Annotated in this window: 103 protein-coding genes, 4 pseudogenes and 1 riboswitch (1 of these 108 running past the window's edge); of the genes and pseudogenes, 31 read left to right on the top strand and 76 right to left on the bottom strand. The window is 71.1% G+C overall.

The genetic code is table 11. The annotated features are described in order from the left end of the window. Positions 1 to 368: 368 nt before the first annotated feature. From HCA58_RS16185 to dut, 4 genes are all read right to left on the bottom strand, one after another. On the bottom strand, positions 369 to 1,091 hold the full coding sequence (locus HCA58_RS16185) for a DUF3159 domain-containing protein (RefSeq protein WP_169598675.1): 723 nt from the start codon (positions 1,089 to 1,091) through the stop codon (positions 369 to 371). A gap of 31 nt (positions 1,092 to 1,122) precedes the next feature. Next, positions 1,123 to 1,503: an OB-fold nucleic acid binding domain-containing protein gene (locus tag HCA58_RS16190; RefSeq protein WP_169598790.1), complete on the bottom strand. Its 381-nt coding sequence runs from the start codon at positions 1,501 to 1,503 to the stop codon at positions 1,123 to 1,125. A gap of 152 nt (positions 1,504 to 1,655) precedes the next feature. Then, positions 1,656 to 2,342, bottom strand: a complete 687-nt coding sequence (locus tag HCA58_RS16195; protein WP_169598676.1) for a DUF3710 domain-containing protein — start codon at positions 2,340 to 2,342, stop codon at positions 1,656 to 1,658. Beyond that, positions 2,339 to 2,869 (bottom strand): dUTP diphosphatase, encoded by a 531-nt coding sequence (dut, locus tag HCA58_RS16200; RefSeq protein ID WP_169598677.1) that lies wholly within the window; start codon positions 2,867 to 2,869, stop codon positions 2,339 to 2,341. Before dut ends, HCA58_RS16195 begins: the two co-directional genes overlap by 4 nt. 86 nt (positions 2,870 to 2,955) lie before the next feature. On the opposite strand from dut, the gene HCA58_RS16205 reads away from it, so the two are divergent. Further along, positions 2,956 to 3,447, top strand: coding sequence for a DUF3093 domain-containing protein (locus tag HCA58_RS16205; protein ID WP_169598678.1), 492 nt, complete (start codon positions 2,956 to 2,958; stop codon positions 3,445 to 3,447). A gap of 63 nt (positions 3,448 to 3,510) precedes the next feature. On the opposite strand, the gene HCA58_RS16210 is transcribed toward HCA58_RS16205, so the two are convergent. Then, positions 3,511 to 4,275, bottom strand: coding sequence for a hypothetical protein (locus tag HCA58_RS16210; protein WP_169598679.1), 765 nt, complete (start codon positions 4,273 to 4,275; stop codon positions 3,511 to 3,513). A gap of 142 nt (positions 4,276 to 4,417) precedes the next feature. Continuing rightward, on the bottom strand, positions 4,418 to 4,714 hold the full coding sequence (locus HCA58_RS16215; RefSeq protein ID WP_007075406.1) for a DUF4193 domain-containing protein: 297 nt from the start codon (positions 4,712 to 4,714) through the stop codon (positions 4,418 to 4,420). A 429-nt stretch (positions 4,715 to 5,143) separates the two neighbouring features. Here HCA58_RS16215 and HCA58_RS16220 point away from each other — a divergent pair, with 429 nt between their 5' ends. Next, positions 5,144 to 5,659, top strand: coding sequence for a LytR C-terminal domain-containing protein (locus HCA58_RS16220; protein WP_346776013.1), 516 nt, complete (start codon positions 5,144 to 5,146; stop codon positions 5,657 to 5,659). 40 nt (positions 5,660 to 5,699) lie between these two features. Here the strand turns inward: HCA58_RS16220 and HCA58_RS16225 are convergent, their stop codons facing one another. After that, on the bottom strand, positions 5,700 to 6,521 hold the full coding sequence (locus HCA58_RS16225; RefSeq protein WP_169598681.1) for an inositol monophosphatase family protein: 822 nt from the start codon (positions 6,519 to 6,521) through the stop codon (positions 5,700 to 5,702). A gap of 287 nt (positions 6,522 to 6,808) precedes the next feature. Here HCA58_RS16225 and HCA58_RS16230 point away from each other — a divergent pair, with 287 nt between their 5' ends. Together HCA58_RS16230 and HCA58_RS16235 are read left to right on the top strand one after the other, a co-directional pair. Then, positions 6,809 to 8,404: an RNA polymerase sigma factor gene (locus HCA58_RS16230; protein WP_169598682.1), complete on the top strand. Its 1,596-nt coding sequence runs from the start codon at positions 6,809 to 6,811 to the stop codon at positions 8,402 to 8,404. A gap of 244 nt (positions 8,405 to 8,648) precedes the next feature. After that, positions 8,649 to 8,882 carry a hypothetical protein gene (locus HCA58_RS16235; protein ID WP_169598683.1) on the top strand — a complete coding sequence of 78 codons (234 nt, stop codon included), beginning with the start codon at positions 8,649 to 8,651 and terminating at the stop codon, positions 8,880 to 8,882. 114 nt (positions 8,883 to 8,996) lie between these two features. On the opposite strand, the gene HCA58_RS16240 is transcribed toward HCA58_RS16235, so the two are convergent. Together HCA58_RS16240 and HCA58_RS16245 are read right to left on the bottom strand one after the other, a co-directional pair. Continuing rightward, positions 8,997 to 10,730, bottom strand: coding sequence for a DEAD/DEAH box helicase (locus HCA58_RS16240; RefSeq protein ID WP_169598684.1), 1,734 nt, complete (start codon positions 10,728 to 10,730; stop codon positions 8,997 to 8,999). Positions 10,731 to 11,092: 362 nt separating this feature from the next. Continuing rightward, positions 11,093 to 11,311, bottom strand: a complete 219-nt coding sequence (locus HCA58_RS16245; protein WP_169598685.1) for a DUF3039 domain-containing protein — start codon at positions 11,309 to 11,311, stop codon at positions 11,093 to 11,095. An 88-nt stretch (positions 11,312 to 11,399) separates the two neighbouring features. On the opposite strand from HCA58_RS16245, the gene HCA58_RS16250 reads away from it, so the two are divergent. Further along, on the top strand, positions 11,400 to 12,335 hold the full coding sequence (locus HCA58_RS16250; RefSeq protein ID WP_169598686.1) for a pseudouridine-5'-phosphate glycosidase: 936 nt from the start codon (positions 11,400 to 11,402) through the stop codon (positions 12,333 to 12,335). Next, a complete protein-coding gene (locus tag HCA58_RS16255) occupies positions 12,332 to 13,273 on the top strand; it encodes a PfkB family carbohydrate kinase (protein ID WP_169598687.1) in 942 nt (313 codons plus the stop codon). Before HCA58_RS16250 ends, HCA58_RS16255 begins: the two co-directional genes overlap by 4 nt. 16 nt (positions 13,274 to 13,289) lie before the next feature. Here HCA58_RS16255 and HCA58_RS16260 read toward each other — a convergent pair whose 3' ends face one another. The 3 genes from HCA58_RS16260 to HCA58_RS16270 all read right to left on the bottom strand — a co-directional run bounded on the left by HCA58_RS16260 (position 13,290) and on the right by HCA58_RS16270 (position 15,760). Then, positions 13,290 to 13,652: a DUF3099 domain-containing protein gene (locus HCA58_RS16260; RefSeq protein ID WP_169598688.1), complete on the bottom strand. Its 363-nt coding sequence runs from the start codon at positions 13,650 to 13,652 to the stop codon at positions 13,290 to 13,292. Positions 13,653 to 13,774: 122 nt separating this feature from the next. Next, on the bottom strand, positions 13,775 to 14,356 hold the full coding sequence (locus tag HCA58_RS16265; RefSeq protein ID WP_169598689.1) for an HhH-GPD-type base excision DNA repair protein: 582 nt from the start codon (positions 14,354 to 14,356) through the stop codon (positions 13,775 to 13,777). Between the two features lie 183 nt (positions 14,357 to 14,539). Next, complete coding sequence (locus tag HCA58_RS16270) at positions 14,540 to 15,760, bottom strand: S8 family peptidase (RefSeq protein WP_169598690.1); 1,221 nt, start codon at positions 15,758 to 15,760, stop codon at positions 14,540 to 14,542. 176 nt (positions 15,761 to 15,936) lie between these two features. Here HCA58_RS16270 and HCA58_RS16275 point away from each other — a divergent pair, with 176 nt between their 5' ends. Next, positions 15,937 to 17,421: a methyltransferase gene (locus HCA58_RS16275; RefSeq protein WP_346776009.1), complete on the top strand. Its 1,485-nt coding sequence runs from the start codon at positions 15,937 to 15,939 to the stop codon at positions 17,419 to 17,421. Then, positions 17,421 to 17,843, top strand: a complete 423-nt coding sequence (gene dtd, locus HCA58_RS16280) for a D-aminoacyl-tRNA deacylase (protein ID WP_169598691.1) — start codon at positions 17,421 to 17,423, stop codon at positions 17,841 to 17,843. Before HCA58_RS16275 ends, dtd begins: the two co-directional genes overlap by 1 nt. 109 nt (positions 17,844 to 17,952) lie before the next feature. On the opposite strand, the gene HCA58_RS16285 is transcribed toward dtd, so the two are convergent. Then, a complete protein-coding gene (locus HCA58_RS16285) occupies positions 17,953 to 18,741 on the bottom strand; it encodes a sporulation protein (RefSeq protein WP_169598692.1) in 789 nt (262 codons plus the stop codon). Positions 18,742 to 18,994: 253 nt separating this feature from the next. Here HCA58_RS16285 and sigB point away from each other — a divergent pair, with 253 nt between their 5' ends. Further along, entirely contained in the window at positions 18,995 to 20,002 is a 1,008-nt protein-coding gene (gene sigB / locus HCA58_RS16290; protein ID WP_169598693.1) for an RNA polymerase sigma factor SigB, read from the top strand. Positions 20,003 to 20,087: 85 nt separating this feature from the next. On the opposite strand, the gene HCA58_RS16295 is transcribed toward sigB, so the two are convergent. The 3 genes from HCA58_RS16295 to HCA58_RS16305 all read right to left on the bottom strand — a co-directional run bounded on the left by HCA58_RS16295 (position 20,088) and on the right by HCA58_RS16305 (position 24,807). After that, entirely contained in the window at positions 20,088 to 22,646 is a 2,559-nt protein-coding gene (locus HCA58_RS16295) for a bifunctional GNAT family N-acetyltransferase/acetate--CoA ligase family protein (RefSeq protein WP_169598694.1), read from the bottom strand. A gap of 28 nt (positions 22,647 to 22,674) precedes the next feature. Continuing rightward, positions 22,675 to 23,856 (bottom strand): acetoin utilization protein AcuC, encoded by a 1,182-nt coding sequence (locus HCA58_RS16300; RefSeq protein ID WP_169598695.1) that lies wholly within the window; start codon positions 23,854 to 23,856, stop codon positions 22,675 to 22,677. Positions 23,857 to 23,943: 87 nt separating this feature from the next. Continuing rightward, positions 23,944 to 24,807, bottom strand: a complete 864-nt coding sequence (locus HCA58_RS16305; protein WP_169598696.1) for a sulfurtransferase — start codon at positions 24,805 to 24,807, stop codon at positions 23,944 to 23,946. A 97-nt stretch (positions 24,808 to 24,904) separates the two neighbouring features. On the opposite strand from HCA58_RS16305, the gene HCA58_RS16310 reads away from it, so the two are divergent. Continuing rightward, positions 24,905 to 25,594: a metal-dependent transcriptional regulator gene (locus tag HCA58_RS16310; RefSeq protein ID WP_169598697.1), complete on the top strand. Its 690-nt coding sequence runs from the start codon at positions 24,905 to 24,907 to the stop codon at positions 25,592 to 25,594. 16 nt (positions 25,595 to 25,610) lie between these two features. On the opposite strand, the gene HCA58_RS16315 is transcribed toward HCA58_RS16310, so the two are convergent. From HCA58_RS16315 to nrdR, 3 genes are all read right to left on the bottom strand, one after another. After that, complete coding sequence (locus tag HCA58_RS16315) at positions 25,611 to 25,850, bottom strand: DUF5522 domain-containing protein (protein WP_169598698.1); 240 nt, start codon at positions 25,848 to 25,850, stop codon at positions 25,611 to 25,613. A 421-nt stretch (positions 25,851 to 26,271) separates the two neighbouring features. Beyond that, positions 26,272 to 29,151, bottom strand: a complete 2,880-nt coding sequence (locus HCA58_RS16320; RefSeq protein ID WP_169598699.1) for a vitamin B12-dependent ribonucleotide reductase — start codon at positions 29,149 to 29,151, stop codon at positions 26,272 to 26,274. Between the two features lie 65 nt (positions 29,152 to 29,216). After that, entirely contained in the window at positions 29,217 to 29,705 is a 489-nt protein-coding gene (gene nrdR, locus HCA58_RS16325; protein ID WP_169598700.1) for a transcriptional regulator NrdR, read from the bottom strand. Positions 29,706 to 30,254: 549 nt separating this feature from the next. Between nrdR and lexA the strand changes: the two genes are divergently transcribed. Next, a complete protein-coding gene (gene lexA, locus HCA58_RS16330) occupies positions 30,255 to 31,037 on the top strand; it encodes a transcriptional repressor LexA (RefSeq protein WP_169598701.1) in 783 nt (260 codons plus the stop codon). A gap of 42 nt (positions 31,038 to 31,079) precedes the next feature. Here lexA and HCA58_RS16335 read toward each other — a convergent pair whose 3' ends face one another. Together HCA58_RS16335 and hflX are read right to left on the bottom strand one after the other, a co-directional pair. Continuing rightward, positions 31,080 to 32,786 (bottom strand): hypothetical protein, encoded by a 1,707-nt coding sequence (locus HCA58_RS16335; RefSeq protein WP_169598702.1) that lies wholly within the window; start codon positions 32,784 to 32,786, stop codon positions 31,080 to 31,082. Positions 32,787 to 32,849: 63 nt separating this feature from the next. Then, complete coding sequence (gene hflX, locus HCA58_RS16340; RefSeq protein WP_169598703.1) at positions 32,850 to 34,298, bottom strand: GTPase HflX; 1,449 nt, start codon at positions 34,296 to 34,298, stop codon at positions 32,850 to 32,852. A gap of 175 nt (positions 34,299 to 34,473) precedes the next feature. On the opposite strand from hflX, the gene HCA58_RS16345 reads away from it, so the two are divergent. Continuing rightward, positions 34,474 to 35,946, top strand: coding sequence for an NAD-dependent malic enzyme (locus HCA58_RS16345; RefSeq protein ID WP_169598704.1), 1,473 nt, complete (start codon positions 34,474 to 34,476; stop codon positions 35,944 to 35,946). A 137-nt stretch (positions 35,947 to 36,083) separates the two neighbouring features. Here the strand turns inward: HCA58_RS16345 and dapF are convergent, their stop codons facing one another. The 11 genes and pseudogenes from dapF to HCA58_RS16385 form a co-directional block, all read right to left on the bottom strand. After that, positions 36,084 to 36,920 carry a diaminopimelate epimerase gene (dapF, locus tag HCA58_RS16350; protein ID WP_169598705.1) on the bottom strand — a complete coding sequence of 279 codons (837 nt, stop codon included), beginning with the start codon at positions 36,918 to 36,920 and terminating at the stop codon, positions 36,084 to 36,086. A gap of 7 nt (positions 36,921 to 36,927) precedes the next feature. After that, entirely contained in the window at positions 36,928 to 37,845 is a 918-nt protein-coding gene (gene miaA, locus HCA58_RS16355) for a tRNA (adenosine(37)-N6)-dimethylallyltransferase MiaA (protein WP_169598706.1), read from the bottom strand. Further along, entirely contained in the window at positions 37,842 to 38,555 is a 714-nt protein-coding gene (locus HCA58_RS16360) for a class III extradiol dioxygenase subunit B-like domain-containing protein (RefSeq protein WP_346776014.1), read from the bottom strand. Before HCA58_RS16360 ends, miaA begins: the two co-directional genes overlap by 4 nt. Then, a pseudogene (locus tag HCA58_RS23600) lies at positions 38,547 to 39,230 on the bottom strand (regulatory protein RecX); the annotation flags it as partial. The gene HCA58_RS16360 and the pseudogene HCA58_RS23600, both read right to left, overlap by 9 nt. 9 nt (positions 39,231 to 39,239) lie before the next feature. Next, a complete protein-coding gene (locus HCA58_RS23900; protein WP_346776015.1) occupies positions 39,240 to 39,866 on the bottom strand; it encodes a hypothetical protein in 627 nt (208 codons plus the stop codon). 45 nt (positions 39,867 to 39,911) lie between these two features. Continuing rightward, positions 39,912 to 40,772: pseudogene (locus HCA58_RS24075) on the bottom strand (recombinase RecA); the annotation flags it as partial. Beyond that, positions 40,764 to 41,378: pseudogene (gene recA, locus HCA58_RS23910) on the bottom strand (recombinase RecA); the annotation flags it as partial. The pseudogenes recA and HCA58_RS24075, both read right to left, overlap by 9 nt. 185 nt (positions 41,379 to 41,563) lie before the next feature. Next, positions 41,564 to 41,764, bottom strand: a complete 201-nt coding sequence (locus HCA58_RS16370) for a DUF3046 domain-containing protein (RefSeq protein WP_169598708.1) — start codon at positions 41,762 to 41,764, stop codon at positions 41,564 to 41,566. 4 nt (positions 41,765 to 41,768) lie between these two features. After that, positions 41,769 to 43,172, bottom strand: coding sequence for an MFS transporter (locus HCA58_RS16375; protein ID WP_169598709.1), 1,404 nt, complete (start codon positions 43,170 to 43,172; stop codon positions 41,769 to 41,771). A gap of 96 nt (positions 43,173 to 43,268) precedes the next feature. Further along, positions 43,269 to 43,970, bottom strand: coding sequence for a UdgX family uracil-DNA binding protein (locus HCA58_RS16380; protein WP_169598710.1), 702 nt, complete (start codon positions 43,968 to 43,970; stop codon positions 43,269 to 43,271). Between the two features lie 296 nt (positions 43,971 to 44,266). Next, positions 44,267 to 45,607 (bottom strand): aminotransferase class I/II-fold pyridoxal phosphate-dependent enzyme, encoded by a 1,341-nt coding sequence (locus HCA58_RS16385; RefSeq protein ID WP_169598711.1) that lies wholly within the window; start codon positions 45,605 to 45,607, stop codon positions 44,267 to 44,269. A 34-nt stretch (positions 45,608 to 45,641) separates the two neighbouring features. On the opposite strand from HCA58_RS16385, the gene HCA58_RS16390 reads away from it, so the two are divergent. Together HCA58_RS16390 and leuE are read left to right on the top strand one after the other, a co-directional pair. Continuing rightward, a complete protein-coding gene (locus HCA58_RS16390; RefSeq protein ID WP_169598712.1) occupies positions 45,642 to 46,886 on the top strand; it encodes a bifunctional pyridoxamine 5'-phosphate oxidase family protein/GNAT family N-acetyltransferase in 1,245 nt (414 codons plus the stop codon). Beyond that, a complete protein-coding gene (leuE, locus tag HCA58_RS16395) occupies positions 46,883 to 47,545 on the top strand; it encodes a leucine efflux protein LeuE (protein WP_169598713.1) in 663 nt (220 codons plus the stop codon). The genes HCA58_RS16390 and leuE overlap by 4 nt, the downstream gene beginning before the upstream one ends. A 24-nt stretch (positions 47,546 to 47,569) precedes the next feature. On the opposite strand, the gene HCA58_RS16400 is transcribed toward leuE, so the two are convergent. The 10 genes from HCA58_RS16400 to HCA58_RS16445 form a co-directional block, all read right to left on the bottom strand. Beyond that, positions 47,570 to 48,499: a sporulation protein gene (locus tag HCA58_RS16400; protein ID WP_169598714.1), complete on the bottom strand. Its 930-nt coding sequence runs from the start codon at positions 48,497 to 48,499 to the stop codon at positions 47,570 to 47,572. 9 nt (positions 48,500 to 48,508) lie between these two features. Next, positions 48,509 to 49,576: a hemolysin family protein gene (locus HCA58_RS16405; RefSeq protein ID WP_169598715.1), complete on the bottom strand. Its 1,068-nt coding sequence runs from the start codon at positions 49,574 to 49,576 to the stop codon at positions 48,509 to 48,511. Then, positions 49,573 to 50,925: a hemolysin family protein gene (locus tag HCA58_RS16410; RefSeq protein ID WP_169598716.1), complete on the bottom strand. Its 1,353-nt coding sequence runs from the start codon at positions 50,923 to 50,925 to the stop codon at positions 49,573 to 49,575. Before HCA58_RS16410 ends, HCA58_RS16405 begins: the two co-directional genes overlap by 4 nt. A 164-nt stretch (positions 50,926 to 51,089) precedes the next feature. Beyond that, the gene (gene mnhG / locus HCA58_RS16415) at positions 51,090 to 51,425 is read right to left on the bottom strand and encodes a monovalent cation/H(+) antiporter subunit G (protein ID WP_169598717.1); all 336 of its coding nucleotides are present in this window, start codon (positions 51,423 to 51,425) and stop codon (positions 51,090 to 51,092) included. After that, positions 51,422 to 51,685: a monovalent cation/H+ antiporter complex subunit F gene (locus tag HCA58_RS16420; RefSeq protein ID WP_169598718.1), complete on the bottom strand. Its 264-nt coding sequence runs from the start codon at positions 51,683 to 51,685 to the stop codon at positions 51,422 to 51,424. Before HCA58_RS16420 ends, mnhG begins: the two co-directional genes overlap by 4 nt. Continuing rightward, the gene (locus tag HCA58_RS16425; protein ID WP_169598719.1) at positions 51,682 to 52,281 is read right to left on the bottom strand and encodes a Na+/H+ antiporter subunit E; all 600 of its coding nucleotides are present in this window, start codon (positions 52,279 to 52,281) and stop codon (positions 51,682 to 51,684) included. Before HCA58_RS16425 ends, HCA58_RS16420 begins: the two co-directional genes overlap by 4 nt. Then, entirely contained in the window at positions 52,278 to 53,780 is a 1,503-nt protein-coding gene (locus tag HCA58_RS16430; RefSeq protein ID WP_169598720.1) for a Na+/H+ antiporter subunit D, read from the bottom strand. The genes HCA58_RS16425 and HCA58_RS16430 overlap by 4 nt, the downstream gene beginning before the upstream one ends. Before the next feature lie 37 nt (positions 53,781 to 53,817). Beyond that, positions 53,818 to 54,282 carry a Na(+)/H(+) antiporter subunit C gene (locus HCA58_RS16435; RefSeq protein WP_169598721.1) on the bottom strand — a complete coding sequence of 155 codons (465 nt, stop codon included), beginning with the start codon at positions 54,280 to 54,282 and terminating at the stop codon, positions 53,818 to 53,820. Further along, entirely contained in the window at positions 54,279 to 57,116 is a 2,838-nt protein-coding gene (locus HCA58_RS16440) for a Na+/H+ antiporter subunit A (RefSeq protein WP_169598722.1), read from the bottom strand. Before HCA58_RS16440 ends, HCA58_RS16435 begins: the two co-directional genes overlap by 4 nt. A gap of 147 nt (positions 57,117 to 57,263) precedes the next feature. Further along, the gene (locus HCA58_RS16445) at positions 57,264 to 57,644 is read right to left on the bottom strand and encodes a hypothetical protein (RefSeq protein WP_169598723.1); all 381 of its coding nucleotides are present in this window, start codon (positions 57,642 to 57,644) and stop codon (positions 57,264 to 57,266) included. A gap of 181 nt (positions 57,645 to 57,825) precedes the next feature. On the opposite strand from HCA58_RS16445, the gene HCA58_RS16450 reads away from it, so the two are divergent. Further along, a complete protein-coding gene (locus HCA58_RS16450; RefSeq protein ID WP_346776010.1) occupies positions 57,826 to 62,397 on the top strand; it encodes an ATP-dependent helicase in 4,572 nt (1,523 codons plus the stop codon). Between the two features lie 74 nt (positions 62,398 to 62,471). Here HCA58_RS16450 and HCA58_RS16455 read toward each other — a convergent pair whose 3' ends face one another. After that, positions 62,472 to 63,083, bottom strand: a complete 612-nt coding sequence (locus HCA58_RS16455; RefSeq protein ID WP_169598724.1) for a hypothetical protein — start codon at positions 63,081 to 63,083, stop codon at positions 62,472 to 62,474. 289 nt (positions 63,084 to 63,372) lie between these two features. On the opposite strand from HCA58_RS16455, the gene HCA58_RS16460 reads away from it, so the two are divergent. Continuing rightward, positions 63,373 to 63,615 carry a CPCC family cysteine-rich protein gene (locus HCA58_RS16460; protein ID WP_169598725.1) on the top strand — a complete coding sequence of 81 codons (243 nt, stop codon included), beginning with the start codon at positions 63,373 to 63,375 and terminating at the stop codon, positions 63,613 to 63,615. A gap of 79 nt (positions 63,616 to 63,694) precedes the next feature. Here HCA58_RS16460 and HCA58_RS16465 read toward each other — a convergent pair whose 3' ends face one another. Next, on the bottom strand, positions 63,695 to 64,897 hold the full coding sequence (locus tag HCA58_RS16465; protein ID WP_169598726.1) for a hypothetical protein: 1,203 nt from the start codon (positions 64,895 to 64,897) through the stop codon (positions 63,695 to 63,697). A 110-nt stretch (positions 64,898 to 65,007) separates the two neighbouring features. On the opposite strand from HCA58_RS16465, the gene HCA58_RS16470 reads away from it, so the two are divergent. Continuing rightward, positions 65,008 to 65,811, top strand: a complete 804-nt coding sequence (locus HCA58_RS16470) for an Fpg/Nei family DNA glycosylase (protein ID WP_169598727.1) — start codon at positions 65,008 to 65,010, stop codon at positions 65,809 to 65,811. A gap of 242 nt (positions 65,812 to 66,053) precedes the next feature. Further along, positions 66,054 to 69,764 (top strand): hypothetical protein, encoded by a 3,711-nt coding sequence (locus tag HCA58_RS16475; RefSeq protein WP_169598728.1) that lies wholly within the window; start codon positions 66,054 to 66,056, stop codon positions 69,762 to 69,764. Here HCA58_RS16475 and HCA58_RS16480 read toward each other — a convergent pair. From HCA58_RS16480 to rimO, 7 genes are all read right to left on the bottom strand, one after another. Further along, positions 69,689 to 70,270, bottom strand: a complete 582-nt coding sequence (locus HCA58_RS16480; RefSeq protein ID WP_169598729.1) for a HAMP domain-containing sensor histidine kinase — start codon at positions 70,268 to 70,270, stop codon at positions 69,689 to 69,691. The genes HCA58_RS16475 and HCA58_RS16480 overlap by 76 nt on opposite strands. A 205-nt stretch (positions 70,271 to 70,475) precedes the next feature. Beyond that, a complete protein-coding gene (locus HCA58_RS16485; protein WP_169598730.1) occupies positions 70,476 to 71,258 on the bottom strand; it encodes a hypothetical protein in 783 nt (260 codons plus the stop codon). Positions 71,259 to 71,300: 42 nt separating this feature from the next. Continuing rightward, positions 71,301 to 72,158 (bottom strand): PspA/IM30 family protein, encoded by an 858-nt coding sequence (locus HCA58_RS16490; protein ID WP_169598731.1) that lies wholly within the window; start codon positions 72,156 to 72,158, stop codon positions 71,301 to 71,303. Between the two features lie 183 nt (positions 72,159 to 72,341). Then, positions 72,342 to 72,800 (bottom strand): helix-turn-helix transcriptional regulator, encoded by a 459-nt coding sequence (locus HCA58_RS16495; protein ID WP_169598732.1) that lies wholly within the window; start codon positions 72,798 to 72,800, stop codon positions 72,342 to 72,344. Positions 72,801 to 73,038: 238 nt separating this feature from the next. After that, entirely contained in the window at positions 73,039 to 73,548 is a 510-nt protein-coding gene (locus HCA58_RS16500) for a CinA family protein (protein WP_169598733.1), read from the bottom strand. A gap of 54 nt (positions 73,549 to 73,602) precedes the next feature. Then, positions 73,603 to 74,196 (bottom strand): CDP-diacylglycerol--glycerol-3-phosphate 3-phosphatidyltransferase, encoded by a 594-nt coding sequence (gene pgsA, locus HCA58_RS16505; protein ID WP_169598734.1) that lies wholly within the window; start codon positions 74,194 to 74,196, stop codon positions 73,603 to 73,605. A 71-nt stretch (positions 74,197 to 74,267) separates the two neighbouring features. Next, positions 74,268 to 75,755, bottom strand: coding sequence for a 30S ribosomal protein S12 methylthiotransferase RimO (gene rimO / locus HCA58_RS16510; protein ID WP_169598735.1), 1,488 nt, complete (start codon positions 75,753 to 75,755; stop codon positions 74,268 to 74,270). Between the two features lie 187 nt (positions 75,756 to 75,942). After that, positions 75,943 to 76,009: riboswitch (guanidine-III (ykkC-III) riboswitch) on the top strand. A gap of 55 nt (positions 76,010 to 76,064) precedes the next feature. Here rimO and HCA58_RS16515 point away from each other — a divergent pair. Together HCA58_RS16515 and HCA58_RS16520 are read left to right on the top strand one after the other, a co-directional pair. Beyond that, complete coding sequence (locus tag HCA58_RS16515) at positions 76,065 to 76,379, top strand: SMR family transporter (RefSeq protein ID WP_169598736.1); 315 nt, start codon at positions 76,065 to 76,067, stop codon at positions 76,377 to 76,379. A gap of 74 nt (positions 76,380 to 76,453) precedes the next feature. Beyond that, positions 76,454 to 76,681, top strand: coding sequence for a hypothetical protein (locus HCA58_RS16520; protein WP_169598737.1), 228 nt, complete (start codon positions 76,454 to 76,456; stop codon positions 76,679 to 76,681). Positions 76,682 to 76,765: 84 nt separating this feature from the next. Here the strand turns inward: HCA58_RS16520 and HCA58_RS16525 are convergent, their stop codons facing one another. Beyond that, positions 76,766 to 79,210, bottom strand: a complete 2,445-nt coding sequence (locus HCA58_RS16525) for a DNA translocase FtsK (RefSeq protein ID WP_169598738.1) — start codon at positions 79,208 to 79,210, stop codon at positions 76,766 to 76,768. A gap of 111 nt (positions 79,211 to 79,321) precedes the next feature. Here HCA58_RS16525 and HCA58_RS16530 point away from each other — a divergent pair, with 111 nt between their 5' ends. Together HCA58_RS16530 and HCA58_RS16535 are read left to right on the top strand one after the other, a co-directional pair. Further along, positions 79,322 to 79,801: a YbjN domain-containing protein gene (locus HCA58_RS16530; RefSeq protein ID WP_169598739.1), complete on the top strand. Its 480-nt coding sequence runs from the start codon at positions 79,322 to 79,324 to the stop codon at positions 79,799 to 79,801. A 113-nt stretch (positions 79,802 to 79,914) separates the two neighbouring features. After that, the gene (locus HCA58_RS16535) at positions 79,915 to 81,453 is read left to right on the top strand and encodes a YbjN domain-containing protein (RefSeq protein ID WP_169598794.1); all 1,539 of its coding nucleotides are present in this window, start codon (positions 79,915 to 79,917) and stop codon (positions 81,451 to 81,453) included. A 48-nt stretch (positions 81,454 to 81,501) separates the two neighbouring features. On the opposite strand, the gene HCA58_RS16540 is transcribed toward HCA58_RS16535, so the two are convergent. From HCA58_RS16540 to HCA58_RS16565, 6 genes are all read right to left on the bottom strand, one after another. Next, positions 81,502 to 82,686 (bottom strand): S1 family peptidase, encoded by a 1,185-nt coding sequence (locus HCA58_RS16540; RefSeq protein ID WP_169598740.1) that lies wholly within the window; start codon positions 82,684 to 82,686, stop codon positions 81,502 to 81,504. 165 nt (positions 82,687 to 82,851) lie between these two features. After that, positions 82,852 to 84,543: a ribonuclease J gene (locus tag HCA58_RS16545; protein WP_169598741.1), complete on the bottom strand. Its 1,692-nt coding sequence runs from the start codon at positions 84,541 to 84,543 to the stop codon at positions 82,852 to 82,854. Positions 84,544 to 84,595: 52 nt separating this feature from the next. Next, positions 84,596 to 85,522, bottom strand: coding sequence for a 4-hydroxy-tetrahydrodipicolinate synthase (gene dapA / locus HCA58_RS16550; RefSeq protein ID WP_169598742.1), 927 nt, complete (start codon positions 85,520 to 85,522; stop codon positions 84,596 to 84,598). A gap of 79 nt (positions 85,523 to 85,601) precedes the next feature. Then, positions 85,602 to 86,345, bottom strand: a complete 744-nt coding sequence (thyX, locus tag HCA58_RS16555) for an FAD-dependent thymidylate synthase (protein WP_169598795.1) — start codon at positions 86,343 to 86,345, stop codon at positions 85,602 to 85,604. A 53-nt stretch (positions 86,346 to 86,398) separates the two neighbouring features. Then, a complete protein-coding gene (locus HCA58_RS16560) occupies positions 86,399 to 86,956 on the bottom strand; it encodes a DUF2752 domain-containing protein (RefSeq protein ID WP_346776011.1) in 558 nt (185 codons plus the stop codon). A 5-nt stretch (positions 86,957 to 86,961) separates the two neighbouring features. Next, positions 86,962 to 88,191 carry a crosslink repair DNA glycosylase YcaQ family protein gene (locus HCA58_RS16565; RefSeq protein ID WP_169598744.1) on the bottom strand — a complete coding sequence of 410 codons (1,230 nt, stop codon included), beginning with the start codon at positions 88,189 to 88,191 and terminating at the stop codon, positions 86,962 to 86,964. Between the two features lie 78 nt (positions 88,192 to 88,269). On the opposite strand from HCA58_RS16565, the gene HCA58_RS16570 reads away from it, so the two are divergent. Further along, entirely contained in the window at positions 88,270 to 88,824 is a 555-nt protein-coding gene (locus HCA58_RS16570; protein WP_169598745.1) for a GNAT family N-acetyltransferase, read from the top strand. Here HCA58_RS16570 and HCA58_RS16575 read toward each other — a convergent pair. Then, positions 88,720 to 89,997, bottom strand: a complete 1,278-nt coding sequence (locus tag HCA58_RS16575) for a glycosyltransferase family 87 protein (protein ID WP_169598746.1) — start codon at positions 89,995 to 89,997, stop codon at positions 88,720 to 88,722. The two genes, HCA58_RS16570 and HCA58_RS16575, sit on opposite strands and share 105 nt — an antisense overlap. A gap of 35 nt (positions 89,998 to 90,032) precedes the next feature. On the opposite strand from HCA58_RS16575, the gene HCA58_RS16580 reads away from it, so the two are divergent. Beyond that, positions 90,033 to 90,614 carry a GNAT family N-acetyltransferase gene (locus HCA58_RS16580; protein WP_169598747.1) on the top strand — a complete coding sequence of 194 codons (582 nt, stop codon included), beginning with the start codon at positions 90,033 to 90,035 and terminating at the stop codon, positions 90,612 to 90,614. A gap of 89 nt (positions 90,615 to 90,703) precedes the next feature. Here the strand turns inward: HCA58_RS16580 and dapB are convergent, their stop codons facing one another. The 6 genes from dapB to truB form a co-directional block, all read right to left on the bottom strand. After that, positions 90,704 to 91,477: a 4-hydroxy-tetrahydrodipicolinate reductase gene (gene dapB / locus HCA58_RS16585; RefSeq protein WP_169598748.1), complete on the bottom strand. Its 774-nt coding sequence runs from the start codon at positions 91,475 to 91,477 to the stop codon at positions 90,704 to 90,706. 68 nt (positions 91,478 to 91,545) lie between these two features. Next, a complete protein-coding gene (locus HCA58_RS16590; RefSeq protein WP_346776016.1) occupies positions 91,546 to 92,844 on the bottom strand; it encodes a pitrilysin family protein in 1,299 nt (432 codons plus the stop codon). A 200-nt stretch (positions 92,845 to 93,044) separates the two neighbouring features. After that, entirely contained in the window at positions 93,045 to 95,411 is a 2,367-nt protein-coding gene (locus HCA58_RS16595; RefSeq protein ID WP_169598749.1) for a polyribonucleotide nucleotidyltransferase, read from the bottom strand. Between the two features lie 221 nt (positions 95,412 to 95,632). Further along, a complete protein-coding gene (gene rpsO / locus HCA58_RS16600) occupies positions 95,633 to 95,902 on the bottom strand; it encodes a 30S ribosomal protein S15 (RefSeq protein WP_099847095.1) in 270 nt (89 codons plus the stop codon). Between the two features lie 193 nt (positions 95,903 to 96,095). After that, complete coding sequence (locus HCA58_RS16605; RefSeq protein ID WP_169598750.1) at positions 96,096 to 97,025, bottom strand: bifunctional riboflavin kinase/FAD synthetase; 930 nt, start codon at positions 97,023 to 97,025, stop codon at positions 96,096 to 96,098. Positions 97,026 to 97,110: 85 nt separating this feature from the next. Next, the gene (gene truB, locus HCA58_RS16610) at positions 97,111 to 97,995 is read right to left on the bottom strand and encodes a tRNA pseudouridine(55) synthase TruB (protein WP_169598751.1); all 885 of its coding nucleotides are present in this window, start codon (positions 97,993 to 97,995) and stop codon (positions 97,111 to 97,113) included. A gap of 143 nt (positions 97,996 to 98,138) precedes the next feature. On the opposite strand from truB, the gene HCA58_RS16615 reads away from it, so the two are divergent. Continuing rightward, on the top strand, positions 98,139 to 98,459 hold the full coding sequence (locus HCA58_RS16615) for a hypothetical protein (protein WP_169598752.1): 321 nt from the start codon (positions 98,139 to 98,141) through the stop codon (positions 98,457 to 98,459). A gap of 480 nt (positions 98,460 to 98,939) precedes the next feature. Here HCA58_RS16615 and HCA58_RS16620 read toward each other — a convergent pair whose 3' ends face one another. The 9 genes and pseudogenes from HCA58_RS16620 to rimP form a co-directional block, all read right to left on the bottom strand. After that, on the bottom strand, positions 98,940 to 99,149 hold the full coding sequence (locus tag HCA58_RS16620; RefSeq protein ID WP_205808859.1) for a DUF6186 family protein: 210 nt from the start codon (positions 99,147 to 99,149) through the stop codon (positions 98,940 to 98,942). Continuing rightward, complete coding sequence (locus HCA58_RS16625; RefSeq protein WP_169598754.1) at positions 99,149 to 99,556, bottom strand: hypothetical protein; 408 nt, start codon at positions 99,554 to 99,556, stop codon at positions 99,149 to 99,151. Before HCA58_RS16625 ends, HCA58_RS16620 begins: the two co-directional genes overlap by 1 nt. A 63-nt stretch (positions 99,557 to 99,619) precedes the next feature. Continuing rightward, positions 99,620 to 100,660 (bottom strand): bifunctional oligoribonuclease/PAP phosphatase NrnA, encoded by a 1,041-nt coding sequence (locus HCA58_RS16630; protein ID WP_169598797.1) that lies wholly within the window; start codon positions 100,658 to 100,660, stop codon positions 99,620 to 99,622. A gap of 101 nt (positions 100,661 to 100,761) precedes the next feature. Then, positions 100,762 to 101,253, bottom strand: coding sequence for a 30S ribosome-binding factor RbfA (rbfA, locus tag HCA58_RS16635; protein ID WP_169598755.1), 492 nt, complete (start codon positions 101,251 to 101,253; stop codon positions 100,762 to 100,764). Between the two features lie 123 nt (positions 101,254 to 101,376). Continuing rightward, positions 101,377 to 101,670, bottom strand: coding sequence for a DUF503 domain-containing protein (locus tag HCA58_RS16640; RefSeq protein WP_169598756.1), 294 nt, complete (start codon positions 101,668 to 101,670; stop codon positions 101,377 to 101,379). 91 nt (positions 101,671 to 101,761) lie between these two features. Next, positions 101,762 to 104,740 (bottom strand): translation initiation factor IF-2, encoded by a 2,979-nt coding sequence (gene infB / locus HCA58_RS16645; protein WP_169598757.1) that lies wholly within the window; start codon positions 104,738 to 104,740, stop codon positions 101,762 to 101,764. A gap of 93 nt (positions 104,741 to 104,833) precedes the next feature. Continuing rightward, a pseudogene (locus HCA58_RS16650) lies at positions 104,834 to 105,164 on the bottom strand (YlxR family protein). A 16-nt stretch (positions 105,165 to 105,180) separates the two neighbouring features. After that, entirely contained in the window at positions 105,181 to 106,224 is a 1,044-nt protein-coding gene (gene nusA, locus HCA58_RS16655; RefSeq protein ID WP_169598759.1) for a transcription termination factor NusA, read from the bottom strand. After that, a complete protein-coding gene (gene rimP, locus HCA58_RS16660) occupies positions 106,221 to 106,862 on the bottom strand; it encodes a ribosome maturation factor RimP (RefSeq protein WP_169598760.1) in 642 nt (213 codons plus the stop codon). Before rimP ends, nusA begins: the two co-directional genes overlap by 4 nt. A 167-nt stretch (positions 106,863 to 107,029) precedes the next feature. Between rimP and HCA58_RS16665 the strand changes: the two genes are divergently transcribed. The 5 genes from HCA58_RS16665 to HCA58_RS16685 all read left to right on the top strand — a co-directional run bounded on the left by HCA58_RS16665 (position 107,030) and on the right by HCA58_RS16685 (position 112,172). Then, positions 107,030 to 107,542, top strand: a complete 513-nt coding sequence (locus HCA58_RS16665) for a hypothetical protein (RefSeq protein ID WP_205808867.1) — start codon at positions 107,030 to 107,032, stop codon at positions 107,540 to 107,542. After that, complete coding sequence (locus HCA58_RS16670; RefSeq protein WP_169598761.1) at positions 107,539 to 107,988, top strand: ferritin-like domain-containing protein; 450 nt, start codon at positions 107,539 to 107,541, stop codon at positions 107,986 to 107,988. Before HCA58_RS16665 ends, HCA58_RS16670 begins: the two co-directional genes overlap by 4 nt. Before the next feature lie 73 nt (positions 107,989 to 108,061). Further along, complete coding sequence (locus tag HCA58_RS16675) at positions 108,062 to 108,643, top strand: PadR family transcriptional regulator (RefSeq protein ID WP_169598762.1); 582 nt, start codon at positions 108,062 to 108,064, stop codon at positions 108,641 to 108,643. A 98-nt stretch (positions 108,644 to 108,741) separates the two neighbouring features. Then, complete coding sequence (locus HCA58_RS16680) at positions 108,742 to 109,446, top strand: ABC transporter ATP-binding protein (RefSeq protein ID WP_169598799.1); 705 nt, start codon at positions 108,742 to 108,744, stop codon at positions 109,444 to 109,446. Then, entirely contained in the window at positions 109,443 to 112,172 is a 2,730-nt protein-coding gene (locus HCA58_RS16685; RefSeq protein ID WP_346776012.1) for an FtsX-like permease family protein, read from the top strand. Before HCA58_RS16680 ends, HCA58_RS16685 begins: the two co-directional genes overlap by 4 nt. Positions 112,173 to 112,311: 139 nt before the next feature. On the opposite strand, the gene map is transcribed toward HCA58_RS16685, so the two are convergent. Beyond that, positions 112,312 to 113,169 (bottom strand): type I methionyl aminopeptidase, encoded by an 858-nt coding sequence (gene map, locus HCA58_RS16690; protein ID WP_169598763.1) that lies wholly within the window; start codon positions 113,167 to 113,169, stop codon positions 112,312 to 112,314. Positions 113,170 to 113,264: 95 nt separating this feature from the next. On the opposite strand from map, the gene HCA58_RS16695 reads away from it, so the two are divergent. Further along, the gene (locus tag HCA58_RS16695; RefSeq protein ID WP_169598764.1) at positions 113,265 to 113,579 is read left to right on the top strand and encodes an STAS domain-containing protein; all 315 of its coding nucleotides are present in this window, start codon (positions 113,265 to 113,267) and stop codon (positions 113,577 to 113,579) included. Between the two features lie 26 nt (positions 113,580 to 113,605). Here HCA58_RS16695 and HCA58_RS16700 read toward each other — a convergent pair whose 3' ends face one another. Further along, positions 113,606 to 115,343, bottom strand: the 3' portion of a protein-coding gene (locus HCA58_RS16700) for a SpoIIE family protein phosphatase (protein WP_169598765.1). Its footprint extends 1,967 nt past the window's final position; the window shows 1,738 of its 3,705 coding nt (coding positions 1,968-3,705); its start codon lies off the right edge, out of view; its stop codon occupies positions 113,606 to 113,608.

Genomic DNA, 115,343 nt, shown 5'->3' on the forward strand with positions numbered 1-115,343 from the left:
AGCCCCTCAGCCCCACAGCCGCCCGCCGAACCACCGATCAGCCAGCCCAGCGACTACCCCCTTCACGCCAACCAACGAGCCGTCAACACACGGGCTGAACAGACCACCGACCGATCGACCCGCGTTTAACACCAGTCACCTAGGGCGAGCTGATCAGCGCCCGATCAGCGCTGGCGGTCGGTGCCCACTGCGCGTAAGCCGCCACAGCGGTACCGCGTACGGAGCTGGTGCCGGCCGGCCCGGTTGGTCTCGACGGCACGTGCGAGCACCACCAGCCAGAACGTGAAAGCAGAGTGAACATCGGTTCGGAGGTGTCGGGGCCGCTCATCGGGACAGCCCCGGCACCTCCGCCCGCACCTGGCGGTAGCTCAGCTCGCCAGCGGATCCGCCCGGCGCTCCCGGGCCACCCGCCGCACCACCCAGACCGTGATCAGCAGAAGCAGCACGTACGGCGGATAGCCCAGGGCCAGCCGGGCCACCCCGAGGGCGGTCTCCATGTCGGCGGCGGCGGCCTCGTCGCCGAGCTGGTCGAATCGGCGGGCCGCCAGGTAGATGGCGGCCTGCACACCCACCTTGGCCAGCCAGACCGCCCCCCAGAGCACGGTCAGCCTGGTGAAGGTGCGGACGAGCAGCGGGTCGTCTCGCCACTGGGAGCTGCCCTTGGCCACCAGCACCGACCAGATCCAGCCGACCAACGGTTGCCGGATCACCGCCGAGACCAGCAGCGCCAGGCCATAGCCGATGCCGTAGAGGATCCCTGGCAGGTAGAAGTCGCGGGCGTCGCCGGTACGCCAGGCGATGGCCGCGCCGATCCCGATGCCGAACAGGCCGTTGACCGCATGCCGCACCGGCCGGCGCTGCGCCAGCCGCAGCCCGCCGATCAGCAGCGCCACCGTCACCGACGCGATCACGGCAGGGCGCAGCCCTGCGATGACGTTGGCGATCACGAAGACCACCACCGGGATGCTGGACTCGGCCAACCCCCGCCAACCGCCGAGCTGGTCGGCCATCTGCTCGGCGACGGTGGGCAGTCGTTCCTCGTCCGCCGGCCCGGTCTCCGGCTGGGTCGCCGGCTGTTGTCCGGTCGTCATCGCCCGCTGTCCATCCGCAACGCCCGCAGCTTCACTTCGACGGCTCCAGCTCGTAGTACGGGTTGTAGATCACCTTGCGGTCGTCGCGCACCGCGATCCGCCCCCGGGCGGTCAGGTGCCGGCCCGGCTCGATGCCGACGATGTGCCGCCGCCCGAGCCAGACCAGGGTCACGACGTCACTACCGTCGTAGAGGTCCGCCTCCAGCGCCGGCAGGTTCGTCCGAGGGGTGTAGACCACGGTACGCAGCCGGCCACTCACCGACACCACCTGCCCCCGCCCACATTGCAGCATCGGGACCGCGCCACAGCGGGCGCTGTCCCGCTGCAACTGCTGCGCCTCTATCTCCGCCTCGCTCGCGGTCAGCCGTCGCAGCATCCGCCGCAGCGAACCCCGACCCTCGTCGGTGGTCATCAGCTCCGCGTCACCCTCTCCACGCCGGCCGGCACCGTAAGTCACCGCCGCCGCACCACTGCCGCAACGGCACCCGCCAGCGTACGCCGGACCAAACGCTCCCGGCGCACCAGGAAGTGCCCAGCGGGTGGGCCGGGCACGCAGCCGACCGGTCAGCGTTTACCGGGCGCCGGCACCGTGTCGGCCTGTCCGGCGGCCGGGTCGGACGCTGCGGCCTGCTCGCCTACCTCGCGTGGCAACCGCAACGGCAGCGGCTCGCGTACCGGCTTGGCCTCCACACCCCGGTCGACGACCAACCCGTCGAGGCAGTGGGCCAACGGACCGGCAGCGGACGGATCGGTGGCCGCCGCACCCTGGTAGACCGCGCGGACCATCCAGCGCGGGCCGTCGACGCCGACGAACCGTAGGTCGGTCAGGCCGTCCTCGGTGCGTACCCGGGCATGCAACTCGGTGCCGTACTCGCCGGTGACCTCCTGCGCGGCGGCGCCGTCGGTGAACAGCGACTGACGGATCTCCTCACGTACCTCGTCCCAGATGCCCTCGGAGCGCGGGGCGGCGAAGACACCGAGCTGCAGGGCGCTCTGGCCGTGCACCAGCACGACCTGCTGGACCACCCCCTGCTGGTCGGCCTGCACCCGCACCTCGACCTCGGGCACCGCCGGGATCTGGAGGCTGCCCAGGTCGAGCCGCTGCACCCCGGCCGGGGCCTCAGTGACGTCGTACGGCCCACGCGCCGGCTCCACCGGGCCCGACGGGGTGCCCTCGGTGGTCCCGGCCACGTTCGTGGCCCGCTCGTCATGGGCGTGCCGTCCCGCGGCCCGCTTTCGGGAGAAGATCACTGCGTCCAACCTCCGCTGTTCGCACTCACGGTGCCCTCTTTTCCGTTCGCGCCGTCCGTGGCCGGCGGCGGTACCAGCCCGGCGTGCCCGCCGGTGGAGCCGTGCCCGCCGGTCCCTCGTCCGGACGCAGGCAGCTCGGCCACCGGCTGGAAGATCGCCCGCTCCACCCGCTGCACGATCAGCTGCGCGATCCGGTCGCCGCGGGAGATCCTCACCGACGCGGTCCGATCGTGGTTGATCAGGTTGACCATGATCTCACCCCGGTAGCCGGCGTCGACCGTACCGGGCGCGTTGAGTACCGTCACGCCGAGTCTCGCGGCGAGCCCCGATCGAGGATGGACCAGTCCCACGTACCCCTCGGGCAGGGCGACCGCCACACCGGTCGGCACCAGCGCGCGATCCCCGGGTGACAGCTCCACGTCGGTGGCCGCCACCAGGTCGGCACCGGCGTCACCGGGGTGGGCGTACGTCGGCATCGGCAGCTCCGGGTCGAGCCGCCGGACCTGCACGGGCACCACGTCCGTCACGATGTCCCTCTTTCGTCCGTTCCGCTGGGGGTGACCCTGTCATCCTGCCCGGTGCCCGGGCGCCGCCGCGCCGTACCCTGGCACGAGTGAGCCGGTCATCGTCACCTTCGTCCGTCTCGGCGCCCCAGGGTTACGCCGAACGGCTGCGACTGCCCTGGTGGTTGTGGCTCGCGGGGCTCGTGGCCGCCGCCGTGATCGCAGTGGAGGTGTGGATGGGCGGGGCCGGCGTCCGCGCCTGGCTCCCGTTCGCGGTGCTGCTGCCGGCCGCTGTCGCCGGGCTGGCTTGGCTGGGTCGGATCCGGGTCGCGGTGACCGACGCGGAGTTGCTTGTCGACGACGCCCGGCTGCCTGTCCGGTTCGTCGCGGATGCCGTCGCGCTCGACGCCGACGGACGGCGCGAGGTGCTCGGTGTCGGTGCCGATCCGCTGGCGTTCGTCGTCCAACGCCCGTGGATTCCCGGTGCCGTCCAGGTCGTCCTGGACGATCCGGCCGACCCCACGCCGTTCTGGGTGGTCAGTTCCCGGCACCCGGTCGAGCTGGCCGAAGCCCTGCTGGCCGCCCGCGACGCGGCACGCTGATCGGAGCTGGCACCGGGCGACCGTAGTTGCGGTCGGCCTCGGTGGGGCTGGCGCAGCCTGCGGTCACGACGGGCCGGGCAGGCTGCGCCGTTGCCGTCGCAGGTCGACGCGGAGCTGGTCGGCCAACGTCCGGGTGGCCCTGCGGTTCAGGTAGCTCGCCACCGCGGCTCCGGTGAGGAAGGGGCCCAGCGTGGTGAGGTTACGGCCGAAGCGCTTGAGCAGGGTGTCCCGCAGTTCGTTGCGGGCGGCCGTGCCCAGTACGGCGCCCACCCCGACGCCCGGCATCATCGGGTTGACCCCGCGCTGACTGGCCCAGGCCTGCACCAACGCGATCGTCCGTTCGGTGCCGCCGGCTGGCAGTGGTACGCCGTAGACCTCGTGCAGCTCGCCTGTCAACTTCAGCTCCACCGCCACCACCGCGACCGTTTCGGCGGCGAGCAGTACCGGCGCGGACAGCAGGGTCGGGGTCACGGTCCACTGCACCGCCGAGGCTCCCCCACCGGCAGCGCCGACTCCTGCCGTCGCCCGGGACGCGTTGCGGACCAGCCGGTCGGCCAGTTCCTCGTCGGTCAGCCCGGGGAAGTGTCGATGCAGGGTGGCCAGGTCGCGGACCGGTACGTGCGGGGCGATCTCCGCGACCGTGTCCACCATCCAGCGCAGCGCGGCCCTCGGTTTGAACAGGTCGCCGATCCCCCGGGCCCGAGCCTGCCCGACCAGCCGGGTGAGCAGCTGACGCCGTCTCGCCGGCTCGATCTCGTCGGCGGTGAGTGCCGCGACGGTCTGCCCCAGCTCGTCCCGGCCGCCGGCCGGCCTGTCGTCATCGTTCATGACCGCACCACGGCGTCGAGCCCGCCGATTCGCTCGCTCATGGCTGTCGAGTCAACCAGGTCGCGCGGCATTGCGCTCGCCGAGCCGGGCGGCGGCGACTCCACTGGGGAGTCGCCGCCGTGGTCGTGGTCGTCGCCTGCGGTCAGACGCACTCTCGGCAGATCAGCTCGCCGTTGCGTTCCACCGCGAGCTGGCTGCGGTGGTGCACCAGGAAGCAACGGGCACAGCGGAACTCGTCCTGCTGCATCGGTAGCACCTTCACCGTCAGTTCCTCGTCGGCGAGGTCGGCACCGGGCAACTCGAAGCTCTCAGCCACTTCGGCCTCGTCGACGTCCACGGCGCCCGACTGCGAGTCGACACGCCGGGCCTTGAGCTCTTCCAGGCTGTCCTCGCCGAGGTCGACCTCGTCGCGGCGCGGAGCGTCGTAGTCGGTGGCCATCGGTTTCACTCTCCCATTTCGATGTTGTCGCTTCCGGTTGTAACGCCGGACGACGCTGTTTCGGTTCCGCTGGCCGTCTACCGTTAGTGTCGGCCACCTGACCCGACGACCGCTCGGACCAGACCGCCAGAGGATCTCCCCGGCGAGCGCGGAACCCTACCCCCCCTTTGGGCGAGGCATGTATACCGCCCTCGTGGCTGAGATGTACGCCCCTGCACGGGAAGTTGTTCCCAATGTGACTCAGGCGACACGAAGATAGGGGTAGTACTACCCCGTTCGCCGGTGGCGCGCCGGCATGTCGGACTGTTTCCACGCGACGGTCGGACACCCGTTAACCTCAGCGGCGTACCCGGCGGCCGACGGAACGGCCCGATCGCCGGCCGCCGCCACCCACCACTGCCCGGGAGTGCCCTGATGAGCTTTGCGCGAGTGCGAGCACTCGTTGTCGTCGGCATGCTGGCGGTGGTCGCCCTGGTGTTCGTGATCGTGGCCCTGGTCCGGGACACCCAGAGTAATGCCGGCATCGGCGAGGGTTGTCCGGACGACTGGCCGCGCGCCGACGTCACCCTGCGCGATCACAAAGATGTGAAGATCAACGTGCTGAACGGCACGGACCGCCCTGGGCTGGCCGCCGACGTCGGGGGCGACTTCCGCAACCGCGACTTCCAGGTGCAGGAGGAAGCCACCCAGAAGAAGAAGATCGACGATGTGGCGGTCCTGCGGTACGGGCCGAAGGGAGTCGGCTCGGCGCACCTGCTGCGGGCGTACTTCCTCGGCAACGCCGGGTTGGAGTACGACCCCGAGCGGGAGGACGACGTCGTCGACGTGGTGCTGGGCGGCAGCTTCCAGCAGTTGGCCACCACCACCGAGGTCAACCAGTCACTCGGCGATCTGGGTGCCCCGGTCGCTCCGCCCGGCTCCTGCCCGATGCCGGTCGACGGCTGACATCCGGGCCGCCGGGTGGCCGTACGGACATTCGGCGGCGTCAGGGGCCGCCTGAGGCGTCCAGGGCGGCCAGCCGGTCATGCAACGCGTCGAACAGTGCTGGTGGGGCCGCGATGACCAGCTCCGGCCCCGGGGGCAGCCCGTTGAGCCCACCGACCCGAAGACCGGCCTCGGTAGCCACCAGCGCGCCTGCGGCCTGGTCCCAGACGGCCAGGCCCTTCTCGTAGTACGCGTCGGCCCGCCCCTCGGCGACCAGGCAGAGATCGATGGCGGCGGCGCCGAGGCGGCGGATGTCGCGAACGTGCGGGATCAGTTCGGTGAGCACCCGGGCCTGGTGGACCCGTCGGGCGGCAGCGTAGCCGAAACCGGTGATCACCAGCGCGTGACCGAGATCGGTCTCGGCGGAGCAGCGCAGCCGTCGACCCTCGCGCCAGGCACCCCCGTCGACGGTTGCGGTCCACTCCTCGCCGGTGTGGATGTTCCGCACCACACCGGCCACCACCTCGCCGTCCACCTCGGCGGCGATCGACACCGCGCAGTGCGTCAGGCCGTACAGGTAGTTGACGGTGCCGTCGATCGGATCGATGATCCACCGTACCCGGGAACGGTGGTCGTCGTCGCCCGCAGCGGCCCCGTACTCCTCACCCAGCACGGTGTCGGCTGGTCGCAGCCGGCGCAGTTCGGCGGTGATCTGTCGCTCCACGGCCCGGTCGGCCGCGGTCACCACGTCGGTGACGGTGCTCTTGGTCGCCGCGACGGAGACTCCCTCGGTGCGCATCCGGAACGCGGTGGCCGCCGCGTTCCGGGCCACCTCGATCGCGATCTCCAGCAGCTGTGGTGGCGGTGGCGCCGAGCGCTCCATTTCCGTTCCCTTCCCGCACGGCCAGGTATCCGGCTTTCGTGCGGGTATCATCCTTACAAAGTCCAAAAGCGCACCGAATCGGTGGTCCCGGCCGTCGATCAGCCGTGCGGCGCAGGATGATCGCTGCAGACGGCGTTACAATTCACCCCTGCCCACGCGCCACGGGCCGCCCGACAGCCGGCCGGCCCGGGACACGGGGGTTCCTCAACCACATCGCCCGGTGCGGTGCCCCATGCTGCATCGGACGAACCCGGCCGTGCTCGCTCTTCGCCTCCGGAAGGTCATTCGTGACAGAACCCCGCCAGACCGGCGCCGACGTTCGCTCGCTCACCGACACCTTGATCGCCCACGCGCAGAGCGCTGGCGGCCAGCTCACGTCGGCCCAGCTCGCGCGCACCGTCGAGTCAGCAGAGGTGACTCCGGCCCAGGCCAAGAAGATCTTGCGCGCGCTCTCCGACGCCGGGGTGACCGTCGTGGTCGACGGCTCGGCCAGCACCCGCCGACGGGTCGCCGCCGCCCGGTCCGCCACCCCCGCGTCCCGGGCCACCACCGCCAAGACCACCAAGAAGGCAGCCGCCGCACCCGCACCCAAGCAGGCGCCCGCAGCCGACGAGGCACCGGCACCCGCGCCACGGAAGGCGACCTCACGCAGGGCTTCCGGTCCCGCTGCGGGTGTGGCTGCCGATACCGTCGCGCCGGCGAAGAAGTCCACCCGAGCCACCAAGGCCACCGTGGCTGCCGCGGCGAAGCCGGCCAAGGGCGCCGAGGGTGAGACCGCCGACGGCGAGGTTAATCCCGAGGAACTCGCCGCAGAGATCGAGGATGTCGTGGTCGAGGAGCCGGCGGAGCTGGCCCAGGCTGCCGCGGCCGACGCGGCGAGCTCCGCCACCGACAACGACTTCGAGTGGGACGACGAGGAGTCCGAGGCGCTGAAGCAGGCGCGCCGGGACGCCGAGCTGACCGCGTCGGCGGACTCGGTCCGGGCCTACCTCAAGCAGATCGGCAAGGTTCCGCTACTCAACGCCGAGCAGGAGGTGGAGCTGGCCAAACGGATCGAGGCCGGGCTCTACGCCGCAGAACGGCTACGGGCGGCCGAGGAGGGCGAGGAGAAACTCGTCCGGGACATGCAGCGTGACCTGCTGTGGATCTCCCGAGACGGCGAGCGGGCCAAGAACCACCTGCTGGAGGCGAACCTCCGCCTGGTCGTTTCGCTGGCGAAGCGGTACACGGGTCGGGGCATGGCCTTCCTCGACCTCATCCAGGAGGGCAACCTCGGCCTCATCCGCGCCGTCGAGAAGTTCGACTACACCAAGGGCTACAAGTTCTCCACCTACGCCACCTGGTGGATCCGCCAGGCCATCACCCGCGCCATGGCCGACCAGGCCCGCACCATCCGCATCCCGGTCCACATGGTCGAGGTGATCAATAAGCTGGGCCGGATACAGCGCGAGCTTCTTCAGGACCTGGGCCGGGAGCCCACCCCGGAGGAGCTGGCCAAGGAGATGGACATCACACCGGAGAAGGTGCTGGAGATCCAGCAGTACGCCCGGGAGCCCATCTCGCTCGACCAGACCATCGGTGACGAGGGCGACAGTCAGCTCGGCGACTTCATCGAGGACTCGGAGGCCGTGGTCGCCGTCGACGCGGTCTCGTTCTCCCTGCTTCAGGACCAACTTCAGCAGGTGCTTCAGACGTTGTCCGAGCGTGAGGCCGGTGTGGTACGTCTGCGTTTCGGGCTCACCGACGGGCAACCGCGCACCCTGGACGAGATCGGTCAGGTCTACGGGGTGACCCGCGAGCGGATCCGGCAGATCGAGTCGAAGACGATGTCCAAGCTCCGGCATCCCTCCCGCTCCCAGGTGCTCCGCGACTACCTCGACTGATCCGCAACCGTCAACCGATCGTGCCGTTTTGGTCACTTGGTGTACAAGGTCGGATGGTGATCAGGTGGTTGCACGAATGTGATCGTTGACGTGGCACCCTGGGTGCACGGCACACTGTCCGTGCCGGGTGTGACCTCGGTCCCCCGGGGGCACACAGGGAAGGCGAGGCCCGACAAGGGTGTTGCACGATAGGTGACCAAGACCGAAGAGAGTGTTCATCGGTGACGACCAGAGGAGGAAGGCGATGACCCCGACCCTCACGCCGCCGCCCGAAACGGTGAGCCCCCCGGCCGCCGATGAACGGTGCGACCGCTGCAATGCCGCCGGCAAGCTCCGGATCACCCTGGCGGGTGGCAGTGAGCTGGTGTTCTGTGGACACCATGCCAACAAGTACGCCGAGGATCTAGTCAAGATCACTGTGCGGTACGCGACGGATCCGGAGTTCACCTGGCGCGGCGCCGACCTGCTGGCCAACTGACGGTCCAGTAACCCACATAAGCCGGCCGGAGACGTCCACAGGACGTCTCCGGCCGGCTACGTGTACCCGTGCGCCACTCGTCCCCTACCGCTTTCGCAGAGCGGGTCGGGACGATCAGAGGGTCTGCACGGTGGCGATGCGTTCTTCGAGTTGTTCGATCGTCGCCTGGGCGCTCGGAGGTCCCCCACAGATCCTGCGCAGCTCGGCGTGGATCTTTCCGTGGGGCTGGCCGGTACGGTGGTGCTGCGCGGCGACCAGAGCGTTCAGTTGCCGGCGTAGTGCCACCCGCCGCTGGGCGGCGCTCATCGGTGGCGGCGGTGCGGGCGCGGGTACGGTGGCCGGATCGGTCCGCCGCTCGGTCGCCCGACGTCGCTGGGCGGCGAGTTGTTCTGCCTGCCGCTTGGCGAGCAGCGAGGCCACCTGTTCCGAGGTGAGCAGCCCCGGCAGACCCAGGTACTCCTCCTCCTCGGGAGTGCCGGCGTGGGCGGCGGTCCCGAACGAAGCCCCGTCGAAGATCACCTGATCCAGCTCCGCCGTGGCGGACAACGCGGCGAAACGCTTCTCCAGTTCACCGCTGGCCTGCTCGTCGCGTTGGGCCCGGTCCAGCAGTTCGTCGTCGAAACCTTCACGGTCCTTGGGTTTGCCGAGTACGTGGTCCCGCTCGGCTTCCATCTCGCTGGCCAGGCCGAGCAGATGCGGCACGCTGGGCAGGAAGACCGACGCGGTCTCCCCCGGTCGTCGGGCCCGAACGAAACGCCCGATGGCCTGCGCGAAGTACAACGGGGTGCTGGCACTCGTCGCGTACACACCGACAGCCAGCCGGGGGATGTCCACGCCTTCGGACACCATCCGCACCGCGACCAGCCACCGTTGCTCGGACGCCGCGAAGTTCGCGATCCGGGCTGAGGCGCCCGCGTCGTCGGAGAGCACCACCGCTGCCCGCTCTCCCGTCACCTGCTCGATGAGCCTGGCGTACGAGCGGGCCGACTGCTGGTCGCTGGCGATGACGAGCCCACCCGCGTCGGGCATGCCCGCCTCCCGCAGTACGGTCAGCCTGGCGTCTGCCGCCCGCAGCACCTGCGGCATCCAGTCGCCCGCCGGATCCAGGGCGGTACGCCAGGCCTGGGCGATCAGATCCTGCGTCATCGGTTCGCCCAACCGGGCCGACAGTTCCTCTCCGGCGTTGGTCCGCCAGCGGGTCTCCCCCGAGTAGGCCAGGAACAACACCGGCCGCACCACACCGTCACGCAACGCGTCGCTGTAGCCGTACACCGAGTCGGCTCGGGAGCGGAGCAGACCGTCGCCGCCCCGCTCGTAGCTGACGAACGGGATGGGGTGGTCGTCGGACCGGAACGGGGTGCCGGTGAGCATCAGTCGGCGTACGGCGGGTTCGAAGGCTGCCTTCACTCCGTCGCCCCAGGTACGCGAGTCTCCGGCGTGGTGAATCTCGTCGAGGATGACCAGGGTCCGCCGGGTCATGGTGCGCCGCCGGTGCACCTGGGGTGCCATCCCGACTTGGGCGTAGGTGACCACGGCACCGTGGAAGTCGGCCGAGGAGTGCAGGTCCGCGTTGCGGAAGGCGGCGTCGAGCTGGATGCCCACCCGGGCCGCCGCCTCGGCCCACTGGGTCTTCAGGTGCTCCGTCGGCGCGACCACGGTGACCGCGTCGACGCTGCCGTCGGCGAGCAGTTCGGCGGCGATCCGCAGGGCGAAGGTGGTCTTTCCGGCGCCAGGGGTGGCGACGGCGGTGAAGTCGTCGGCCCGACGGCGTAGGTACTCCACCAGCGCCTTGCGCTGCCAGGCGCGCAAAGACGGGAACGTCTCCAGCACCGGCGTGCGGACTGCCACGCGTTCGCTCCTCTCCGGCCACCCGGGATGGCCCGGCCACAGGCCCGGACCGGGGGCCGGGGGCGCGGCGGTCGCCGCACGAAAATGCCTCCGCGCAGCCGAGCGGCGAAGGCCGACTCAGCATAACCAGCGACCGCCGTGCCGCCCACGCGACGCCACACCCGTCGCGGGGATGCCGCCGGCCGGTTCCGCCGCCGGGGTACGGCGACGAGACCGTCGACCGTCGAAGAGGTCGAGCCGCTGGGGTACCGCCGCGCATACGCCGGGGGCGGGGAAGACCACGACTCCGCCAGGTCAGCCGAGACCTGGGCGGTGGAGGTGGTCACCGCCGCAGGTCAGGCGAGCGACCGGGTGGGAACGCTTCACTCGCGGTACGAGTCGTAGATCTCCTTGCACTTCGGGCAGACCGGCGAACCCGGTTTGGGTGTCTTCGTCACCGGGAAGGTTTCCCCGCACAGCGCCACGACGAAGGTGCCCATGACGGCACTTTCAGCGATCTTCTCTTTCCGGACGTAGTGGAACATCTCCGGACCAGTGTCGGCGTCCTTCAGCTCGGGACGTTCGAGGACCTGTGTAGTCACGTCTGCACCTCCGACCGACAAGTCTGGCAGGTCACCCTCAGCCGGTCCACCTGAGGTGACCCGCTCGTTGGGCGTACGGTGAGCGGTTGTGACGGACTTTCATCTTCGCTACGGCACCGAGGTGGCCCAGGCACTGCGCGAGCAGGGTCCGGTGGTCGCCCTGGAGAGCACTATCGTCTCGCACGGACTACCCCGACCGGACAATCTCCGAGTGGCCCGGCAGATCGAACAAGCCGTCCGGGACGCCGGCGCGGTACCGGCCACCATCGGCATGATCGCCGGCGAACTGGTGGTCGGTCTCGACGACACCGAACTGACCCGGCTGGCCACCGCCGACGGGGTGACCAAACTCTCCGTACGCGACCTCGCTCCGGCAGCCGCCACCGGAGCGGACGGAGCGACCACCGTGGCCGCGACCAGTGCGGTGGCGGCCACGGCGGGAATCGGCCTGTTCGCCACCGGCGGGCTCGGCGGGGTGCACCGAGAGGCAGCGCAGACCTTCGACGAGTCCGCCGACCTGGTCACCCTGGCGCGTACACCGATCGCGGTGGTCTGTGCCGGGGTCAAGTCGATCCTCGACGTGGGCGCCACCCTGGAACGGTTGGAGACCCTCGGCGTGTCCGTGGTCGGCTACCGGTCCCGCCGCTTCCCCGGCTTCTTCGTCACCGACAGCGGCTTCGACCTCGACTGGTCGGTCGACTCCCCCGAGCGGGTCGCCGACGTGCTGGCCGCCCGCGGGCAGCACCGGGCACACCACGGTGGGCTGATCGTCGCCAACCCGCTACCAACCGACGAACAGCTCGATCCGGACCTGCACGACCGTACGCTCACCGAGGGCCTCGCCCTGCTGGAACGCGACGGGGTCACCGGTAAGGCCGTCACGCCGTACCTGCTGTCCCACTTCCATTCGGCGACCCAGGGCGCCAGCCTCGCGGTGAACGTCCGGATCATCCTGCGTAACGCGGACCTGGCCGCCCGGATCGCGGTCGCCGCCGCCCGGCGTCACGCCGTTGCGTCGACGTGACCGAAACCGGGACCGGCGACGCGTCGCGTCGCGCAGGCAACGGCACCTCCGGCCGCGTCCTGGTCGTCGGTGACGTGGTCACGGACGTGGTGGCGGTGCTCTCCGGCCCGCTGGCGCCCGGCTCCGACACCCCGGCGGCGATCAGGTCCACCGGGGGCGGACAGGCGGCCAACACCGCCTCCTGGCTGGCTGCCCAAGGCGTACCGGTGACCCTCGTCGGCGCCGTCGGTGACGACGACGCCGGCCGTGACCGGGTGGCCGAACTGGTCGCCGCCGGGGTGGACTGTGTGGTGCAGCGGGTCGCCGGGTCCGCCACCGGCACGGTCATCGTGCTGACGGCGGGCAACGAACGCACGATGATCACCGAGCGGGGGGCGAACGCCCGGCTGCGTCCCGACCACGTGGACGCGGCGTTGGCCGATGCGCCGGACGCGACGCATCTGCACCTGTCCGGGTACGCCCTGCTGGACGCGGACTCACGGCCGGCCGGGCGGCGAGCGCTGGCTGGCGCCCGGGAACACGGCCTCACCACGAGTGTCGACGCGGCCTCTGCGGCACCGCTGCGGGCGGTCGGGCCGGCGACCTTCCTGAACTGGGTACGCGACGTCGACCTGCTGCTGGTCAACGTCGACGAGGCGACAGTGCTGGCCGGTGCGATGGAACCGGCGGCGCAGGGCAGGGCGCTTGCCGCGGTGGCCCGCCGGGTGGTGGTCAAGTGCGGCGGTGCCGGCGCGGTCTGGGCCGACCGGAACGCCACGGTCGTCACCTCGTCGGCACGTCGGGTGGCGGTGCGGGATGTGACCGGAGCGGGCGACGCCTTCGCGGCGGGCCTGCTACGCGCCTGGCTGGCCGGGGCGACATGCGATGCCGCCCTGGCCCGGGCCGCTGGCCTCGGTGCCGCAGCCGTGGCGCAGGTCGGTGCCCGCCCGGCAGGGTGACCGCCGCTCCGGTGGATCAGGGCTCCGCGTCGATGATCTTGTGCGGTCGCTCCTCGGCGGCCACGCTCATCGGCGGCGGCGCCGCCTCGGTGGCCGAGCGCGACGAGAAGCGGTTGGCCAAGCGGTGGTGCTCCTTGGGCGGCCGGTCGTTCGCCAGCAACACCGCGAGCCACGGGATGAGAACCATTCCCAGCGCGACCAGAGGCAGCCAGAGCCAGAGCAGCGGTGCCTGCACGCCGACCAGGATCGCGCCGAGGATCACACAGACGACGCGGACACCCATCATCACGACGTAACGCCGCTGCCGGCTGGTCAGTTGATCATTCTGGCTGCGCGCGGCGTCGGTAATGAGAATCGGCTGATAAGCCTGCCGCTTCACCCGTCTCACCTCCTCCGGGGGTCGGATTCCCATCCTGCCACCGCAACCGGGCGGGCGACGAGGTTCGTGACCACGGGCTTCGTCACGCAGGGTGCGCTGGGCCACCTGGGCTGACAGCCCGGTCAGTCTCCGCTCGCACCAGACTTCGCTGCCGCCTTCATCTGCTGCTTGTAATCCCGTACGAGGCGAAGCGACTCGGCATCGGTCACATCGGCGACGGACCGGTGAGCACCCGCATCACCGTAGTGTCCGGCCGCCTCCCGCCACCCCGGCGGCTGCACCCCGAACCGTTTACCGAGCAGCGCAAGGAAGATCTGGGCCTTCTGCCGACCGAATCCGGGCAGAGCGGTGAGCCGCCCAAGCAGATCACCGCCGTCGGTCGGGTCCGCCCAGAGCTGGGCGGCATCACCGTGGTAGCGCTCGACCAGCACTCGGCACACCTCCTGCACCCGGGCCGCCATCGCCTTGGGAAAGCGGTGCAGCGCAGGTGGCTGCGCGAAGACGCCCACCAGGGCCTCCGGGTCGAAGCCGGCGAGCTCTGCGGCGTCCAGATCGTGTCCGAGCCGCTGAGCCAGCACGTACGGTGAGGAGAATGCCTTCTCCATCGGAACCTGCTGGTCGAGAACCATGCCGATCAACAGGGCCAAGGGATCGCGGGTCAGGAGCCGGTTCGCCTCCGGGTCAATGGGCAGTGCGAGCGTCATGCCCACATCCTGCCCTCACCCGGCGTCGGGGCGGGCGCCGACACCCATCCCGGGGTTGTCCGTCCGGGCACGGCGCGAGCTGCTGCCTGACGCGCCGGCACCGCTTTGGGCCGCCGACGCGCGACACGACACGGCCCGGCGGTCGGTTGGTGCCGTCCGCCGGGCCGATCGATCAGTCGGGGGTCAGTTGACCACGAACAGCAGGCGGTTCGGCGAGCCGGTGCCCGCGCTGGTCACCACGCCGGTGGTGGCGTTGTTGATCAGGTAGCTCTTGACCTGCGCCGGCGTGTAGGACGGGTTGGCGCCCAGCACCACAGCGGCTGCGCCCGCCACGTGTGGCGAGGCCATCGAGGTGCCGCTGAGCGTGCTGGTGGCGCTGTTGCTCGTGTGGTACGCGGACAGCACGCTGGAGCCCGGCGCGAAGATGTGTACGCAGGAGCCGTAGTTGGAGAAGGAGGAGCGGGCGTCGGTGCTGGTGGTCGAGCCGACAGTGATCGCGGTCGAGGTCCGGGCCGGCGAGTAGTTGCAGGCGTTGGCGTTCGAGTTTCCCGCTGCGACCGCGTAGCTGACACCGGAGGCGATCGAGTTGGCCACGGCGTTGTCGATGGAGGTGCTGGCGCCGCCACCCAGGCTCATGTTCGCCACGGCCGGCTTGACCGCGTTGGCGGTCACCCAGTTCACGCCGTTGACCACGCTGGTCGTGGTGCCGCCACCGGAGCAGTTGAGCACCTTCACCGCGACCAGACTTACGCCCTTGGCCACACCGTAGGTCGAACCACCGACGGTGCCGGCGACGTGGGTGCCGTGACCGTTGCAGTCGGTGTTGTTCCTGTCCACCGTGTTGGTGCCCCAGGTGGCCCGGCCGCCGAACTGGGTGTGGGTGGTCCGGATGCCGGTGTCGATGATGTACGCCCGTACGTTCGAAGCGGTGTTCGGGTAGGTGAAGGTACCGCTGAGCGGTCGGTTCCGCTGGTCGATGCGGTCCAGACCCCAGGTCGGGTTGGTCTGGGTGGCCTCGATCGAGATGGCTTGGTCCTGCTCCACGTAGGCCACGGCCGGGTTGGCCGCGAGCCGGGCCGCCTGGGTGGCGGTCATCTTGGCCGCGAAGCCGGTCAGCGCGGCACTGTAGGTGTCGGAGACGCTGCCTCCGTACCTCTTGACCAGGGCGGTCGCCCGGTTCGGTACGGCCGATCGGGCCGTCGACGAACCAGCGACACCGACGGCGTCGGCGCGCAGGACAACCAGGTAACTACCGCTTACCGCGTTCGACGCGCCGGCGTGACGGATCTCGCCGGTGGGTGCGGCGACCGCCGCGGTGGTGCCGGCCGCCGAGACGGCCGCCGCGGTGGCGACGACGGCGAGCGCCCGGATGAGCTGCCGCCGCGCGGTGGACCCTGAGGACATCGTGCCTCCCTTACCTGGGCGGCCGACCGGGCTTCTGGCCGGTTGGTCCGCACCCTGGACTGAGTTGGCATGAGACTAACGGTAGATCGATGGATATAACAAAGATTTCCTTCGATTGATTGGCAATGTCACGGCCAGTGGTCCACGAAGCCGGTGCCACCAGGCAGGATGATGGTGTGGACGGACACGACATGCTGCTCTCCCCCGCCGGGGTCGAAGCCCTGCGGACCGCGTTGACCCGGGCCGCCTTCACCGCCAACGGCATCGCCGAACGGCTCGGCGCCCAGGCCACCGGTGGGGCTGCCCGCAACGACTTCCGGGCCGCGCTGCGCGCCACCACCGACCAGGATCCACTCGCCACCCTGATCCGGATCTTCATCTGCGAACAGACCGAGCCGGAGGCCGCCGTCGCCGCCGCGCTGGCTCCGCTGCCACTCGCCGACGCACTCGACGCCGGACTTGTCGAACGACACGGCGACGGGCTGCGGATGGGACTGGATCTGGAGCCGTACGGCGACGACTGGTGGGTTCTCGCGGACGTGCCGGCCAGCGCTCGACCAGGCCGCCCGCTACACGCCGAACACGTGCTCGGCATCGGCGGCGCCACCCAGACGATGATCGGGGCAGCCGTACGGCGACCGGTGGACAGCGCACTGGACCTGGGTACCGGCTCGGGCGTACAGGCACTGCACCTGGGCACCCATGCCCGCCGGGTCACCGCCACCGACGTGTCCCGCCGGGCGTTGCGCTTCGCCGCCACCACCGCCGCCCTCAACGGCCAGGACTGGGAACTGCTACACGGTGACCTGGTGGCTCCGGTAGCCGGCCGGCGTTTCGACCTCGTGGTGAGCAACCCGCCCTTCGTGGTCGGACCGGGCACCACCACCCACGTCTACCGCGACTCCGGTCGGGTCGGCGACACGATCGGTGCCGAACTGGCCGCCGCCGCCACGGGCCTGCTCACCGAGGGCGGCACCATGCAGTACCTCGCGAACTGGGTACACGTGGCCGGTGAGGACTGGGACGAGCGGGTCGCCGGCTGGTTCACCGGCACCGGCCTGGACGCCTGGGTCGTCCAGCGTGAGGTCGCCGACCCGATGGCGTACGTCAACCTGTGGCTCACCGACGTCGGGGAGGCCACGGACCCGCAGCGAATGGCCGACTGGCTCGACTGGTTCGACGCGCACAAGGTCGAGGCGATCGGTTTCGGCATCGTCTCGCTGCGTCGAAGCGGCCACGACGACCCGGTGCTGCGGGTGGAGGATCTGCGCCAGCGGGTGCAGCCACCGATGGGTGATCGGATCGCCGACTGGTTCGACCGGCAGGACTGGCTGCGACGATACGACACCGAGGGCCTGCTTGCCGCGCGTTACCGCGCCGCCGACGGGCTCCAGCTGCACCAGGAGGCGACGATGAGCTCCGACGGCTGGAGCGTGGACCGGCAGGTCCTCGCCCTGCGCGACGGGCTGCGCTGGAGCGAGGAGATCGACCCGCTGGTACTGGCCCTGGTGGGCGGGTCCGACGGGCGGTTGCCGCTGCGGGACCAGTTGGCGTTGCTCGCCGTCGCCCACGACGTCACCACCGGGGAGTTGGCCGAAGCCGCCGGTCCGATCGTGGCGCATCTGGTGGAACGGGGCTTCCTCACGCCGGTGGTCGGCTGATGCGGGCGGTGGTGCAGACCGTCGACCGGGCCAGCGTCACCGTCGACGGCGAGGTGGTCGGCGCGGTCCGCGACGGACTGCTGGTGCTGCTCGGTGTCACCCACACCGACACCCCGGAGACCGCCCGGACAATGGCCCGCAAGGTGTACGAGTTGCGCATCCTGGATGATGAGCGGTCGGCAGCGGAGGTGGCTGCGCCGATCCTCGTGGTCAGCCAGTTCACCCTCTACGGTGATGCCCGCAAGGGCCGCCGACCGACCTGGACCGCAGCGGCCCCCGCCGATGTGGCGGAGCCGCTCGTCGACGAGATGGTCCGGGCGCTACGCGAGCGCGGCGCAGCTGTCGAGACCGGCCGGTTCCGCACACACATGCTCGTCGAGAGCGTGAACGTCGGCCCCCGGACCATCCTCCTCGACCTCTAGCGCAACCACTGGTCGCACGCCTCACTCGAAGCCCCTGCGGTGCCAACCCCGACGCAACTGAAGGGTGCGGCTCCGCAACTGCCGCCGGGACACGGCGCGGGACCGCAGTTCAGCCGAAGAGGCCGCGACGTTGCAGCGACTGGCGGAGCCAGCCGTCGAGCTGAGCGGTGAAGTCGGCGTCGGCCGCCGAGGCGTGCTCGACGGCGAAGCGACCGAAGACGTCGCGGCCCTCGGTGAAAAGCCCGCCCCGCTTGTCCAGTTCCAGTACCACCTGCACCTGCCGGGGGTCGGTCACGAAGGTGACCTCCAACTGCTTCATCGCCCCCGCGTACTGCGGTGGCGGATAGAACTCGATCTCCTGGTAGAACGGCAGCGTCTGGTGGACACCGTAGATGTGCCCGCGCTCCACATCGGCTCGCGAGAACCGGAAACCGAGCCTCAGCAGCGCCTCCAACAGTCGCTCCTGGGCCGGCAGCGGATGCACCGCCACCGCGTCCAGGTCACCCTTGTCCACGGCACGGGCCACTTCCAGTTCGGTACGCAGACCCATCGTCATACCGTGCAGGTGCTGCCCGTACAGCTCGGTGAGCGGGGTCTCCCACGGCACGTCGAACCGGAACGGGATGTCGTAACGCTGTCCCGCCTCCAGCCGGAACGGACCGGTGACCTGCTGGCGTTGGAACTCCTGATTGGTGGTGTACTCGTTGTCGCCGCTCTCCACCTCCACCCGGGTAAGCAGTCCCAGGGCCACGTAGGACACGTCGACCCCGTGGTCACCACCGGTGACCGCGATGCTGCCCTCCAGGTGGCCGCCCGGCCGGCAGTTCGGGTTCGACAGCACCGTCTCCACCGACGGGCCACCGACCCCCATCGCCTGCATGAGCCGCTTGAACACCACTGATGCCTCCGTTGCTCGATCGCCCGCACCCGGGCTGGTGAGCCGGCCCTACAGCCGACCGCTGGCACCGTAACCGGCCCCGACAAGCCGAGCCGACCGAACCGCCGGGTCACCCCGCGCCGAGTACCGACTCAGCGACTGTCGGTTCCCCGATCGCCTCACTCCCGTTTCACGCCCCGACCGCCAAGCTGTTTGTCACCGGCGGAACTGGCCGGCGGACACGGCACGGACGTGGACACGGGGAGAAACTGGAATGGCCCAGCAGATGATGGAGCACCGGACGCACGCCGGCATCGAGGCGGAGCACGGCGTCGACACCCTGACCGATCTGGACGCCACCGACGAGCGCGGCGTCTCCACCGACCTGGTCCGGGCATATTTGAACGGAATCGGTCGGACGAAGCTACTCACCGCCGTGCAGGAGGTGGACCTGGCGAAGCGGATCGAGGCCGGCCTGTTCGCCGAAGAGAAGTTGCGCACCTGCACGCCGGTCTCCGAAGAGCTACGCGCAGACCTGGAACTGGTCGCGCGACAGGGCCGGGCAGCCAAGGACCACCTGTTGGAGGCGAACCTGCGCCTGGTGGTGAGCATCGCCAAGCGGTACACGGGTCGGGGCATGGCCTTCCTCGACCTCATCCAGGAGGGCAACCTCGGCCTCATCCGCGCCGTCGAGAAGTTCGACTACACCAAGGGCTACAAGTTCTCCACCTACGCCACCTGGTGGATCCGCCAGGCCATCACCCGCGCCATGGCCGACCAGGCCCGCACCATCCGCATCCCGGTCCACATGGTCGAGCAGGTGAACCGGATGGTCCGCGCTCGGCGGGAGTTGGCGGTGTCGCTGGGTCGGGAGCCCACCGTCGCCGAGGTCGCCCGTGCACTCGACGTACCGGAATTCCAGGTCATCGAGCTGATCTCGTACGACCGGGAGCCGGTGAGTCTGGACCAGACCGTCGGCGAGGACGGTGAGAGCGCACTCGGTGATTTCGTCGCCGCCGACCCGACCGTCGGGCCGGGTGAGGCCACCGCCCAGGGCGAACTACGCAACGACGTGAGCATCGTGCTGGCCACCCTCTCGCAGCGCGAGCAGGCCGTGATCCGGCTGCGGTTCGGCCTCGACGACGGACGGCAGCGCACCCTGGACGAAGTCGGCCGCGAGTTCGGCCTCTCCCGGGAACGGATCCGCCAGATCGAGAAGGTGACGCTGCTCAAGCTGCGTGCCCCGGAGCGGGCGCAACGACTGGAGGCGTACGCCTGCTGAGGCGAGCTTCCCGCCTATCGGTCCCCGGCGGTACCGCCGGGGACCGATAGGCGGTTACGCGAAGCTGTCGTGGTCGCCTTTCCTTTCACAAGCGGCGGGGGCCGGTGTCGGGTCGGGGGACGTCGGCCGAGCCGACCCGCACGTCCGCGTGCAGTACCGACAGACCATCGGGCCGGGCGAGCACCGGATTCAGCGTCACCGCCCGGACCCGGGGCTGTTCGTCGGCGAGGCGACCGACCCGCAGCAGCAGGTCGGCCAGAGCGGCACGGTCGACAGGTGCGGCCCCGCGATGACCACGGAGCAGAGGGGCCGCCCGGGGCGCGTCGACAAGCTCGGCGGCGTCCCGGTCGGTCAACGGTACGGCCCGCCACGCCCGGTCGCCGAGTAGTTCCGTGGCGACCCCACCCAGACCGAAACCGACCACCGGGCCGAACGCCGGATCCTCGACCAGTTCCACCACGCAGGCCACCCCCGGCGGCACCATCGGCTGCACCAGGACGTCGGCGCCGAAGGTGGCCACCAGCTCCGTACCGGCGCGACGCACGGCGACGGAGTCTGGCAAATCGAGGCGGACCGCACCAAGGTCGAGGCGATGCCGTAGCCCCGCTGCGGCGGCCTTGAGCGCCACCGGGAATCCGAGCCGGGCGGCAACCTCGACGGCCTCGTCGACCGTGCCGGCCGGCACCGACTCGACCACGTCGATGCCGTAGGCGGCCAGCAACGCCGTCACGTCGGTGTCGCCGGCACGTAGCGCCGCCTGTGCCGCAGCAGCGTCGATGTCGGGAAGTTCCGGGGACGCTCCGGTTGGCCGGCGAAGCCACTGTGCGTACGCGGTGACCCGAGCCAGTGCCCGCACCGCCTCCTCAGCGCTCGGGTAGGAGGGCATCCCGGCCGGTGCACCGCCGACGAGGAAGGTGGCCACCGTCGGCTTGCCGCCGGACAGGGCTGCGGGCAGAGCCGCGGTGAGGTCGGCTTCGGTGCCGGTGAACTGGCCGGGCAGCGGCGGAGCGAAGAGCGCCACCAGTGCGTCGACCGCGTCGTCGGCGGCGGAGACCGCCAGTGCGTCGGCGAACTCGGCCGCGCTGGCCCTCGGCCCGACGTCCCGCGGGTAGCCGTCGGCGACGGTGAGCCCCTGGGCCGCGCAGGCAGTCGCCGCCAGCCCGGTCAGCGCCGAGGAGTTGCCCACCACGCCGACCCGGTCACCGGTTGGCAGCGGCTGGTTGGCCAACAGCACCCCGACGTCGAGCAGTTCGCTGACGGTGTCCACCCTGATCACTCCGGACTGAGCGAACAACGCGCTGACCGCGGTGGCATCCGGGCCGGTCAGATCAGCCGGGCCAGCCGGACGGGCGGGTGAGGCCAATGCCACGACCGGCTTGTCGCGGCCGATCCGCCGGGCCAGCCGGGCGAACTTGCGCGGGTTACCGAAGGTCTCCAGGTACAGCATGATCACGTCGGTGCCGGGGTCGTCCCGCCAGTACTGCAACAGGTCGTTACCGGAGATGTCGGCCCGGTTGCCGGCCGAGACGAAGCTGGACAGACCGAGCCCACGCCGGTCCGCCTCGGCCAGCAGCGCCACACCGAACGCGCCGGACTGACTGAAGATGCCCACCCGCCCCGGCACCGGCAGGCGCGGGGCGAGAGTGGCGTTGAGGCGTACCGCCGGGTCGGTGTTGGCCACCCCCAGACAGTTCGGGCCGATCACCCGCATGCCCGCAGCGTGGGCCGCGCGGACGAGGGCCCGCTGCGAAGCGGCACCGTCGACACCGGCCTCGGCGAAGCCTGCGGAGATCACCACCAGGCCGTGTGTCCCGGCCGCCGCGGCGTCGGCGACGACCGCTGCCGCGGCGGCCGGGGGCACCGCCACCACCGCCAGGTCGACCGGCAGCCCGGCGTCGACCGCCGACCGGTACGCGGGCAGACCGGCCACCCGTACGGCGGCCGGGTGCACCGGAACCACCGACCCGGTGAACCCGCCGTCGCGCAGGTGGCCGAGCACCGCCGCCCCTACGCCTTGACCGGTGGCACTGGCACCGTAGACGGCGACGCCACGTGGGGCGAGCAGCCGGGCGATGGACCGTGCCTCGGTACGGTGTTCCCGGCCGCGCTGCACCTCGAGGGTCGCCTCGGTGGGGATGATCGGGAAGCTGAGGTGCACCACCCCGTCGGCGAACTGACGCTGGATCTGGTAACCGAAGTCGGCGAAGACCCGCAGCATCTGCCCGTTGGCCGGAAGTACCTCGGCCACGAAGTTGACGATTCCGGCCCGTCGCGCGGCGTCGGCGAGATGCTCCATCAGCACCGAGCCGATGCCCCGCCCCTGGTAGGCGTCCTCGACGACGAATGCCACCTCGGCGTCGGGCCCGGCCGGGCCGAGCCGTTCGTACCGGCCCACGGCGACGATCCGGTCGCCGGCCGAGATGACGAACGCCTCCCGGTCGCGGTGGTCGACGTTGACGAAGCGGTGCAGATCCCGCTCCGGGATCCGTGGGTACGGCGAGAAGTAGCGTAGGTAGCGGGTGCGCTCGGAGAACCGGGAGTGCATGGCCACGATCTCGGGCGCGTCGGATGGATCGATCGGCCGCAACTGGACGGTGCTGCCGTCGCTGAGCAACACGTCCACGGCTGGTTCGGCTGTGGTCACCTCGGACGGCCCTCCCCTACCGGCTCAGTCAGTCACGCGGATCGTGGGGATCGAGGCCGAGCAGCGGGAAAACCGCCCTGCGGGTCGCCGCGACGGCTCGGTCCACGGGGCTCGGCTCCCCCGTCGGCTGCCACGGTTCGTACCCCGGGTCGACGTCGTCGGTCATCCGTAGCGGCACGTCGAAGCCGGGCCGCCGGGCCGCGGCCAGTTGCCGCCAGGCGGGCGGGGTCAGCGTCGCCGGGTCCAGCGGCAGGCCGGTGGCCACCGCAAGTAGGTGCGTCCAGGCTCGGGGAACCACCTCGACCAGGGCGTACCCGCCACCGCCGGTGGCCACCCACCGTCCGTCGCAGAGTTCGTCGGCCAGCGCCCGCAGCGCGAGGTAGGTGACGCGCTGCCCGTCCACCGTCAGGTGCAGGTCGGCGAGGGGGTCGCTTCGGTGGGCGTCCGCCCCGCACTGGGTGAACAGCAGTTGTGGGCGGAACGCCCGCAGCACCGACGGTACGACCGCGTGGAAGGCACGCTGCCAGCCGGCGTCGTCGGTGCCGGGCGGCAACGGGATGTTGACCGCGGTACCCGCAGCGTTCGGACCGCCGGTCTCGTCCGGGAAGCCGGTGCCCGGGAACAGGGCGAGCGGGGTCTCGTGCAGGCTGACGGTCAGTACCCGGGGGTCGTCCCAGAAGATCTGCTGTACGCCGTCACCGTGATGCACGTCGACGTCGACGTACGCGACGCGCTCGGCGCCCAGGTCGAGCAGGCGGGCGATGGCCACCGCCGGGTCGTTGTAGACGCAGAATCCGGCAGCCCGGGCGGGCATGGCGTGGTGCAGGCCGCCGGCGACGTTCACCGCCCGTCGGGCCGTACCCCGCCACACGGCCTCGGCTGCGGTCACGCTCGCTCCGGCGACAAGCGCGCTGGACTCGTGCATCCGGTCGAATACGGGATTGTCCGAAGTGCCCAGACCGAACCCGGCGAAGAGCGGGTCGCGGGGCGCGATCCGGACGGCGTCCAGGTAACGCGGGTCGTGTACCCGGGTGAGCAGGGCATCGTCGGCGGGTGCCGGCGCCACCAGCCGCACCCCGGCCCGTTGCAGGACGCCCAGTTCCCGCGCCAGGGCGATGGTCAACTCCACCCGGACCGGATCGAGTGGGTGGTCACCGAGGTCGTAGGCGAGCAGCGACTCGTCCCACACCACCACCGTGTCGTCGGACATCTGCCAATGGTCGCACGGGGGCAGGTCGGCGGCCCGGCGACCGGCTCGCCGGGGGTGAGTTGACGGCGAGCTGACCCGCTCGGCGGGTCAGGCGTCGGGTGGCACCGCCGTCAGGCCGGTGACCACCGGTCGGTCCGGGTCGGCGACCCAGTTGCTCCAGGAGCCGACATAGAGCGCGGCGTCCGTGCGGCCGGCCAGGTGCAGCGCGAGCACGGCCTGGGCCGCGGTCACGCCCGAGCCGCAGTACGCCCCGACGGGTACCTCGTCGGTCACGCCGGCCGTCTCGAAGCGGTTCCGCAGGGTCTCGCCGGCCGGGAAGCGGCCCTGGCTGACGTACTCGGGTGCGGGCAGGTTCACCGCGCCCGGGATGTGACCGGCGACCGGGTCGATAGGTTCGTGCTCACCCCGGTAACGCGGTGCGGCCCGTACATCGATCAGGACACCGTCCCCGGCCGCCAGACGGGCGGCAGCGGCGGCGTCCAGCACCGGCAGGGCCCCGGGTTCCACTGTCACGTCGCCCGGCGCCACGGCGGGTTGGTCGGTGCCCACCGGGAGGCCGGCAGCCGTCCAAGCCGGGTAGCCGCCGTGCAGCAGCCGGACCGGTCGGTGCCCCGCCCAGCGAAGCGTCCACCAGGCCCGGGCCGCGGACATCCCGTCGCCGCCGTCGTACACCACCACCGGATGAGCGGCCCGTACGCCGGCCGCGCGCAACGCCGCCTGCAGTGCGGCCGGTTCGGGGAGCGGGTGCCGTCCGGCCGGGCCGGGTGGGCCACAGAGCACGGTGTCGAGGTCGACGAAGATCGCACCCGGTAGGTGCCCGGCCAGGTAGTCGTCCCGCCCGGGCGATCCGACCAGACGCCATCGCACGTCCAGCAGGGTGGGCGGGTCCTCGCCGTCGAGCTCGGCGGCGAGCCGCCCTGCCTCGACCAGAAGTGTTTCGGTGGCGGACATGGCGCCAGTCAACACCATGAGTGACATGCCCGAGGGTTCGGCGACGGACTCCGGGATCCGGGAGGGTACCATCGACGTCTGGAGGGCCGCTGACACCATGAAGTCTCACGACCTGGTCGATACGACCGAAATGTACCTGCGCACGATCCTCGAACTCGAGGAAGAGGGCGTGCCTCCACTGCGCGCCCGCATCGCCGAGCGTCTGCACCAGAGCGGTCCCACGGTCAGTCAGACCGTAGCCCGGATGGAACGCGACGGCCTGCTCACTGTCGAAGGTGACCGGCACCTCAGCCTCACCGAGCAGGGGCGCAGCACCGCCGTCTCGGTGATGCGCAAGCACCGGCTCGCCGAGCTACTGCTCGTCAACGTGATCGGCATGCCCTACGAGGAGGCCCACGAGGAGGCCTGTCGCTGGGAGCACGTGATGAGCGACGCGGTGGAGAAGCGGGTCTACGACCTGCTGAACCGTCCGACTCGGTCGCCGTACGGCAACCCGATTCCGGGCCTGGACGACTGGGGCTCACCCGGTCAGCCCGAACCCGAGGCCACCGACATCGAACGCAATCTGGCCTTCCCGGGTCTGACCGGAACGGTCATCGTCCGGCGAATCTGCGAGAGCGTGCAGACCGACGCGGAGGTGCTCCGACAACTACACGCCGCTGGTGTCGACCCGGGCGCCAAGGTGACGGTGGCGCAGGAGCGGGATGCCGTCTCGATCGACCGTTCCGGCGAGAGTGTCCGACTGCCCCGCGAAATCGCCTCCCGGGTTTTCGTCGCCGCCGCCTGAGCACGACGCCACCGCGTCAGTCCACGTACGGACAGTGTCGGCAGCCTCGGCCGCAGCATGTGCCGCGCCGGGCCAGGAACCCGGCCGTGAGGACGAACAGCTCGGTCTCCGGGTCGAGGTAGCCGGCGTCGCCTGCAGCCAGGGCTGCGGCATGCTCGGTGAGGATGTGCTGTCGCCGAGGATGATCAAACGGCAACCGGGTCGGATGCGGCTCGGTCAACGGCCGTGCCGCCAGGGGTCGTCGTTCTCCGCTCATCAGCGTCAGTCTAGGTTTCACCAGGCGGCGCACCGTACGCCGGTCACCTACACCCGCCGGGCCTGCCGCACCGACCATGTGCCGGCGATCCGGGCCGACCTGCTGCGCCGGCTGGGCCACGACACCGAACGCGCTTGCCTCGCCATCGGTCGCGACGAGCCCGGCGCACCCTGACGACGTCCGGGCCGTCGCCAACTGTTGGAACGCGATGAGACCACGCTCGTCACCACCGCCAAGGTAGAAGAACCTCCGGTGTGGAAACGGAACAGGGCGCCCGTGCGTGAACCCCCGGTGGAACGGAAACGGAAGGACTTCGCAGACTTCCGCCAGCGCGGCCGTGACCACGCCTTCCGGCGGTTGGGAGCAAGGGGAACAGCGAGCCCCGGGCGGCGATCCGCCCGGGGCTCGTCGCGTACCCGGATCAGCTGCAGCCACTCGTGGAGCCGCAGCCCTCACAGACGTAGCAGCTGCCGGCCGGACGCATCTTAGTACCGCAGGTGAAGCAGAGCGGTGCGTCGGCGGCCTTGCCGATCACGGCCTCCAGCAGTTCGGTGCTGGAACCGACCGGCGGTGCCGGCTTCACAGCGGCGATGTCGGCGAGTTCCTGGGCCGGCTGGGCGACCGGGCCGGCCTTCGGCTCCTCCGGCTTGGCCTCCACCGGGGCGGAGGCGGCCATCGCGGTGAGGTCCGCACCGCTTGCCTCCGCCTCCGCCTCGGCGGCGAGCTGGGCGGCCCGCTCCTTCGCGGTGAAGATGCCCAACTCGGTGCGGCGCTCGTACGGCAGGAAGTCCAATGCCAGGCGACGGAAGATGTAGTCCATCACCGAGGCGGCCATTCGCACGTCCGGGTCGTCGGTCATACCGGCCGGCTCGAAACGCATGTTCGTGAACTTGCTGACGTAGGTCTCCAGCGGCACGCCGTACTGCAAGCCGATCGAGATGGCCACCGAGAAGGCGTCCATCACCCCGGCCAGGGTAGACCCCTGCTTCGACATCTTGAGGAAAACTTCACCGAGCCCGTCGTCCGGGTACGACGAGGCGGTGAGGTAGCCCTCGGCCCCACCTACCGAGAAGGAGATGGTCTCCGACGGGCGCTTCTTCGGCAGCCGCTTGCGCACCGGGCGGTACTCGACGACCTTCTCCACCACCGGTTCGACCGCGGTGACCGGCGGCTCCAGCTCGGCGGCCTTCTTCTTCGCCGCCGACAGTGGCTGGCCGACCTTGCAGTTGTCCCGGTAGATCGCCAGCGCCTTGAGACCGAGCTTCCAGCCCTCGAAGTAGATCTTTTCGACGTCGGCGACGGTGGCCTGCTCCGGCATGTTGACCGTCTTGGAGATCGCGCCGGAGATGAACGGCTGAACGGCCGCCATCATCCGCACGTGGCCCATCGGTGCGATGGAACGCTCGCCCATGGCACAGTCGAAGACCGGGTAGTGCTCCGGCTTGAGGCCGGGAGCGTCCACCACGTGCCCCTGGTCGGCGATGTGCTCGACGATCGCCTCCACCTGTTCCTCCGGGTACCCGAGGGAGCGAAGGGCGCGCGGCACGGTCTGGTTGACGATCTGCATCGAGCCGCCGCCGACCAGCTTCTTGAACTTGACCAGCGCCAGGTCCGGCTCCACGCCGGTAGTGTCGCAGTCCATCATCAAGCCGATGGTGCCGGTCGGCGCGAGCACACTGGCCTGGGAGTTCCGCCAGCCGTTCTTGTCGCCGACCTTGTTGCCGAGGGTCCACTGCTTCGTGGCCTCACGGACCAGCGCGGTGGCCACCGTGCCGGACGGCTTGATCTCGTCGTTCGCGGCGGCGTGCTTGCGCATCACCCGCTTGTGCGGCTCTGCGTTGCGGGCGTAGCCGTCGTACGCACCGACGATGCCGGCCAGCTCCGCCGAGCGGCGGTACGCCGTGCCGGTCATCAGCGAGGTGATCGCCGCCGACAGCGAACGGCCCTGGTCCGAGTCGTACGGCAGGCCGGAGGCCATCAGCAGGGCACCCAGGTTGGCGTACCCGATGCCGAGCTGCCGGTACGCCCGGGTGGTTTCGCCGATCTTCTCGGTCGGGAAGTCGGCGAAGCAGATCGAGATGTCCATCGCGGTGATGACCAGCTCGACGCTCTTGACGAACTTCTCCACCTCGAAGCCGCCGTCGGCGCGGAGGAACTTCATCAGGTTCAGCGAGGCCAGGTTGCACGACGAGTTGTCCAGGTGCAGGTACTCCGAGCACGGGTTCGACGCGGTGATCCGGCCGGTCTCCGGGCAGGTGTGCCAGTCGTTGATGGTGTCGTCGTACTGCAGGCCCGGGTCGGCGCACTCCCAGGCGGCCTGGGAGATCGTCCGGAACAGCTTCTTGGCGTCGACCGTGTCGATGACCGCGCCGTCCAGCCGGCCGCGCAGGTCGAAGGCGCCACCGTTCTCCACCGCCGACATGAACTCGTCGGAGACCCGGACCGAGTTGTTGGCGTTCTGGTACTGCACGCTGACGATGTCGGAGCCACCGAGGTCCATGTCGAACCCGGCGTCGCGCAACGCACGGATCTTGTCTTCCTCGCGCGCCTTGGTGACCACGAACTCCTCGATGTCCGGGTGGTCGACGTCGAGGATGACCATCTTGGCCGCGCGTCGGGTGGCACCACCGGACTTGATGGTGCCGGCGCTGGCGTCGGCACCGCGCATGAAGCTGACCGGGCCGGAGGCGGTGCCGCCGGACGACAGCAACTCCCGGGAGGCACGGATCCGGGACAGGTTGACCCCGGAACCGGAACCGCCCTTGAAGATGAGCCCCTCCTCTTTGTACCAGTCGAGGATGGAATCCATCGAATCATCCACAGCAAGGATGAAACACGCTGACACCTGCTGGGGTGAGGGCGTGCCGACGTTGAACCACACCGGGGAGTTGAAGCTGAACACCTGGTGCACCAGCATCCAGGTCAGTTCGTGCGCGAAGACCTCGGCGTCGGCCGGGGAGGCGAAGTAGCCGTACTCCTCACCGGCCGTGCGGTAGGTGGTCACCACTCGGTCGATCAACTGCTTCAGCGACCACTCGCGTTCCGGGGTCCCCACCGCTCCCCGGAAGTACTTGGTGGTCACGATGTTGGCCGCGTTGACGCTCCAACTCTCCGGGTACTCCACGCCCCGCTGCTCGAAGTTGATCGAACCGTCCCGCCAGTTCGTCATCACGACGTCGCGGCGTTCCCAGGTGACCTCGTCGTACGGGTGCACTCCCGGGGTCGTCCAGACCCGCTCGACCTTGAGCCCCGCGCCCGCCTTGCTTCGTGACCTGCTTGTTGTCACACCGTCCCCCGGCATCTCATCCGCCCCCTCGTCCGCGCGGGTCCGCCGCGCGATCCGACCGTCACTGACACTGCTGAAAGTCACTGTTCGCCGGCCGGCTCGGCGCCGGCAGCCTCACGGGCACGCGCGGCGGCCCGGAGCGTTTCGATCTCGTGCTCGAAGTCGGCAAGCGAGTCGAACGACCGGTAGACGCTTGCGAACCGCAGGTAGGCGACCTCGTCCAGGTCCCGCAGCGGACCCAGGATGGCCAGCCCCACCTCGTTGCTGGGGATCTCGGCGGCCCCCTTGGCCCGCACGGTCTCCTCGACCCGCTGCGCCAGCAGTGCGATCGAGTCCTCGTCGACCGGCCGGCCCTGGCACGCCTTGCGCACCCCGCCGATGATCTTCGTCCGGCTGAACGGCTCGGTCACGCCGCTGCGCTTGACCACGGCGAGCACCGCCTCCTCGACGGTGGTGAACCGCTTGCCGCATTCAAGGCAGGCCCGCCGCCGCCGGATCAGCTGGCCGTCGTCGGCCTCCCGCGAGTCGACCACCCGCGAGTCGGCGTGCCGGCAGTACGGACACCGCATCGCCCGACCTCCTCGATCGCAGGCCCACCCACCGTCCCTCCGGGCACGCCTCGATGGGCCGAAGTCCTTCCGGCAGGATGAACCCCGACTCGGCGATACGGGAGTGCGGTCGGTAGTTGAACCCAACCTGTGGGCTACTTGCACCCTTGTGACTACTACATCTAGGGGTCGACCGTAGGCCGCCAACGATCCGGGGTCAAGTTGACGGGCGCGCCCGGCGCGCCGCCCGGACCTCGACCGCACCGCCGACTCCCCGCAACCGGAGAACCAACGCGAACCCGGCCACACCGGTTACCACCCCACCCGACACGAGCATCGACGACCCCCCTCACCCTCGAACACCAGTACTATTTATCAGTCGGAAGTGAGTGGGTGCGGCATATCCGGGATCAACACGCGGACGAAGATCGTACAGATGTTTGAAAAAGGCCGATCTCACCTATACGGTCATGAACAACCGGGGGCGACCATGGTCCACCCGCCGGCCAGCAAATCACCGCGCGCACCACGAGCCGCCGAGGCACCCGGCGCCGACCAGGGAGGACGGACGTGACCGAGGACCGGGCCAACCGGCCACAGAGCCCGCAGCAGAGCATCGAGACGGGCCCCCCGGCCACCCGACGCCGGGGTGTCACCCGCGCCCGCTCCGGTCAGCCGGCCGTGCGTCAGGTGACCCCGGTGGCCAGCAACTTCCCCGACCCGGCGACGGTCGACCTCACCGCCCGGCAACGACGCATCCTGGACTTCATCCGCACCTGGGTGGAACGCCACGGCTACCCGCCCAGCGTGCGGGAGATCGGCGAGGCGGTCGGCTTGGTCTCCCCGTCCAGCGTCGCCTACCAGCTGAAGGAGCTGGAGAAGAAGGGCTTCCTCCGGCGCGACCCGAACCGGCCCCGGGCAGTCGACGTACGCTCCCCGAACGACGTCGACGACGAGTTGAGCCGATCCCAGCGCCCCGCACCGGCCTACGTCCCGATGCTCGGTCGCATCGCCGCAGGTGGACCGATCCTCGCCGAGCAGTCGATGGAGGACGTCTTCCCGCTGCCCCGCGAACTGGTCGGCGAGGGCGAAGTCTTCATGCTCCAGGTCAAGGGCGACTCGATGCTCGACGCGGCGATCTGCGACGGCGACTGGGTGGTGGTCAGGCAACAACCGACAGCGGACTCCGGTGAGATCGTCGCTGCCATGCTCGACGGCGAGGCGACAGTGAAGACCTACCGGCACCGGGACGGTCACGTCTGGCTGATGCCGCAGAACCCGGCCTTCGACCCGATTCCCGGTGACAACGCCACCATCATGGGCCGGGTGGTCGCGGTACTACGTCGAATCTGACTCCGCGCCCGGTCCCGGCCCGAGGCCACCACCGGGCGTCGGTCAGTACCTGTCGCCCCGGTAGCCGTAATGGCCGCCACGCACCTGACCGTACGAGTCACCGCCGTCCTCCCGGTACCGGCCGGAACGTCCCCGATGGTCGGGTTCGGCCGGGCCACCGCGTCGCGGTGGCTCCGCGCGCCCTCCGGCACCGGGCTGCCCGCCGCCACGCGCCCCTCCACCGCCGTAGACACCGCCCGGGCGTCCACCGCCACCCGGCGCTCGACCACTGCCCGGACGCCCACCGTAAACAGGGGCGCCCTCACCACCGGACCGGCCACCGCCGCCGCCATAGACTCCATCGCCCTGACCCGGGCGGGCAGCGCCGGAAGCAGCCGGGCGGGCACCACCACCGGCGGCAGCCGGGCGGGCACCACCGCCGTAAACTCCGCCGGTACGCGCACCACCACCGGGCCGCTCAGCGGCCGGCGCACCACCGTAGACACCACCCGCCGCGCCGCCGTACACCCCGCCCCGGTTCTGGGGCGAGCCCGTTCCGTCGTCCTTACCCTTGGCGGAATCGGCGTCACCGCGACTCCTGCCGACCGGAGCCGGATGCTTGCGGGCGCGCAGGATACCGAAGATGCCCGCGCCGACGAGCACCGCTCCGAGCACCCCGACCGCCGCGATCAGGTACATGATGTCGGTCGGGGTCAGCCCGTCGAGAAGCGACCCACCGGCCTCCTCTGCCGCATCGGGATCGTCGGCCAGTTCCTTCGGCCCCTCGGTGGAGGGGGTGTAGCTGAGAATGTTGACCGGATCGTCGTCGTCCAGGTGACCGGCGTCGGAGACGGTCAGGAAGGTCTTACCGTCGGTCGAGTAGGCGATCGCCTCACCGAACGGATCCGCAAGAGCGGTGACGCGGGGCGTGCCCGTGGTCAGGGCGGCGACGACGTCGCCGTTGGAAACGTCGTACTCGAAAGCGTCGGCGTACGTGCGCAGGACCACCCGTGCTCCGTCAAGTGACCGGGCCGCACCGGTGATCGCTACCCGTCCGAAGGTGCTCAGCGGGTTCTCGGTGTCCGTCCTCGGCAGCTCGACGTCGCCGAGCTTCCGCATCGGCACGGGCGCGGTGTCGCCGGTCTTCAGCGGGCCGTCCGGGGCGAAGAGCTCGGCCTTGCCGGCGGTGACCTTCGTGATGATCACTGGCAACGCGTCGTCGCCGACCAGCAGCGCCTCGGCGTCACGCGGCTTGCCGTCCGGGTACGACAACCGGTGCAGCTTCGGCTGACTTCCACCGCCGATCGGCATGCTCCAGACCGCCACCCGCTCACGGCGCTCCCGACTGGTCACGTTGTCGCCGGTGTCGGCGATCCACAAAGTCTCACCGTCCGGTGAGACAGCGAGGTCCTCGGTGTCGAACGGCCCCGCCCCGGAGTAGGCGACCTCGCGGACGACCTGGCAGTCCTTGTTCAGGTAGAAGACCCGCTTGCGGTCGTCCTGTTGGGTGCTGTCGTTGACGACGATGTAGCCGTTCTTCGTCACCACCAGGCCGGACAGTTCACGCAGCCGCGAGTCGGTGACCGAGCACTGCTTCTTGCCCGCCGCCGTCACCGGCGGCCCCGCCAGAGCGGCACCAGCCACCGCCAGCGCGGGAGACGCTGCGCTGGCGGGTGTCGAGCCGGGTGCGGCGAGGGCGGCACCGGTGACCGCCACGGTGGCCCCGATCAGGCCGAACGAAACCGTGACGGAGGAAACAGTGCGGAGCATGAAAGAAGTGTCGCATGCCGCAGGTTTCAGTCGGGTCACGCGGCGGCCCGGCCCCGCGGCCGATCACCGGGTGCTGCCGGCCACCTGCGCCGTGTCGTCGTACGGGAGCAGTTCGGCGGCCAGCGCCTCGTTCACCCGTACGTGCAGCATCGTCCCCTCTGGCAGGTGTGCGGTGCTGAGCACCTCGCCCTGCCGGTGCAGCCGGGCCACCAGGTCGCCCCGGTCGTACGGCAGCACCACCCGAACCTCGATGGCCGGACGGGGCAGCCGCCGTTCGATCGCCTCGCGGAGATCGTCGATGCCCCGGCCGCTGCGTGCCGAGACGAACACGGCCTCGGGCCAGAGCCGCTTGAGCCGCAGCAGGTTCTCCTCGTCGGCGGCGTCGGTCTTGTTGACCACCAACAGCTCGGGCAGTCGATCGCCGCCGACCTCGCCCAGCACCTCGCGGACGGCCCTGACCTGCTCCTCCGGATCCGGGTGTGCGCCGTCGACGACGTGCACGACCAGATCCGCCTCGGCGACCTCCTCGATCGTCGACCGGAACGCCTCGACGATCTGGTGCGGCAGGTGCCGGACGAAGCCCACCGTGTCGCTGAGGGTGTAGTCCCGCCCGTCGGAGGTGGTGGACCGGCGCGTGGTCGGATCGAGCGTGGCGAACAGCGCGTCCTCCACCAGCACGCCCGCCCCGGTCAGGCGATTCAACAGGCTCGACTTACCGGCGTTCGTGTAACCGGCGATCGCCACCGCGGGCACGGCGTTGCGGGTACGGCGGGCGCGCTTGGTCTCGCGTACCGTCCGCATGGCTTTGATCTCCCGGCGGAGCCGGGCGATGCGGTGCCGGATCCGCCGTCTGTCGGTCTCCAGCTTGGTCTCACCGGGGCCTCGGACGCCGACGCCACCGCCAGCGCCCCCACCCCGGCCCGATCCACCGGTCTGCCGGGACAGCGTCTCACCCCAGCCACGCAGCCGGGGCAGGAGGTATTCGAGCTGGGCCAACTCGACCTGGGCCCGCCCCTCCTTGCTCTTGGCGTGCTGGGCGAAGATGTCGAGGATCAACGCAGTGCGGTCGACCACCTTGACCTTGGTGCGCTGCTCCAGGTTGCGCAGCTGGGACGGGGACAGTTCACCGTCACAGATCACCGTGTCGGCACCCGCGGACAACACCACCGAACCGAGGTCGTCGACCTTACCGCGACCGATGTAGGTAGCCGGGTCAGGCCGGTTGCGCCGCTGGATCAGCCCCTCAAGCACCTGCGAGCCGGCGGTCTCCGCCAGCGCCGCCAGCTCGGTGAGGGAGTTCTCCGCGTCCACCTGGGTGCCGTCGGTCCAGACGCCGACCAGAACGACCCGCTCCAGCCGGAGCTGTCGGTACTCGACCTCGGTGACGTCGGTCAGCTCGGTGGAGAGACCGGGGACCCGCCGCAGCGCCTGCCGTTCGGAGAGCTCGTACCCACCGGTGGTGGTGTCGAGGTCGTCGTCGGGGATGGGAACGTAGGTCTCCTGGTCTCGCAAGCGATCTCTCCTGTCCGTTCTGTGCGCGTACCAAGCAATCCTGACACGTGTCAACGTCGGCTGCACCTGCAATATGCCCACCTGTGGACCATCGGAGGCGGGGGCGGATGCCGGGTGCCGGCGGTGGGCGAGTAGAAATGCGGACGAGCCGTTCAGCGCCGACGGAGGGACCTGCGTGGCCACGACCCGACTGCCAAGTGCCGGATTTTCGATCACGATCCGGATCGCCGTGCCTGCCGATGCCTCCTCGATCGGCCGGCTCACCACATCGGTGGGTGAGGCCGGGGCGATCGTCACCGCGCTGGACGTGGTCGACTCCGACCCGACCAACGTGATCGTCGACCTGACCTGCGACACCGCCGACGCCGGTCACGCCGACCAGGTGGTCGACGCGCTCAGCGCGCTCGACGGTGTGGACGTGCGCAAAGTATCCGACCGCACCTTCCTGCTGCACCTCGGCGGCAAGATCGAGGTCAGTCCGAAGGTGGCCCTGCGCAACCGGGACGAGCTGTCGCGTGCGTACACCCCCGGGGTGGCCCGGGTCTGCCAGGCGATCGCCGACAATCCCGCCGACGCCCGGCGGCTGACCATCAAGCGCAACACGGTCGCGGTGGTGAGCGACGGCTCGGCCGTGCTCGGGTTGGGCAACCTCGGCCCCGCCGCGTCGTTGCCGGTGATGGAAGGCAAGGCGGCGCTGTTCAAGCGCTTCGGCGGGGTGGACGCCTGGCCGGTGGTGCTCGACACGCAGGACACCGACGAGATCGTCGCCATCGTCAAGGCGATCGCCCCCGCGTACGGCGGGATCAACCTGGAGGACATCGCAGCCCCGCGCTGCTTCGAGATCGAGGCGCGGTTGCGTGAGGCGCTGGACATCCCGGTCTTCCACGACGACCAGCACGGCACCGCCATCTGCGTGCTGGCCGCGCTCACCAACGCGCTGCGCGTCGTGGGCAAGCAACTCGCGGACGTACGGGTGGTGGTATCCGGAGCCGGCGCGGCGGGCACCGCGATCATGAAACTGCTGCTGCGCCAGGGCGTCGGCGACATCATCGCGTACGACCGGCAGGGCGCCCTGCACCGTGGGCAGACCGATCTCAACCCGGCCTGGCGGTGGCTGGCCGACAACACCAACCGGGACGGTTACTCCGGTGACCTGCCCGGTGCGCTGGCCGGCGCCGACGTCTTCATCGGGGTCAGCGCGCCGAACCTGCTCACCGGGGACGACATCGCCACCATGGCGAAGGACGCCATCGTGTTCGCGCTGGCGAACCCGGACCCGGAGGTCGACCCCCGGGAGGCGCGCAAGCACGCCGCGGTCGTCGCCACCGGCCGCTCCGACCAGCCGAACCAGATCAACAACGTGCTCGCCTTCCCCGGCGTCTTCCGCGGCATGCTCGACGCGCACGCCGAGGAGTTCACCGAGGAGATGGCGATCGCCGCCGCCCGGGCCATCGCGGACGTGGTAGGCGAGGACAAGATCAACCCGACGGTGATCGTGCCCAGCGTCTTCGACTCCCGAGTCGCTCCGGCGGTCGCCGCCGCCGTCCGCGCCGCCGCCCAGAACCCGACCACCACCCCACCCCCCGCCGCTGACCCCGGCCCGGCCGACCTCTCCGAGATCGCCGCCACCGCCTCCGCCACCCCCTGACGCGAGGAACCGCCTCCCACCCACCCCACCCACGCCACCTGCGTTGATCATGAGGTTAGCGGCAGATTGAAGATCGAAAACTGCCGCCAACCTCATGATCAACGAAGGTCGGGGTGCGGTGGGGTGGGGTTTGAGGGTCAGGTTGGGAGGGTGAGGGTGCCGGTGGCGATGAGGAGGGCCGGGCCGGAGAGCCAGCTGGAGTTCGGCGTTACGGTCACGGTTAGGCGGCCGCCGGGGACGTCCACGGCGACCGTTCCGGTCTCCTGGTCGGCGTCGCGTAGGGCCACCGCGGCGACGGCGCAGGCGCCGGTGCCGCAGGACAGGGTCTCGGCGGAGCCACGCTCGTAGACACGCATCAGGGCGTGCGCGTCGACGCCGGGCACCGGTCCACCGGTGGTGGTGAATTCGACGTTCACCCCGGCGGGGAAGACCGCCGGGTCGACGTCGGGGGCGCGGGTCAGGTCCAGTCCGGCCAGGTCTAGCCCGGCCGGCACCGGGCAGACCAGGTGCGGATTGCCGACGTCCACCGCCGTGCCGGGCAGGGTCAGTCCGCCGAGGGCGGCGGCGGAGGCGCCGTACAGCCGGGGTCGTTGCATCTCGACGGCGATGGCGTCGCCCTCGACCCGCGCCCGCACCACGCCGGCTCGGGTGGCCACCGGCAACGCGTCACCGGACGGTACGGCCAGCCCGTTCGCCAGCAGGTAGCGGACGAAGACCCGGGCGCCGTTGCCGCACATCTCGGCGAAGGAACCGTCGGAGTTCCAGTAGTCCATCAACCATTCGGCCTCGCCGGCCAGAGCGGCGCCGTCGGTGTGCTTCGCGGCGCGGACCACCCGCAGCACGCCGTCGCCGCCGAGGCCGCGCCGCCGGTCGCAGATCGCCGCCACCAGCTCGGGCGTCAGGTCGAGCGCGCCGTCCGGGTCGGGCAGGATCACGAAGTCGTTGCCGGTGCCGTGCCCCTTGGTGAACTCCACGCCTCCATCATCGCGCAGTCTCGCCGAGGATCCGCATCGCGGCCCCGACCAGCCCCGGGTCAGCCGAGTCGAGCCAGTGCACCCGAGGATCACGACGGAACCAGGAGCGCTGGCGGCGGACGAAGCGGCGCGTGGCCCGGACCGTCTCGTCGTGCGCCTCGGTCTCGGTCAGCTCGCCGCCGAGGAAACGCAGCACCTGCTGGTAGCCGAGCGCCCGGCTCGCGGTACGCCCCTGCGGCAGGCCGCGCTCGACCAGCCTGCGGGTCTCCGGGACCAGCCCGTCGGCCCACATCCGGTCCACCCGGACCGCGATCCGCTCGTCGAGCAGGGCGGTGTCCAGGTCCACGCCAATCTGCACCGCAGGGTAGTGGGGTGTCGGCTCGGGCAGCGCCGCGGTGAACGGCTTACCGGTCAGCTCGATCACCTCCAGTGCGCGCACGATGCGTCGGCCGTTGCCGGGCAGGATGCCGGCCGCCGCACCCGGGTCGGCCTCGCGCAGCCGCGCGTACAGCGGTGCCGGCCCGATCGCGGCGAGCTCGCCTTCCAGGCGTTGTCGCAGTGCCGGATCGGTGCCGGGAAACTCGAACTGTTCGAGCACCGCCCGCACGTAGAGCCCGGACCCACCGACCAGCAGCGGCACCCGGCCCCGGGCGAGGACGTCGTCGACCGCCGCCCGGGCCAGCCGCTGGTACTCCGCCACGCTGGCCGGCTCGGTCACCTCCCAGATGTCGAGCAGGTGGTGTGGCACACCGTCGCGTTCGGCGACGGTGAGCTTGGCGGTACCGATGTCCATGCCCCGGTACAGCTGCATCGAGTCGGCGTTGACCACCTCGCCGTCGAGCGCGTGCGCCAGCGCGATGCTCAGCGCCGACTTGCCGGCCGCTGTCGGCCCGACGACCGCGACCGCGGTGCCCGGGGCGGTCACGACCGCTCCCAGTTCGCCACGAGGTAGCCCACCCCGTAGGGCGCGGCGTGGTAGCCCAGTTCGCCGCGCCAGGGGCCGCCCGCCGCCCGCGCGGCACCGGCGAGCACCTGCCAGGGGGCCCGTCCCGCGACCTTGAGCTGCGTCGACAGGCCGGCGTCCAGGCCGAGCAGGGCGTCGCGGTCCGCGTCGGCCAGGGCCCGCGCGACAGTCCCGTCGTACGCCTCGGCGCGCGGATCGACGTGGCCGGGCGCCTTCTCCCCCCGGCAGGCCGAGCCGTCGCCCATCACCAGCAGCGCCCACGGCTGGGCCGAGCCGAGCCGCGCACCGAGATCGGCACAGGTCTCGACCGGTTCGTCGGCCCGGACCGTCGTCATCCGCCAGTGCGTGCCACGGGTCCTGGCCGCCGGTTGCCGGTCGAGCAGCCAGGCGCCGACCAGCAGGCCGAGTGGGAGGTGGTCGGTGCCTGCCAGCCCATCGGGGTGGTCGCCGAGGCGCACCTCCAGCGGCACACCCCATGGCGCGAAACTGCCCCGGAACGGGAAGTCGAGGTCGGCGCTGCAATCGCCGGCTCCGATCACCAGGACGGTCCGCGCTGCCGAGTCGAGCAGCCGGGAGACGGCGGCGTCGCAGGCGGTACGCAGGTCGTCCAGCTCGGACGCGGCGGCGCCGGCGATCTCGGGGACGAGCAGTGGCGGGTGGGGGTCCTTCACCGCCCGGATCGCGACACCGGCTGGATAGCCTTTGCGGGCCAGCATGCCGACCAGCCGCCGGAACACGGCGTCCGGCTCGCCACGGACGGTCCGCAGTTTCCGCTCCACCAGGGTGCGGGCGGTCTCCGCCTCGATGGTCTCGTCCAGCTCGTCCAACGCCTCGCTGGCCGTGTCGCCGTCCACGCCTCGCTGACGCAGCTCGTTGGCCAAAGCCCGACGGGCCAGACCCCGACCGGCGTGCCGGCTACTCACCCAGGCTCGGGCGAACGCGGCGTCGTCGACGATGCCGACCTCGTCGTACCGGTCGAGGATCTGGTTGGCGGTCTTCTCGGAGATTCCCCGCCGAGCCAACGCGGAGGCCAACTCGGCACGGGTACGTGGACGCACCGCGAGCTGTCGCAGACAGATCTCCCGGGCCACCTCTGCCTCGTCGCGAGAGGCTGATGCCGTGTCCGCGCGTGCCGAACCGCTGCCCTGTCGGGTGGAACCGGCACGACCCGGGGCGGCACCCCGGTTGAGGGAACTTGGCGCCGACTCGTCGGAGGCCGACGGGGCACCCGGTTCGAAGGGATCCCCGGCGACACGGCGGCCCCTGCGGGGACGTGGTGTGGCGTCACCCGTCCGGGGCGGGCTGGCATCCCAGCCCCGCCCCGAACGGGCACGTCGTCCTGCCACGACTCAGGATCAGAAGTCGACCGGCGGCAACTCCGGGCCGCCGGCGGCGTCGCCCGCGCCGACCCCGACGCCGAGCTTCTCCAGGATCTTCTTCTCGATCTCGGCGGCCACGTCCGGGTTCTCCCGGAGGAACTCGCGGGCCTTCTCCTTGCCCTGGCCCAGCTGGTCGCCCTCGTAGGTGTACCAGGCACCGGACTTGCGGATGATCGACTGCTCGACACCGACGTCGATCAAAGAGCCTTCGCGGGAAATGCCCTTTCCATACATTATGTCAAATTCGGCTTGTTTGAATGGAGACGCAACTTTGTTCTTCACGACCTTGACCCGGGTGCGGTTACCGACCACGTCGGTGCCGTCCTTCAGGCTCTCGATGCGCCGCACGTCGAGCCGGACCGAGGCGTAGAACTTCAACGCCCGACCGCCGGTGGTGGTCTCAGGGCTGTTGTGCACCATGACGCCGTCGACGAAGTAGTTGTGGTTGCCCTCAACCTCGATGTCGAACCGGTTCATCGAGCGGGTCTTCGGCTTGACCCGGACATCGATGACCCGTGCCGGCACCGGCATCAGCTCCGCCGCGACGAACTGCGGCTCGACGGCGCACTGGCCCCGGAAGCGCGGCAGCAGCTTGGCCTCCATCGCCGCCGGCACGTAGGGAGCGACCAACTCCTGGAACCTCGCCGACGACTCGGTGGTGAAGATGATCGACGCCGTCTGCCGGGCCCCCCGGGAGGCCAGCTTCACGTCCATCCCGTACGCGTCGCGCAGATGCTCCACCAGACGATCCCGGCTACCCTCCGCCATCGCCTCGACGCAGATCTCGATCCGGCCGGAACCGCCGGCCGGACGCTCCTGCAGGCCCTTGGAGCGGACGGTGAAGCAGCCGTCGTCCATGTACCACACCGCGAGCGCCAGAGGAGTCAGCGCCTTGAGGTAGTCCCAGCTGAAGTGCTTTTTGCCGTCACCCAGGTGGACCGCGCGGCGCAACTCGTCCAACTCCGGCAGCGGGGTGAAGTCGACGAAGGCAGCGCCCCGTGCGTCGGTACGCCGGGAGTGGCCGATGTTGCCCAGCAGCGAGACCTTCCAGTCGAGGTAGTCGACCTGCTGTGCGCCGTGGCCGAGGCGGAAGCGGACACCGGAGCGGTCCTGACGGTTCGGCGACAGGGCGCCATCGCCCATCAGCGAACCGAGCACGACCTGCCACTGCTGCTCACTGAGACGGCGTGACTCGGCGAGCATCACCCGGTCACCAGCGATCAGCTCACCCGCCTCCCGCCAGCCGCCCGGAGTGCGTACCAGGTGGTTGGCGGTGGCGGCGAACTGCGCCCGCCCGTTGCCACCCGACTTGGCGACGGTGAACTGGAGGAACTGCTCCGCCGGACCGTTGTTGAACCAGTTGGTGATCCGCTTCGGTTCCACCCGGTCGGTGTCCGGGTTGTAGGAGAGAACCTCGACGTCCATCCGCTGGTTGACGATCTTGCCGATCTTCTCCTGCGTGCCGTCGGCCAGGGTGACCCGGGTCGAGTACGACATGCATCCGAACATGACACCGATCTTCTCGCGGAGCTGGTTGATGAAGATCGCGGTGGTGCCGGTGTTGTTGAGCACGCCGGTGATCTTCCGCAGCGCCTGGCTCATCAGCCGGGCCTGGAGACCCACGTGACTGTCGCCCATCTCGCCCTCGATCTCGGCGCGCGGCACCAGCGCGGCGACCGAGTCGATCACGATGATGTCGATCGCGCCGGAGCGGACCAGCATGTCGGCGATCTCCAACGCCTGCTCGCCGGTGTCCGGTTGGGAGACCAGCAGGGCGTCGGTGTCGACACCGAGGGCCCTGGCGTACTCCGGGTCGAGCGCGTGCTCGGCGTCGATGAAGGCGGCGATGCCGCCGGCCCGCTGGGCGTTGGCCACCGCGTGCAGGGCGACCGTGGTCTTACCGCTGCTCTCCGGGCCGTAAACCTCGACGACCCGGCCACGGGGCAGACCACCCACGCCGAGCGCCACGTCGAGCGCGATCGAACCGGTCGGGATGACCGAGGTCTGGATGACCGGCCGCTCCCCCAGCCGCATCACCGAGCCCTTGCCGAACTGTTTGTCGATCTGAGCGAGAGCAAGGTCGAGCGCCTTCTCCCGGTCAGGTCCTGCCGCCATCGTTGCCACCCCTGCCTTCGCCGGCGTCTTTCCTGAGCTTCGCGTCACGCGGGACACGCTAGGCGCTGGGTCCGACAGAAAACCAGCCGACTGGCCGTGACCTGTGGACGAGCACCTCGCTGTGGACAATAGCCGAACAGGTGTACGACTCGACAGGAGACACGCGGAAGTAACGAATCGACTGCTCAGCGTAGCCGGGTGGGTACCCGGTCCGGATAGGCCGCGACCACCGCGCGCCACACCACGTGCGTCTCCACACCCGCCCTGAGGGCCTGCTCGATGGTCCGCCCGCCAAGCTCCGACAACACCTGGTCGCTGGCGATGCTTGCCGAGTACGCCGGACCGAACGCCTCGGCCAGGCGCGCCCAGAAGTCGGTCAACCGCACGTGATCAGTCCTCCCTGTCCGGTGCACCCGCCGGCACCGGACGCAACGCTAACGCCAGCAGGGGCGTTACCGCGACTGCGGCGAGCAGGGTCAGCACCGGATAGCCGGCGAGTTGCATGACGAATCCGCTGAGCGCTCCCGCCGAGGCGCCGGCCAGACCCATGAACAGGTCGGACAGCCCCTGGGCGCTCGGGCGCACCTCGTCCGGTACCGACTCCGACAGCAGGGTGGAACCCGCGACCATGGTGGCCGACCAGCCGAGCCCCAACAGGATGAGCCCGACGGTGAGCCGGGGGGTGTGGTGCCCGGCGGTACCGGCGACCGCGCAGGCGGCCAGCAGCGTACCGACCCCGGCGAGGATGACCTGACGACGGCCGAACCGGTCGGCGAGCCAACCAACAACCGGCGCCAGCGCATACATGCCGGCGATGTGCAGGCTCAACACCAGCCCGACCACCGGCAGCACCTCGTCGACGGCATAGTGGTCCCGCAGGTGCACCGGGGTCATTGCCATCACCGCCACCATCACCAGGTGGCCCACGGCCACGGCGGCCACGCCGAGCCGGGCCGCCGGTCGGGCGCGTACCACCGCCCAGGCGGGGCGCATGCCCGCGCCCCGCTGGACCGACGGTGCCGGTGCCACCACCGGCTCGACCGCCGCCGGAACCCGGCCGGCCGGAGCGAGCGCGGATGCCGCCGGGGCCGGTTCGGGCGGGACCGGTGGTGGACCGGACAGGGCCGACCCGGCCCCGGCGGCGCGGACCGCCGCGATCCGGCGTGCGGTGAGCAGCGGGTCGGGCCGCAACCACAGCAGCAGTACGCCGGCGGCGAGCACGAACGCGACAGCGCTGAACGCGAACGGGCCGGACAACGCCGGCAGGCCCCATCCGCGAGTGGTGGTGTCGGCGAGCGCGGCGAAGTTCGGGGCGGTCACCGCGCCGATGGTGGTGGCCCAGACGATCAGCGACAGTTGCCGAGCGCGACGGTCCGGTGCGGCGAGGTCGACCGCGGTGTAGCGGGCCTGGAGGTTGGCTGCGGAACCGCCACCGAACAGGAGCATGCCGAGAAAGAGCAGCGGCACCGACCGGGTCGTCGCGGCGAACACGACAAGCGCTCCGCCCACCGCCCCGACCAGGTACGCGACGGCCAGGCCGGGGCGGCGGCCGTACCCGGTGATGATCCGGGTGACGGGCACGGCGAGCAGGGCGGCGCCGATCACGGCGGCGCTCTGCGCCAGGCCGGCCACGGCGGTGCCGGCGATCTCGGCGGCGAGCAGGGCGCCGACGGCGATGCCGATCGTCACCCCGATCCCGCCGACGATCTGGGTCGCGAAGAGCAGCCGCAGGGTACGCCGCTGAATGACTGCGACCTGCGGGTACGCCTGCCCGGTCGTCAGGTCGGTGGCCAACGGGACGCTCCTCGGTAAGGGGTGCCCATCTTCTCGTATCCGACCAGGGGCCGGCAGCCCGGTCCTTGGCACAGCCCCGGACCGCGACCGGCGGGGTCAGCCGGTGAGCACGCGGGCCGCGACCGTGAGGTCGGCGACCAGTCCGTCGTACGCGACGTCCTGGTTGTCGGCCCGGAGCACGGCGGACGGGTGGATGGTGGCCACCAGTCGGGCCGACGGCGCGTCGGCGGTGTGACCGGCACTGTCGACCGGTACCCGGTGGAAGTCCTCCGGGTGTTGGGCGGCGGCCGGCCAGGGCAGCAGTTCGCCGCGCCGACGGGTGACCCGGAACGTCGGGCCGAGCAGCGCCTTCGCGGCGGTCGCCCCGAGCACCACGATGACCTCCGGGGCCAGCTGGGCGAACTCGGCGACCAGCCAGGGCCGGCAGGCGGTGATGTGCACCTGGTCAGGGGTCTGGTGGACACGCCGTTTACCGCGCAGTTCGAAGCGGAAGTGCTTGACAGCGTTGGTGAGGTAGATTTCGGCCGGGTCGAGCCGTGCGTCGTCGACCGCCTTGCGGAGCAGCCGGCCCGCGGGGCCGACGAAGGGCAGCCCTTTCTGGTCCTCCATGTCGCCGGGCTGCTCACCGACGAAGACCACCCGGGCGCTGGCGTCGCCCCGGCCGAAGACGGTCTGCGAGGCGTCCTGGTACAGCTCGCAGCCCCGGCAGCCGGTGGCGGCGGCCCGCAGATCGTCGAGAGTGTCGGCGTGCGGCGGAATGAACCGCTGTGCGCCGGGCGCGGTGTCGGTGTCGGCCATGGCGACTGTTCTACCCGCTGCGGCGCGGCCACGCGAGCAGGAGCGCGGGTCGGTACCGACTTCCGTGTCCCGGTCCGAGCCCGAGTACCCCGCAAGCCGCAGCCCAGCCCTACGTGCCGGCCAGGTGCCGGCCAGGTGCCGGCCAGGTGCCGGCCCGACGTGCCGCAAATTGGCGTATCCACCCAGGCGGGAGGGCCCGAGATGCCGCAAGCTGTGCCGCCGGCCTCGGGCTGCGACGTCGGGACGTTGCCGCGGTGGCGTTGCCACCTCGGTGGCCGGGCCGGCGGGGACGGTGGTCAGGCGGTGAAGTGCGGCGACAGGGTGGGGTGGGCGGCGCGGACGACCGCGTCGGCGAGTGCCGGGATCTCCTCCTCGTGCAGGTCGCTGACGGTGACCCGCAGCCCCGGTGGTCCGGCGACCCGGTAGAGCGCGCCCGCATCTACCGCCCAGCCGGCGTCGCGCAGGGTGGTCAGCGCACTTGTCTCGTCGTCCACCGGCACCCAGACGTTGATCCCGCTGCGCCCGTGTGCGGGCAGGCCGCGGTCGGCGAGGGCGGCGACCAGGGCGCGACGCCGTCGTTCGTAGCTCTCCGCCGCCCGGTCGACCAGGGCGCTCACCTCCGGGTCCGCCCAGAGCGACAGCACCAGTCGTTGCAGCACGGTGGAGACCCAGCCGGCGCCGACCCGGACCCGACCGGCGACCCGCGCGACAGTGGTTTCGTCTCCGGCGAGCACGGCCAGGCGTAGGTCGGGGCCGAAGGGTTTGCTCACCGAACGGAGGAAGGCCCAGTGGGTGGTGGCCCCGGCGAGCGGGTGCAGGGGTACGCGGGCCAACTCGGCGGCGTGGTCGTCCTCGATCAGCAACACCTCGGGCCGGGCGGTGAGCAGGGCGCGCAGGTCGCCGGCCCGGTCAGCGCAGAGCGCCGCGCCGGTGGGATTCTGGGCCCGGCTGGTCACGATGAGCGCTCGTGCTCCGGCGGCCAGGGCGGCGGCGACCGCCACGACGACCGGCCCGTCGTCGTCGACGGGCACTCCGATCGGCCGTAGCCCGAGGGCGGCGAGCAGGTCCAGCAGGCTGGCCCAGCCCGGATCCTCCACCGCGACCGGGTCTCCGGGACGCAGGTGCGCGCCGAGCAGACGTTCGATGCCGTCGAGTGCGCCACTGGTGAGGGTCAGCCCGGGGGTCGGGACCCCGTCGGCAGCCAGCCGCGCCGCGGCCACCTCGGTCATCTCGGCGAGCACGCCGAGGTCGGAGTAGCTCACCGGGTCGCCGACGGCACCGGCGAGGGCGGCCAGGTGTCGCCCCAGCGGGGGCAGCAGTCGCCGGTCGGGTTCGCCTCGGGACAGGTCACGGAGCCCGGGTGCCGGAGGTGGGCGTAGCGCGGCACGGCGGGCGGCGACCGGCGGTCGGGGACGCACCCGGGTGCCGTGCCGGCCAGCGGTGACGATGAGTCCACGGCGACGTAGTTCGGCGTAGGCGCGGGAGACGGTGGCCGGGCTGACGGCGAGGTCGGCGGCGAGCGCGCGGACCGGCGGTAGGAGGTCGCCGGGGGCGAGGGCGGATTCGCGGATGCCGGACTCGATGCTCGCCGAGATCTCGACGGCTGACGCTCCGAGCACCTGATAGTGTGCTGACACAAAATAGAGATTGTACTAGAACAAAGGCGGAAGCATGTACCCGCAGACCACCCGAACCACCGCCAGTCGGTCCCGGGACCGGATGAGCTACGACCGCTCCGCCACCCACGCCGTGCTCGACGAGGCGTACCACTGCGCGCTCGGCTTCACCGTGGACGGCGAGCCCCGGATACTGCCCACGCTGCACGTCCGCATCGACGACACGCTCTACCTGCACGGCTCCACCGGCAGCCGGCCGCTGCTCGCCGCCCGCGCCGGCGGCCTGCCCGTCTGCGTCGCGGTCACCCTGCTCGACGGCCTCGTCTACGGCCGCTCCCAGTTCCACCACAGCGCCAACTACCGGTCGGTGGTCGCGCACGGCACCGCCCACCTGGTCACCGACCCGGACAAAAAAGCCGCCGTGCTGACCGCCCTGGTAGAGAAGGCCGCCACCGGCCGGGCGGCGGACAGCCGCCCGCCGAACCGGCGGGAGCTGGCCGAGACCGCCGTACTGGCCCTGCCGCTGACGGAGGTGTCGCTGCGTACCCGCACCGGCGCGGTACGCGACGACCCGGCCGATCTCGACCTGACACACTGGGCCGGGGTGCTGCCGCTGCGGCTGACCCCCGGCCCACCGGAGCCGGACCCCGGGGTCAGCACACCGCTACCGGCGTACCTGCGTCCGCAGCGTTCGCCCTGGCACGAACCGGTGACGCTGGGAGGCGCACACGTACTACTGGAACCGCTCGACGAGGCCCACACCGACGAGTTGTACGCCGCCACCGCCGACGCCGAGGTCTGGCAGCACCTCAGCCGACCGCTGCCGGACGGCCCCGAGCAGCTACGTGAGGTGATCGTCGCGGCCCTGGCCGAACAACACCGCCAGGAACGGGTCGTCTGGGCTCAGCGCTGCGTGTCCACCGGCGCGGTGATCGGCACCACCTCGTACTACGAGGTCGACCCCGAGCATCGGTCGGTGGCGATCGGGCACACCATGCTCGGCCGGCCGTGGTGGCGGACCGGGATCAACACCGAGGCGAAACTGCTGCTGCTCACCCGTGCCTTCGACGAACTCGACACGGTACGGGTGGTCTGGCACACCGACCTCCGCGACGAACGCTCGCAGCGGTCCCTGGAACGGCTCGGTGCCCGCCGGGAAGGCCTGCTCCGGATGCACCGGCAGCGACCGGACGGCTCGTGGCGGGACACCGTGCAGTTTTCGATGACCGTCGACGAGTGGCCGAACGCACAGGTCAGGCTGCGGGAAATGCTTCGCGTGGGCCCCGCCGCGGCCCGATGATGTCGGGCGTGCTGGGAATCACCGACATCTGGACGTACGTCCTGGGCACCGTGGCGATCGTGCTGCTGCCCGGCCCCAACTCACTGTTCGTCCTCTCCACCGCCGCCCGGCGTGGAGTCGGGACCGGTTATCGGGCGGCAAGCGGCGTCTGGGTCGGCGACGCGATCCTCATGTTCCTCTCCGCCGCCGGAGTGGCGTCGCTACTGAAGGCGTACCCGCCGATCTTCCTCCTGATCAAGTACGCCGGGGCCGCGTACCTGGGCTATGTGGGGTTGACCATGCTGCGTGGGGCGTGGCGGCGCTGGCGGGACCGCAACGACCCGGACATCCCGCGGTTGATCGACGCCGCCCAGCCTGCGGCGGAGCGCAGCCCGTTCCGTAAGGCGTTGGTGATCAGCCTGCTCAACCCGAAGGCGATCCTGTTCTTCGTGTCGTTCTTCATCCAGTTCGTCGACCCGACCTACCCCTGGCCGGCGCTGTCGTTCCTGCTGCTCGGTCTGATCGCCCAGGTGTCCAGCGCGCTCTACCTGACCGCGTTGATCTTCGCGGGCACCTTCCTGGCCGCCCAGTTCAGCCGACGCCGCCGGCTGGCGGCCGGTGCGACAAGCGCGGTCGGTGCCCTCTTCCTCGGCTTCGGCCTCAAGCTCGCACAGGGTTGAGGCGTTCGGGAGGGCGGCGCGACCTCAGATGCCGCCACTGCCGCCATCACCGCCGCCGATGCCCGTGCCGCCCGCGTCGCCACCAGGTTCGGGGCCGGATGGCAACGGTCGGTCCGGTGGGCGGCTGACGTGGGCAGACTCGGTGATGGTGGCTGACCAGTCGGCGGGTGCCGCCGCGGCGGCGTGCCGGTTGATGGCCTCGCGCAGCCAACCGTCCACGGTGTTCACCCAGTCACGCTGGTCGGCACCGACGTGCCAGATTCGGAACCGGCTGATACTGGTGTGGGTGATCCCGGCCAGCGCCAGCCGCCTGTCACACCAGAAGATCACCTCCAGGCCGGCGGAGTTGGCCACGAAGATGACCTCCAGTTCGGTGATCGGCCCGGCGTAGAGCGGACCGACCCAGAAACCCCACCGCTGCTGGAGGGGCAACGCCTGCTCGACGCCGGGCAGCCGGCCGTCGACCAGCCCGGACTGGCGGACGCTGAAGCCGAGCGTGTCCAGGGCGGCCAGGATGTGCTGCTGGGTCGGCAACGGATGGACGAAGACCGGCACCAGCGCACCCTGGTCGAGGCTGGCGTCGATCGCCACCTCGGTACGCAGACCCATCCGCAGACCGAGCAGCGGCACCCCGCCCAGCGTGGTGACCGGTGCCTCCCACGGCACCGGAAAGTCGAAGGGAATCGACCGGGCCCGCCCGGCCCGCAGCACCATTGCGCCCGCCACCGGTGCCTGATGGAACTGCACCAGCCGGCGGGGGGCCTGCGGATCGTCCGGCTCGACCGTACTGACCAGGCCGAGCCGGACATGCAGGACCGGTACGTCGGCGGGGCCGGCGATGAGGTTCACCCGCCCCGGCAGCCGTAGGCCGGGGCGGGTGCTCGGGTTGGCCAACGCGGTCTGCACGGTCAGGCCCGTCGCGCCCGATCCTGGTGACACCCCCGTCAGCCGCACCGCGTACCCCTATCTGAGCCGACGGACCGCGCGAGGAATCGAATCGGTCTCGTCGTCGAACTCCCCGATGACCTCCTCCAGCAGGTCTTCCAGGGCAACGAAACCGACCGGCCGGGTGGGTCCACCGCCGTTACGGACCAAGGCGAGTTGCGACCGCCGGGCCCGCATCACGGCCACCGCCTCGCTGACGGTGGCGCTGTCGGGGAGCGTGATGGCGTCGTTCATCAGGTCCGCCGCAGTGGCGTCGGGTCGGCCGGCGGTGGCCCGCACCGCCTCCCGTACGTGCACCAGACCGCACACGTCACCGACGTCGTCCAACACTGCCAGTCGTGACCGGCCACTGTCCCGGCTGACCTGCTCGATGCGGTCCGCCGTCTCATCCCGACCCACGGTCACCATCCGGTCGAACGGCTCCATCACCTGGGCGACCGTCGTGCCCTGCAACTCCAGCATGCTGGTGAGCAGTTCGTGCTGGGCGGCACCGAGCAGCCCGTGCTCCCGGGACTGCTCCAGCAGCATCCGCAGTTCGTCGGGGCCGTGCACCTGGGCCAACTGGTCCTGCGGGTTGACCTTCACCAACCGCAGCATGGCGTTGGCCACCGCGTTCAGCACCGACAGCACCGGGCGGGCCACCCGGGCGAAGGCCCGGAACGGCAGCGCCAGCAACAGCGCCGACCGCTCCGGATGGGTGATCGCCCAGGACTTCGGCGCCATCTCACCGACCACCAGATGCAGGAAGGTGACCAGGCTCAGCGCGAAGATCAACGCGATCACGTGGCTGGCGCCGTACGGCAGACCGACGGCGTGCAGCAGCGGACTGAGCAACCGTTCGATGGCCGGCTCGGCCAGTGCGCCGAGCCCCAGCGTGCACAGGGTGATGCCGAGCTGTGCACCGGCCAGCATCAGCGACAGCTCTCGTACACCGTCGAGCGCGGCACGGGCGGCTCGGGTACCGCTGGCCGCCGCCTGTTCCAGGCGGTACCGCTTACTCGCCACCAGAGCGAACTCGGCGGCCACGAAGAAGCCGTTGAGCGCCAGCAGGATCACCGAGGTGACCAGTGCGAATCCGGTGCTCATGCCGTCACCTCCGGCTGACCGTCGATGACCTGGAGGCGGACCGAGTCGGCCACGTGCCGGTCGACCGCGAGCACCTCGACCAGGGCACGCGGCGGTACCTGGCCGTTGTCGCCGTCGGCCGGCAGGCTGATCTCCAGCCGGTCACCGACCTCGGGCACCCGGCCCAGCTCCCGCATGACCAGACCGGAGAGGGTGTCGTACTCGGGCCCCTCGGGCAGCGCGATGCCGGTGCTGTCCGCTACCTCGTCGATGCGCCACCGGGCGGGCACCACCCAGGACCCGTCCTCCTGCCTCGTCGGGGCCCGCTCCGGCGGGTCGTCCTCGTCGCGGATCGGGCCGACCAGTTCCTCGGCGATGTCCTCGAGCGTGATGACACCCGCGAAGCCGCCGTACTCGTCGACCACGCAGGCGAGCTGCCGGTGCCCGGATCGGAGCCGGTCCAGGACGGTGGGCAGCGGTAACGTCTCCGGCACCAGCAGCGGCGGTACGGCGACCGCGCTGATCGGGGTGCTGGCCCGCTCGGCCGGTGGCACCTGCAGCACGTCGGCGATACCGATCACGCCGATCAGATCGTCGACGCCTTCCGCACCGCGTACCGGGAAGCGGGAACGGCCGGTGTCGAGCAACTCGACCACCCGGCTGACCGGTTCGTGTGCCCGCACCGTGTGCACGTCGACGCGCGGCACCATCGCCTCACCGGCGGTCAACTGCCGAAAGTCGAGACCCCGGTCGAGCAGTTCCGACATGTCGGCGTCGAGGTGCCCTTCCAGCCGGGACTCGGCGATGATCTGTTCCAGGTCCTCCGGGGTGGCGCCGCTTGGCAGTTCCTCGATGGGCTCGATGCCGACCCGCCGTAGCAGACGCACCGCCGACTTGTCGAAGAGCTTGATCAGCGGGCCGGCGACGGCCAGGTAGACGAGGGTGGAGCGGGCCAGTGCCCGGGCGACCGGTTCGGGCTGGGCGATGGCCAGGTTCTTGGGGGCCAGCTCACCCACGACCATCTGCACCACGGTGGCGATGACCAGGGCCAGCGCAACCGACAACGGCAGGCTGACACCGGGGGACACGCCGGCCACACCGAGCAACTCGGCCAGGCCCGCACCCAGGTAAGGCTCGGCGACGTACCCGACGAGCAGGGCGGTCACGGTGATGCCGAGCTGTGCACCGGAGAGCATGAACGACAGCCGTCCGGCGACCTCCAGGGCTCGTACGGACGCCTGGTCCCCCTCGGCGGCGAGTTGCTTCAGCTTACCGCGGTCGACCGCGACGTAGCCGAACTCCTGCGCGACGAAGTATCCCGTCGCGACGGTCAAGACAACGATCAGAAGAAGACCGACGAGGATCAACACGGGAGGTTCAGGGCTCCCGGGGTCATCGGTGCGTGTAGGTGCCGGGGCCTACCCGGCTGGCTACTGCTGCCCTCCTGGGCAGAAGAGTCGATCATGTGGCCATTCTACGATGTCCTGCCCCGACCCGAGCAGGTGTGCGTACTCGTCGTGCTCGCGGGCGGTGGTCAGTGGTCGGCGAGTTCGTCGGCGTCGAGCAGGTCCCGGTCCACCCGACCGGCCCGGTACGCGGCCCGCCCGATCATCTGTGCGGCGACCGGGGCGGTAGCCAGCTGAAATGCCCCCACCAGGACGATCATGCCGAGGTCGGCCGGGCTGCGCAGCCGCAGCCCCACCCCCAGCAGCAGCAGCAGGACTCCGAGCACCTGCGGCTTGGTGGCGGCATGCATACGGCTGAGCGTGTCCGGGAAGCGCAGCACTCCGATGGCGGCGGCCAGACTCAGCAGCGCACCGGCGACCAGGCTGACGGCAGCCAGCCAGTCCGCGACGACGCCGGGGGTCACGGCCGGTCCCGGACGGCGAACCGGACAAGCGCCACGGATCCGACGAAGCCGAGCAGGGCGAGCACCACCAGCACCGGCAGGGTGGTGGCGTGTCGGTTGACCGCCGCTTCCGCGCCGACGGCCCCGACCATGGTGGCGAGCAGCATGTCGGCGGCGACGACCCGGTCCAGCAGTGTCGGACCCCGGTAGAGACGGACGAGGGCGAGCAGCGTGGTCACCGACAGCAGGCTGGTGAGGACGACGGCGAGGAACACGGTCACGGCAACTCCTTGTCCGCGGGTTCGGTACGCACCCGGCTGAGTTCGGCGTCCGAGCCCACCGCCCGGACGATCCGTCGCTCCACGGCGCGGACCTGCTCCCGACCGGCGACGAGGTCGTCGGGGCCACGTACGTCGAGCACGTGCACGAACAGGATTCCGGCGTCCCGGTCCAACTCGATGATCAACGTGCCGGGCACCAGGGAGAGCACCTCGGCGGTGAGGGCCAGGTTCAGATCGGTGGGTACGCGCAGCCGCACGCCGATGATGGCCGAGCGGGGTGTGTAGCCGGGCTGCACCGCGATCCGGGCGACGTGGGCGCTGGCCCGGACCAGCTCCACGACGAACCGGCCGCCGAAGACCAGCAGTCCCCACGGCCGGAGCCGACCCTGGTATGCCACGGGCGGGAGCGGGAAGAACAGCAGCACCACCACGGCAGCCAGCAGCCCACCGACCAGGTTGCCCCAGGTGAACTCGCCCCAGAGCAGGTTCCAGACCAGCACCAGCCAGCCGCTGGCGATCAACTGGTCCCGCCATCCGCCGACCCGGGTCCGGTGCTCCGGCGGAGTCGGGGACGGCGCCGCGCCCGAGGCGTTCACGATGCCCCACCGGGCAGCACCGCCCGTACGTACGGTGTGCGCTCGACCAGATCCGCCGCCGCCCGACCGGTGAACTCGAACAGGGGTCCTGCCACCACGGTCAGTGTCACACCGAGCACCACCAGGGCGATCGTGGCGCCGACCATCAACACGGGCAGTGGCGCGGCCGGTGCGATCGTTTCGCAGGGTGAGCGCCAAAAGGCGATGTTCCACACCCGGCTCGCCACGTAGAGGGTGAGCAGGCTGGTCACGGTGCCCACGGCCACAAGCGTCCAGGGCAGCGGCCCACCGGCGGCGATGCCGGCCTGGAGCAGGCCGAGCTTTCCCAGGAAGCCGGAGAACGGCGGAATCCCTGCCAGGTTCATCGCCGAGACGAAGAAGAGCACACCCAACAGGGGCGCCAGGCGGGCCAACCCGCCGAGGCGGCGCAGGTCGGTGCTGCCGGCCCGCTGCTCCACCAGTCCGGAGATCAGGAACAGGGTGGTCTGGATGGTGATGTGGTGGACCACGTAGAAGATGGCGCCGACCAGCCCCGCGACCGTGCTCAACCCGACCCCGAAGATCATGTAGCCGATGTGGCTGACGAGCGTGAACGACAGGATCCGCTTGATGTCCGACTGGGCCACCGCGCCGAGGATGCCCACCAACATGGTCAGCCCGGCCGCCACCATCAGCAGTTCACCGGCCTGCTGTCCCGGGAAGAGCAGGGTCTGGGTCCGGATGATCGCGTACACACCGACCTTGGTGAGCAGGCCGGCGAAGACGGCGGTGACCGGGGCCGGGGCCGTCGGGTAGCTGTCGGGTAGCCAGGCCGACAGCGGGAACACCGCCGCCTTGATACCGAAGGCCACCAGCAGCATGAGTTGCAGGCTCAGGCGTACGCCGTCCGGTAGCGCATCGAGCCGTGCGGTGAGCTGGGCCAGGTTGAGTGTACCGGTCGCCGCGTAGACCAGGCCCACCGAGATCAGGAAGATCATCGACGCCAGGACGTTGACCACGACATAGGTGGAGCCGGTGCGGATGCGTGGCCGGGTGCTGTTCAGGGTGATCAGGACGAAGCTCGCGGCGAGCAGCATCTCGAAGCCGACGAAGAGGTTGAACAGGTCACCGGCGAGGAACGCGTTGCACACCCCGGCGGTCAGTACGAGATAGGTCGGGTGGAAGATCGCCACCGGGGCACGTTCCCCGGTCTCGGCCTGGCCCTGCCCGATCGAGTACAGCAGTACGCAGAGGGTCACCGCCGAGGAGACCACGAGCATCAGGGCGGCCAACTGGTCTGCGACGAGCACGATGCCCACCGGTGCCGGCCAGCCGCCGATCTGCACCACCACCGGACCCTGCCGGTACGCCTGCACCAGCAGCAGCACAGCCACCACCAGGCTGGTGCCCAGACATCCGACGCTGACCGTCCGCTGGGCCCACGGTCGACCTGCCAGCAGCAGGGTCAGCGCGGCGCCCAGCAGCGGCAGTACCACCGGCAGCGGTACCAGCGGACTCATCGTCGCCACCGGTCAGGCCCGGCCGGCACGTACCGGCTCATCCTGGGCCTTCCTCGCGGGGTGGGGCCGGCGCGTCGACCTGCTGCGGGTCGGCTGTCGGCGGCTCGCCGGTCAGGTCAGCGGCGGAGACCTCCCGCTGCGCGGTCCGCCGGACGATCTCCCGGTCCTCTATGTCGTCGGGGACCTCGTCGTCGCCGCTGAGATACCAGCTGCGGTAGCTGATCGCCAGTAGGAAGGCCGTGAAACCGAAGGTGATCACGATGGCGGTGAGCACCATGGCCTGGGGCAGGGCGTCGCTCATCGCCACCTCGTCACTGACCCCGACCAGCGGAGCCTCCCCGGACCGACCACCGAAGACGATCAACAGGTTGACGCCGTTGCTGATCAGGATGATGCCGAGCAGGACCCGGCTCAGGCTGCGTTCCAACAGCAGGGTCACACCACAGCCGACCAGCACCCCGATCGCAATGTAGGAGAGCAGGTTCGCTCCGGCGGCCCTCACCGTGCCTCTCCTCGCTGCCCGGCCGCGCTGCTCCCGGCCCCGTCAGCCGCGGCGATGTGCCGGTCCACCTCGGCGCCGAGACTGCGCAGCACGTCCAGCGTCAGACCGATCACCACCAGGTACACACCGATGTCGAAGAAGAGGGAGGTGACCAGGTAGAAGTGACCGATCAACGGCAGCCAGAGATCGACCGTGGTGCTTTTCAGCACGGCGCCACCGGTGATCAGGGAGACCACTCCGCTGCCGATCGAGATGAACAGTCCGGCGCCGAGCACCGTCCCGGCACCGATCGGTGCCGCCTCGACCAGTTCGTACCGGCCACCGGCGAGATAGCGCATGGTCAACGCGAGGCTGGCCACCAGCCCACCGGCGAAGCCGCCGCCGGGGGCGTTGTGGCCGGAGAAGAGCAGGTAGAGCGAGAAGAGCACGGCGGTGTGGGAGATCAGTCGGGTGACCACCTCCAACACGATCGACCGTTGCCGTTCGTGCAGCGTCGCTCCGCCGCGTAACCAGACCGCCCGCCCGGCCGGTGCCTCGTCCTCGTCGCCGACCTCCTGCCGACGGGGGCGGGGCCCGGTACGGGACCGGTGGAAGATCAGGCTGGCCACCCCGGTCGCCGCGGCCACCAGCACCGCCATCTCCCCCAGGGTGTCCCAGACACGAATGTCCACGAGCGTCACGTTCACCACGTTGCGGCCGTGCCCCTCGTCGACGGCCAGGCCGGGAAACGCCTCCGAGATCGATCGCTCCTGCCGGGCTGCCGAGGCCCCGACGGCCAGCGCCGCCACGGTCGTACCGACGACCACGCCGATCGTCCGGCGGATCCACCGGCTACGCCGCAGTGGCCGCGTCGAGAAGTGTTCGGGGAGCCGGCGCAGGACCAGCACGAAGATCGCGATGGTCATGGTCTCCACGAGAAACTGGGTGAGCGCGAGGTCCGGCGCACCGAAGAGCACGAACAGCATGGCGGTGCCGTAACCGGTCACCCCGACCAGCAGCATCGCCGTCAGTCGTCGCCTGGCACCCACGGCCAGCAGTGCGGCGACACAGACCACCAACAGGACAACCGGCTGTGCGGGTGCGGCCCACAGGTCCAGTGGTTGCGCCCAGGGGCGGACGAGCAGCAGCGACCCACCGGGAACAGCGGCAAGGACGATCAGGATGAGACCGAGGTACTGCGGCAACGAGCCCCGCTGCGTGACACTTGTGATGCCGACCGCCGTCTGGTCGAAACGGTGCGTGATCCACTCGTATCCCCGTCGGCCGTTGACCGGCCACCGTAGCCGGGCCACCACGGGTGCCAGGGGGGCACGCAACGCGAACAACGCCGTACCGCCGAGCAGCGCCAGCACGGACAGACCGAGCGCCGGGGTGACTCCGTGCCACAGCGCCAGATGCTCGCCCACGGCGCCGTAGCTCTCGGGGTACGGACGCAGCAGGTGATCCAGCGCGGTGGCGGCCGGACCCGCGACGAGCCCGGCGACGGCCAGCAGTGCCGGCGGTAGCAGCAGTGCCGGCGCGATCGGCCCCAGCTCGGTGGCGGCGGCGCCGGGCCGGACGGCGAAGGCACCCCAGACGAACCTGAGGGTGTACGCGACGGTGAGCACGGTGCCGGCGACGAGTACCCCGAGGACCAGCGGCTGATCGACGAAAGCGGCGAAGACGGCCTCCTTCGCGACGAAGCCGAGCAGCGGTGGCAGTCCGGCCATCGACGCGGCGGCGAGCACGGCCACGCCGGTCAGGACCGGTGCGGTACGGCGTAGTCCGGACAGCTCGCGCAGGTCCCGGGTTCCGACGCCGTGGTCGATCACACCGACGACGAGGAACAGCGTCGCCTTGAACAACGCATGGGCGAGCAGCATCGCCACACCGGCGAGGGCGGCATCGGCGGTGCCCGCTCCGATGACCGCGCTCAACAGCCCGAGTTGGCTGATCGTGCCGTATGCCAGCAGCAGCTTCAGGTCGGTCTGCCGGAGCGCCGCCCAGCCTCCCGCCACCATGGTCGCCAGGCCGGCGACCACCACCACCGGACGCCATGGGCCGACCACGGCGAGCACCGGGGTGAGCAGACCGAGGAGGTAGACTCCGGCCTTCACCATCGCCGCCGCGTGCAGGTACGCGCTGACCGGCGTCGGTGCGGCCATCGCCACCGGCAGCCACGACGTGAACGGCAGTACCGCCGACTTCGACAGTGCGCCGAGCAGGATCAGCATTACCGCGACGTTGAGGTACGCCCCGTCGGGCAGCGGCTGCTGCGCCACCTCCGACCAGCGGTAGGTGCCGGCGTGGTGGCCGAGCATGAGGAAGCCGACCAGCATGGCGAGGCCGCCGAGGGTGGTCACGGTCAGCGCCTGGGCCGCCGCCCAGCGGCTCGACCGCCGCTCGGTGCTGTGCCCGATCAGCAGGTACGAGAAGACCGTGGTGAGTTCCCAGCAGACGTAGAGCAGCAGCAGGTCGTCGGCGAGGACCAGCCCGAGCATCGCTCCGGCGAAGGCGACCAGCACCCCGGCGAAGCGCGAGTTGCCGAGCGCGTCGGGCGGGAGGTATCGGGCGCTGTATCCGAGCACCAGCGCGCCCACCCCACCGACCAGCAGGGTCATCAGCCAGGACAGGGTGCTCATCCGCAGCGCCAGATCCAGCCCCAGCTCCGCGATCCACGGGTACGTCTCGACTACCGCACCGCCGTGGATCACGTCCGGGGTGCGTACGAACGCCCAGCCGAAGGCTGCCGCCGGAGCCAACGCCAGCAGCTGACAGGCGCGCGGACCCCACCGCCGGACCAGCAGTGGCGCCACGACGGCCGCCACGAGGTGCAGGATCAGCAGTACGAGCACGTGCGCTCCCGGTCGAGGTGGCCGCGACGCCCCACGGGGGTTGGGGGTCTAGTAGCGATCAGACGACAGGTGCGCGCGTCGTGGCTGCTTCTCGCGAGATAAAGACACTTTCGTCGTCAATATGGTCGAAAACGACGAGTGGGCGGATCAGCTGTGCCTGGCGATGTCGGTCGCGGCGTTCCCGCCTCCGCGACCCGGGCGCCCCTCGACGACCAGGTCGGGTCGGCCCAGCTGCGCGGCGGCCTTGTTCACCAGTCGCTGCGCGGCGGCCAGGGACCGCACGGACAGCAACCGGCCACGGCTCTCGCGCCGCAGTACGAAGTAGTGCACGGCGGCCCGTACCTGCGCCCGGTCGGCGGCGCTGGCGTGGGCGGTGGAGACGACGAGTTCGCGTAGGCAACTGGCGAGCCGCTCGGCCAGTTCCAGGTCCGGACCGTGCAGCCCGACGCGTAGTGCGGTGACATGACTGTCCACCTTGCGGATCAGGATGTCGGTGCCCGCTCCCGCGCTCCACTCCTCGACGGCCATCCGATTTCCCTCCACCACCCACCGCGACGTGCGTGAAGTTACTTTATGTTGCACCTCACGAGCAAGCAGTTAAGTAAGACTTAACGGATTCTAGACTCAAGTCACCGTAAAAGCCTTAACAGGACATACGCCGCCGCGCCGTGACGGGGCGAACGTCGGCCCCCGGGGGCAGGATGGGTCCGTGGCGAACTCCAGCACGATCCCCGCCGAACAGGTGCTCTCCCAGTTCGGCCCGGCCACCCGGGAATGGTTCGGTGCCGCGTTCGCCGCGCCCACCACGGCGCAGACCGGCGCCTGGAAAGCGGTCGCCGCCGGCCGACACGCCCTGGTCGTGGCGCCCACCGGCTCCGGCAAGACCCTCGCCGCGTTTCTGTGGTCACTCGACCGGCTGTCCCGGGAGACCGCCCCGGCCGAACCCCGGCGGCGCTGCCGCGTGCTCTACGTCAGCCCGCTCAAGGCACTCGCGGTGGACGTCGAACGTAACCTCCGCGCCCCGCTGACCGGCATCCGGCAGGCGGCCGCCCGTCTCGCCCTGCCCCCGCCGGAAATCACCGTCGGGATGCGTACCGGCGACACCCCCGCCGACGAGCGACGGGCCTTCGCCCGTACCCCGCCGGACATCCTGATCACCACGCCGGAGTCACTGTTCCTGCTGCTCACCTCGGCGGCGCGGGACTCGCTACGGGGCGTCGAAACCGTGATCGTCGACGAGGTACACGCGGTCGCCGGCACCAAGCGCGGCGCCCACCTGGCGCTCTCCCTGGAGCGGCTCGACGAGTTGCTGCCCGCCCCGGCGCAGCGCATCGGGCTCTCCGCCACGGTCCGGCCGCTCGACGAGTGCGCCCGATTTCTCGGTGGCACCCGCCCGGTCGAGGTCGTCGCCCCGCCGACCGCCAAGACGATCGAGGTCAGCGTCCAGGTGCCGGTGGAGGACATGACCCGTCTCGACGAGCCGGCGACGCCGGAGGACGACCTCGCCGGTCCACGAACGGCGTCCATCTGGCCAGCCGTGGAAGAACGGGTCCTCGCCCTGATCCGGGCACACCGCTCGACGATCGTCTTCACCAACTCCCGGCGCAGCGCCGAACGCCTCTGCGCCCGGCTCAACGAACTGGCCGTCGACGGGGCAGCCGGGTCGGCACCGCCCGTTGACGGTCCGGCGACCCGGCAGCCGGCCCAGATGATGGCCCAGGCCGGCGCGGTGGCCGGCGCCCCGCCGGTGATCGCCCGGGCGCACCACGGAAGCGTCTCCCGGGAGGAGCGCCGACAGATCGAGGAGGCGCTGAAGGCGGGGCGGTTGCCGGCCGTGGTCGCCACGTCGAGTCTCGAACTCGGCATCGACATGGGCGCCGTCGACCTGGTCGTGCAGATCGAGGCACCGCCGAGCGTGGCCGCCGGCCTGCAGCGGATCGGACGGGCCGGGCACCAGGTCGGCGCGGTGTCGCGTGGGGTGGTGCTGCCCAAACACCGCGGTGACCTGCTCTCCTGCGCCGTGGTCGCCGAGCGGATGGGCGAGGCCGCGATCGAGGAACTGCACCACCCCCGCAACCCGCTCGACGTGCTCGCCCAACAGGTCGTCGCGATGGTCGCGCTCGACCAGTGGCGGGTCGGCGACCTGGCCACCGTGGTTCGTCGGGCGGCGCCCTTCGCCGAGCTGCCGGACTCCGCGCTACACGCCGTGCTCGACATGCTCTCCGGCCGCTACCCGTCGACCGCTTTCGCCGAGCTTCGGCCCCGACTGGTGTGGGACCGCGCCACCGACGTACTGATCGGCCGTCCCGGAGCCCAACGGCTCGCGGTGACCAGTGGCGGCACCATCCCCGACCGGGGCCTGTTCGGTGTCTTCCTTGCCGGCGCGGAACGGGCCGCCCGGGTCGGTGAGCTGGACGAAGAGATGGTCTACGAGTCCCGCGTCGGTGACGTCTTCCTGCTCGGTTCCTCGTCCTGGCGGATCGAGGACATCACGCCCGACCGGGTGCTCGTCTCCCCCGCACCGGGGCAGGCTGCGAAGATGCCGTTCTGGAAGGGGGACCAGCCGGGCCGGCCGGTGGAGCTGGGTCGGGCGATCGGCGCCCGGATACGGGCCCTGATCCGGCAGGACGCCGAGACGGCCAGGGCCGCGCTGCGGGTCACCGGGTTGGACGACTGGGCCGCCGGAAACCTCCTCACCTACCTGCACGAGCAGCGGGCGGCGACCCGGGCCCTGCCGGACGACCGGACGGTGGTCGTCGAACGCTTCCGCGACGAACTGGGCGACTGGCGGCTGGCCGTGCACAGCGTCCTGGGCGCCCGGGTCAACGCACCCTGGGCCCTGGCCATCGGACGCCGACTCTCCGAGCGCTACGGGGTGGACGCCCAGGTGATGCCCGCCGACGACGGGATCGTGGTCCGGCTGCCGGACACCGCCGACACGCCGCCCGGCGCCGACGTGGTGGCCTTCGATCCGGAGGAGATCACCCAGTTGGTGGAGGAGTCGGTGGGCACCTCGACGCTGTTCGCCGCCCGTTTCCGGGAGTGCGCAGCCCGCTCGCTGTTGCTGCCCCGTCGGGATCCGCGCCGCCGCCAGCCGCTCTGGCAACAACGGCAGCGTGCCGCCCAACTACTCGACGTGGCCCGCGAGTACGCCGACTTCCCGGTCACCCTGGAGGCGGCGCGTGAGTGCCTACAGGACGTCTTCGACCTGCCCGCCCTGGTCCAGGTGATGCGTGACCTGGCCGGCCGCCGGGTACGACTGGTCGAGGTGGAGAGCGCCCGGCCGTCCCCGTTCGCCCGCTCGCTGCTCTTCGGCTACGTCGGTGCCTTCCTCTACGAGGGGGACGCCCCGCTCGCCGAACGCCGGGCCGCAGCACTCACCCTTGACTCGGCCCTGCTGGGTGAACTGCTCGGCCGGGTCGACCTGCGGGAGCTGCTCGATCCGGCGGTGCTCACCGAGACCGAACGGCAGCTACGGTGGCTCACCGAGCAGCGCCGTGCCCGCGATGCCGAGGACGTGGTCGAGATGCTGCGGCAGCTCGGCGACCTGAGTACCGGAGAGTTGGCCGGGCGCGCGGCGCCGCAGGCGTGGCTGACCGAGTTGGCCGCAGCCCGCCGGGTGCTGCGGGTCCGCATCGCCGGCCAGGAACGCTGGGTGGGTGTCGAGGACGCCGCCCGACTACGCGACGCCCTCGGCGTGGCCCTACCCGTCGGTGTCGCCGAGGCGTACCTCGAACCGGTTGCCGACCCGCTCGGTGACCTGGTGGCCCGGTACGCCCGCACCCACGCCCCGTTCACCGCAGCCACCTGCGCGACCCGGTTCGGGCTCGGGGTCTTCGTCGTCGAGCAGGCGCTGCGCCGGCTGGCTGCCACCGGCCGGGTGGTGTCCGGTGAGTTCACTGCCGACACGGCCGGCACCCAGTGGTGTGACGCGGAGGTGCTGCGGCTGCTGCGTCGTCGCTCCCTGGCCGCGCTGCGCCGGGAGATCGAACCGGTACCGCCCCGGGCCCTGGCCACCTTCCTGCCCCGCTGGCAACAGGTGGGCTCCTCGGCGCGCGGTGTCGAGGCGGTGGCGGCGGCCGTCGAGCAGTTGCAGGGCACCTCGGTGCCCGCGTCGGCGCTGGAGCGGCTGGTGCTGCCCGCCCGGGTCGCCGACTACTCCCCCGCCCAACTCGATGAACTGTGCGCCAGTGGCGAGGTGCTGTGGGCCGGGGCGGGGGCAATCTCCGGTGGGGACGGCTGGGTCGCGCTGGCGTACGCCGACTCGGCCGCACTGCTGCTCCCGCCGCCGGACGAGTCTGTCGCCCGTACGCCGCTGCACGACGCGGTGCTGGACGCCCTCGACGACGGGCAGGCGCTGTTCTTCCGACCTCTGGCCGACCGGGTCCGCGTCACCGACGACGCGGAGCTGACCGCCGTCATCTGGGACCTCGTCTGGGCCGGTCAGCTGAGCAACGACACCCTGGCACCGTTACGGGCGGTCCTCGGTGCCGGCGGTGCGCACCGTGCCCGCCCGACCGCTGCCCGCGGCCGTTACCGCCGCCCGGGACGGGTGGCGCTGCCGAGTCGCGGTGGACCGCCGACGGTGGCCGGGCGCTGGTCCCGGCTGCCGGAACGGGACACCGATCCGACCCGCCGCGCCGCCGCGCTCGCCGACGTCCTCCTGGAACGCCACGGTGTGCTGACCCGGGGCGCGGTCGTGGCCGAGCAGGTGGTGGGCGGCTTCGCTGCCGTCTACCCGGTGTTGGCCGCGCTCGAGGAGCGCGGCGCAGCCCGGCGTGGGTACTTCGTCGACGGCTTGGGCGCGGCCCAGTTCGCGGTGCCCGGCGCGGTGGACCGGATCCGCGCGGGCGCCGATCCACTCGACGGTGGCCAGCCCCGCGGCGGGACCACGATGGTGTTGGCCGCCACCGACCCGGCCAACCCGTACGGCGCGGCGCTGCCCTGGCCGGAGCGGGCCATCGACTCCGGTGACGTGACGTCGCCACCGACGAGCGGGCACCGGGCGGGCCGTAAGGCGGGAGCGTTGGTCGTGCTGGTGGAGGGTGCTTTGGTGCTCTACGTGGAGCGGGGTGGACGGACGTTGCTCTCCTTCACCGACGATGTCGACGCGTTGGGCGCGGCCGGCAAGGCGCTTGCCGACACCGTCCACGCCGGTGCGCTGGGCCCGATCTCGGTGGAACGCGCCGACGGTGAGTCGGTACGCTCGTCGCCGCTACGCGACGCGCTCACCGCCGCCGGCTTCCGCACCACCCCTCGCGGCCTTCGTCTGCGCGCCTGACGTCCACGGTCGGGGTCGATGGTCGCCGACCCGCCTGACCTGGTCGACGAGGCGGGTCGTGACTGCTGCGGTGTTCAGCGGAGCGTGTCGAGGACCTTCTCGTAGCGCGGCCGGTCGGCGGGTGGGGTCGGCGCCTCCAGGTAGTTCAGCACCACGGTGCCGCTGCGGTAGGCGGCTCCGCTCCACCGCTCGGCGAGGTCACCGGCGCTGCTCTCGTCAGGAAAGACGTACACGGCCACGTTGTCGGTCACCACGAGTTCCGAGCAGCCCAGTCCCAACCCGTCCGGCCCACATTCGACGGACCGGTCCCGGACGTTCGCGGCCTTGAGCCCGGCCGCCCGGAACGCCGCCACGACCTCCCGGCCGGTCGGCTCGCCGGCTTGGCGGGGTGGCAGCACCACCGGCGGTGGGCTCGGGGGGCGCCGCTCGGTGACACCCCCGGCGGTCGGTCCGGAAGTCGGCGGGACGGCGCTTCCCGGGTCGGTGCCGACAGGAGCGGTCTGGCTCGCCCCGCCGGAAGGCGTACCCGTGAGCGCCGCACCGTCCGGTGGGGCTGGGTCGGTCGACGGAACGTCGACGGTCGGGGTCGGCGCCGCTGCGGGCGACGTGTCCTCGCCCGCACCGCAGGCGGTGAGGGCGCCGGTGACCACGAGCAGAACGGCGGCTGGCAACATCCGGTGATTCACCCACGCAGTCTGTCCAACCGGGACCGTGTCCGGCAGTGGCCGGTCGGTCGACCATGCTGTCAACTATCGGGCATCACATCGGAGCGGTGGACCTCGCGGACCGGGGTGGCTACCCGAACCGCTGGTGCGCCGGCTGTCGGACGGGTTCGTCGCCGAGGTGTTGACGGTGACACGCCGCCGAACTGCTCGGGTTGGTCCCGGGTACGCTGCTGCGGGTCGGGGGTTGCCGCGTCGTGGGGAATGCTCCCGGGCAACACGGATGAAAAGTCTACTGTGGAAAGCTGTCAAGGTGGATGATCGCTGGGTTCCCGCCGCCTGTCCCTGCTGCGCGTACCGGACCGGCGGTGGCACCTGCCCGGTCTGCTTCTGGACAGATGACGGTCAGGGTGACGCCGACGCGGACGTCGAACGCGGCGGGGCGAACGGGGATCTGAGCCTGTCACACGCCCGCCTCAACTTCGCCGTCTACGGTGCCTGCCACCCTCGGTACCAGGAGCTGGTGCGTGCGCCGAGGCCGGAGGAGATGCCCTGAGTCGGTCGGCACCGGCGCCCACGTGCCCGGTGAGCCGGGCCGGTGTGGGAGGACACCGACCCGGCTCGGGGTGGCGCGCTCAGCAGAGCGGCACCGACCCGCCCCAGACCGTCGAGATGTACGCGTGGCTGACGAACTGCCCACCGGCCAGGCGGTTCCACCGGTTCGTCGTACGGTACGGGCCGGCTATCGTCTGCCCGGTCACGTAGCACTGGATCGGCACGTTGGCGTACTGGGCGGCCAGTCCGCGGGGCTGGTATCCGGTGCCGGGGCCGGCCCGGACGGTCAACGGCCCGTCACCGACCACCCCCCGGGGACCGGTGCCGGTCCACAGGTAGGCCACGTCGACCCAGGAGTTCGTGGGCAGTTGCAACCCGTCCCAGAACGTGCCGTCGGCGAGGTCGATGCCGGCCGGGTTGAGCACCACCCGACCGAACTGGTCCCGCCCACTGTTGTAACCGTTCTGGTAGGCCGCCTGCGCCTGCGGCCTGCCCTGCGGCAACGCCTTCCAGTTCTCCCGCACCGCGCTGAGGTTCCAGTAGTCGTCGCGGGTGTTCCACGGGCCGACGTCCCAGACCGGGGCGTACTCGCAGCGGCTGCCGGTGACGGTGCAGACCCGCACCGTGTAGTCGCCGGTGCCACGTGGCGACAGTCCCCGACGGGACGGCAACGCGACGAAATGGTCCCGGGCCCGGACCGTGTGCCCGTTCGCGGTCACTTCGCCGACGAGCCCGATCCGGGTCGCGTACACCCGGTAGGTGAGGCCGGGGGTGGCGGCGGCGACGGCGACGCCGGTGTCGGCGGTGAGCCGGACGGTGCGGACCTCGGTGCTGGCGCCGGCGGGGCTGCCGGTGAGCACCACCCGCGCCTGCACCCGGCTGACCGGCCGGTCGAAAACGGCCGCCGGTGCGGCGTCGCGCCACTCGGTCCAGCCGGCTGTCCGCCAGCCGCGGATGTGTACGGCCGCGGTGGCACCTGGCCGGGCGACGATGGTGGCCTGGGCGCGGACCCGGGTGGCGGGGCGGCTGAGGGTACGTGGTGTGGTCACCAGCATGCCCTCGGCGACGGCACTACGCCGGGCGGGTACCCCGGGCGGCCGGGCGTCGGCCAGTCGCAGGCCCGCACGGGTGTACCGCACGTTGACGTCGTCGGCGTCGACGGCCGACAGGTTGGCGCTCCACCTGTCGGCTCGACCGGCCGAGGAGGCGGAGTGCGGATGGATGGCGACGACGAGGGCGGTGGCCAGGAGGACGGCCAGGACGGCAGTGCGGGGATGAATCATCGGCATTCTCCTCAGAACTCCCCGATAGTGCCTATATCCGTAGATCGAATAGAAGCACCGTACAAATAGCGATACATGTGAAATGCGCTCGGGTGAGGGAGAATGGTGCCGTGCCCGAAGGTGACACCGTCTGGAACACCGCCCGCGTCCTGGAACGCGCGTTGGTCGGCACCCGACTGACCGGCAGCGATTTCCGGGTCCCCACGCTCGCCGCCGCCGACCTGACCGGCTGGTCGGTACGCGACAGCGCCAGCCGGGGCAAACACCTGCTGCTCCGGCTGGGCGCCCCCACCGGCACCGGCGAGTCACGCTGGACGCTGCACTCACACCTGCGGATGGACGGCACCTGGCGGACGTACCCCCCCGGACAGCGGTGGACGGCCCGGCCGGCGCACCTGATCCGGGTGGTGCTGCGCACCCCGGCCGCCACCGCGGTCGGTTATCACCTCCACGAGCTGGCGCTGGTGCCCACCGCCGACGAGGAGCGGCTCGTCGGCCACCTCGGCCCCGACCTGCTCGGTGCCGACTGGGATCCGGCCGAGGCGGTCCGTCGGCTCGGCGCCCGCCCGGACACCGCCGTCGGGGTGGCCCTGCTCGACCAGCGCATCCTGGCCGGAGTCGGCAACCTCTACAAGTGCGAGGTGCTGTTCCTGCGCGGTCTGCACCCCCGCACCCCCGTGCGGGAGGTAACCGACCTCACCGGCCTGGTCACCCTGGCGCAGAAGTTGCTGGCCGCGAACCGCGGTCGCTGGACACAGAGCACCACGGGCTCGCTGGCACGCGGACGGACGAGCTACGTGTACGGGCGCCGGGCGCAGCCGTGCCGGCGCTGCGGCACCGCCATCCGCAAGGAGGAACTGGGTGACCGGGTCACCTACTGGTGCCCCAGCTGCCAGCCGGGTGCCCTGGCCTGAGCCCAACGCATCTTCCACCCGACGGACCGGACAGTGCGGAACCGGTGGACGGCCGGCGTCCAGACCGGCGCGGAGTGGCGGCGGCGACACGCCGGCAGCTCGGGAGATTCGCCCGAAAGGGGACTTCCTAACCGGCCACCGCGCATCGCATGCTGCGGTTGAGGGATCACGGAACGTCAGCACGCGCGTCCGCGCCGCCACGTCGGGGTGGTGGCCGCCGCGCCCCGATCACCGGGAGAGCCATGGCCGTGTTCCGCAGACTCCGGTCGACCTGGCTGGACCGTACCGCGTCGGGCACGCCGAACGCCGTCCCCGGTGCCCGGTCCGCCCCGAACCAGCAGAACGACACGGGCTCCGATCCCGACGCCGATCCTCCGGCGGGGTCCGACGCCCACGGCACCGGCCCGGACGTACCGACCCGGAACCCGGTGCCGCCTTCGCAGGCGGCACCGCCCGGATCGCCCCGCCCAGGGCCGGCCACTCTCGACCCGGCAGCGCCCCCCCGCTGCTTCGGGCCGGTGCCGAACCACGCCTACAGTCCGCTGCCGGTCCACGACGAGGACGGGCAGGTGGTACCGGGCACCGGGTTGCGCAGGTTCGTCGACCCGCTGCCCGGCCTCGACCTGCTGGGGGATGATCCGCCCGGCCCCCACCTGCCGGTCGCCGTGCCCGACACCATCACCTATCCCGGCTGCGACTACTACGAGATCGGGTTGCAGGAATACACCCAACGGCTGCACCGGGACCTACCGGCGACCCGGCTGCGCGGCTACCGTCAGCTCAACCTGGGCACCAACCCCGACGGGCACAACACCATCGTCCCGCCTCCGCGCCCCTGGCATCTCGGTCCGGTCGTGCTCGCCCGACGCGGCCGACCGGTACGGATCAAGTTCATCAACCAGCTGCCCACCGGCGACCTCTTCCTACCGGTCGACCCGACCGTGCCCGGCGCCGGCTCCGGGCCCCTCGACGGCCCGGCGCCCTACCCGCAGAACCGGGCCGTGCCGCATCTCTGCGGTGCGCTCACCGGCTGGATCAGCGCCGGAAACCCATGGCAGTGGTTCACTCCGGCCGGCGAGATCACTCCCTATCCCACCGGCACCGGCCTCACCCACGTGCCGGACATGACCCACCCGGGCCAGGGCGCCACCACCCGCTACTACCCGAACGACCAGAGCGGTCGCCTGCTCTGGTTCCACGACAACACCGTCGGGCTGTCCCGGCTGACCACCTACTCCGGCCAGCTCGCGCTCTACCTGCTCACCGATGACGCGCAGGAACGGTTGATCGACGACGGGACGTTACCCGCCGACCAGCTACCGCTGGTCTTCGAGGACAAGACGTTCGTGCCGGACGACGCCCAACTCGCCGCCCAGGACCCGACCTGGGACCGGGACCGGTGGGGCGCCCGGGGTTCCCTCTGGCACCCGCACGTCTACCAGCCCCGCCAGAACCCGTACCGCCGCGACGGGAGCAACCCGACCGGCCGGTGGGACTACGGGCCGTGGTCGCGTACGGCCGCAGCCGACCCCGACGCCCCCGCCGCAGCCGTGCCCAACCCGCACCACGACCCCGTCACCGACCCCGACGAGCCTCCGGAGGCACCCGGCGTGCCGCACCCGAGCGCCGTCCCCGCCACGTACGGCGACACGGTCCTGGTCAACGGTGCCGCCTACCCGTACCTGCAGGTGCAGCCGAGGGTCTACCGGTGGCGCATCCTCAATGCCTGCACCGACCGCTGGCTCAACCTCCAGCTGTACCGGGCCGCCTCGAACGCGCCGATGTGGACAGCGGAGGGCACCGTCGCCGATCCTGCCGCCGGTGAGGTGCCGATGGTCGACGCGGTACGCGCCCCGGACCGACCGGCCGGCTGGCCCACCGACGGCAGGCCCGGCGGCGTACCGGACCCGGCGGCGGCCGGCCCGGAGATGATCCGAATCGGCAACGAGAGCGGCCTGCTGCCGGCGCCCGTGGTCGTGCCGAACCGGCCGATCGGCTTCCGCTACGACCGACGCGACCCGACAGTGCTCAACGTCGACCGCCACGCCCTGCTACTGGCCCCCGGCGAGCGGGCCGACGTGCTCGTGGACCTCGCCACCGTGCAACCCGGCAGCACCCTGATCCTCTACAACGACTGCCCCGCCCCGCTGCCCTGCTTCGACGGCCGCTACGACCACCACACCGGCGGCCCGGACCGCACCGCCGAGGGCGGCGCCCCATCGACCGTGCCCGGGTACGGCCCGAACACTCGTACGTTGATGCAGCTACGGGTGACCGGCGAGCCGACGACACCGTACGACATCGACCGGCTACGGGACCGCCTGCCCGGCGCGTACGCGGCCAGCCAACGCCCTCCGGTCGTGCCGCAACCCGCCTACGATGCCTGCTTCGGCACCACGAGCGCGGCGACCCGGATCCCGGTCCATGCCACCACCGTCGAGTTCACTCCGCCCGGTGGCTCACCGGTGCACCTGCCGCTGACCGTGAGGTCCGTGTGCCAGGTCTTCGAGCCCGAGTACGGCCGGCTCACCGGCCGCCTCGGTGTGGCGCACCCGTCCGGCGGACCAACCGGGCCGGTCACCCTGCCGCTCGGCCCGACCGGACCGGCGACCGAGGTACTGTACGCCAGCGACCCGGCCCTGGCCGTCGGCACACCGGGCGACGGCAGCCAGCTCTGGCGGGTACGCGGCTGCGGGCGGCAGAGCCATCCGGTGCGCTTCGACGGCCTGGACGTTCAGGTGATCGGCCGGGTCGGCCGGGACGGCACGATCAGGCCGCCGCACCCCGGTGAACTCGGCTGGAAACAGGTGATCCGCGTCGATCCCGGTGAGGACGTGCTGCTCGCGCTGCGCCCCGAGGCACCCGCCCTACCATTCAAGATCGGAGACAGCGTACGACTGCTCGACCCGACCCGACCGGCGGGCGCCCGGCTCGACACCGCCCCGATCAGCCCCGTCGACGGTCAACCCGCCTCAGTCGTCAACCAACCGGTCAATCTGGGCTGGGAGTTCCGCTGGGGCAGCGCGGCGGGCGGCCATCGGGACCAGGGTATGAGCCGGCCGCTGGTGATTCGGGTCTCGCCCCTGGCACCCACCGGGCTCACCGCCGCGCCGGTCCCCGGCTCAGCGACCGCCCTGCCGGCGATCGCCCTCGCCTGGACCGGCAATGGCAGCCGCCCGCCGGCCACCAGCCACCTGCTGCAACGCGCCACCGACGCGACCTTCGCCAACGGGCTGACCACGATCACCGTGGCGGCCACCGCGACCCGCTACACCGACGCCACCGTCACCCCCGGGATCACCTACCACTACCGCATCCGCGCCGAGAACGCCGCCAGCTGTTCCACCTGGTCGAACAGCGTTCCCGCGTCGGTGCAGCTGACCGCGCCGGCCAAGCTGACCGCTGCCATCCCACCCGTCACGCCGCTACGGGTGGCGCTGCGGTGGACCAACAGTTCCTTCGCCACCGGCATCGACGTGCAGCGCGCCACCAACCCGACCTTCACCAGCGGGCCCGGCACCACCGCGATCAGCGTCGGCGACAACCACCTGGACCCGGCGGTCGCACCCGACACCACCTACTACTACCGGGTACGCACCACCTACCTGGGCGCCGCCTCGCCCTGGTCCACCGTGGCGACGGTGACCACCCCGCCGACGCCAGGTACACCGACCTCGGTGAGCGTGGCCGCCACCGCGCCTGGCCCGGACACCGCCACCGTCGTACTCGGCTGGTCCGTCAGCCCGCCCACCGGACAGGGCGGCGGCTTCACCGTGGAACGGGCCCTGGACCCGACGTTCACCCGGGAGGTGGCCACGTTCACCGTCACCGGTCGGGGCTTCACCAACACCGGCCTGGCCCGAGGTGTCACCTACCACTACCGGGTGCGCTCGTTCAACGTGGTCGGATCCTCCCCGTTCACCGGTCCGATCCCGGTCACCACACCAACCTGATCGATCGTCTCGTCGCCCAGCCGTACGGTGAACAGTGCCCCCCGGCCGGGTTCGCTGGCCACCTCTATGGTGCCGTCGTGTGCCAGCGCCAACTGGCGGGCGATGGCCAGCCCCAGCCCGCTGCCACCGGTGCTCCGGCTACGGGACGCATCGGCCCGCCAGAACCGGTCGAAGACCCTCGGCAGATGCTCAGCGGCGATGCCTGCACCGGTGTCCCGCACGGTGATCGTCGTACCGGTCGCGCCGGCCGTCACCGAACCGCCGGTCGGGGTGTGCCGGATCGCGCTGGCGACCAGGTTGCCGACGAGCTGACGCAACCGCACGGCGTCGCCGGGAAGCACCGGGTCGTCGCGGACGTCGAGCGTCAGCCGCACACCGGTGCCCTGTGCCGCGCCGAGGTGGGCGTCCACCACCTGGGCCAACACGTCCCCCAGGTGGACCGGCTCGCGATGCAGGCGCAGCGTACCCGGCCACCGCCAGTCCACGAACTCCGCGCATGACACCATCCCCTGCCGTCGTTCCGGCCCGGGCTGTCCGAGCCTGGCGAACAGCCTCCCGGGGAGAAGTCAGGACAATGTCAGGCGGGGCTAAGCCGTAGGCCAGGAAGGCGACGAGAAACAGAACGGCGGCGATGATCCGCTGGAAGTCGTGGTTGACAGTGCCCACAACCGCCCCTGCTCCACAGTGGTGGGTGGCGGCACAGCCCAGGGATCAGTAGGTGGCCGTCGGGCGGCTCACCGTACGCAGTTCGGACAGGGCGGAAGCGAAGCCGTGCAGCAGGTCCGTCGCCTCGGCCAGCCGGGCTGCCGCCGGATGCTCCGTCTCCGGGCGGTACTCCTCCGCCAGGTAACCGGCGGCGGCCACCACCAGTCGCTCGTACGCCGTCACACCGTTCTCCAACTGCCCGGTGAGCGCCCGGTGAGCCTCGGCCAGTGGCGGCTTCGCGTCGACCGGGGCGAGCCGGACCGCATGTTCGACGCTGGCGACCCGGCTGGCCAGGTCACGTAAAGACCGTTCAGCGGCGGAGGCCTCCGCGACGGCCGGTTCGGCGAGGCCGGTCAGCCGGCCCGCCATGGACGCCATGGTCGCGGCGGCCCGGTCCAGACGCTCCCACGGCTGGGCGGCGGTGGTGCCGCGCAGCGCGGCCCGGGAGCGGACCCGACGCACCTCGGCCAGCACCCCGGCACCAGCGGGAAGCCGCTCCACGGCGGCGACCAGGCGGGCCCGGTTGCGGGCGGCCACCTGAGCCGCGTCGAGCGGCGGCGGAGCCGGCTGGGCGGCGAGTACGCGCAGGTCCACCCAGCGCCAAGCGGCCAGCGCGGTGGCCGCGCCCGCCGCGGCGGCCCAGGCCGCGTCACCGAGACCGAGACCGGCGTACGGGGTCAGCACGGCCGTGGCACCGCCGAGGCCACCGGCCAGGACGCTCCACCGCCGGGCGGAACCACGCAACCTGCTCAGCCTGCGGAAGTACCGGGTACGCTCGTCCGCCGCCACCGTCGCCTCCTCGATTTCTCCGCTCAGCCGGCGATGTCCCGCTCAGCCGGCGTTCGTGGTGCCGCCGGTGCCGCGTTCACGGCTCATGCTGGTGCGGATCTCGTCGAGCCGAGCCACCGCCGGGTCAGCTGCGGCTGGCCGGTCGGCGGCGCCCTGGTCGGTGCCCGCACCGAGCTGCTCACCGGCCATGCTGGCGCGGATCTGGTCCAGCCGGGTGGCACCGGCCGAATCCAGGGCCGCCTGTTGGATCTCCAGCATCCGGCCCTCCGCCGAGTTGCCGGCCAACTCGGCCCGACCCATGGCGTTCGCGTAGCGGCGTTCGATGCGGTCGCGTACCTCGTCGAGGGTGGGGGTGCTGCCGGGGGCGGTGAGCGCCGACATCGACTCCAGCGACGCGGCGACGCTCTCCTGCATCTTGGCCTGCTCCAGTTGGCTGAGCAGCTTGGCGCGCTCGGCGAGCTTCTGCTGGAGGATCATCGAGTTGTTCTCCACCGCCCGGCGGGCCTGCCCGGCGGCGGCCAGCGCCTGGTCGTGCAGGGTCTTCAGGTCCTCTGCGGACTGCTCGGCGTTCACCAGCTGGGTGGCCAAGGTCTGTGCGGACTGCTCGTAGCGCCCAGCCTCGGTCTCGTCGCCCCTCGCACGGGCCTGGTCGGCCAGAACCAGTGCCTGGCGGGCATTTGCCTGCAACCGTTCGACGTCAGACATCTGCCGGGACAGCTTCATCTCGAGCTGACGCTGGTTACCGATCACCGCGGCGGCCTGCTGAACGAGCGCCTGGTGCTGTCGGTGCGCCTCGTCGATGGCCTGCTGAAGCTGCACCTTCGGGTCGGCGTGCTCGTCGATGCGGGCGCCGAAGAGCGCCATCAGGTACTTCCACCCCTTGACGAACGGGTTCGCCATCTCCGCGGTATCCCCTCAATCACGTCGCTGCGCCTGCGCCACCCCCGGGCAACCGGCTGGGTCACCGGCGGTGCTGGCTCCATCGTCCCAGCCAGGCGCCTACACGACATCCGTACCGGCGAGAGGGGCCTTCCGCGATCAACCCTACGCGGCGCGAGCTACCGCGACCATCGGCCGCGAAGCTCAGGCGGCGCAGACCACGTCCCGGTCGCTGCGGTCGGTGGGCCGGACCCGGGCACTGCGCAGCGTGGCCTTGAGCGGTGAGTCCTGCCGCACGGAGACCGCGACGTTACCGTCCGAGGTGACCTGCCGTACGCCGCGACCGGTGGCCTTGGACGCCGGCGCGGCGGTGACCGGCGTCGACCCGGTGGGCTCGTCCTGCACCGGCACCAGCACGCCCGGCATGTGCTCGGCGAGTGCGACGGTGTCGCTGACCTCCCGCAACAGCTCGGAGAGGCGGGCTCCCAGTGCATCGCAGATCGCCGCGAGCAGTTCGCTTGAGGGCTCTTTCTGGCCGCGTTCGATCTCCGAGAGGTAGCCCAGGCTGACGTTCGCGGCGGACGAGACCTCACGCAGTGTGCGGTGCTGCCCCTGGCGGCGCGCCCGTAGTGCGTCACCGATCACCCGGCGTAGCAGGACCATCGCACCTCCCCTGAGGGACACAGTTCGTCCGGCCGACCGGCCTGCGGGAGCACCGGCTGTCGGAGCTTTCCCGCAACCGTACCCGCTGTACGCCGCCACGACATCCCGCCCCGCCCGGTCATCCCACAGCAGCCGCTCGCCAGTCGACCGTTCCGTGGCGGCGAAGCTGCCCGACCGGCCGGTACGACGGCAACTGGGTACGACGACCCGCCGGCACCACACATCGACGGCGGCAAGGTCAAGTCGGGTCGGGTGCATCGATCTGACCGGCGAGCAGACGCAGGGCCTCGGTGACGGCCGCACCGCGAATTTCGTCGCGACCGCCGTCGAGATCGAGCCGTCGCACCTCGGTGCCCTCCGGGCCGGCGACCGCGACGAAGACCAACCCGACCGGCTTACCGTCCTGGGATCCGGGGCCAGCCACACCGGTGGTGGCCACACCCCAGTCGGCGCCGCAGCGCCGCCGTCCCCCCTCGGCGAGCGCCCTCGCCACGTCGGCGTCGACCGGCCCGCGCTCCGCCAGCAACTCCGCCGACACGCCGGCCAGCTGTTCCTTCAGCTCCGTGGCGTAGACCACCAGCCCACCCCGGTAGACGACGCTCGCTCCGGCGATCTCCACGATCGTGGCCGCCAGTAGGCCCCCGGTCAGCGACTCGACGGTGGCGAACGTCTCCTGCCGCTCAGCGAGACGGTGCACCACGCCCGCTGCTGCGGCACCCATCGCACCCTCGCCCTCGCGTACCCCCATGATCTGCATCCTTCCCGGGACCGGGCCGGTCCACGCGTCGCAACGCCGGGCGCCTCACCTCGGGGTGCGGCGCAGCCGCGCGGCCTGAGCGACGTAGTCCAGCCCGGTCACCAGGGTGACCGCCACCGCCGCACCCATGAGCCAGGGCCCGATCGGAGTCAGGGCGGCCGGCATCGGCCACAGGTACCACGTGATGGCCAGTATCTGGAGCGCGGTCTTGGCCTTCCCACCCCGGCTCGCGGCGATCACGCCGCGCCGGATCACCCAGAACCTCAGCGCCGTGATCCCGAGCTCCCGGGCGAGGATGACCGCCGTCACCCACCAGGGCAACCGGTCGTACCAGGACAACAGCAGCAGGGCGGCACCGGTGAGCGCCTTGTCGGCGATCGGGTCGGCCACCTTGCCTACCGCGGTGACAAGCGCGAACCTCCGGGCGATCCACCCGTCGACCAGATCCGTCACCGAGGCCACCGCGAAGATCACGCAGGCGACGACCTGCCAGCCGGCGTGGATCATCCCGGACACGGCCACCGAGGCGGCGAAGACCGGTACGAGCACCAGCCGCAACGCGGTGAGGGCGTTGGCGGCGTTGACCACGGGTACCCGGGCCACCACGGGCACCGGCGGCGACTCCGACGCCCCGGTCATCGGATCGCCCTGCTCGACTGACGCCCCCGGCACCGCACCTCGTGCTTCTCCCGCCTCGTCCCGACCCGCCGTCACCGCGTCGCGCCGGGCGCGGCGGAGATCATCTCATCCGGCACGGCGAGCAGGTCGACGCCCTCGGTACCCGTCACCGTGGCCCGGACCAGGTCGCCAGGACGCAACGCGGCCAGATCGACACCGCCGCCCTCCGGTACGACCAGGGTGGTCGACCCGTCCACCTCCGGTGCCTGGTGTGCGGCCCGCCCCTCGACGACACCACCGTCGACCGAGTCGACGAGCACCTCCACCGTCGAGCCGAGGCGGTCCTCGGCCCGCTGCGAACACAACTCGTCGGCGAGCGCGCTGAGCCGGTCGTACCGACGTTTGACGGTCGCGGCGGAAACCTTGCCCGACAGACCGGCGGCCTCCGTGCCGTCCTCGTCGCTGTAGTCGAAGACGCCGATCGCGTCGAGCCGGGCCTCGGTGAGGAACCGCACCAGCTCGTCGACATCGCCCCGGGTCTCGCCAGGGAACCCGACGATGAAGTTGCTGCGGGCACCCGCCTCCGGCGCCAACCGCCGGGCGGTGGCCAGCAGCTCCAGGAACCGGTCGGTGGAGCCGAATCGACGCATCCGGCGCAGCACCGGCTCGCTGGAATGCTGAAACGACAGGTCGAAGTAGGGGGCCACCCCCGGCGTGCCGGCGATCGCCTCGATCAACCCGGGTCGGGTCTCGGCCGGCTGCAGGTAGCTGGCCCGGACCCGGACGATGCCCTCGACGGCGGCGAGCTGCGGCAGCAGCTTCTCCAGGGCACGCGGGTCACCCAGGTCCTTGCCGTACGACGTCGAGTTCTCGCTGACCAGCACCAGTTCCCGGACACCACTCTTGGCCAGCCACTCGGCCTCGGCGAGCAACTCGTCCGGGGTACGGGAGACGAAGGCGCCCCGGAAGGCGGGGATGGCACAGAACGCGCACCGCCTGTCGCAGCCACTCGCCAACTTCAGCGAGGCCACCGGACCGTTGTCCAACCGGCGACGCAACACCGTACGCAGGTGGGCCGGGGTGTGCTCGTCCACGTCGGCGCCTCGGCCGTGTCCGGGCAGGGAGACCGTCGTGTCGCGCCGCGCGACCGGGGTCAACGGCAGCAGCTCACGCCGGTCGCGCGGGGTGTGCGCGGCGACCTCCCGACCGGCGACCACCGCGTCCAGCCGAGCGGCGATGTCGGGATAGTCGTCGAAGCTGAGCACCGCCTGCGCCTCGGGGAGGCTATCGGCCAACTCCCGGCCGTACCGCTCGGCCATGCAGCCGGCGGCCACCACCTTCGCGCCGGTGTCCGCGGCAGCCAGCAACGTCTGGATGGAGTCCTGCTTTGCCTTCTCTACGAACCCGCACGTGTTCACGACCACCACGTCGGCGCCCTCGCCGTCGGTGGTCACCTGCCAGCCGTCGGCGTGCAGCCGGGCGGCCAGCTCCTCCGAGTCGACCTCGTTGCGGGCACAGCCGAGGGTCAGCAGCGCGACCCGGCGAGCATCGGGGGAAGGCGAGGAGGTGGCAGACACCATCCGAGGGTACCGGGCGACGATGTCCGCACCGGCGACGGCGGTCCGCACCGGGTCCGGTCAGACCGCCGTGGCGAGGATCTGCACTACCCGGTCGAGCAGGAAGACATCGGCAGCTGAAGTGGACTTCAGGTCCACGTCCGGTGATCCGTCTCACCCGGCCGGCCGCCAGCCCGCTGCTACGGTCGGTCGTGGCGGCCCGCGTGGCCGCCCCGGACGAGTCGTGGGCGTACCCGGTCAGGCCAAGACGCCCCGCACGACGACGTCTCGTCCCGGCTGTGTCGGCCGGGCCACTGCTGAGAAGGTGACCTGATGGCCTGGATCGTGCTGGTGCTCTCCGGACTGTTCGAAACAGCATGGGCCATCGCCCTGGACCGGTCCGCCGGCTTCACCCGACCCGCCGCTTCCGTCGTTTTCGCGATCACGCTGGTACTGAGCATGGCCGGACTGGCGTACGCGCTACGGGAGATCCCGGTCGGCACCGGCTACGCGGTGTGGGTCGGTATCGGCGCGGTAGGCACCGCCGTCGTCGGCATGGTGACGCTCGGCGAGCCGGCCAACCTGCCTCGGCTGCTCAGCCTGTTGCTCGTGGTGGCCGGCGTGATCGGGCTCAAGCTGTTCCACTGACCGGGGGCGTGACGGACGTCCGTAGTGGGTAGAGATCGAACGGCATACCTGAGACTCACCCAGTGGAGGAAGAAATGGCCACCAGCACCGTCCGCTCGACCAGCGCCGCCCGCATCTGCACCATCGTGGGCTTCGTGTGCGCGGTACTCGCCCTGCTACTCAACCCGATCCTCTTCGGAGTCATCGGTCTGGTCCTCGGCGTCGTCGGCGCGGTACTCGGTGACAAGCCACTCGGCTGGTACGCCGCAGCGGCCAACGTGGTCGCCATGGTGCTGAGCATCCTGGTCCTCAGCGCACTCTGACCACACGACCTGACGGCCCGCCGCGCCCCGTGGCGGGCCGTCGCCGTACGCGGGAACTGCTCGCCGGTCACCGGGGACACCGGCTCAGCCGTCACCACCTCGCAGACCCTCCAGGACCTCGTCCAGTTCGTCCGGCTTCACCAGCACGTCGCGCGCCTTGGAGCCCTCCGACGGGCCGACCACCCCCCGGGTCTCCATCAGGTCCATCAGCCGGCCGGCCTTGGCGAAGCCGACCCGCAGCTTGCGTTGCAACATCGAGGTCGAGCCGAACTGCGAGGTGACCACCAGTTCGACCGCCTGCACGAGCAGGTCCAGGTCATCGCCGATGTCCTCGTCGATCTTCTTCTTGCTGTCCTGCGCGGGCGTCAGCACGTCCGGACGGAACTCCGGCTCGCGCTGGTCCTTGCAGAACTTCACCACGTCGTTGATCTCGCGTTCGGTGACCCAGGCGCCCTGGATCCGCACCGGCTTCGAGGCACCCATCGGCAGGAACAATCCGTCACCCCGACCGAGCAGCTTCTCCGCGCCCGGCTGGTCGAGGATGACCCGGGAATCCGCCAACGACGAGGTGGCGAATGCCAGCCGGGACGGCACGTTGGCCTTGATCAGGCCGGTCACCACGTCGACCGAGGGCCGTTGGGTAGCGAGCACCAGATGAATGCCGGCGGCCCGGGCAAGCTGGGTGATCCGTACGATCGAGTCCTCGACGTCGCGCGGGGCGACCATCATGAGGTCGGCCAACTCGTCCACGATCACCAGTAGGTACGGGTACGGGCGCAGCTCGCGTTCGCTGCCCGGTGGCGCCTTGATCTCGCCGTTGCGCACCTTCCGGTTGAAGTCGTCGATGTGCCGGACCCCGTTCGCGGCGAGATCGTCGTAACGCATGTCCATTTCACGGACGACCCACTCCAGCGAGTCGGCTGCCTTCTTGGCGTTCGTCACGATCGGCGTGACCAGGTGCGGGATCCCCTCGTAACCGGTCATCTCGACCCGCTTCGGGTCGATCAGCAGCAGACGCACCTCGTCCGGCGTGGCGCGGGTCAGAATGGACATGAGCAGGCTGTTGAGGCAGCTCGACTTGCCGGCTCCGGTGGCACCCGCGATCAGGATGTGCGGCATCTTCGCCAGATTGGCCACCACGTAGCCACCCTCGATGTCCTTACCGAGAGCGACCACCATCGGATGGTGGTCAGCGGTGGCGGAACGCGAGCGCAGCACGTCCCCCAACGCCACGTTCTCCGGGTCGGTGTTCGGGATCTCCACACCTACGGCACTCTTACCCGGGATCGGGCTGAGGATGCGTACGTCCGGCGACTTCACCGCGTACGCGATGTTGCGGGAGAGCTGGGTGATCCGCTCGACCTTGACGCCGTGGCCAAGCTCCACCTCGTACCGGGTGACCGTCGGCCCACGGGTGAAACCCGTCACCGCCGCGTCCACGGCGAACTGGTCGAAGACACCGGTGAGTGCGGCGATCACCTCGTCGTTGGCTTTGCTGCGGGTCTTCGGCGCGGCCCCGCTGCCCAGCATGTTCGACGGCGGCAGCGTGTAGTCGCCGGCCAGCCCGGTCAACGCCAGCTGCTCGGCCCGGGTCGGCGCGGGCGAGTGCTCCGGCGGCTCGGCGGGCTTGCGGCTGGCCGGCACCCGGGACGGCGCCTTCCGCGGCAGGACCATCGTCTCCTGAAGATCTGCGCCGTCCGGGTCGTCGAACTCGTCCGGGTCGACCCGAGGGGCCGCCCGCTTGGCGGGACGCCGACGGGTCGGCGTGGACGCCTCCGCCGGCTCCGTCTCGTCCGGCCCGACCACGCCACCGGCCAACAACCCGAGCCGCTCGGGGATCTTGTTGATCGGCGTCGCGGTGACCACCAGGAGACCGAACACCAGCAGCAGGACCAGCAGCGGCACCGCCACCCAGGCGGTGACCGCACGCTCCAGCACGCTGCCCACCCCGGCGCCGACCAGGCCACCGGCGAAGTCCCGCTCACCCGGACCCGCCGGCTGCTGGCCGATGTGCAGCAGCGCTGCGGTGGCGACCAGCATGGAACCCCAGCCGACCAACCCCCGCCCCCGGTGCTCGGGATCGCCGGGCTCCCGCATCAGCCGCCAGGCACCGATGCCCAACAGCACCGGCACCACGATGGAGATGGCGCCGAGGAAGAGACGCACCGTGTCGGCCAGCCGGGCACCGACCGGGCCGGCCGCCGAGAACCAGATCGCGCCGGCACCGAGCAGGGCGAGACCGATGAGCAGTAGACCGGCACCGTCACGGCGGTGCTCCGGGTCGAGGTCGCGGGCGGATGCGGCCTGCCGACCGGCGGCCCGCACCGCCCAGCCGACCCCGTGGGCCAGGCCCATCCACAGTGCCTGCACGGCACGACCGACGTACCCGGCGAGGCCCGGAGCCTTCGTCGACGTCCGGCGCCGCACCGGAGCACGGGTCTTCTTGGCCGGCTGGCGGGCACGACTGTTGGCACTGCCACGCGGCGACGCGCCGCGCCGCCGACTCGCCTGAGGGGTACGGCCCGCCATAGCATCACCGTAACGGCGAGCCGGGCGATCCGCCGGCCATCCTGGTCGCTCCGCGTGTCGCAACGCGGCGCTTGCCACCTGCCGTGATATTCGCCGTACGAGGGGGTGCCGATGGGTTCGCCGGAAGCCGACGACCGTACCGGCGACCCGTTGGCGGGTCACCCGTCCACGCTGCGGCCATTGACCCGGGAACTCGTCGCCGCCGTGCTGCGCCACCGCGGGCACACCGTTGCCGGCGGGGCCGACGGCGCGCTGGTCGGCAGGTGGGCGCAGGGACACATCTGGTTCCTCCGGGCCGGGGACGACGGTGAACTGCTCCAGGTACGCACCGTCGCCGCCCACGCCTTCGCGACCGAGGACGTGCCCTGGCTACACGACTTCTGCAACACCTGGAACCGCGACCGGTTCTGGCCGAAAGCGTTCGTCCACGTCGACGACGGCGGCCGAGCTCGGGTCTGTGGCGAGGTGACCACCGACCTGGAACGGGGCGTCACGCCGCACCAGCTGGACCGGCTGCTCGACCGTGGTATTTCGGCTGGCTGCCGGCTGGCTGCCGAGGTCGGCCGGCTGGCCGGGACGAGACGCCGGTGACCGGCCCGCTGCCCGGGGGGCGCAGGAACCGCGCCCGAGCACGCGTCGGAAGCCGGGCGGCCGGCGCAGTACGCGCCGACCGGACCGCCGCCGCCCTCGCCGACGCGAGGGACATGCCCGACGGTGAGCTACGCGTCGACGAACTGGCACGGGTGGCCACCCTCGCCGAGGCGGACGGTGATCACCGGACCGCGATCGACGCGTGGTGCGAGCTGGTCGAGGCACACCTGCGCAGCGGCGAGCGGTGGCGGCTGTTCGAGCCCGTGCAACGTTGCCTGCGCACGGCAGCGATGGACGACGACACGGCGCGCCGCTATCGGCGGTACGCCGTCGAGGCACTGCTCGGCACCCCACGCATCAGTCTGGACCAGGCCCGCGGCATCTCGGACGGGCTCGCCGAGACGGACGGGGAGACGACCGGGGCGCTCGTGGCGCAGCTACGTTGCCGGATCGCCGACCATGTGGGCGACGAGCCCGCTGCCCGACACTGGCTGGAACTCTGGCAGGCCGGGCGGTCCGACCCGGCCGCCGGGTGCCCCGACTGCCTGCCCGTGCGCCAGGCCCAGTTGCTGGCCGGCTGGGGCGACTGGGCCGCGGCGCTCGACGTGCTCGGCCCGCTGCTGGCCAACCCCACCGGCTGCACCGCCCAGCCGGAGGCGGCCCTGACCGCGGCGCTGCTGCCCTGGCTGCGGGCGGGCCTACCCGACCGGGCCGGCCAGGCACACGTACGGGCCTACCAGCGGCACCGGACGGAACCCGACGGGTTCGGATACCTCGCCACCCACCTGCGCTTCTGCGCGTTGGGCGGACACCTCGACCGCGGTGTGGAGATCGTCGTCGAACACCTGCCCCGACTGGACGCACCGCACGAGGATCTGTCCGTGATGGAGTTCGCCACGGCGGCGGCCCTGGTCTGCGGGCTGGCGGGTGAGGCGAGCGACGACCGGACGGTACGACGACCGGCGTACGGTGGGCAGCCGGCCGCCGAGGTCACGGTGACTCAGCTCGGTGCCGAACTGCTCGCCGTCGCGACCACGCTGGCCGGCAGTTTCGACGCGCGGAACGGCACCGGGCACCAGTCGGGTCGGATGGCCGCCTGGCTTGCCGAACGTCCTTCGGCCCCGGCGGTACCGCTGCCCCCCGACGGGACTTACGAAACGGACGGAGAGTCCGAGCCGGACGGGGAGTTCGGTCCCGACGCCCAGCCGGAACCGGACAGGCCGGGTACCGCTTCGGCAGCGGACGAGATCGGGGCACTGACCGTCGCCATGATCACTGATGCGCTGGACCGCCGGGGAGACGGCTACAGCCTCGACGCCGCCGGTACGGTGCTGGGACGCTGGGGCGACGCGGTCATCCACTTCCGGCGGGCAGGTGCCCGCCTCGACATCCTGCACGCCCGGGTGGTGGCCGGGCGGCGACTCACGGCGGACCGGCGCACCGAGGCGTACGCGTTCTGCAACACCTGGAACCGGGACCGACTGCTCCCCAAGGCGTACGCCCACGATCCGGGCGACGGCGATCTCGTGCTCGCCGGTGAGGTGACCGTCGACCTGGCGTACGGTGTCACCCCGGATCAGGTCGCGGTGCTCGTCGACGCGGCAGTCCGGACCGGTGTCGCGTACGCCGAGGCGGTCGCCGCCCTGCCCTGACACCACACGCCCGGCCGGGGCGGTACGGCACCGGCCGGGCGTGGTGAGTCAGCGCTGGCTGCCCAGGGCGCGGAAGTTCTGCGTGGTGAGCAGAGTCAGGTTGTTGCGTTGGAGGATCTCGTTGACCGGCTGGTAGAACGTGGTGCCACCACTGACGCAGTCACCGGAGCCACCGGAGGTCACCCCCTGCGCCTGGTTGCCCGAGATCCACGAGCCACCCGAGTCGCCGGGCTCCGCGCAGACGTTGGTCCGCACCAGCCCACCCACAAGCCCCTCCGGGTATCGGACGGTGGCGTCGCGGGCCTGGACCGTGCCACAGCTCACGCCGGTGGTCGAGCCGGAGCGGCAGATCGACGAGCCGACCGGCACCTCCTGCGAACCGGCCACCCGAGCCACCCCGCCGCGGAAGTCGGTCACCTCCGGCAGCATCGTGGTGGTGTTGTCGACCTGCACGAAGGCCCAGTCGTCGCCAGGGAAAGACGAGGCCCGGAAGATACCCTGCTGTGCCCGGTCCGCACCGGTGGTCCGGTCACCGACCTGTCCGCAGTGGCCTGCGGTGACGTAACCACCGACCACCGCGAAGCCGACCGAGCAGCGACCGGTGCCGACGAAGAAGGGCTCCCCGCCACGCACATCGGCGAAGAGTCGCGGCTGCTCCTCGGTGGTCATCCGCACCGCCTGGCGGGGCACCCCGGCGCGGTCCACGAAGCTCCACCCGGCAGCTTCCGCACCGGGCTCCGCGAGCACCACCACGGTGTTCGAGGCGACGTCGACGTACCAGCCGGAAACCTGTTGGGCGCGGGCTGCGGTGCGGTCCATCTGGTCCTTGAGCGTGTCGAGCTGGCTGACCCCACGCTCGACCACCTTCGGTGTCGCCCCGGCGGCACGGACCCGCTGTGCCTGTGCCGCGTCGGCGACCGCGACGTTGAGTTCGCTGCCGTCAGCGCTGAGCCAGCTGCCGCCATACGTCGCACCGAGGTCCGCCCGGAGCTGGTCCACCACCCCGGTGGCCCAGCGTTCAGTTTTGAGGCGCGCGGCCACCTGCGAATCGTCGAGCCGCAGGTCCCGCCGCATCGCCTCGACCACGTCCGGGTCGGCGCCCTGCACCGTCACGTTTGTCGGTGCGCCGACCGGTGTGCCACCGTCACCGGCGAACGACGGCAGGGCGACTGCCGTCGCCGCGCCCAGAGCCGCCACCACGACACCGATGGCTGTCAATCGTCTGCGGTCCATCCGCCATGCTCCTCCCGGCCGGCGTGGGTACGCCTGCCGGCTCGGAGTACGGACGAAAGCCCTCACCGGTTGAGTGTGACCATCGACTGATCAATCAGCTGACACCGATGGCCACCTGCCACCAGATTCAGTGACTCGACGTACCAAGTTGACCACTTTGAGCGTTCAGACCTCGACCACCGTCGGGACGATCATCGGACGACGACGGTAGGCGTCGTTGACCCAGCGGCCCACGGTACGCCGGACGATCTGCTGCAGTTGGTGCGGATCGGTGATCCCGTCCCCGGCGGCCCGGTTGAGCGCCTCGGTCACCAGCGGGATCACCGCGTTGAACGCCGCCGGGTCCTCCGAGAAGCCCTTGGCCGAGACGGTCGGCCCCGCCACCACCTTGCCGGTCACCGAGTCCACCACGACGGTCGCGGCGATGAAGCCACCGTCGCCGAGGATGCGCCGTTCGGTGAGCAACGACTCGCTGACGTCGCCGACGGCCAACCCGTCCACGTAGACGTACCGGCTCTTGACGTGACCCACCAGACTGGCCCGCCCCTCCACCAGGTCGACCACGTCGCCGTCCTCGCAGAGCACCACCCGGTCGGCGGCCACGCCGGACTCGATGCCCAGCCGGGCGTGTGCGCGCAGGTGCCGCCACTCGCCGTGCACCGGCATCAGGTTGCTGGGCCGGACCACGTTGAGCAGGTAGAGCAGTTCGCCGGCCGGGGCGTGGCCGGAGACGTGCACCTTCGCCACGTCCTTGTGGACGACCACCGCACCGGCCCGGGCCAGCCGGTTGATCACCCGGTAGACGGAGGTCTCGTTCCCCGGTACCAGCGAGGAGGCGAGCACCACCGTGTCACCGGGGGCGATGGTGATGTGCCGGTGGTCGCCGCTGGCCATCCGCCCCAGGGCGCTCATCGGCTCGCCCTGCGAGCCGGTGGACATCAGCACGATCTGCTCGGGCGGCATCGAGGTGGCCTCGTCCAGACCGACGACCAGGCCAGGTGGGATGTTCAACAGGCCCAGATCCCGCGCGATGCCCATGTTGCGGACCATCGACCGGCCGATCAGGGCCACCTTGCGGCCGTGCTCGACAGCCGAGTCGAACACCTGCTGCACCCGGTGCACGTGGGAGGCGAACGAGGCAACGATGATCCGACCCCGCGCCTTGGCGAAGATCGAGTCGAGGACCGGACCGATCTCCCGCTCCGGCGTGACGAAACCCGGGATCTCCGCGTTCGTGGAGTCCGACAGCAGCAGGTCGACGCCCTCGGCACCGAGTCGCGCGAAGCCGGCCAGGTCGGTGATACGACCGTCCAGCGGCAGCTGGTCCATCTTGAAGTCGCCGGTGTGCAACACCAGCCCGGCCGGGGTCCGGATGGCGACCGCGAGTGCGTCAGGAATCGAGTGGTTCACGGCGAAGAACTCGCACTCGAACGGGCCGAGCCGCTCCCGGCCACCTTCCCGCACCGTCAGGGTGTACGGCTGGATCCGCCGCTCGGCCAGCTTCGCCTCCACCAGCGCGAGGGTGAACTGGGAACCGACCAGCGGGATGTCGGGCTTGTGCGCGAGCAGATAGGGCACCGCACCGATGTGGTCCTCGTGGCCGTGCGTCAGCACGATCGCCTGAATGTCGTTCAGGCGGTCGAGGATCGGGCCGAAGTCCGGCAGGATCAGGTCGACGCCGGGCTGCTCCACGTCCGGGAAGAGCACTCCGCAGTCGACCACCAGCAGCTTGCCGTCGTACTCGAAGACGGTCATGTTCCGGCCGATGGCGCCGAGCCCGCCGAGCGGAATGATCCGCAGTCCGCCCTCCGGCAGCGGCGGTGGAAGTTGGGCCTCCTCGTTGTGCGCCTCGGTCACGCGTTCACCTCATTCTGCGACGCCGTCACGCGGCGTCTGTCGTATCGTTTGATCATTCAGGGAGGGGCAGGCCCGCCGCCACGCAGTCGGCGCGCAGCTGGGCGATCTCACCGTCGGTGGCGTCCACAAGCGGCGGCCGGACCGGCCCCCCGGGCAGGCCCTGCGCCGCAAGGCCAGCCTTCACCAGGATCACACCCTGGGCACGGAAGATCCCCGTAAACAGTGGCAGCAGACGGCGGTGCAGCGCCAACGCGGTCGCCGTGTCCCCCGTGTCGTACGCCTCGATCATCTGCTTGGTCTCGGCGCCGGTGAAGTGCGTGGAGGTGCCAACGACACCGACACAGCCGACGGCGAGCGCGGGCAGGGTGAGCGAGTCCTCGCCGCTGTAGTAGGCCAGCTCCGCCCGACTGGTCACCCAACTCGTCGCCGTCAGGTCGCTCTTGGCGTCCTTCACCGCGACGATCCGGCCGTGCTCGGCGAGCTGGACCAGGGTTTCCGTCTCGATCGCCACACCCGAGCGGTGCGGGATGTCGTAGAGCATCACCGGCAGGCCGGTGGCATCGGCCACGGCGGTGAAGTGACGCAGCAGACCGGTCTGCGGCGGCTTGTTGTAGTACGGCGTGACCACCAGCAGCCCGTGTGCACCGGCCTTCTCCGCCGAGGTGGCCAGCTCGATGGTGTGCCGGGTGTCGTTGGTGCCGACGCCCGCAACCACCCGCGCCCGGTCGCCGACAGCCTCCACCACGGCCCGGATCAGGCGTTCCTTCTCGACGTCGGTGGTGGTCGGCGACTCACCGGTGGTGCCGTTGACCACCAGCGCGTCGTTACCCTGCTGGGTGACCAGATGATCCGCCAGCCGCGCCGCGCCGTCGAGGTCGAGCGCCCCGTCGGCGGTGAACGGGGTCACCATGGCCGTGAGCACCCGGCCGAACGGACGGGAGGCCGCTCGAACCGGAGCATCCAGGTGGTCGTGCGTCATGGTGACAACCTATCGGACGGCCGACGGGAGGCCACCGGGGAAGGGCTCACCACCACCGGGTCGGCGGGCTGAGGTCCGCTCAGGATGTCTGGGCGTACGGGCTGTGCGCCACCTCCGTGCCGTCGGGCAGCGCCGAGATGGTGAAGTCGGCGAAGACGTTCGGCGCGACCCGCTGCAACTGTCGCAGGCACTCCACGGCCAGCTCACGGATCTCCACGTCGGCGTGCTCGGTGGCACGCATATCGATGAAGTGCCGCCAGGCCCGATAGTTGCCGGTCACCACGATGCGGGTCTCGGTGGCGTTGGGCAACACCGCCCGGGCAGCCTGGCGTGCCTGCTTGCGCCGCAGGGTCGGGTTCGCCACATCGGCGAAGCGCCGCTCCAGCCCCTCCAGCAGCTCGTTGTAGGCCCTTACGCTCGCCTCGGCCGCCTCGACGAACCGTTTGTGCAGCTCGGGATCCTCGGCGATCACCGTCGGCTCCACCATGGCGGCGTCCCGCTCCGGCACGTACCGCTGCGACAGCTGGGAGTAGGAGAAGTGCCGATGCCGGATCAGCTCGTGGGTGAACGAACGGGACACCCCGGTGAAGTAGAAGCTCACCGAGCCGTGCTCGAGCACCGAGAGGTGACCGACCTCCAGGATGTGCGCCAGGTAACCGGCGTTCGTCGCCGTCGCCGGGTTGGGCTTCTGCCAGCTCTGGTAACAGGCCCGCCCGGCGAACTCCGCCAACGCCTGCCCGCCGTCAGCATCGGTCGACCACGGCACGTCCTCCGGCGGGTCGAACTGGGTCCACGCGATCAGCTTGACCTGGGGCTGCACCATTTCCGGCATTCCTGGGACTGTAGCGGACCGGGCAGCAGGCAGCGGGCAGCGGCCTAGACGTAGAGCGCGGTGAAGGGTGGCCAGGGGAAGTTGCGGACCACCGAGAAGGCCAGCCAAGCGGCGAGGAAACCGCCGATCAGCTTCGGGCCCACCCGCAGGTCGGGCAACCGCCAACCGAACGCCTGCCGACCCGCCCAGGCGACGAAGAGATACGCCAGGAAGGGCAGCGCGAAGACGAAGAGGAAATGGTGCCGGGCGGCGGCCGGCAGATCGGCGTGCAGCACGTACCACAGGGCGCGGGTGGCACCGCAACCCGGGCAGTCCAGCCCCGTGGTCATCTTGAGCAGGCACGTCGGCAGTGCGTCGGGCGCCGAGCGGGTCGGATCGCTGAGCAGCGTGTAGCCGATGCCCGCGGCAACGCAACCGACCGCGGCCAGGGGCACCACCCAGCGTGGCGTGCGGGCGTGCATCCGGATCACGAACCGGGTGAGTCGATCGGACTCAGCCACCGGATAACCGGCCGGGTGACCGGCGTCCGATCCACCAGGTGGATGCCCCCACTGCAGATCAGGCTGCGGCTGGGTAGCGTCCGGTCGGTCAACGCTCGTCACGAACCTCACCGTACACCGGCGACGTCCACCAACGCGGCGGCCAGCGGCGCCGCGAGGTCACCGGAGGCCGGCGGTGCCACCGTGTCCAGCCCGAGCCAGCCGGCCAGGCGGTACAGCTCCACGGCGAGGGCGGCAGCCGTCTCGACCGGGTCGACGCCCGGCTCCACCCAGGCGGCCGGCACCAGCAGCACCCCGGACCGACGATCCGCCTTCAGGTCGACCCGGGCCGTGAAGCGCTCGCCCTGCCGGAACGGCAGCACGTAGTAGCCGTACACACGTTGCGGTGCCGGCACGTAGATCTCGATGCGGTAGCTGAAACCGAACAGCCGCTCGGTACGGGCACGTTCCCAGACCAGCGGGTCGAAGGGACTCACCAGGCCGTCGCCGCGTACCCAGCGGGGCAGCCGCGCCTCGGCGTGCAGCCAGGCCGGCTGCCGCCACCCCTGCACCGCGACTTGTCGCAACTCCCCCGACTCGGCCAGCTCGGCGATGGCCTGCCGGGCGCCGGCCACCGGCAGCCGGAAATAGTCGCGCAGCTCCGGCTCCGCGGCCACCCCCAGCGAGCGGGCCGCGATGCCCACCAGGGTGCGGTACGCCTGCGCCTCGGTAGGCGTCGGCATGTCCAGCACGTCAGCCGGTAGCACCCGTTGCGGCACGTCGTACCGGCGGGCGAAAGAAGGCGTACGCTGCGCAGCGCACACCTCGCCGGCCCAGAAAAGGTATTCCAGGGCCTGTTTGACCGCAGACCAGTTCCACCCCCAGTTGCCGCTGCGGCGGGGCGCGTCGTGCTCGATCTCGGCGACGGTCAGCGGCCCCCGGGCGGCCACCTCGTCGCGTACCCAGGACACCAGAGCGGGCTGCTCGGCGACGATGCGGCGCATCCCACCCCAGGCGTCGCTGTGCGCCCGGGCCATCCGCCAGCGCAGCGCCGGATGCAGGGCGACCGGCACCAACGACGCCTCGTGGCCCCAGTACTCGAACAACTCGCGGGGCCGGCGGTAGGCGGCGGAGTCGAGCAGGGCGGTGGGATAGGGCCCGAGCCGGCTGTAGAGCGGCAGGTAGTGCGCACGCTGCAGGACGTTCACCGAATCCATCTGGATCAGCCCGATCCGGTCGAGCACCCGACGCAGATGCCGGCGGGTGGGCGCCCCGGTCGGCGTCGGATCGGCGAAGCCCTGCGCCGCCAACGCGACGCGGCGGGCCTGGGCGAGCGAGAGCGGTTCCGGTGCGACCATCGTCCGCAGGCTACGGCAGGCATACGACACCGGTGCGGACGCTGGACCTGCCCGCCCTCACGGCCTAGAACTGTCTGCATGCCCAGCATCCGCCACGAGCAGCCGGACGACGCCGACGCGGTGGCCCGGGTGCATGTCCGTGGCTGGCAGGCTGGCTACGCCGGGATCATGCCGGACGAGGTGCTCAACCGGCTCAACCCCGTCGCCTGGGCACAGCGCCGCCGCGCCCTCGGCACCGCCGACCCGGACCACCCGTTCACCACGTTGCTCGCCGAGGAGTATGGCACGCTCGTCGGGTTCACCACCTTCGGGCCGTACCGCAACATCCAGGACCGGGACGACCTCGACCCGGCGTACGGCGAGGTCGTGAGCCTCTACGTCATCCCCGAGAACTGGGGCGACGGCACCGCCCGGGCACTGCTCGCGGCGGCGCGGGCGGGCCTGCGTGAATCCGGCCGGGCGGAGTACCGACTCTGGGTGCTGGCGGACAATGGCCGGGCCCGACGGTTCTACGCGCGGGCCGGGCTGTCAGCGGACGGTGAGCGGTCGACCTATCCGGTGCCGTTGTCCGGCGGGCGACCCGCGATCGGGCTCGTCGAACTGCGGTACACCGGCCGACTCGACGACGGCTGAACACGACGACGACCGGGCAGCCACCGGAAGCAGGCCCAGCATGGCCAGGCTGATCCAGACATAGGTGTTACTGAACAGGAAACCGTCGAGACCGGTGAAGTCCTTCTCCCACGCCCAGACGATCCGGCTGGTCAGGAACGCGTACCCGATGGCTGCGGTAGCCAGCAGGAGCCGACGACGGCGACCGCCCGGCGGGGCGGCCATCCCCCGGTCCACCAGCAGCAACAGACCCGGCAGCAGCCAGACCAGGTGATGCACCCAGGTGACCGGGCTGACCAGGCACATCACCGCGCCGGTGAGGGCCAGCCCGGTGGCCTCGTCGCCGACGGACGCCGCGACCCGGGACCGCCAGGCCCAGAGCACGAGGGTCGCGGCGACCAGCAGCAGCCAGCCCAGCGTGCCGGGGTTCTGCGGGTCGAGCCGGGCCAGCACGCCGCGCAGCGACTGGTTGGAGACGAAAGTCAGCTCGCCGACACGCCCGGTGTTCCACAGTGCGCTGGTCCAGAACTCCCGGGAGGCGTCCGGGAACAACGCTGCGGCGAGGACGGTCGCGGCGGTCGCGGTGCCCGACGCGGTCACCGCCGCCCGCCACCGTCGGGTCACCAGGAGGTAGACGATGAAGATGCCGGGCGTGAGCTTGATCGCGGTGGCCAGGCCGACGCCGACCCCGGCCCATCTGCTGCCGCCCGGCAACAGCCGGAGCAGATCCACCGCGACCAGAAAGAGCAACAGGGTGTTGACCTGGCCGAAGTTGATCGTCTCGCGCATCGGTTCGAAGGCGGCAACCAGACACAGAGCCACCGCGAAGACGAACCAACGGGTCCAACCGGCGCGCCGGGACACCGGATCGAGCAGCCACCAGATCAGCACCGCGCTGGTGGCCACACCGGCGGCCACGCTCACCACGATCGCCGCGTGCCACGACAGGTACGCCATCGGCAGCATCAGCAGAGCGGCGAAGGGCGGGTACGTGAAGCCGTACTGGGTGCCGGGCTTGAGATAGTCGTATATCTCTCCGCCGTCGTGCACCCACCAGACCAGAGCCCCCCGGTACACCTGCAGGTCGAAGAAGCCGTGCCGGACGGCCGCCACGGACAGGAACCCGGTCACCGCCACGGCGAGGACGATCACGAAGGCGACCTGTCCGACCGTCCGCCTGGCACCCTGCGCCACCGTCGCCTCCCTCGCCCTGCGTAGGCTGTCGTGCCATGAGTCTCGGGTACGTCCGCCCGGCGCGTCCGGAGGACGCCGCCGAGATCGCCCGCATCCAGCTCGCCACCTGGCGGGTCGCCTACCGGCGGCTGCTACCCCGGGAGGTGCTGGAAAGCCTCGACGAGGAGTCGCTGGCCGAGCGTTGGGACGCCTCGGTGCGTCAGCCACCCGGCGACACCCACCGGGTGCTCGTCGCCGTCGAACAGGCCGAGCAATCATATCTGGTGGGGTTTGCCGCATCCGGCCCGGCCGACGCGGAGGCGCTGGCCCCGAACGAACCGGCCGACGCTCTCGGCGCCGACGTGGTGGCGGTGACCGATCTGCTCGTCGAACCGCGTTGGGGCCGGCGCGGTCACGGCTCGCGGCTGCTCGCCGCCAGCGTCGACCTGTGGCGGGAGTCCCGCTTCGACCGGGCGGTGGCGTGGGTGTTCGAAGGTGACCAGGCGTCGCGGAAGTTCCTCACCACCGCCGGCTGGGAGTTCGACGGGGCGGGCCGCGCGCTGGACGTCGACGACATGTTGGTCCCCCAACTTCGTCTGCACGTCGCCGTCCCCACCGCAACGCCCCAGGCCGGCTGACCGGCCCCGGTCAGTGGCCGGCGCCGACGATGGCCAGCCCCCGACGACGGCCGGCCGCCGAGTCGCGCCCGGCTGGTCAACCGGCCACCCTAGTCGAGCAGGGCGTCCAAGCCGAGGGTCAGGCCCGGTCGGTGCCGCACCGCGCGTACCGCGAGCAGCACTCCGGGCATGAAGGAGACCCGGTCGTACGAGTCGTGCCGGACGGTGAGGGTTTCACCGGTGGTGCCGAAGAGCACCTCCTGGTGGGCGACGAGCCCGGTGGCCCGCACGGCGTGCACGCGTACCCCGTCGACGTCGGCACCTCGGGCACCGGCGATCTCGTCCCTGGTGGCGTCCGGTGCCGGGCCGAGACCGGCTTCGGCGCGGGCCGCCGCGATCAGGCGGGCGGTGTGCGTGGCGGTGCCGCTGGGCGCGTCGAGCTTGCGTGGATGGTGCTGTTCGACGATCTCCACCGACTCGAAGTAGCGGGCGGCGCGGGCGGCGAACTGCATCATCAGCACCGCACCGAGACCGAAGTTGGGGGCGATCACCACCCCGACGCCGGGCCGGTCGGCGAGCCAGCCGCGGACCTTCTCGATCCGCTGCTCGGTGAAGCCGGTGGTGCCGACCACCGCGTGGATACCCTGGTCGATGCACCAGTGCAGGTTGTCCATGACGACATCCGGGGTGGTGAAGTCGACAAGGACCTCCGCCCCCGCCTCGGCGGCGTCGACAAGCCAGTCATCCTGGTCGACGGTCACGACCAGTTCCATGTCGGCCGCCGTCCCGACGGCCCGGCAAACCTCCGCGCCCATCCGGCCACCGGCACCCAGCACCCCGACCCTGATCGACTCGGGTACGCCCTTCTCCTGCTCGTCAGTCACGCGGCACAACCTATCCCAATCGGGACGTGGACACCTCGAGGGTGGGGCCCCGGGTCAGCCGGAGGGGCTCAGAGACGGAAGTCCCGGCCGACGAACGGGCCGACGACGGCGAGGGACATCGGCCGGTCCAGCAGTTCGGCGGCGAGGGAGTTGACGTCGTCGAGGGTGACCGCGTCGACCCGGTCGAGCAGCTCGTTGACCGGCACCAGGTCCCCGTAGAGCAGTTCACCCTTGGCCAGCCGGCCCATCCGGGAACCGGTGTCCTCCAGACCGAGCACGAACGACCCCTTGCTCATCCCCTTGCCTCTGGCCAGTTCCGCCTCGGTGATACCGTGCGCGGCGGTACGCGCCAACTCGACGCGGGTCAGCTCCAGCACCTCGTCGACCCGACCCGGGGTGCAGCCGGCGTAGACGCCGAACAGGCCACTGTCGGCGTACTGGCTGGCGTAGGAGTAGACGGAGTAGGCGAGGCCACGGCGCTCACGGATCTCCTGGAACAGCCGGCTGGACATGCCTCCACCGAGCACGTTGTTGAGCACGCCCAGAGCGAAGCGACGCCCGTCGCGCCGGTCGATTCCCGGGCAGCCCAGCACGATGTGCGCCTGCTCGGTCTCCTTCTCCTGCACCACAGCGGCGGCGGCCCGGTTGCGTACGCGGGGGGTCGCCGGTCGCTGCGGCGCGGGCGGAGCCGGGTCGGTGTCCAGCGGGGTGTCCCGCAGCGCCTGTCGGACCAGTCGGACCACGGCGGTGTGGTCGAGGTTGCCGGCGGCGGCGACGACGATCTGGGGTGCCACGTAACGTCGACGGTAGAAGCTCTGGATCTGCCGGCGGGACATCGCGGTGACGGTGTCCTCGGTGCCGGAGATCAGCCGGCCCAGCGGGTGGTCACCGTAGATGGCCTGGGCCAGCAGGTCGTGCACCTCGTCGCCGGGCTCGTCGTCGTGCATGGCGATCTCTTCGAGGATGACGCCCCGCTCGGTCTCCACGTCGGCCGGCTCCAGCACCGAGTCGGCAACGAGATCACACATGACGTCGATGGCCAGGGGCAGGTCCTCGTCGAGCACCCGGGCGTAGTAGCAGGTGTACTCCTTCGTGGTGAAAGCGTTGGTTTCCCCGCCCACAGCCTCGATCGCCGAGGAGATCTCCAGAGCGTCCCGCTTGTGGGTTCCCTTGAACAGCAGGTGTTCCAGGAAGTGTGCGGCACCGGCCTGCGGGCCGGTCTCGTCCCGTGAACCGACCGCCACCCAGATGCCGAACGAGACGCTGCGCATCGCCGGAATCGCCTCGGTCAGCACCCGCAACCCGTTCGGCAGCACGGTGCGGCGGGCCGTGCCGCCCAGCGGATCGTCGCTCAGGGTCCGGGTCACCGCCCGGGGCGACCCACCGGCATCCCGGGCGGTGGCGGTGGCCTGCCGACCCGTGCGCGGGGTCGACCACGGTCGGGCCCCGATAGGGGACGAATGCCGGGTCCGGTTCACGGCCACCTGCTTCCAGTACGGCGAGTGCGTGGGTGAGTTGACGAACCGGCCGGGCGACGGTGTCGCCCGGCCGGTGAACGGTTCAGCTGTCAGCTGTGTCGGGTACGGCGCCGGGGACGGTTGTCGCCGCCGCCCTCGCCACCTTCGCCACGCTCGGGGCCGCGTCCGCCCCGGTCGGCACCGCGCTCGCGGTCGCCCCGGTCACGCGGGCCCCGGTCGCCGCCCCGGTCCCGTCCGGCGGGCCGTTCTGCGTCGGCCTCGGCGGCCGGCGCCTCGGCGCCCTCCGGGCGGACCTTGTCCAGGTAGATCTTGCCGCGCTGGTCGATGTCGGCGATCTCGACCTCCACGCGATCACCGACGTTGAGGAAGTCCTCGACCTTCTCGACCCGCTTGCCGTCGCCGACCTTGGAGATGTGCAGCAGGCCGTCCCGGCCCGGCAGCAGCGACACGAACGCACCGAACGGGGCGGTCTTCACCACCGTGCCGAGGAAGCGGTCGCCGACCTTGGGCAGGGTCGGGTTGGCGATCGCGTTGATCCGCTCGACCGCGGCCTGCGCCGACGGTCCGTTGGTCGCGCCGACGTAGATGGTGCCGTCGTCCTCGATGGAGATCTCAGCGCCGGTCTCGTCCTGGATGGCGTTGATGGTCTGCCCCTTCGGACCGATCACCATGCCGATCTTGTCGACCGGGATCTTGACCGTGGTGACCCGCGGCGCGTAGTCGGACATCTCTGCCGGCGTCTCGATCGCCCGCTGCATCACGTCGAGGATGGTCTGCCGGGCCTCGTGGGCCTGTTGGAGCGCGGCGGCCAGCACGTCCGACGGGATGCCGTCGAGCTTGGTGTCGAGCTGCAACGCGGTGACGAAGTCGCGGGTGCCGGCGACCTTGAAGTCCATGTCACCGAAGGCGTCCTCGGCACCGAGAATGTCGGTGAGCGTGACGTACTGGGTCTTGCCGTCGACCTCGTCGGAGATCAGGCCCATCGCGATGCCCGCGACCGGCGCCTTCAACGGCACACCGGCGCTGAGCAGGCCCAGCGTCGATGCGCAGACCGAGCCCATCGAGGTGGAACCGTTGGAGCCGAGCGCCTCGGAGACCTGCCGGATGGCGTACGGGAACTCCTCCCGCGAGGGCAGCACCGGGATCAGCGCCCGCTCGGCCAGGGCGCCGTGCCCGATCTCGCGGCGCTTCGGCGAGCCGACCCGACCGGTCTCACCGGTGGAGTACGGCGGGAAGTTGTAGTTGTGCATGTAGCGCTTGGACTTCTCCGGGGACAGGGTGTCCAGCGCCTGCTCCATACGCAGCATGTTCAGCGTGGTGACGCCGAGGATCTGGGTTTCGCCGCGCTCGAACAGCGCCGAGCCGTGCACCCGGGGCAGCACGCCGACCTCGGCGCTCAGCGGACGGATGTCACGCGGGCCCCGGCCGTCGATGCGGACCTGCTCCCGCAGCACCCGGCTACGCACCTCGGACTTGGTGAGTGAACGGAAAGCGGCGGAGAGTTCCTTCTCCCGGCCCTCGAAACGCGGGCCGAGTTCCTCCTGCATGCGCGCCTTGACCGCGTCCAAGGCCTCCTCACGCTCCGCCTTGCCGGCGATCTGCAACGCCTCGGCGACGTCGGCGCGGGCCAACTCGGCGACCGCGTCGTACGCGTCGTCGGAGTAGTCGAGGAAGACCGGGAACTCGGCGACCGGCTTGGCTGCGACCTCGGCCAGCTCGCTCTGCGCCCGGCACAGTTCACGGATGGCGGGCTTGGCGGCCTCCAGACCGCTGGCCACAACCTCCTCGGTCGGAGCGGGTGCCCCGCCGGCGACCAGTTTCACGGTGTGTTCGGTGGCCTCCGCCTCGACCATCATGATCGCGACGTCGCCGTCGGCCAGGGAACGGCCGGCGACCACCATGTCGAAGGTTGCCCGGGTCAGCTCCTCGTGGGTCGGGAACGCGACCCACTGGCCGTCGACGTGGGCCATCCGGGTTGCCCCGATCGGGCCGGAGAACGGAAGACCGGACAGCTTGGTCGACATCGACGCGGCGTTGATCGCGACAACGTCGTACGGGTGCTGCGGATCGAGCGCGAGGATCGTCTCGACGACCTGGACCTCGTTGCGCAGTCCCTTGACGAACGACGGGCGCAGCGGCCGGTCGATCAGGCGGCAGGTGAGGATGGCGTCCTCGCTGGGCCGGCCCTCACGGCGGAAGAACGAGCCGGGGATGCGACCCGCGGCGTACATCCGCTCCTCGACGTCGACGGTCAGCGGGAAGAAGTCGAACTGCTCCTTCGGCTGCTTGCCGGCGGTGGTGGCGGAGAGGACGACCGTCTCGCCCAGCTGGGCCGTGACGGAACCGGCGGCCTGCCGGGCCAGCCGACCGGTGGAGAAGGTGATCTCACGGGTGCCGAACGACCCGTTGTCGATCACGGCGGTGCGGGTTTCGGTGCCGAGTCTGGTCTCGGTCATGCTGTTTCCATGCTCCTTCGCATCGGGGGCCACGACGCGGGAGCGGTGCGGACGGCCGGTCTTCGATCGAAGCGCCCGGGACCACCGGCAGGATGCCAGGGTGCCCGGAGGCCACTACCGGAGACCGGTACGCCGACGCTCCCTTGTCTGGGTGGTCGTGGCCCGTTTCTCGGGTGGGACGCCGACGGGGGAGTGACCTGGTGGGCCACTCCCCCGTCCCGTCACCGACGCAGGCCGAGCCGCTCGATGAGCGACCGGTAGCGGTTGATGTCCTTCTTCTGGACGTAGTTCAGCAACCGACGGCGACGACCGACGAGCAGCAGCAGCCCACGGCGGCTGTGGTGGTCGTGCTTGTGCACCTTCAGGTGCTCGGTGAGATCGGCGATCCGCTTGGTGAGGACCGCGACCTGCACCTCGGGCGAGCCGGTGTCGCCCTCTGCGGTCGCGTACTCCTCGCGGATCTTGGCCTTGGACTGCTGGTCGAGCGCCATGTTCTCCCTGTTCTGGTGGGTTGTCTCGATGCTTGTCCGTCGGGCCGGGCTACGGCACCGGTGACGGACGACCCTCGCCCCCGCGGCGTCGAGCAGGCAGGCGAGGCCCCACGTCGGTCAGCCGACGTTTCCGCCAGACTACCAGCACCTACCCGACCCGGCCGGTCAAGGGCACCGGCGGGTCGGTGACCGGTCAGCCCAGCACCCGGCGGGTCTGCTCGACGTCCTGGGCGATCTGAGCGACGAGCGACTCGATCGAGTCGTAGCGGGCCTGGCCGCGCAGATGCGCCACGAAGTCGAGCGCCAACCGCTCACCGTAAAGGTCACCGTCGAAGTCCAGCGCGTACGCCTCGACCCGGCGTTCCCGGCCGGAGAAGGTGGGGTTGGTGCCGATCGACACGGCGGCGGCCAGCGGCTGCTGCTCCCCACGTCGCACCATCCGGGCAGCGTAGATCCCGTCGGCCGGGACCGCCGCGTAGCGGTGACAGAGCAGGTTCGCCGTCGGGTAGCCGAGCTCCCGCCCGCGCTGGTCACCGCGGACGACCACTCCCTCGAGCCGATGGGCGCGACCCAGCGCCTCAGCCGCCGCGGCCACGTCACCGGCGTCGACACAGGACCGGATGTACGTCGAGGAGAAGACGGTACCCGACTCGGCCACCAGCGGAGCCCCCTCGACGGCGAAGCCGAACGTGTGGCCGAGCCGTTCCAGCAGCGCCACGTCGCCGGCGGCCCGGTGACCGAACCGGAAGTTGCCGCCCACCACCACGAGTGCGGCATGCAGGTGCTCCACCAGCACGTCGTGCACGAACGCCTCGGCCGACAACCGGGACACCTCGGGTGTGAACGGTATGACGCAGAGCACGTCCGCACCGAGTGCCTCGATCAACTCCGCCTTGCGGTGCGGCTCGGTCAGCACCGCCGGATGGCTACCGGGTCGCACGACCTCGGCCGGATGCGGATCGAAGGTGAGCACCACCGACTTGAAGCCGAGTTCCCGGGCTCGTGCCACGGCGTGCCCGATCGCCGCCTGGTGCCCCTTGTGCACCCCGTCGAAGACGCCGATGGTGACCACCGACCGCCCCCAGCCACCGGGCGCCGCCTCGTACCCCCGCCACCGCTGCATTCTGCTCCTCCGCTGTCGTTGGCCCGCACCGTCGGCGATTGGCCGTCGGCGATTGGCCGTCGGCGATTGGCCGTCGGTGCCGGCGTCAGGCCGGAGCGAACACGATCTCCGCTCGGGCCCGGCCGGCCCGCTCGCTGACGATAGCGATCAGCCCGCCGGCCGGATCGAAGACCGCATACGGCCCGGTCCGGCCGACCGGGTCCAACGGACCGCCGTGGGAAAGCACCTTCGTCTCCTCGGCGGTGGCGTCCCGGCGGGGGAAGAACCGCTCAGCGGCGACCGTCAGCGGCAGGTTCACCACAGCCGGGGCGCGGTGCGCCAGCTCGTCGAGGGTGCCGGCCTCCGCCAGGGTGAATCCCCCCACGGCGGTACGGCGCAGTGCGCTCAGGTGGCCGCCGACCCCGAGGAGCTGGCCTGCGTCCCGGGCGATCGCCCGGATGTACGTCCCGGTCGAGCAGGCCACCTCGATGTCGACATCGACCACGTCAGGCAGGTCTCGCCGGATCGCCAGCACGTCGAGCCGAGACACGGTCACCCGACGGGCCGGCAGCTCGACGCTCTCCCCCTCACGGACCCGCTTGTACGCCCGCTGCCCGTTGATTTTGATGGCGCTCACCGCGCTCGGCACCTGGTCGATCTCCCCGGTCAACCCGGCCAGGGCATCCCGGACCGCCCCGTCGGTGAGCGGCCCGACCGGGGTGGTGGCGATCACGTCGCCCTCCGCGTCGTCGGTGACGGTGGCCTGGCCGAGTCGGATCGTCGCCGCGTAGCTCTTGTCCGCGCCGATCACGTACGTCAGCAGCCGGGTGGCCCGGCCGACCCCGATCACCAGGACCCCGGTGGCCATCGGGTCGAGCGTGCCGCCGTGACCGACCCGACGGGTCCCGGCCAGCCGGCGGATCCGGGCGACCACGTCGTGCGAGGTCATGCCACCGGACTTGTCCACCACGATCAGACCGTCTGTGCTCACGACGTGCAAGCCTGCCAGATCGCCCCGTCGACGTGAGCATCGGACGGGCCGCCGAAAATCAGGTGTCCGGGTCGCGATCCCCTTGGCACCATCGACGCATCGGCAACGGCCAGTACCGCACCGGCAGGCCACGGGGAGACGAGATGACGACGGAACACGGTCCCGACCGGACGCACCAGCCCGACGACCCGGTCTGCCTCCAGACGTCACAGCAACCCAGCGCCCTACCGGACTGGATGTTGAATCCACCGCCCGCGAGGCGCACGTTCGGTGTCCGGATCGGCGAAAGGGTGACCACCCTGCCCGGTGCCGGGGTGATCCGTCGCCGCTGGTGGGCCTGGCAGCGGCGGCAGCCGCTGCGGGAGCGCTACCCCAACACGGTGAAAGTCATCGCGTTGTTCGCCTGCTTCGTGGTCAGCCTGGCTCTGATGCTCGCCATCTACTCGCTGTACGGTCGGGCCTGATCAAGCGGGAACGCGCTCCTCGCCGCCCACCAGGCCGGGTCCAGCCCGACGGCACCTGCGGACGTTCGGACCGGCGGTGACGTCGTACGCGTAGCAGCCGGTCGTCACCGCCGGTCGGACACCGTCACTGACGGGTGTCCATGGAGGTCTGCAGGGCACGACGGGCCTGCTCGCGGGCCTCGTCAGTGGTCTCGGACGCGGGCTTGGCAGCCATAACGGTTCCCTTCCAGGACACGCGTCACCGATCCCGGCGACACGTCACGGGCGGTGCGGGGACTGTCGCCCGGAACCGGGTTCCGGGGTCGCCGGAACGGCGGTGGGCGGCCTGGTGGCCCGGGTCGGTGAACCCTGGAGCAGGAGCGACACCGGGTACGGCTTCGCCCCTGACCTGCGCCGAAGCGACGCCGATCGTTTCCCAAGTTATCGTTCAGGTCCACATGGTGCGTGCTGTTCCCGCGATCTGGACAGAGCGGCTGCTCGTCAACGAGCCAGGAAATGCCAGCCGATCCACCACCAGAAGCCGAACAGCCCGATCCGGCCCACCGGCACCGGGCCCACCTCGTACCGCATGACGTACGCGCAGAGTTCACCGAGAGTCGGAATCCGCGAACCCTCCCGGCGGGCCAGCCACTCGATCAGCCCGAACAGCGCCAACCCGAACAGGAAACCGCCGATCGCCAGTGCCCGCATCATCGCCGCACCAGTCCCCAGAAGGCCGACAGCCACACCAGCCAGGCCGCGGAACGAACCAGACGGTCCTCCAGCAGCGGATCGGCCAGCAGTGAGAAGGTGGGGAAGTCGTCGCCGGACGCCGCGACGAAGGTGGCGCCCTCGAAGATCCCGAACACCACCACCGGCAGGGTCCACCAGACCGCGCCGGATCGCAGTCGTTCAGGCGCCGGACGAGCCTGCACCCGCTTGGTGAGGCCGAGCCAGATCAGCACCCCACCCGCACCGAACACATAGACGTTAGCCTCAGTCGAGAAGGACGGGAAGCGGCCACCCACCAGGGAGAGGGCGACGAGCACCGGTACACAGACGACCGGCCGCTCCCAGGTGCGTGGAGTGTCGACGGTGAGATCGTGGGGCTGCTCCATCATCCGATTCTCTCCGCCCTGTCCAGGTGCCGGAACCCTGACGCCCCGGAGCCGACCCTGAAATCACCCCTGCTGGTCGGTACCGCTCCCCTCGTCGTACGCCCGCAACTGCGTGCGAATCCGCTCGATGACCTCGTCCACCGTGCCACCACCGGTGAAACCGGCGGCCAGCCGATGCCCGCCACCGCCCAACGCGACCGCCACCCGACTCACGTCGGTCGCGCCTTTGCTGCGCAGAGAGACCGCCCACACGGCCGGCGCGGTCTGCTTGACCACACAGCTGACGTCGGCCTCGGCGGTGCAGCGCACCGGATCGATCAGTGCTTCCAGCACGTACGGCCGCTGCTCGTGACGGGCCAGGTCGTCCAGGGTCGCGTACGTCCAGACCAGGCCCTGCCCGCCGGCCTCCTCGGGCTCCAGCCGGGCCCGGCCGAGGACCTCACCGAAGAGCCGCACCGCTCCGAACGGCCGGCTGTCGAACACCCGCCGCGAGATGTCACCCGGCCGGATTCCGGTAGCCAGCATCCGGGCCGCCATCTCGTGCACCGCCGGGGTCGTCGCGTCGAATCGGAACGAGCCGGTGTCGGTGCTCAGCGCCACGTACAGACATTCGGCTATGCCGGCGTCCAGCGGCACGCCGAGCCGATCCAGCAACTGCTCGACAAGCACGGAGGTCGCCGCCGCAGCCGGGTCGACCAGATTCACGTCACCGAAGCCACGGTTCGAGGCATGGTGGTCGAGCACCAGTGCGGTGCCCTTGCCGGCCAACCGGTCGGCCAGGTCCCCCAGCCGTGACTCGCTGGCCGCGTCGAAGCAGACGACCAAATCCGGCTCGGGTTCCGCCTCCGTCTCCGTGACCAGCAGTTCCAGACCGGGCAGACCGCGCAGCGGCTCGGGCACCTCCGGTGGCCCGGGAAAGGTGGCCTGCAACCGGCGTACGCCGAGTCGCCGCAACCCGAGCGCGAAGCCGAGCATGCTGCCCAACGCGTCGCCGTCCGGGTTGACGTGGCAGATCAGCAGCACCCGGCCGTCGGCGGGCAACTGGCGGACCGCCGCCACCGCAGCACCCCAGTCAGCTTCGGTCGGCCCGGCGTCGACCGTCACCGAGGCCGACTCACCGTCGGCGGTCGCACCGGCCCGACCGGTACCGGGCTGCTTCCGCACGGCAGGATCCGGCTCGGTCGCGGCGCCACCGGCGGGAGCGGTCACCGACGGTCCCCGCCCCTGGTGTCTCCGGTGCTTTCGTCTGGCTCGTCCTCGTCGTCGGCGCCGTCCTCGTCGTCGTCGAGACGGTACGGCTGTGCCTCACCGGCGTACTCGGCTCGGGCGGCCAGGCGCTGCACCTCGGCATCGGCGTTGCGGGCGGCAGCGAGCAGATCGTCGATGTGCTTGACCTGATCCTGCACATCGTCCAGCACGAACGTGAGCGTCGGCGAGTGGCGTAGCCCGAGAGCCTTGCCGACGGTGCTGCGCAGCATGCCCTTGGCGCTGTCCAGCGCGGCGGCGGTGCCCGCCTGGGCCGCCGCGTCACCGAGCACGGTGTAGAACACAGTGGCGTCACGCAGATCGGCAGTGATCCGGGCGTCGGTGATAGTGACCATCCCGAGTCGGGGGTCCTTGATCTGACTCCGCACCACCGACGCGACCAGCTCGCGAACCCGTTCCGCGTGCCGGCGTACCTTGGCCGCATCCGTCATCTCCGCCACCTCCACGGCATACCCCTACCGGCCGGACCGGCGACGCCGGATCCCGGACCGACCCCAACACCCGAACCCTACCCGCGCCATCCGCCGCGACGTGCCGGGGCGGACGCCCACGACTCAGTCGTCCTTGCCGTACAACCGGCGACGCACCGACAGCAGTTCGACCTCCGGACGACCCGCCACCAGCCGCTCGCAGGAGTCGAGCACCTCGCGGGCGTGGGCCGCCTCGGCGGCCACCACCGCCACTGCTATCTCCGCCCTCCCGTGCAGGTCGAGCGCCCCCACCTCGGCGGCCGACACGTCGAACCGGCGAAGCGCCGCGACGATCGGTCGCACATAGGACCTCTTGGCCTTCAGCGACCGGGAATCCCCCGGCAGCAGCAGGTCGAATACTGCGGTTGCGGTGTACATCGTCTGAGGACACTACCCCCACCCGGCCCCACATGATCAAGGGGTTTACGCCGGCCGGCGTAAACCCCTCGATCAGTGCGTCACCGCAGGATCAGGTGCGGACCTTCTCCCGCATCTCGAAGGTCTCGATCACGTCGCCGACCTGGACGTTGTTGTAACCACCCAGGGTCAGACCACACTCGAAGCCCTCCCGGACCTCCGTCGCGTCATCCTTGAACCGCTTCAGCGAGCTGATCGTGAGGTTGTCCGCCACGACCGTGCCGTCGCGCAGCAGGCGCGCCTTCGCGTTCCGTCGGATGACACCCGACCGGACGATACAACCGGAGATGTTGCCGATCTTGGACGAGCGGAACACGTCGCGGATCTCCGCAGTACCGAGCTCGACCTCCTCGTACTCCGGCTTGAGCAGGCCCTTGAGCGCCGCCTCGATCTCCTCGATGGCCTGGTAGATGACGGTGTAGTACCGGATCTCCACGCCTTCGCGGTCGGCCATCTCACGGACCTTGTTGGAGGCCCGCACGTTGAAGCCGATGATCGTGACCGGCTCGGACGAGGCGCTCGCGAGCATGACGTTGCTCTCGGTGATCGCGCCGACGCCCCGGTCGAGGACCTTGAGCTGGACCTCCTCGGGAATGTCGAGGTTGAACAGCGCGTCCTCCAACGCCTCCACCGAACCGGAGACGTCGCCCTTGAGGATGAGGTTGAGCGAAGTCTTCTCACCCTCCTTGAGCTGCTCCATGAGCGTCTCGAGAGTGGCCCGGCCACGGGAGTTGGCGAATGCCGCCGCTCGCCGACGAGCCTGCCGCTGCTCGGCGATCTGCCGCACCGTACGGTCGTCCGCCGCAGCGAGGAAGGTGTCGCCGGCTCCCGGCACCGCGGTCAACCCGAGGACCATGACCGGACGCGCCGGACCTGCCTCGTTGACCTGGTTACCGTTCTCGTCGAGCATCGCCCGGACCCGGCCGTGCGCCCCACCGGCGACGATCGAGTCGCCGGCCCGCAGGGTGCCCTTCTGCACCAGCACCGTCGCCACCGCACCGCGGCCCTTGTCCAGGTGTGCCTCGATGGCCACACCCTGCGCGGGGCCGTCGGTCGGAGCGGTCAGCTCCAGCGACGCGTCGGCGGTGAGCAGCACCGCTTCGAGCAGTTCCTCGATACCGGTGCCCGGCTTCGCGGCCACGTTCACGAACATGGTCTCGCCGCCGTACTCCTCGGCAACCAGGCCGTACTCGGTCAGCTGCTGGCGGACCTTGTCCGGGTTCGCCTCCGGCTTGTCGACCTTGTTGACCGCGACCACGATCGGCACCTCGGCCGCCTTGGCGTGGTTCAACGCCTCGATGGTCTGCGGCATGACACCGTCGTCGGCCGCGACCACCAGGATCACGATGTCGGTCACCTGGGCACCACGGGCACGCATCGCGGTGAACGCCTCGTGACCCGGGGTGTCGATGAACGTCACCGCACGGTCTTCGCCTTCGTGCGGCACGTGCACCTGGTAGGCACCGATGTGCTGGGTGATGCCACCGGCCTCCCCGGCAACGACGTTCGCCTTACGGATCGCGTCGAGCAGCTTGGTCTTACCGTGGTCGACGTGACCCATGACGGTCACCACCGGGGCCCGGCTGACCAGGCGGTCCTCCGCGACCTCGGCGTCGAGGTCGATGTTGAACTGCGCGAGCAGCTCCCGATCCTCGTCCTCCGGGCTGACGATCTGCACGTTGAAGCCGAGGTGCTCACCCAGCAGCAGCAACGTGTCATCGGAGCACGACTGGGTAGCGGTCACCATCTCGCCCAGGTTGAACATCTCCTGGACCAGCGAACCCGGGTTGGCGTTGATCTTGTCTGCGAAGTCCGAGAGCGAGGCGCCCCGGGACAGACGCACCGTCTGCCCCGAACCACGCGGGGCACCCGAACTCATGGTCGGAGCCGACAGGTTGTCGAACTCCTGTCTGCGCTGCTTCTTCGACTTGCGACCACGGGTCGGCTTACCACCCGGACGCCCGAAGGCACCTGCGGCACCACCGCCACGGCCACGGCCACCGCCACCGGGGCGACCGCCGCCACCGGCCGGCGCACCCGGACGGAATCCACCGCCACCGCCGCCGCCGCCGGGACCACCACGGTAGCCACCGCCACCGCCGCCGCCACCGGGACCACCACGGTAGCCACCGCCACCGCCGCCGCCACCGGGACCACCACGGTAGCCACCGCCACCGCCGCCGCCACCGGGACGGCCGGCGCCCCCACCGGCACGACCGGCACCCGGTCCACCCGGACGACCCGGACGCTGGCTCGGCATCGACGCCGGGCTGGGACGCGGCGGCATCGACGCCGGACTGGGACGCGGCGGCATCGACGCCGGGCTGGGACGGGAACCGCCACCGCCACCGGCAGGTGGCCGCTGCTGGCTTCCCTGGATACCGAAGGGGTTGTTGCCGGCACCACGCGCCGGCGGTCGACCCTGCCGACCACCCGGCCCCGGGTTGGTCGGGCCGGGACGACCCGCAGCCGGGGAACCCGGTCGAGGCGGCATCGTACCGGGACCGGGTCGCGGACCCGGACGGGCACCACCGTCGGCCGGAGGCTCCCGGCGGACGTTCTCCCGCTGCTGCTGGCGGGCGGCCTGGGCGGCCTTGACCGCAGCCTCCTGCTCAGCCTTCAGCGCGGCAGCGCGCGCCTCGGCGGCGGCCACCTCGATGTCGTGAGCACTCGCCGGCTTGGCTACCGGGGCCGCCGCAGGCGGCGGACCGGGTACCGGACCCTTCGGCTTCGGACCGGGCACCGCCGGACGCCGTGGCGGCGCCGGCTTGGCGGTGACCCGAGGCTCGCCGGGAGTCGGCGACGGGGTCGGTGTCGCTGTCGGAGCCGGCGCGGCCGGCGGGGCAGCCGGCGGCGCACCAGCGCCGCCCGAGGCGACGAAGGCGTTGCGCAGCCGTCGGGCGACAGGCGCCTCGACGGTGCTGGACGCAGACTTGACGAACTCGCCCATCTCCTTGAGCTTGGCGAGTACGGTCTTGCTCTCGACCCCGAGCTCTTTTGCAAGCTCGTGTACGCGGGCCTTACCTGCCACTGCACTCCTCACTCCGAGGTCGTGCGGGCAGCACCCGCAGCGACCTCACTCGTGCACTTGAAGCCTGATCATTTCTGGGACTTCATCGTGTGCTCATGTCGGTCGTCCTACCTTGCTAGCGGCCCTCGTCCGGTCGGGTGACCGAACGTGGTGGTTGACGCGTCAGGAACTCCGCGAGAGTCCCTTCATCCGGAACCCCGGCGACGCGCAGCGCGCGCCCGAAGGCACGACGCCGCACTGCCTGCGCGAAGCAGGCCGGATCCGGGTGCATGTTCGCTCCCCGACCCGGCATCCTGCGGGCCGGATCGGGTCGGAGACTGAAACCAGCCCCGTCGCCGATCGCGACGATCCGCAGCAGTTCACTGGCCGGCGCACGCCGTCGACAGCCCACACAGGTGCGCTCCGGCAGCGCGCGTCGTGCCACTGGTGAAAGTCTACCCCTAGCTGCCCGACACCGCTCCGCCCGGTTCCCGGACGTGATCAGCTCCGGCTCGTCCGGCAGGGGCGGCCTGCTCGGCGTCGGACCGGATGTCGATCCGCCAACCGGTCAATCGGGCAGCGAGTCGGGCATTCTGCCCCTCACGCCCGATCGCGAGCGACAGCTGGAAATCCGGAACGGTCACCCGCGCCGCCCGGTTGCCCAGGTCGACCACCTCGACCCGCAGCGCCTTGGCCGGGGAGAGCGCGTTTCCGACGAAGGTCGCCGGATCGTCCGACCAGTCGATGATGTCGATTTTTTCTCCGTGGAGCTCGCTCATCACCGCCCGGACCCGCTGACCCATCGGACCGATACAGGCACCCTTGGCGTTGACCCCGGCGGCGGTGGAACGCACCGCAATCTTCGTACGGTGACCCGCCTCACGGGCGATCGCCCCGATCTCCACCGTGCCGTCGGCGATCTCGGGCACCTCCAGGGCGAAGAGCTTCTTCACCAGATTCGGGTGCGACCGGGACAACGTCACCTGTGGGCCACGCATCCCCTTGGCCACGTGCACCACCACGCAGCGGATCCGCTCGCCGTGGGTGTACCGCTCGCCGGGCACCTGCTCCGACTGCGGCAGCACCCCCTCCAGCTTGCCGAGGTCGACGGTGACGATGCCCTTCTCGGACCGGGCCTCGTGCGCCTGCACCACCCCGGTCACCAGATCACCGTCGCGGCCGACGTACTCGCCGAAGTGCGCCTCGTCGGTGGCCTCCCGCAGCCGCTGGAGGATCACCTGCTTGGCAGTCATGGCAGCGATCCGGCCGAAGTCGTGCGGGGTGTCGTCCCACTCCCGCTCCACGGTGCCCTCGGCGTCCAGCTCCTGGGCGTAGACGAGCGCCGCACCGGTCTTACGGTCGATCTCCACCCGGGCGTGCGGCTCAGCACCGTCGGTGTGCCGGTACGCGGTAAGCAGCGCGGTCTCGATCGCCGCGAGGATCGTGTCGAACGGGATCTCCCGCTCGCGCTCCAGTGCACGCAGCGCCGCGAGGTCGATGTTCACCTCTCCTCGTCCTCCACATCGTCATCGTCGTCGACGTCTTCTGATTCGGCCAGCTCGTCGAGGCGGGTGAACTCGACCTGCACCCGACCCGGCCCGAGGTTGGCGTAGGGGCACTCTTCGCGGGCGACGTCGGTCTCCAGCACCACACGTTCGGTGTCGGCGTCGACCACCCGGCCAGTGACCTGACGGTCGCCTCCGGGCTGCCCCGAGGCCGGGTCGGCGCGCACCGTCACCCGGACCAACCGCCCCACGTTGCGGCGCCAGTGCCGGGGCAGCGTCAACGGGCGATCCACGCCCGGCGAACTGACCTCGAGCTGGTACTCCCCCGCGACGATGTCGCCGTCGCGCTCCTCCGCCGCGTCCAGGGCGGCGGACACTGCTCGCGACACGTCGGCCACCGCGTCCAGGTTGATCCCACCGTCGGCGTCGACGATCACGCGCACCACGTGCCGGCGGCCGGCTCGGGAGACGGTGAGGTCCTCCAGGTCGTAGCCGGCGGCGTGGACCACGGGGGCGATCACCGAGCGCAGCCGCTCACGGCGGGCGGCGAGATCACCTCGGGCGATCTGACCCGCACGCGCAGCCTGCCCACCGCGGGGTCGACCCGTCGTCCTGGTGGCCCGGCCACGCTGCGTCATCCGAAGCCCCTTCTGCTGCTCGCCGACATCATGCCGGCACGCCCCCGGTACGGACGCACCGGCGGCTGCGCAGAGCGTAACGCGCCGCCCGGACGATGGCCCGGGCGGCGCACCGACGCCACCGCCGGACACGCGTGCCGGCGATGGTGTTGACTTGTCCGGTGGCGATGGGCAGAACGACTCGGCAGGACGTTTCGTCCGAGCTTTCCCGACGCGGCCTCCTCCGGGCCGGTGTGCTGCTGGCGCTCGGCGGGGCCGCCGCTCCGCTCGCCGGGTGCGGCCTGCTGGACCGCGACGGACAACCGCCGCAACCCGATCCGCTCGCGCCGCTGTTGAACGAGTCGCTCCAGCTCGCGGCCGGTCTACGCGCGACCGTCGACGTCCACCCCGACCTGGCCGACCGGCTACTCCCGCTTGCCGAGTCGCACGAGGCGCACGCTGCGGAACTGGCCCGGCTCACCGGTGTGGCGACCGCCCCCGCCACCCCCACGGTCAGCCCGTCGGGCTCTCCGACGGCGGGACCGACGGACCGCTCGGCCGCCATGGCGGCCCTGCGGGAATCCGAACGCGTCGGTCGGGAATCCGCACTCCAGGCCTGCGCCGCGGCGCCCGCCGAACGCGTCGCGCTGCTCGGCTCGGTCGCCGCCGCCCGCGCCACCCACGTGGAGGCGCTGCGATGAGCCGGCGCATCGCCACGACCGGATCCGCCACGGCGCTCGCCGACGCCCTCACCGCCGAGTACGCCGCGATCTGGGCCTACGGCCCCGTCGGAGTGCGGCTCAGCGGCGCGGAACGCGAGGCCGCGGTGGAGGCGGAAGCCGCCCACCGGGCCCGCCGGGATGCCCTGGTCGTGCAGTTGAGCACCGGCGGCGGCAGCGTACCGCCGGACCGGCCCGGGTACGCGATGCCCTTCCCGGTGACCGATCGGGCCAGCGCCCTGCGTCTCGCCGTGCAGGTGGAGGAACGAACCGCGGCCTTCTGGCGGGCGACGTTGCCGGTCAGCACCGGCGCCGAGCGGGATCGCGCTCTGGCGGCCCTGGTGGAGTACGCCGTGCGGGCCACCCGCTGGCGGCGCAGCGCCGAGATCACCCCCCTGACCGTGCCGTTCCCGGGTCGCCCCGGCTGATCGGACCCGGCGTCCACGGACTCGCGTCCGGTCCGGTTGCGATCGACATACCAGGTATGCATACTCCGTTGCCATGTCCATCCGTCACGGCCTGCTCGCCCTGCTCGAACGCGGGCAGATGTACGGCTACCAGCTCCGGGCCGCCTTCGAGGAGTCGACCGGCGCCACCTGGCCGCTGAACATCGGACAGGTCTACACCACCCTGTCCCGGCTGGAGCGGGACGGTCTGGTCAGGTCACTTCCGGAGAGCGAGGCCGGACAGCGGCCGTACGAGATCACCGACGCCGGGCGGGCGGACCTGACCCTGTGGTTCGCCACCCCGATCAGCCGCAGCGACCGCCCGCGCGACGAACTGTCGATCAAGTTGGCGCTGGCGTTGACCACCCCGGGCGTGGATGTCCGGGCAGTGGTCCAGACGCAACGGACCGCCACCATGCGCACGTTGCAGGAGTTGACCCGGCTGAAGTACTCAGGTGACGGTCCGGCGGACCTGCCGTGGCGGCTGGTGCTGGACGCGATGGTGTTCCAGGCCGAGGCCGAAGTGCGCTGGCTCGACCACTGCGAGAGCAGTCTGACAAGGCACCGCCCGCCGGCCACCGGCCCGACACCCCTTGCCGAGGCGGTGGACCACAGGGATGAGGAGGCACGACGGTGACCACCCCCGACGGACAGGTGCCGGCCGCCCCCGGACCGCCGCCCGGGTCGCCCGCTGGCGCAGCCGGCCCCGGCCCGGCCGCCGACACCGTACTCGACCTGCGCGACGTGCACCGTACGCACGGCAGCGGTCCGGCGGCGGTACACGCCCTGCGCGGGGTGAGCCTCACCGTGTGCCCCGGCGAACTGGTCGCCGTGATGGGCCCCTCCGGCTCCGGCAAGTCCACCCTGCTCACCCTGGCCGGTGGACTGGACAGCCCGACCGCCGGCGAGGTGCACGTCGAAGGACAACCACTGCACGCGCTGGACCGGCGTGGGCTGGCCCGGCTGCGCCGCCGCCGCATCGGGTACATCTTCCAGAACCTCAACCTCGTCGGCAGCCTCACCGCCGCGGAGAACGTCGCGCTCCCCCTCGAACTGGACGGCACCGGGGTACGCACGGCCCGGCGGCTGGCGCTCGACGCGCTCACCGATGTCGGTCTGTCGGAGTTGGGTGACCGGTTCCCGGACCAGCTCTCCGGTGGCCAGCAGCAGCGCGTGGCCATCGCTCGGGCCCTTGTCGGGCAGCGACGCCTCGTCCTGGCCGACGAGCCGACCGGGGCGCTGGACTCGCAGACCGGGGAGGCGGTGCTGCGGCTGCTGCGTCACCGGGTCGACGCGGGGGCCGCCGGCATCCTGGTGACCCACGAGGCCCGCCACGCCGCCTGGGCCGACCGGGTGATGTTCCTGCGCGACGGCGTGGCTGTCGACTCGACGGCCCCGTTGGCCGGCGTCGATGCCCTGCTCAGCGGCAGCGGCCGGTGACCGGCCTGGCGCCAGGGTCGATCAGCGGCGCCCGGCTGGCCGAGACCCTCGGGTCGTGGCGGGCCGCGTTGCGCATCGCCCGCCGCGAGGCGAGACGGGCCAGTGGACGCACCTCCCTGGTCCTGGCGATGATCATCCTGCCGGTGCTGGCGTTGAGCTACATCGCGGTGAGCTTCGACATGTCCCGGCTGACCCCGGGCGAACAGTTGGAACGCCGGCTCGGCGACGCCGATGCGGAACTTCGGGTGGTCGGGCACGGCCCAGTCGAGCAGAGCCCCGACGGCAGAGGCTGGACCGCCGGCGACCAGAACCGACGGCTCACCTCACCGGTCACCGCGGAGTACGTCACCGCGCTGCTACCCGAGGGCAGCCGGGTGCTGCCGGTACGGCGCTGGGTGCCGTACAGCGCCTGGCTGGGTGACCGGCCCCCGGCGGACATGGTCGCCACGGTGGTCGACCTGACCGACCCGCTCGGGGGCGGCATCGCCCGGGTCCACCAGGGCAGGCCACCGGCCGCCGCCGACGAGATCGCGGTGAACCTGGCCGCCCGACGCGAACTGGGCGTCGACATCGGGGACCGGGTCGTCGCAGGTGACCGAACCCGCACCTGGACCGTCGTCGGCCTGGCCGAACTCCCCGAGCAGTTGACCGCGATGGTCATCCTGCACCCGGCCGGCGCGCCGACGACGACCCACCCCGACGAGGTGTTCCTGGCCGACCTGCCCGGCCCGCCCACCGACGACGTTTTCCGGCACCTCAACGGCCACGGCGTCGTGGTCACCGCCCGGGTACCCGCCCCGGCCGGGAAGCTGTTGCAGCAGAACGAATCTCGGATCGGCGCGATGGACCTGGAAGAGGTCGGCACCGTCGTGCTGGTCGGCGGGCTCGGCCTGCTCGAGGTCGTGCTGCTGGTCGGGCCGGCGTTCGCCGTCGGGGTGCGCCGTCGGCGGCGGGAGCTGGCCCTGGTGGCGGTCGCCGGTGGTGACGCCGCGCAGCTGCGCCGGGTGGTGCTCGCCGACGGTGTGGTGCTCGGCGCCACCGGCGCCATGACCGGAATCACACTCGGCGTGGCTGCCGCCTTCGCCGGCCGACCCCTCGTCGAAGAGTTCGTCTTTCAGCACCGGTTCGGCGGCTACCGCCTCTGGCCCGCAGCCCTGGTCGTGATCGCGCTGGTCGCGGTGCTGGCCGGGCTCCTGGCCGCGCTGGTACCGGCGTGGACGGCCGCCCGGCAGGACGTGGTGGCCGGGCTCGCCGGACGGCGCACCCCGCCCGGCCACCGACGCCGGTGGTTGGCCGTCGGCGTCACGCTGACCGTCAGCGGCACCGTGGTGGCCGCGATCGGCGCGGTGGTCACCTCGCAGTCGGTGATCCTCGCCGGGCTGGTCCTGGGCGAACTGGGACTGGTCTTCGCCACCCCGACACTCGTGGGGCTGCTGGCCCGGCTCGGCCGTTTCCTGCCCCTGGCGCCCCGGATCGCGGTACGCGACGCCAGCCGCAACCGCGCGTCGGCTGCGCCGGCCATCTCCGCCGTGATGGCCGCGGTGGCCGGTAGCGTCGCCCTCGGCCTCTTCCAGGCCAGCGACGACGTGCGCGCCGACCGGCACCACCAGCCGCTGCTTCCGGAACGCACCGTCCTGGTCACCGCCGCCGGCGATCCCGTGTCGGGCCGCCCGCCCACCCTCGACACGATCGACGGCCCGGTGCGGGCACTGATCGACGCCGGCACGATCGCCCCGCTGGTGGTGGCCGGCTGCTCGCCGGACTTCTACGCCTGCACGATCACCGCGACGATGCCGCCCGAGCGGGTCTGCCCCTGGCAGCCGTACTCGCCGCTCAGCGCCACCGACCAGCGGCGGGCCCGCGCCGACCCCCGCTGCCGGCACACCGGAGACGGCCCCGAGGGGCCGTACCTGCGGGTTCTCGTGGACGACGGCGGGACGCTGAGGCTACTCACCGGAGGAGCACCAGCGGACGTGGCGGAGGCCGCCGCAACGTTGCGCGCGGGTGGCGCAGTGGTCACCGACGCCCGTTTCCTGCGTGACGGCCACCTGGACCTGAGGGTCGAACACCACACCGACACGCTGCCGCCGGACATCGCCACCGTGCCCGGGTACGCCCTGCACACCGGGCTGGGTCAGCACTGGCTGCTGCTGTCCAACGCCGCCGCCGACCGGCTCGGGCTCGTGAGAGGGCAGACCGGCTGGGCGTTGGAAGCGCAGCAGCCACCGGATCAGCACCACCAGAACGAACTCGCCGCCGCGCTCCGCCCGCTCGCCCCTGCGGGGATCGCGGTGGAGGGAGGCCGGAGCCACGACGACGACACCCGACCAAGGCTGTTGTTGCTGGCGCTGGTCTCCGCGGTGGTGACCGTCGGCGCCGCCGGCATCGCCACCGGCCTGGCCGCCGCCGAGGGGCGGACAGATCTGTCCACCCTGGCCGCCATCGGCGCGGGACCGGATGTACGCCGTCTGCTGTCGCTCTGCCAGGCCGGAGTGATCGCGGTGCTCGGCTCGGTACTGGGTATCGTCGCCGGACTCGTCTCGGTTCTGATCGTGCTGGCCTTCACCAACAGGCGGTACGCCCACAGCTGGCCCGTCGAACCGCCCTACCCGCTGGTGATGCCCTGGCTCACGCTCGGCGTGCTGGTGGTGGTACCGCTTGTGGCGATGCTCGGCGCGGCGCTGTTCACCCGGTCTCGGCTACCCGTGGAACGCCGGCTGGACTGACCGGCGCCGCGGGCCCAGACGGGGCGAATAGTGCCCTGCCTACGAGACGTACGTGCAACGGGCCGGTGGTCGGGAGATCAGGATCTTCCAGCTGGTACCCGACCACGGTCACCGCAGCCGACCGACGACCTGACCATCGTCACGGCAGTGTGAGGATCTCGTGGCCGTCCTCGGTCACCAGCACGGTGTGCTCGAACTGTGCGGTCCATTTCCGGTCCTTGGTGACCACCGTCCAGCCGTCGTCCCAGAGATCGTACTGGTACGTGCCGAGAGTGATCATCGGCTCGATGGTGAAGGTCATTCCCGGCTCCATCACGTCGGTGGGGCGCGGGCTGTCGTAGTGCGGCACGTAAAGCCCGCTGTGGAAGGCTTCGCCGATGCCGTGGCCGGTGAAGTCGCGGACGACGCCGTACCCGAAACGCTTGGCGTACGACTCGATGACCCGACCGATCACGTTGATCTGCCGCCCCGGAGCGACCGCCCGGATGCCCCGCATCGTCGCCTCGCGGGTCCGCTCGACCAGCAGCCGATTCTCCTCGGCGACCTCGCCGACGCAGAATGTCGCGTTCGTGTCGCCGTGCACGCCACCGATGTACGCGGTGACGTCGACGTTGACGATGTCGGCGTCGACAAGAGTGGTCGAGTCGGGGATGCCGTGGCAGATCACCTCGTTGAGGCTGGTGCAGCAGGACTTCGGGAAGCCCCGGTAGCCCAGGGTCGACGGGTACGCCCCGTTGTCGACGAGAAAGTCGTGCACCACCCGGTCGATCTCGTCGGTGGTCACACCGGGCTTGCAGTGCTCGCCCGCCAACTGCACCGCCTGGGCGGCGATCCGGCCTGCCAGACGCATCTTCTCGATGGTCTCCGGCGGTTGCACGTGTGACCCCTGCCAGGGGCGGGGGGCCTTCTTGCCGACGTACTCGGGTCGGACGATGTGGGCGGGCACCGGCCGCCACGGAGAGAGCGTGCCGGGGGTCAGCGGCGCACGGACGGTCATGCGGCAAGCCTATCGCCGCCCGAGCGGTCCCCCTCCGCCGCCGGCAGCTCCGAGTGGTTGTTGCCCTACCACAGACGCTGTGTCAAGGTGTCTGCGTGGATCAAGGGGGCGCACCTCCCATCTTCTCCGCCGACGCGGAGACCGATGGTGATCACGTCAGTGTGGTGGTCACCGGTGAGGTCGACATGGCGACCGCCGACACCATGCTGCAGACCGTGCTGCGTACGCTGGCCCGCCGGGTCACCCTCGACCTGCGCGCGGTCACCTTCTTCGACTCGGCGGCCATCCACGCGGTGGTCCAGCTCGCCGATCGTTACCCGGACGCCCTGACGGTCCTGCCGTCCCGACAGGTCAGTCGGGTGCTAGAGATCGCCGGTCTGGGCAGCCAACCCTGGCTGCAGCCGACCTGACCAGGCTGATCGTGTCGACCGGGCGGCTACCCGGTCAACTCGCGGCGCAACGTGACCCTGGTCCCCTCCGGGGTGTGCTCGACCGCGAGGTCCCCGAGCGCCCGGATCAGCGACAGCCCGCGCCCCCGGAAGCCCGCCCCCGTCGACTCCCGCCACCGTCCGCTGTCAGTTACCGTCGCCACCACGGTGCGGTCCTCGACCCGCACCTCGACGTCCACCACCGGCTCCACCGGGTCGACCGGGTGTTCGATGGCGTTCGCCGCCGCTTCGGACACCGCCACGGTCAGGTCGAACAGGTCCGTCTCGCCCACCCGATGCGCCACGAGGAAGTCCTCCAGCCGCTTGCGTAGCACACTGAGCCGGGTCGGGTCGGCGGGCAGCCGCAGCGCGAACCGGTTGAGTTCGACAGCCTCCAGGGCCAGCACCGCGACGTCGTCCCGCCGGGGTCGGCTGGCGACCCGCGCCACCACCGCCTCGATCAGGTCCTCGACGTGCTCGCCTGAGCCGTTTGCGTCGGCACGTAGCAGGGCCAGTGAGTCGTCGATGCCGACCCGCCGGTCCTCGATCAGGCCGTCGGTGTAGAGCAGTAGCCGTTCACCGGCCCGCAGCTCGCCGGAGACGGTTTCGTAGTCGGTGCCCGCGATGGCACCGACCGGCGGGCCGAGCGCCCGGCCGTGCAGGAACGCCACCTCGGCGCCGCGGATCAGCAGGGGTGACGGATGCCCGGCGCTGGCATAGCGCATGCGACCCGTCCGAGGGCTGAACCACAGGCAGAAAACCGTCGCGAACGAACGTGACTCGGTGGAACCCACCAGCCGGTTCAGCCGGGTCAACGACTCGCCGGGATCGAAACCCTCAAGAACGTACGCCCGCAGCGCGTTGCGTAGCTGGCCCATTGCCGCAGCTGCCGGCACCCCCTTGCCGACCACGTCACCGATGACGAGCACGAGTTCGTCGTCGTCCCGGGCCACCACGTCGTACCAGTCGCCGCCCACCTCCACGTCGGCGCTGCCCGGCAGGTACCGGCTGGCCACCACGGCTCCGGGCAGTTGGGGCAGGCTGCGCGGCAACAGGCTGTGCTGGAGGGTGGTGGCGATGCGGTGCTCGGCCTCGTAGAGCTGGGCGTTCTCCATTCGCGCTCCGACCAGGCGGGCGAGCTGCGTCAACGCGGCCTCGTCGGCGTCGGCGCTCTCAGCGGTCGGATGCCACACGCTCAGCTCGCCGAGCGGCTGGTCGGCCGCACCGGTCAAGGGCAGGACGAAGGACGGATCGACGCTGCTGGCCCCACCGGCGTCGGCCTCGTAGCGGGTGCCACCGGCGGAGACCACCACCCGCACGGCCTCGGCGAGGTTCAACGCGTGGTGGGCGGCGACCCGGAGCACGTCGCCGGTGGACCGGGCGGTGTTGACCGCGACCGCAGCGTCAGCTAGCGCACGCAACCGGCGGATGATCTGGTTGCGCAGCTGACCGAGGGCCATGTTGGCGCGGACCCGGGCGATCAGTTCCTGTCCCGAGAAGGGTTTGGTGAGATAGTCGTCCGCACCCACCGACAACCCGGCCACCTCCTCGGCCGAGCCGGCACGGGCGGAGAGCAGCACGATCGGCACGTACCGGGTACGCGCATCCGCGCGCAGTGCGGCGACCAGACCGAATCCGTCCAGGCGCGGCATCATCACGTCGGTGAGCACCAGGTCGAAGGCCTGCTCGGTGGCGAGCCGCAGCGCCTCCACCCCGTCGGTGGCGGTGCTCACCTCCCAGGTGGGT

The sequence above is a fragment of the Micromonospora sp. HNM0581 genome, from assembly GCF_012726175.1.
GTDB lineage: Bacteria > Actinomycetota > Actinomycetes > Mycobacteriales > Micromonosporaceae > Micromonospora.

Excerpts from the sequence above, each read along its gene's own strand:
- HCA58_RS16185 (WP_169598675.1), bottom strand. The coding sequence starts at position 1,091 with ATGACGACCGGACAACAGCCGGCGACCCAGCCGGAGACCGGGCCGGCG.
- HCA58_RS16190 (WP_169598790.1), bottom strand. The coding sequence starts at position 1,503 with ATGACCACCGACGAGGGTCGGGGTTCGCTGCGGCGGATGCTGCGACGG.
- HCA58_RS16210 (WP_169598679.1), bottom strand. The coding sequence starts at position 4,275 with ATGAACGATGACGACAGGCCGGCCGGCGGCCGGGACGAGCTGGGGCAG.
- HCA58_RS16215 (WP_007075406.1), bottom strand. The coding sequence starts at position 4,714 with ATGGCCACCGACTACGACGCTCCGCGCCGCGACGAGGTCGACCTCGGC.
- HCA58_RS16225 (WP_169598681.1), bottom strand. The coding sequence starts at position 6,521 with ATGGAGCGCTCGGCGCCACCGCCACCACAGCTGCTGGAGATCGCGATC.
- HCA58_RS16235 (WP_169598683.1), top strand. The coding sequence starts at position 8,649 with ATGACCCCGACCCTCACGCCGCCGCCCGAAACGGTGAGCCCCCCGGCC.
- HCA58_RS16265 (WP_169598689.1), bottom strand. The coding sequence starts at position 14,356 with ATGACGCTCGCACTGCCCATTGACCCGGAGGCGAACCGGCTCCTGACC.
- HCA58_RS16270 (WP_169598690.1), bottom strand. The coding sequence starts at position 15,760 with ATGTCCTCAGGGTCCACCGCGCGGCGGCAGCTCATCCGGGCGCTCGCC.
- dtd (WP_169598691.1), top strand. The coding sequence starts at position 17,421 with ATGCGGGCGGTGGTGCAGACCGTCGACCGGGCCAGCGTCACCGTCGAC.
- sigB (WP_169598693.1), top strand. The coding sequence starts at position 18,995 with ATGGCCCAGCAGATGATGGAGCACCGGACGCACGCCGGCATCGAGGCG.
- HCA58_RS16300 (WP_169598695.1), bottom strand. The coding sequence starts at position 23,856 with ATGTCCGACGACACGGTGGTGGTGTGGGACGAGTCGCTGCTCGCCTAC.
- HCA58_RS16305 (WP_169598696.1), bottom strand. The coding sequence starts at position 24,807 with ATGTCCGCCACCGAAACACTTCTGGTCGAGGCAGGGCGGCTCGCCGCC.
- HCA58_RS16310 (WP_169598697.1), top strand. The coding sequence starts at position 24,905 with ATGAAGTCTCACGACCTGGTCGATACGACCGAAATGTACCTGCGCACG.
- HCA58_RS16315 (WP_169598698.1), bottom strand. The coding sequence starts at position 25,850 with ATGAGCGGAGAACGACGACCCCTGGCGGCACGGCCGTTGACCGAGCCG.
- HCA58_RS16320 (WP_169598699.1), bottom strand. The coding sequence starts at position 29,151 with ATGCCGGGGGACGGTGTGACAACAAGCAGGTCACGAAGCAAGGCGGGC.
- nrdR (WP_169598700.1), bottom strand. The coding sequence starts at position 29,705 with ATGCGGTGTCCGTACTGCCGGCACGCCGACTCGCGGGTGGTCGACTCG.
- HCA58_RS16335 (WP_169598702.1), bottom strand. The coding sequence starts at position 32,786 with ATGCTCCGCACTGTTTCCTCCGTCACGGTTTCGTTCGGCCTGATCGGG.
- HCA58_RS23900 (WP_346776015.1), bottom strand. The coding sequence starts at position 39,866 with ATGGAGGCCAAGCTGCTGCCGCGCTTCCGGGGCCAGTGCGCCGTCGAG.
- HCA58_RS16380 (WP_169598710.1), bottom strand. The coding sequence starts at position 43,970 with ATGGCCGACACCGACACCGCGCCCGGCGCACAGCGGTTCATTCCGCCG.
- HCA58_RS16390 (WP_169598712.1), top strand. The coding sequence starts at position 45,642 with ATGTACCCGCAGACCACCCGAACCACCGCCAGTCGGTCCCGGGACCGG.
- leuE (WP_169598713.1), top strand. The coding sequence starts at position 46,883 with ATGATGTCGGGCGTGCTGGGAATCACCGACATCTGGACGTACGTCCTG.
- HCA58_RS16405 (WP_169598715.1), bottom strand. The coding sequence starts at position 49,576 with ATGAGCACCGGATTCGCACTGGTCACCTCGGTGATCCTGCTGGCGCTC.
- HCA58_RS16430 (WP_169598720.1), bottom strand. The coding sequence starts at position 53,780 with ATGAGTCCGCTGGTACCGCTGCCGGTGGTACTGCCGCTGCTGGGCGCC.
- HCA58_RS16445 (WP_169598723.1), bottom strand. The coding sequence starts at position 57,644 with ATGGCCGTCGAGGAGTGGAGCGCGGGAGCGGGCACCGACATCCTGATC.
- HCA58_RS16465 (WP_169598726.1), bottom strand. The coding sequence starts at position 64,897 with ATGATTCATCCCCGCACTGCCGTCCTGGCCGTCCTCCTGGCCACCGCC.
- HCA58_RS16475 (WP_169598728.1), top strand. The coding sequence starts at position 66,054 with ATGGCCGTGTTCCGCAGACTCCGGTCGACCTGGCTGGACCGTACCGCG.
- HCA58_RS16480 (WP_169598729.1), bottom strand. The coding sequence starts at position 70,270 with ATGGTGTCATGCGCGGAGTTCGTGGACTGGCGGTGGCCGGGTACGCTG.
- HCA58_RS16490 (WP_169598731.1), bottom strand. The coding sequence starts at position 72,158 with ATGGCGAACCCGTTCGTCAAGGGGTGGAAGTACCTGATGGCGCTCTTC.
- HCA58_RS16495 (WP_169598732.1), bottom strand. The coding sequence starts at position 72,800 with ATGGTCCTGCTACGCCGGGTGATCGGTGACGCACTACGGGCGCGCCGC.
- HCA58_RS16500 (WP_169598733.1), bottom strand. The coding sequence starts at position 73,548 with ATGGGGGTACGCGAGGGCGAGGGTGCGATGGGTGCCGCAGCAGCGGGC.
- pgsA (WP_169598734.1), bottom strand. The coding sequence starts at position 74,196 with ATGACCGGGGCGTCGGAGTCGCCGCCGGTGCCCGTGGTGGCCCGGGTA.
- rimO (WP_169598735.1), bottom strand. The coding sequence starts at position 75,755 with ATGGTGTCTGCCACCTCCTCGCCTTCCCCCGATGCTCGCCGGGTCGCG.
- HCA58_RS16515 (WP_169598736.1), top strand. The coding sequence starts at position 76,065 with ATGGCCTGGATCGTGCTGGTGCTCTCCGGACTGTTCGAAACAGCATGG.
- HCA58_RS16520 (WP_169598737.1), top strand. The coding sequence starts at position 76,454 with ATGGCCACCAGCACCGTCCGCTCGACCAGCGCCGCCCGCATCTGCACC.
- HCA58_RS16525 (WP_169598738.1), bottom strand. The coding sequence starts at position 79,210 with ATGGCGGGCCGTACCCCTCAGGCGAGTCGGCGGCGCGGCGCGTCGCCG.
- HCA58_RS16530 (WP_169598739.1), top strand. The coding sequence starts at position 79,322 with ATGGGTTCGCCGGAAGCCGACGACCGTACCGGCGACCCGTTGGCGGGT.
- HCA58_RS16535 (WP_169598794.1), top strand. The coding sequence starts at position 79,915 with ATGCCCGACGGTGAGCTACGCGTCGACGAACTGGCACGGGTGGCCACC.
- HCA58_RS16540 (WP_169598740.1), bottom strand. The coding sequence starts at position 82,686 with ATGGACCGCAGACGATTGACAGCCATCGGTGTCGTGGTGGCGGCTCTG.
- dapA (WP_169598742.1), bottom strand. The coding sequence starts at position 85,522 with ATGACGCACGACCACCTGGATGCTCCGGTTCGAGCGGCCTCCCGTCCG.
- thyX (WP_169598795.1), bottom strand. The coding sequence starts at position 86,345 with ATGGTGCAGCCCCAGGTCAAGCTGATCGCGTGGACCCAGTTCGACCCG.
- HCA58_RS16565 (WP_169598744.1), bottom strand. The coding sequence starts at position 88,191 with ATGGTCGCACCGGAACCGCTCTCGCTCGCCCAGGCCCGCCGCGTCGCG.
- HCA58_RS16570 (WP_169598745.1), top strand. The coding sequence starts at position 88,270 with ATGCCCAGCATCCGCCACGAGCAGCCGGACGACGCCGACGCGGTGGCC.
- HCA58_RS16580 (WP_169598747.1), top strand. The coding sequence starts at position 90,033 with ATGAGTCTCGGGTACGTCCGCCCGGCGCGTCCGGAGGACGCCGCCGAG.
- HCA58_RS16595 (WP_169598749.1), bottom strand. The coding sequence starts at position 95,411 with ATGACCGAGACCAGACTCGGCACCGAAACCCGCACCGCCGTGATCGAC.
- rpsO (WP_099847095.1), bottom strand. The coding sequence starts at position 95,902 with ATGGCGCTCGACCAGCAGTCCAAGGCCAAGATCCGCGAGGAGTACGCG.
- HCA58_RS16605 (WP_169598750.1), bottom strand. The coding sequence starts at position 97,025 with ATGCAGCGGTGGCGGGGGTACGAGGCGGCGCCCGGTGGCTGGGGGCGG.
- HCA58_RS16615 (WP_169598752.1), top strand. The coding sequence starts at position 98,139 with ATGACGACGGAACACGGTCCCGACCGGACGCACCAGCCCGACGACCCG.
- HCA58_RS16620 (WP_205808859.1), bottom strand. The coding sequence starts at position 99,149 with ATGCGGGCACTGGCGATCGGCGGTTTCCTGTTCGGGTTGGCGCTGTTC.
- HCA58_RS16625 (WP_169598754.1), bottom strand. The coding sequence starts at position 99,556 with ATGGAGCAGCCCCACGATCTCACCGTCGACACTCCACGCACCTGGGAG.
- rbfA (WP_169598755.1), bottom strand. The coding sequence starts at position 101,253 with ATGACGGATGCGGCCAAGGTACGCCGGCACGCGGAACGGGTTCGCGAG.
- HCA58_RS16640 (WP_169598756.1), bottom strand. The coding sequence starts at position 101,670 with ATGTACACCGCAACCGCAGTATTCGACCTGCTGCTGCCGGGGGATTCC.
- rimP (WP_169598760.1), bottom strand. The coding sequence starts at position 106,862 with ATGACGCAGCGTGGCCGGGCCACCAGGACGACGGGTCGACCCCGCGGT.
- HCA58_RS16665 (WP_205808867.1), top strand. The coding sequence starts at position 107,030 with ATGGGCAGAACGACTCGGCAGGACGTTTCGTCCGAGCTTTCCCGACGC.
- HCA58_RS16670 (WP_169598761.1), top strand. The coding sequence starts at position 107,539 with ATGAGCCGGCGCATCGCCACGACCGGATCCGCCACGGCGCTCGCCGAC.
- HCA58_RS16675 (WP_169598762.1), top strand. The coding sequence starts at position 108,062 with ATGTCCATCCGTCACGGCCTGCTCGCCCTGCTCGAACGCGGGCAGATG.
- map (WP_169598763.1), bottom strand. The coding sequence starts at position 113,169 with ATGACCGTCCGTGCGCCGCTGACCCCCGGCACGCTCTCTCCGTGGCGG.